The 115,343-nt window shown below is 46.7% G+C and carries 112 protein-coding genes and 1 tRNA gene (2 of these 113 only partly in view); 45 read left to right on the forward strand and 68 right to left on the reverse strand.

Features of this window, described 5'->3' with window-relative positions:
- From KFE96_RS13810 to KFE96_RS13820, 3 genes are all read left to right on the forward strand, one after another.
- Nucleotides 1-276, forward strand: the final stretch of a protein-coding gene (locus KFE96_RS13810) for a chloride channel protein (protein WP_255833140.1). The gene continues 1,509 nt to the left of window position 1, outside the view; 276 of the gene's 1,785 nt are visible here — the last part of the coding sequence; its start codon lies beyond the left edge, outside the window; the stop codon is at nt 274-276.
- A 91-nt stretch (nt 277-367) separates the two neighbouring features.
- Entirely contained in the window at nt 368-2,716 is a 2,349-nt protein-coding gene (locus KFE96_RS13815) for an ATP-dependent helicase (RefSeq protein ID WP_255833141.1), read from the forward strand.
- A gap of 17 nt (nt 2,717-2,733) precedes the next feature.
- Nucleotides 2,734-3,648 (forward strand): 50S ribosomal protein L11 methyltransferase, encoded by a 915-nt coding sequence (locus tag KFE96_RS13820; RefSeq protein ID WP_255833142.1) that lies wholly within the window; start codon nt 2,734-2,736, stop codon nt 3,646-3,648.
- A 43-nt stretch (nt 3,649-3,691) separates the two neighbouring features.
- Here KFE96_RS13820 and KFE96_RS13825 read toward each other — a convergent pair whose 3' ends face one another.
- From KFE96_RS13825 to KFE96_RS13845, 5 genes are all read right to left on the reverse strand, one after another.
- A complete protein-coding gene (locus KFE96_RS13825; RefSeq protein WP_255833143.1) occupies nt 3,692-4,000 on the reverse strand; it encodes a hypothetical protein in 309 nt (102 codons plus the stop codon).
- Between the two features lie 132 nt (nt 4,001-4,132).
- Nucleotides 4,133-5,146, reverse strand: a complete 1,014-nt coding sequence (locus KFE96_RS13830) for a TIGR00341 family protein (protein ID WP_255833144.1) — start codon at nt 5,144-5,146, stop codon at nt 4,133-4,135.
- Nucleotides 5,147-5,218: 72 nt separating this feature from the next.
- A complete protein-coding gene (ligA, locus tag KFE96_RS13835) occupies nt 5,219-7,573 on the reverse strand; it encodes an NAD-dependent DNA ligase LigA (protein ID WP_255833145.1) in 2,355 nt (784 codons plus the stop codon).
- Nucleotides 7,574-7,576: 3 nt separating this feature from the next.
- The gene (gene recN / locus KFE96_RS13840) at nt 7,577-9,247 is read right to left on the reverse strand and encodes a DNA repair protein RecN (RefSeq protein ID WP_255833146.1); all 1,671 of its coding nucleotides are present in this window, start codon (nt 9,245-9,247) and stop codon (nt 7,577-7,579) included.
- Nucleotides 9,248-9,273: 26 nt separating this feature from the next.
- Entirely contained in the window at nt 9,274-10,083 is an 810-nt protein-coding gene (locus tag KFE96_RS13845; protein ID WP_255833147.1) for an outer membrane protein assembly factor BamD, read from the reverse strand.
- Nucleotides 10,084-10,284: 201 nt separating this feature from the next.
- Here KFE96_RS13845 and KFE96_RS13850 point away from each other — a divergent pair, with 201 nt between their 5' ends.
- A complete protein-coding gene (locus KFE96_RS13850; RefSeq protein WP_247016099.1) occupies nt 10,285-10,692 on the forward strand; it encodes a helix-turn-helix transcriptional regulator in 408 nt (135 codons plus the stop codon).
- 52 nt (nt 10,693-10,744) lie between these two features.
- On the opposite strand, the gene KFE96_RS13855 is transcribed toward KFE96_RS13850, so the two are convergent.
- The gene (locus KFE96_RS13855; RefSeq protein WP_255833148.1) at nt 10,745-11,623 is read right to left on the reverse strand and encodes a branched-chain amino acid aminotransferase; all 879 of its coding nucleotides are present in this window, start codon (nt 11,621-11,623) and stop codon (nt 10,745-10,747) included.
- Between the two features lie 111 nt (nt 11,624-11,734).
- Between KFE96_RS13855 and KFE96_RS13860 the strand changes: the two genes are divergently transcribed.
- The gene (locus KFE96_RS13860) at nt 11,735-12,223 is read left to right on the forward strand and encodes a MarR family winged helix-turn-helix transcriptional regulator (RefSeq protein WP_247016103.1); all 489 of its coding nucleotides are present in this window, start codon (nt 11,735-11,737) and stop codon (nt 12,221-12,223) included.
- Nucleotides 12,224-12,225: 2 nt separating this feature from the next.
- Nucleotides 12,226-12,531, forward strand: coding sequence for a dATP/dGTP pyrophosphohydrolase domain-containing protein (locus KFE96_RS13865; protein WP_255833149.1), 306 nt, complete (start codon nt 12,226-12,228; stop codon nt 12,529-12,531).
- On the opposite strand, the gene KFE96_RS13870 is transcribed toward KFE96_RS13865, so the two are convergent.
- The 6 genes from KFE96_RS13870 to petA form a co-directional block, all read right to left on the reverse strand.
- Nucleotides 12,532-13,299 carry a glutathione S-transferase family protein gene (locus KFE96_RS13870; protein WP_255833150.1) on the reverse strand — a complete coding sequence of 256 codons (768 nt, stop codon included), beginning with the start codon at nt 13,297-13,299 and terminating at the stop codon, nt 12,532-12,534.
- Nucleotides 13,300-13,414: 115 nt separating this feature from the next.
- A complete protein-coding gene (locus KFE96_RS13875; RefSeq protein WP_255833151.1) occupies nt 13,415-13,849 on the reverse strand; it encodes a glyoxalase superfamily protein in 435 nt (144 codons plus the stop codon).
- Nucleotides 13,850-14,051: 202 nt separating this feature from the next.
- Nucleotides 14,052-14,882, reverse strand: a complete 831-nt coding sequence (locus KFE96_RS13880) for a sulfotransferase (protein WP_255833152.1) — start codon at nt 14,880-14,882, stop codon at nt 14,052-14,054.
- A 157-nt stretch (nt 14,883-15,039) separates the two neighbouring features.
- Complete coding sequence (locus KFE96_RS13885) at nt 15,040-15,834, reverse strand: cytochrome c1 (protein WP_255833153.1); 795 nt, start codon at nt 15,832-15,834, stop codon at nt 15,040-15,042.
- A 13-nt stretch (nt 15,835-15,847) separates the two neighbouring features.
- Nucleotides 15,848-17,128 (reverse strand): cytochrome b N-terminal domain-containing protein, encoded by a 1,281-nt coding sequence (locus KFE96_RS13890; protein ID WP_255833154.1) that lies wholly within the window; start codon nt 17,126-17,128, stop codon nt 15,848-15,850.
- 10 nt (nt 17,129-17,138) lie between these two features.
- The gene (gene petA, locus KFE96_RS13895; protein ID WP_247016116.1) at nt 17,139-17,690 is read right to left on the reverse strand and encodes a ubiquinol-cytochrome c reductase iron-sulfur subunit; all 552 of its coding nucleotides are present in this window, start codon (nt 17,688-17,690) and stop codon (nt 17,139-17,141) included.
- 288 nt (nt 17,691-17,978) lie between these two features.
- Between petA and KFE96_RS13900 the strand changes: the two genes are divergently transcribed.
- The 4 genes from KFE96_RS13900 to KFE96_RS13915 are packed head-to-tail and all read left to right on the forward strand — an operon-like array spanning nt 17,979 to nt 20,391.
- A complete protein-coding gene (locus KFE96_RS13900; RefSeq protein WP_255833155.1) occupies nt 17,979-18,437 on the forward strand; it encodes a tRNA (cytidine(34)-2'-O)-methyltransferase in 459 nt (152 codons plus the stop codon).
- Nucleotides 18,438-18,451: 14 nt separating this feature from the next.
- Nucleotides 18,452-19,318 (forward strand): oxygen-dependent coproporphyrinogen oxidase, encoded by an 867-nt coding sequence (hemF, locus tag KFE96_RS13905; protein ID WP_255833156.1) that lies wholly within the window; start codon nt 18,452-18,454, stop codon nt 19,316-19,318.
- Between the two features lie 6 nt (nt 19,319-19,324).
- The gene (locus KFE96_RS13910) at nt 19,325-19,762 is read left to right on the forward strand and encodes a YqaA family protein (RefSeq protein ID WP_255833157.1); all 438 of its coding nucleotides are present in this window, start codon (nt 19,325-19,327) and stop codon (nt 19,760-19,762) included.
- Between the two features lie 56 nt (nt 19,763-19,818).
- Nucleotides 19,819-20,391, forward strand: coding sequence for a YSC84-related protein (locus KFE96_RS13915; RefSeq protein WP_255833158.1), 573 nt, complete (start codon nt 19,819-19,821; stop codon nt 20,389-20,391).
- Here the strand turns inward: KFE96_RS13915 and KFE96_RS13920 are convergent.
- The 11 genes from KFE96_RS13920 to KFE96_RS13970 form a co-directional block, all read right to left on the reverse strand.
- Nucleotides 20,375-21,547, reverse strand: coding sequence for a CCA tRNA nucleotidyltransferase (locus tag KFE96_RS13920; protein ID WP_255833159.1), 1,173 nt, complete (start codon nt 21,545-21,547; stop codon nt 20,375-20,377). The genes KFE96_RS13915 and KFE96_RS13920 overlap by 17 nt on opposite strands.
- Nucleotides 21,519-21,866 (reverse strand): hypothetical protein, encoded by a 348-nt coding sequence (locus tag KFE96_RS13925; protein WP_255833160.1) that lies wholly within the window; start codon nt 21,864-21,866, stop codon nt 21,519-21,521. Before KFE96_RS13925 ends, KFE96_RS13920 begins: the two co-directional genes overlap by 29 nt.
- A 2-nt stretch (nt 21,867-21,868) precedes the next feature.
- The gene (locus KFE96_RS13930) at nt 21,869-22,486 is read right to left on the reverse strand and encodes a CoA pyrophosphatase (protein WP_255833161.1); all 618 of its coding nucleotides are present in this window, start codon (nt 22,484-22,486) and stop codon (nt 21,869-21,871) included.
- Complete coding sequence (locus tag KFE96_RS13935; protein WP_255833162.1) at nt 22,487-23,056, reverse strand: DUF1285 domain-containing protein; 570 nt, start codon at nt 23,054-23,056, stop codon at nt 22,487-22,489.
- Between the two features lie 58 nt (nt 23,057-23,114).
- The gene (locus KFE96_RS13940; RefSeq protein ID WP_255833163.1) at nt 23,115-23,675 is read right to left on the reverse strand and encodes a GNAT family N-acetyltransferase; all 561 of its coding nucleotides are present in this window, start codon (nt 23,673-23,675) and stop codon (nt 23,115-23,117) included.
- 200 nt (nt 23,676-23,875) lie between these two features.
- A complete protein-coding gene (locus KFE96_RS13945) occupies nt 23,876-25,000 on the reverse strand; it encodes an OprO/OprP family phosphate-selective porin (RefSeq protein ID WP_255833164.1) in 1,125 nt (374 codons plus the stop codon).
- 120 nt (nt 25,001-25,120) lie between these two features.
- Nucleotides 25,121-26,065: a M20/M25/M40 family metallo-hydrolase gene (locus KFE96_RS13950; protein WP_255833165.1), complete on the reverse strand. Its 945-nt coding sequence runs from the start codon at nt 26,063-26,065 to the stop codon at nt 25,121-25,123.
- Nucleotides 26,066-26,224: 159 nt separating this feature from the next.
- Entirely contained in the window at nt 26,225-27,877 is a 1,653-nt protein-coding gene (groL, locus tag KFE96_RS13955) for a chaperonin GroEL (RefSeq protein ID WP_255833166.1), read from the reverse strand.
- Nucleotides 27,878-27,935: 58 nt separating this feature from the next.
- Complete coding sequence (groES, locus tag KFE96_RS13960; RefSeq protein ID WP_247016141.1) at nt 27,936-28,223, reverse strand: co-chaperone GroES; 288 nt, start codon at nt 28,221-28,223, stop codon at nt 27,936-27,938.
- A gap of 176 nt (nt 28,224-28,399) precedes the next feature.
- Entirely contained in the window at nt 28,400-29,410 is a 1,011-nt protein-coding gene (locus tag KFE96_RS13965; protein WP_255833168.1) for a hypothetical protein, read from the reverse strand.
- Between the two features lie 306 nt (nt 29,411-29,716).
- Nucleotides 29,717-32,227 carry a TonB-dependent siderophore receptor gene (locus KFE96_RS13970; protein WP_255833170.1) on the reverse strand — a complete coding sequence of 837 codons (2,511 nt, stop codon included), beginning with the start codon at nt 32,225-32,227 and terminating at the stop codon, nt 29,717-29,719.
- Nucleotides 32,228-32,468: 241 nt separating this feature from the next.
- Between KFE96_RS13970 and KFE96_RS13975 the strand changes: the two genes are divergently transcribed.
- Complete coding sequence (locus KFE96_RS13975) at nt 32,469-33,782, forward strand: FAD-dependent oxidoreductase (RefSeq protein ID WP_255833172.1); 1,314 nt, start codon at nt 32,469-32,471, stop codon at nt 33,780-33,782.
- Between the two features lie 2 nt (nt 33,783-33,784).
- Here the strand turns inward: KFE96_RS13975 and KFE96_RS13980 are convergent, their stop codons facing one another.
- Nucleotides 33,785-34,429: a hypothetical protein gene (locus KFE96_RS13980; protein ID WP_255833174.1), complete on the reverse strand. Its 645-nt coding sequence runs from the start codon at nt 34,427-34,429 to the stop codon at nt 33,785-33,787.
- Between the two features lie 124 nt (nt 34,430-34,553).
- Between KFE96_RS13980 and KFE96_RS13985 the strand changes: the two genes are divergently transcribed.
- Nucleotides 34,554-35,321, forward strand: coding sequence for a hypothetical protein (locus tag KFE96_RS13985; RefSeq protein ID WP_255833175.1), 768 nt, complete (start codon nt 34,554-34,556; stop codon nt 35,319-35,321).
- A gap of 45 nt (nt 35,322-35,366) precedes the next feature.
- On the opposite strand, the gene KFE96_RS13990 is transcribed toward KFE96_RS13985, so the two are convergent.
- Both KFE96_RS13990 and KFE96_RS13995 read right to left on the reverse strand, forming a co-directional pair.
- Nucleotides 35,367-35,792, reverse strand: coding sequence for a PaaI family thioesterase (locus KFE96_RS13990; RefSeq protein WP_255833177.1), 426 nt, complete (start codon nt 35,790-35,792; stop codon nt 35,367-35,369).
- A gap of 80 nt (nt 35,793-35,872) precedes the next feature.
- Entirely contained in the window at nt 35,873-36,724 is an 852-nt protein-coding gene (locus tag KFE96_RS13995; RefSeq protein ID WP_247016153.1) for a TIGR00266 family protein, read from the reverse strand.
- A 126-nt stretch (nt 36,725-36,850) separates the two neighbouring features.
- Between KFE96_RS13995 and sppA the strand changes: the two genes are divergently transcribed.
- The 3 genes from sppA (at nt 36,851) to KFE96_RS14010 (ending at nt 39,776) form a co-directional block, all read left to right on the forward strand.
- Nucleotides 36,851-38,689, forward strand: coding sequence for a signal peptide peptidase SppA (gene sppA, locus KFE96_RS14000; RefSeq protein ID WP_255833179.1), 1,839 nt, complete (start codon nt 36,851-36,853; stop codon nt 38,687-38,689).
- Entirely contained in the window at nt 38,686-39,084 is a 399-nt protein-coding gene (gene msrB / locus KFE96_RS14005; RefSeq protein ID WP_247016157.1) for a peptide-methionine (R)-S-oxide reductase MsrB, read from the forward strand. The genes sppA and msrB overlap by 4 nt, the downstream gene beginning before the upstream one ends.
- 104 nt (nt 39,085-39,188) lie before the next feature.
- Nucleotides 39,189-39,776 (forward strand): FMN-dependent NADH-azoreductase, encoded by a 588-nt coding sequence (locus tag KFE96_RS14010; RefSeq protein ID WP_255833180.1) that lies wholly within the window; start codon nt 39,189-39,191, stop codon nt 39,774-39,776.
- A 61-nt stretch (nt 39,777-39,837) separates the two neighbouring features.
- On the opposite strand, the gene KFE96_RS14015 is transcribed toward KFE96_RS14010, so the two are convergent.
- On the reverse strand, nt 39,838-41,295 hold the full coding sequence (locus KFE96_RS14015; RefSeq protein WP_255833181.1) for a DUF3667 domain-containing protein: 1,458 nt from the start codon (nt 41,293-41,295) through the stop codon (nt 39,838-39,840).
- 77 nt (nt 41,296-41,372) lie between these two features.
- Nucleotides 41,373-42,029 carry an MBL fold metallo-hydrolase gene (locus tag KFE96_RS14020; protein ID WP_247016163.1) on the reverse strand — a complete coding sequence of 219 codons (657 nt, stop codon included), beginning with the start codon at nt 42,027-42,029 and terminating at the stop codon, nt 41,373-41,375.
- A 121-nt stretch (nt 42,030-42,150) separates the two neighbouring features.
- On the opposite strand from KFE96_RS14020, the gene KFE96_RS14025 reads away from it, so the two are divergent.
- Both KFE96_RS14025 and kynB read left to right on the forward strand, forming a co-directional pair.
- A complete protein-coding gene (locus KFE96_RS14025; RefSeq protein WP_255833182.1) occupies nt 42,151-42,351 on the forward strand; it encodes a hypothetical protein in 201 nt (66 codons plus the stop codon).
- The gene (gene kynB / locus KFE96_RS14030) at nt 42,348-42,974 is read left to right on the forward strand and encodes an arylformamidase (protein WP_255833183.1); all 627 of its coding nucleotides are present in this window, start codon (nt 42,348-42,350) and stop codon (nt 42,972-42,974) included. The genes KFE96_RS14025 and kynB overlap by 4 nt, the downstream gene beginning before the upstream one ends.
- On the opposite strand, the gene KFE96_RS14035 is transcribed toward kynB, so the two are convergent.
- Complete coding sequence (locus KFE96_RS14035; RefSeq protein ID WP_255833184.1) at nt 42,971-43,927, reverse strand: DUF1835 domain-containing protein; 957 nt, start codon at nt 43,925-43,927, stop codon at nt 42,971-42,973. The genes kynB and KFE96_RS14035 overlap by 4 nt on opposite strands.
- A gap of 244 nt (nt 43,928-44,171) precedes the next feature.
- Between KFE96_RS14035 and KFE96_RS14040 the strand changes: the two genes are divergently transcribed.
- On the forward strand, nt 44,172-46,244 hold the full coding sequence (locus KFE96_RS14040; RefSeq protein WP_255833185.1) for a M13 family metallopeptidase: 2,073 nt from the start codon (nt 44,172-44,174) through the stop codon (nt 46,242-46,244).
- A 129-nt stretch (nt 46,245-46,373) separates the two neighbouring features.
- On the opposite strand, the gene KFE96_RS14045 is transcribed toward KFE96_RS14040, so the two are convergent.
- Nucleotides 46,374-46,448, reverse strand: a tRNA-Gln gene (locus tag KFE96_RS14045).
- Between the two features lie 165 nt (nt 46,449-46,613).
- Here KFE96_RS14045 and KFE96_RS14050 point away from each other — a divergent pair.
- Nucleotides 46,614-47,606, forward strand: coding sequence for an NAD-dependent epimerase/dehydratase family protein (locus tag KFE96_RS14050; protein ID WP_255833186.1), 993 nt, complete (start codon nt 46,614-46,616; stop codon nt 47,604-47,606).
- Here KFE96_RS14050 and KFE96_RS14055 read toward each other — a convergent pair.
- Genes KFE96_RS14055 through KFE96_RS14065 form a run of 3 tightly spaced genes read right to left on the reverse strand, consistent with a single transcriptional unit; the run spans nt 47,603 to nt 51,907 of the window.
- Nucleotides 47,603-48,484 carry a 4-(cytidine 5'-diphospho)-2-C-methyl-D-erythritol kinase gene (locus KFE96_RS14055; RefSeq protein ID WP_255833187.1) on the reverse strand — a complete coding sequence of 294 codons (882 nt, stop codon included), beginning with the start codon at nt 48,482-48,484 and terminating at the stop codon, nt 47,603-47,605. The two genes, KFE96_RS14050 and KFE96_RS14055, sit on opposite strands and share 4 nt — an antisense overlap.
- A gap of 10 nt (nt 48,485-48,494) precedes the next feature.
- Nucleotides 48,495-50,228, reverse strand: a complete 1,734-nt coding sequence (locus KFE96_RS14060) for a tetratricopeptide repeat protein (RefSeq protein WP_255833188.1) — start codon at nt 50,226-50,228, stop codon at nt 48,495-48,497.
- A 20-nt stretch (nt 50,229-50,248) separates the two neighbouring features.
- Complete coding sequence (locus tag KFE96_RS14065) at nt 50,249-51,907, reverse strand: electron transfer flavoprotein-ubiquinone oxidoreductase (RefSeq protein ID WP_255833189.1); 1,659 nt, start codon at nt 51,905-51,907, stop codon at nt 50,249-50,251.
- A 285-nt stretch (nt 51,908-52,192) separates the two neighbouring features.
- On the opposite strand from KFE96_RS14065, the gene KFE96_RS14070 reads away from it, so the two are divergent.
- The 9 genes from KFE96_RS14070 to KFE96_RS14110 all read left to right on the forward strand — a co-directional run bounded on the left by KFE96_RS14070 (nt 52,193) and on the right by KFE96_RS14110 (nt 61,870).
- The gene (locus KFE96_RS14070; RefSeq protein WP_255833190.1) at nt 52,193-52,996 is read left to right on the forward strand and encodes a uracil-DNA glycosylase; all 804 of its coding nucleotides are present in this window, start codon (nt 52,193-52,195) and stop codon (nt 52,994-52,996) included.
- Nucleotides 52,996-54,792, forward strand: coding sequence for a lytic transglycosylase domain-containing protein (locus tag KFE96_RS14075; RefSeq protein WP_255833191.1), 1,797 nt, complete (start codon nt 52,996-52,998; stop codon nt 54,790-54,792). The genes KFE96_RS14070 and KFE96_RS14075 overlap by 1 nt, the downstream gene beginning before the upstream one ends.
- Complete coding sequence (gene moaB, locus KFE96_RS14080; protein ID WP_370650519.1) at nt 54,779-55,309, forward strand: molybdenum cofactor biosynthesis protein B; 531 nt, start codon at nt 54,779-54,781, stop codon at nt 55,307-55,309. The genes KFE96_RS14075 and moaB overlap by 14 nt, the downstream gene beginning before the upstream one ends.
- A gap of 66 nt (nt 55,310-55,375) precedes the next feature.
- Nucleotides 55,376-56,461, forward strand: a complete 1,086-nt coding sequence (locus KFE96_RS14085) for an energy transducer TonB (RefSeq protein WP_255833193.1) — start codon at nt 55,376-55,378, stop codon at nt 56,459-56,461.
- Between the two features lie 201 nt (nt 56,462-56,662).
- The gene (locus KFE96_RS14090) at nt 56,663-57,745 is read left to right on the forward strand and encodes an energy transducer TonB (protein ID WP_255833194.1); all 1,083 of its coding nucleotides are present in this window, start codon (nt 56,663-56,665) and stop codon (nt 57,743-57,745) included.
- Between the two features lie 294 nt (nt 57,746-58,039).
- Nucleotides 58,040-58,969 (forward strand): tetratricopeptide repeat protein, encoded by a 930-nt coding sequence (locus KFE96_RS14095; protein ID WP_255833195.1) that lies wholly within the window; start codon nt 58,040-58,042, stop codon nt 58,967-58,969.
- 134 nt (nt 58,970-59,103) lie between these two features.
- The gene (locus KFE96_RS14100) at nt 59,104-60,606 is read left to right on the forward strand and encodes an alanine/glycine:cation symporter family protein (protein WP_370650596.1); all 1,503 of its coding nucleotides are present in this window, start codon (nt 59,104-59,106) and stop codon (nt 60,604-60,606) included.
- 50 nt (nt 60,607-60,656) lie between these two features.
- On the forward strand, nt 60,657-61,136 hold the full coding sequence (locus KFE96_RS14105) for a nuclear transport factor 2 family protein (protein WP_255833197.1): 480 nt from the start codon (nt 60,657-60,659) through the stop codon (nt 61,134-61,136).
- Between the two features lie 89 nt (nt 61,137-61,225).
- Nucleotides 61,226-61,870, forward strand: coding sequence for a PAS domain-containing protein (locus tag KFE96_RS14110; protein ID WP_255833198.1), 645 nt, complete (start codon nt 61,226-61,228; stop codon nt 61,868-61,870).
- Here the strand turns inward: KFE96_RS14110 and KFE96_RS14115 are convergent.
- The 3 genes from KFE96_RS14115 to KFE96_RS14125 are packed head-to-tail and all read right to left on the reverse strand — an operon-like array spanning nt 61,867 to nt 64,220.
- Nucleotides 61,867-62,664 (reverse strand): SDR family oxidoreductase, encoded by a 798-nt coding sequence (locus KFE96_RS14115; protein ID WP_255833199.1) that lies wholly within the window; start codon nt 62,662-62,664, stop codon nt 61,867-61,869. The two genes, KFE96_RS14110 and KFE96_RS14115, sit on opposite strands and share 4 nt — an antisense overlap.
- 39 nt (nt 62,665-62,703) lie before the next feature.
- Nucleotides 62,704-63,510, reverse strand: a complete 807-nt coding sequence (locus KFE96_RS14120; protein ID WP_255833200.1) for an enoyl-CoA hydratase/isomerase family protein — start codon at nt 63,508-63,510, stop codon at nt 62,704-62,706.
- A 17-nt stretch (nt 63,511-63,527) separates the two neighbouring features.
- Complete coding sequence (locus KFE96_RS14125; protein WP_255833201.1) at nt 63,528-64,220, reverse strand: SOS response-associated peptidase; 693 nt, start codon at nt 64,218-64,220, stop codon at nt 63,528-63,530.
- 67 nt (nt 64,221-64,287) lie between these two features.
- On the opposite strand from KFE96_RS14125, the gene KFE96_RS14130 reads away from it, so the two are divergent.
- From KFE96_RS14130 to KFE96_RS14140, 3 genes are read left to right on the forward strand one after another with little or no spacing between them, the layout of a single operon-like run.
- On the forward strand, nt 64,288-64,728 hold the full coding sequence (locus KFE96_RS14130) for an NUDIX hydrolase (protein WP_255833202.1): 441 nt from the start codon (nt 64,288-64,290) through the stop codon (nt 64,726-64,728).
- Between the two features lie 18 nt (nt 64,729-64,746).
- On the forward strand, nt 64,747-64,965 hold the full coding sequence (locus tag KFE96_RS14135) for a DUF2842 domain-containing protein (protein ID WP_255833203.1): 219 nt from the start codon (nt 64,747-64,749) through the stop codon (nt 64,963-64,965).
- Between the two features lie 35 nt (nt 64,966-65,000).
- On the forward strand, nt 65,001-65,900 hold the full coding sequence (locus KFE96_RS14140) for an FkbM family methyltransferase (RefSeq protein ID WP_255833204.1): 900 nt from the start codon (nt 65,001-65,003) through the stop codon (nt 65,898-65,900).
- 49 nt (nt 65,901-65,949) lie between these two features.
- Here the strand turns inward: KFE96_RS14140 and KFE96_RS14145 are convergent, their stop codons facing one another.
- The 4 genes from KFE96_RS14145 to KFE96_RS14160 all read right to left on the reverse strand — a co-directional run bounded on the left by KFE96_RS14145 (nt 65,950) and on the right by KFE96_RS14160 (nt 70,166).
- Nucleotides 65,950-66,186, reverse strand: a complete 237-nt coding sequence (locus tag KFE96_RS14145; protein ID WP_255833205.1) for a TIGR03643 family protein — start codon at nt 66,184-66,186, stop codon at nt 65,950-65,952.
- Nucleotides 66,187-66,213: 27 nt separating this feature from the next.
- Entirely contained in the window at nt 66,214-67,752 is a 1,539-nt protein-coding gene (locus KFE96_RS14150; RefSeq protein WP_255833206.1) for a cryptochrome/photolyase family protein, read from the reverse strand.
- A 105-nt stretch (nt 67,753-67,857) separates the two neighbouring features.
- Nucleotides 67,858-69,483: a long-chain-fatty-acid--CoA ligase gene (locus KFE96_RS14155; protein WP_255833208.1), complete on the reverse strand. Its 1,626-nt coding sequence runs from the start codon at nt 69,481-69,483 to the stop codon at nt 67,858-67,860.
- A 224-nt stretch (nt 69,484-69,707) separates the two neighbouring features.
- The gene (locus KFE96_RS14160) at nt 69,708-70,166 is read right to left on the reverse strand and encodes a hypothetical protein (protein ID WP_255833209.1); all 459 of its coding nucleotides are present in this window, start codon (nt 70,164-70,166) and stop codon (nt 69,708-69,710) included.
- Between the two features lie 11 nt (nt 70,167-70,177).
- Here KFE96_RS14160 and KFE96_RS14165 point away from each other — a divergent pair, with 11 nt between their 5' ends.
- Together KFE96_RS14165 and rpoH are read left to right on the forward strand one after the other, a co-directional pair.
- Nucleotides 70,178-71,158, forward strand: a complete 981-nt coding sequence (locus KFE96_RS14165; RefSeq protein WP_255833210.1) for an RluA family pseudouridine synthase — start codon at nt 70,178-70,180, stop codon at nt 71,156-71,158.
- 56 nt (nt 71,159-71,214) lie between these two features.
- Entirely contained in the window at nt 71,215-72,108 is an 894-nt protein-coding gene (rpoH, locus tag KFE96_RS14170) for an RNA polymerase sigma factor RpoH (RefSeq protein ID WP_255833211.1), read from the forward strand.
- 31 nt (nt 72,109-72,139) lie between these two features.
- Here the strand turns inward: rpoH and KFE96_RS14175 are convergent, their stop codons facing one another.
- The 6 genes from KFE96_RS14175 to KFE96_RS14200 form a co-directional block, all read right to left on the reverse strand.
- The gene (locus KFE96_RS14175; protein ID WP_255833212.1) at nt 72,140-72,703 is read right to left on the reverse strand and encodes a hypothetical protein; all 564 of its coding nucleotides are present in this window, start codon (nt 72,701-72,703) and stop codon (nt 72,140-72,142) included.
- A gap of 2 nt (nt 72,704-72,705) precedes the next feature.
- The gene (locus tag KFE96_RS14180; RefSeq protein ID WP_255833213.1) at nt 72,706-74,736 is read right to left on the reverse strand and encodes a hypothetical protein; all 2,031 of its coding nucleotides are present in this window, start codon (nt 74,734-74,736) and stop codon (nt 72,706-72,708) included.
- Nucleotides 74,737-74,985: 249 nt separating this feature from the next.
- A complete protein-coding gene (locus tag KFE96_RS14185; RefSeq protein ID WP_255833215.1) occupies nt 74,986-76,275 on the reverse strand; it encodes an adenylosuccinate synthase in 1,290 nt (429 codons plus the stop codon).
- A gap of 52 nt (nt 76,276-76,327) precedes the next feature.
- Nucleotides 76,328-77,503, reverse strand: a complete 1,176-nt coding sequence (locus KFE96_RS14190) for an ATP phosphoribosyltransferase regulatory subunit (RefSeq protein WP_255833216.1) — start codon at nt 77,501-77,503, stop codon at nt 76,328-76,330.
- A gap of 32 nt (nt 77,504-77,535) precedes the next feature.
- Nucleotides 77,536-79,113, reverse strand: coding sequence for a phosphoglycerate dehydrogenase (gene serA, locus KFE96_RS14195; protein ID WP_255833217.1), 1,578 nt, complete (start codon nt 79,111-79,113; stop codon nt 77,536-77,538).
- Between the two features lie 80 nt (nt 79,114-79,193).
- On the reverse strand, nt 79,194-80,354 hold the full coding sequence (locus tag KFE96_RS14200; protein ID WP_255833218.1) for a phosphoserine transaminase: 1,161 nt from the start codon (nt 80,352-80,354) through the stop codon (nt 79,194-79,196).
- A 144-nt stretch (nt 80,355-80,498) separates the two neighbouring features.
- Between KFE96_RS14200 and KFE96_RS14205 the strand changes: the two genes are divergently transcribed.
- Both KFE96_RS14205 and KFE96_RS14210 read left to right on the forward strand, forming a co-directional pair.
- Nucleotides 80,499-81,146: an EF-hand domain-containing protein gene (locus KFE96_RS14205; RefSeq protein ID WP_255833219.1), complete on the forward strand. Its 648-nt coding sequence runs from the start codon at nt 80,499-80,501 to the stop codon at nt 81,144-81,146.
- 101 nt (nt 81,147-81,247) lie between these two features.
- Nucleotides 81,248-81,778, forward strand: a complete 531-nt coding sequence (locus tag KFE96_RS14210; RefSeq protein WP_247016225.1) for a hypothetical protein — start codon at nt 81,248-81,250, stop codon at nt 81,776-81,778.
- A 12-nt stretch (nt 81,779-81,790) separates the two neighbouring features.
- On the opposite strand, the gene KFE96_RS14215 is transcribed toward KFE96_RS14210, so the two are convergent.
- From KFE96_RS14215 to pyrC, 11 genes are all read right to left on the reverse strand, one after another.
- A complete protein-coding gene (locus tag KFE96_RS14215; protein ID WP_255833220.1) occupies nt 81,791-82,954 on the reverse strand; it encodes a serine hydrolase in 1,164 nt (387 codons plus the stop codon).
- A gap of 21 nt (nt 82,955-82,975) precedes the next feature.
- Nucleotides 82,976-83,737: an alpha/beta fold hydrolase gene (locus KFE96_RS14220; protein WP_255833221.1), complete on the reverse strand. Its 762-nt coding sequence runs from the start codon at nt 83,735-83,737 to the stop codon at nt 82,976-82,978.
- 3 nt (nt 83,738-83,740) lie between these two features.
- The gene (thiD, locus tag KFE96_RS14225) at nt 83,741-84,541 is read right to left on the reverse strand and encodes a bifunctional hydroxymethylpyrimidine kinase/phosphomethylpyrimidine kinase (protein WP_255833222.1); all 801 of its coding nucleotides are present in this window, start codon (nt 84,539-84,541) and stop codon (nt 83,741-83,743) included.
- Nucleotides 84,541-85,884 carry a phosphoglucosamine mutase gene (gene glmM, locus KFE96_RS14230; RefSeq protein WP_255833223.1) on the reverse strand — a complete coding sequence of 448 codons (1,344 nt, stop codon included), beginning with the start codon at nt 85,882-85,884 and terminating at the stop codon, nt 84,541-84,543. Before glmM ends, thiD begins: the two co-directional genes overlap by 1 nt.
- Nucleotides 85,885-85,934: 50 nt before the next feature.
- Nucleotides 85,935-87,062 (reverse strand): dihydropteroate synthase, encoded by a 1,128-nt coding sequence (folP, locus tag KFE96_RS14235; protein WP_255833224.1) that lies wholly within the window; start codon nt 87,060-87,062, stop codon nt 85,935-85,937.
- 6 nt (nt 87,063-87,068) lie between these two features.
- Nucleotides 87,069-88,979 carry an ATP-dependent zinc metalloprotease FtsH gene (gene ftsH, locus KFE96_RS14240; RefSeq protein WP_255833225.1) on the reverse strand — a complete coding sequence of 637 codons (1,911 nt, stop codon included), beginning with the start codon at nt 88,977-88,979 and terminating at the stop codon, nt 87,069-87,071.
- A 135-nt stretch (nt 88,980-89,114) separates the two neighbouring features.
- Complete coding sequence (gene tilS / locus KFE96_RS14245; RefSeq protein ID WP_255833226.1) at nt 89,115-90,371, reverse strand: tRNA lysidine(34) synthetase TilS; 1,257 nt, start codon at nt 90,369-90,371, stop codon at nt 89,115-89,117.
- A 17-nt stretch (nt 90,372-90,388) separates the two neighbouring features.
- Nucleotides 90,389-91,258 carry a tetratricopeptide repeat protein gene (locus KFE96_RS14250; RefSeq protein WP_255833227.1) on the reverse strand — a complete coding sequence of 290 codons (870 nt, stop codon included), beginning with the start codon at nt 91,256-91,258 and terminating at the stop codon, nt 90,389-90,391.
- Between the two features lie 109 nt (nt 91,259-91,367).
- Nucleotides 91,368-91,910 carry an OmpA family protein gene (locus tag KFE96_RS14255; protein ID WP_255833228.1) on the reverse strand — a complete coding sequence of 181 codons (543 nt, stop codon included), beginning with the start codon at nt 91,908-91,910 and terminating at the stop codon, nt 91,368-91,370.
- A gap of 200 nt (nt 91,911-92,110) precedes the next feature.
- Entirely contained in the window at nt 92,111-92,749 is a 639-nt protein-coding gene (locus KFE96_RS14260) for a LysE family translocator (protein ID WP_255833229.1), read from the reverse strand.
- Between the two features lie 133 nt (nt 92,750-92,882).
- Nucleotides 92,883-93,986 carry a dihydroorotase gene (gene pyrC / locus KFE96_RS14265; protein ID WP_255833230.1) on the reverse strand — a complete coding sequence of 368 codons (1,104 nt, stop codon included), beginning with the start codon at nt 93,984-93,986 and terminating at the stop codon, nt 92,883-92,885.
- A 196-nt stretch (nt 93,987-94,182) separates the two neighbouring features.
- On the opposite strand from pyrC, the gene KFE96_RS14270 reads away from it, so the two are divergent.
- Complete coding sequence (locus tag KFE96_RS14270) at nt 94,183-94,971, forward strand: folate-binding protein YgfZ (protein ID WP_255833231.1); 789 nt, start codon at nt 94,183-94,185, stop codon at nt 94,969-94,971.
- Here the strand turns inward: KFE96_RS14270 and KFE96_RS14275 are convergent.
- The 9 genes from KFE96_RS14275 to KFE96_RS14315 all read right to left on the reverse strand — a co-directional run bounded on the left by KFE96_RS14275 (nt 94,968) and on the right by KFE96_RS14315 (nt 104,818).
- Nucleotides 94,968-95,426: a PAS domain-containing protein gene (locus KFE96_RS14275; protein WP_255833233.1), complete on the reverse strand. Its 459-nt coding sequence runs from the start codon at nt 95,424-95,426 to the stop codon at nt 94,968-94,970. The genes KFE96_RS14270 and KFE96_RS14275 overlap by 4 nt on opposite strands.
- A 67-nt stretch (nt 95,427-95,493) precedes the next feature.
- Nucleotides 95,494-95,886: a hypothetical protein gene (locus tag KFE96_RS14280; RefSeq protein ID WP_247016253.1), complete on the reverse strand. Its 393-nt coding sequence runs from the start codon at nt 95,884-95,886 to the stop codon at nt 95,494-95,496.
- Nucleotides 95,887-96,076: 190 nt separating this feature from the next.
- A complete protein-coding gene (gene ppdK / locus KFE96_RS14285; protein ID WP_255833234.1) occupies nt 96,077-98,737 on the reverse strand; it encodes a pyruvate, phosphate dikinase in 2,661 nt (886 codons plus the stop codon).
- 125 nt (nt 98,738-98,862) lie between these two features.
- On the reverse strand, nt 98,863-100,920 hold the full coding sequence (gene glyS / locus KFE96_RS14290; protein ID WP_255833235.1) for a glycine--tRNA ligase subunit beta: 2,058 nt from the start codon (nt 100,918-100,920) through the stop codon (nt 98,863-98,865).
- A 2-nt stretch (nt 100,921-100,922) separates the two neighbouring features.
- Complete coding sequence (locus KFE96_RS14295) at nt 100,923-101,807, reverse strand: glycine--tRNA ligase subunit alpha (RefSeq protein ID WP_247016258.1); 885 nt, start codon at nt 101,805-101,807, stop codon at nt 100,923-100,925.
- 182 nt (nt 101,808-101,989) lie between these two features.
- Nucleotides 101,990-102,730: a type I methionyl aminopeptidase gene (gene map / locus KFE96_RS14300; RefSeq protein WP_255833236.1), complete on the reverse strand. Its 741-nt coding sequence runs from the start codon at nt 102,728-102,730 to the stop codon at nt 101,990-101,992.
- A 21-nt stretch (nt 102,731-102,751) separates the two neighbouring features.
- Nucleotides 102,752-103,051: a chorismate mutase gene (locus KFE96_RS14305; RefSeq protein WP_343264852.1), complete on the reverse strand. Its 300-nt coding sequence runs from the start codon at nt 103,049-103,051 to the stop codon at nt 102,752-102,754.
- Between the two features lie 45 nt (nt 103,052-103,096).
- Nucleotides 103,097-103,972, reverse strand: a complete 876-nt coding sequence (locus tag KFE96_RS14310; protein ID WP_255833237.1) for a S49 family peptidase — start codon at nt 103,970-103,972, stop codon at nt 103,097-103,099.
- A 51-nt stretch (nt 103,973-104,023) separates the two neighbouring features.
- Nucleotides 104,024-104,818 carry a tRNA1(Val) (adenine(37)-N6)-methyltransferase gene (locus tag KFE96_RS14315; protein WP_255833238.1) on the reverse strand — a complete coding sequence of 265 codons (795 nt, stop codon included), beginning with the start codon at nt 104,816-104,818 and terminating at the stop codon, nt 104,024-104,026.
- Nucleotides 104,819-104,995: 177 nt separating this feature from the next.
- Here KFE96_RS14315 and KFE96_RS14320 point away from each other — a divergent pair, with 177 nt between their 5' ends.
- The 8 genes from KFE96_RS14320 (at nt 104,996) to KFE96_RS14355 (ending at nt 112,340) form a co-directional block, all read left to right on the forward strand.
- Entirely contained in the window at nt 104,996-106,030 is a 1,035-nt protein-coding gene (locus KFE96_RS14320; RefSeq protein WP_255833240.1) for a polyprenyl synthetase family protein, read from the forward strand.
- Nucleotides 106,031-106,108: 78 nt separating this feature from the next.
- Nucleotides 106,109-106,882 (forward strand): ABC transporter substrate-binding protein, encoded by a 774-nt coding sequence (locus tag KFE96_RS14325; RefSeq protein WP_255833241.1) that lies wholly within the window; start codon nt 106,109-106,111, stop codon nt 106,880-106,882.
- 26 nt (nt 106,883-106,908) lie between these two features.
- A complete protein-coding gene (locus KFE96_RS14330; protein WP_255833242.1) occupies nt 106,909-107,877 on the forward strand; it encodes a hypothetical protein in 969 nt (322 codons plus the stop codon).
- On the forward strand, nt 107,877-108,638 hold the full coding sequence (gene modA / locus KFE96_RS14335) for a molybdate ABC transporter substrate-binding protein (protein ID WP_255833243.1): 762 nt from the start codon (nt 107,877-107,879) through the stop codon (nt 108,636-108,638). The genes KFE96_RS14330 and modA overlap by 1 nt, the downstream gene beginning before the upstream one ends.
- A gap of 325 nt (nt 108,639-108,963) precedes the next feature.
- Nucleotides 108,964-109,872 carry an MBL fold metallo-hydrolase gene (locus KFE96_RS14340; RefSeq protein ID WP_255833244.1) on the forward strand — a complete coding sequence of 303 codons (909 nt, stop codon included), beginning with the start codon at nt 108,964-108,966 and terminating at the stop codon, nt 109,870-109,872.
- Nucleotides 109,873-109,953: 81 nt separating this feature from the next.
- Entirely contained in the window at nt 109,954-110,946 is a 993-nt protein-coding gene (nadA, locus tag KFE96_RS14345) for a quinolinate synthase NadA (protein WP_255833245.1), read from the forward strand.
- 24 nt (nt 110,947-110,970) lie between these two features.
- A complete protein-coding gene (nadC, locus tag KFE96_RS14350) occupies nt 110,971-111,807 on the forward strand; it encodes a carboxylating nicotinate-nucleotide diphosphorylase (protein WP_255835604.1) in 837 nt (278 codons plus the stop codon).
- 77 nt (nt 111,808-111,884) lie between these two features.
- Nucleotides 111,885-112,340, forward strand: a complete 456-nt coding sequence (locus KFE96_RS14355; protein ID WP_255833246.1) for a hypothetical protein — start codon at nt 111,885-111,887, stop codon at nt 112,338-112,340.
- A 5-nt stretch (nt 112,341-112,345) separates the two neighbouring features.
- Here KFE96_RS14355 and KFE96_RS14360 read toward each other — a convergent pair whose 3' ends face one another.
- Complete coding sequence (locus tag KFE96_RS14360; RefSeq protein WP_255833247.1) at nt 112,346-113,125, reverse strand: M48 family metallopeptidase; 780 nt, start codon at nt 113,123-113,125, stop codon at nt 112,346-112,348.
- Nucleotides 113,126-113,252: 127 nt separating this feature from the next.
- The gene (rpmF, locus tag KFE96_RS14365; RefSeq protein ID WP_247016278.1) at nt 113,253-113,438 is read right to left on the reverse strand and encodes a 50S ribosomal protein L32; all 186 of its coding nucleotides are present in this window, start codon (nt 113,436-113,438) and stop codon (nt 113,253-113,255) included.
- A 264-nt stretch (nt 113,439-113,702) separates the two neighbouring features.
- On the opposite strand from rpmF, the gene KFE96_RS14370 reads away from it, so the two are divergent.
- A protein-coding gene (locus KFE96_RS14370) for a M14 family metallopeptidase (RefSeq protein ID WP_255833248.1) crosses the window boundary here: on the forward strand, nt 113,703-115,343 show its 5' portion. The gene runs 1,053 nt beyond the window's last position; the window shows 1,641 of its 2,694 coding nt (coding positions 1-1,641); it begins with the start codon at nt 113,703-113,705; its stop codon lies beyond the right edge, outside the window.

The raw sequence follows: 115,343 nt of genomic DNA on the forward strand, positions 1-115,343 counted from the left end.
GGCCTCTTAAGCTTTAATCAATTACCGCCAGATGCCTTTGATAACGAAGAAACAAAACAAAAACCGGTAAGTGATTTTATGCGCTCCATGGCAAACAGCGTGAAAGCAAACGATGCCATGCAAGTTGCCCTGAACCGGATGGAGAGCAGCGGTGAAGATATTCTGCCTGTTGTTTCACCAACGGAAAATCTGGTTGTGGTAGGCCTTATTCGACACCGGGATGTGATCAGCGAATATAACCGGGCTCTGCTAGAAACTCAGGGTCAACACGGATAAGTCTGCCGTTTAAAACTGCAAAATCTTACTAATTTCAAAATCATAAAGTTCTTGCTTCGTTCTTATGAAACCCAGTGCTATAAGCAGCACCATGATGGATGATTTTGATTTAGACGATCTGGATATGGGGCCTGCACCTGCTGCCCCCACACCGCACGGACCACCACCTTATCTGGAAGGCCTCAACGAACCGCAGCATGAAGCTGTGATGACTGTTGATGGCCCCGTTCTTGTGCTGGCGGGCGCTGGAACCGGAAAAACCCGTGTACTAACCACACGTCTTGGCCACCTGATGGAAACAGGCAGAGCAGCGCCGTGGAATATCCTTGCGGTTACCTTTACCAACAAAGCGGCAAAGGAAATGCAGGAACGAGTTGCCCGTGTACTCGGCCGTCCTGTTGAAGGTATGTGGATCGGCACGTTCCACTCAATCTGTGTAAAAATTCTGCGCCGCCATGCCGAACTCGTTGGTCTTCAGTCTAACTTCACCATCCTCGATACAGATGATCAAATCCGGCTGTTGAAGCAGCTCACGCAGGCTGAAGGTATTGACGACAAACGCTGGCCCGCTCGCCAACTGGCTGGTCTTATTGACCGCTGGAAAAACCGCGCACTCACGCCAGAACGTGTACCTGAAGGTGAAGGCCAGGCTTACGCAAATGGCTTGGGCGCCAAATTTTACAAGCTCTATCAGGAGCGCCTTAAGGTTCTAAATGCTTGCGATTTTGGTGATCTTTTAATGCATGTAATCACCATTTTTCAAAGCCATGCCGATGTTCTGAAGCAGTACCATGAACAGTTCCGCTATATTCTTGTTGATGAGTATCAGGATACGAACGTCTGCCAATATCTGTGGCTTCGTCTCCTTGCCCAGTCTACACAAAACATCTGCTGTGTGGGTGATGATGACCAATCTATTTACGGTTGGCGTGGCGCTGAAGTTGGTAACATTCTTCGTTTCTCAGATGATTTTCCGGGTGCGAAAGTAATCAGGCTTGAGCAGAACTACCGCTCAACTGGCCATATTCTTGCCGCCGCTTCAGCAATGATCACCGCCAATGAAAACCGGCTTGGTAAAACGCTTTGGACCGATAAAGGCGAAGGCGAAAAGGTTACGGTTAAGGGCGTGTGGGATGGGCCTGAAGAAGCTCGTGCCATTGGTGATGAGATTGAAAATCTACAGCGTAAACAGCATGCCTTGAGCGAAATCGCGGTTCTCGTACGCACAGGATTCCAAATGCGGGAGTTCGAGGAACGCATGATTACGCTCGGCGTGCCTTACCGGGTTGTTGGCGGCCCACGCTTCTATGAACGGGCTGAAATCCGAGATGTAATGGCTTATCTGCGAGTAATCGCCCAAGCTGACGATGATCTGGCGTTCGAACGCATCGTGAATGTACCAAAACGTGGCCTTGGCACAACGACAGTTCAAAAGGTCCACCATCTCGCTCGTGCCCATGAAATTTCCATGACTAGAGCGGCACGGCAGATCACGGGGCTGAATGAACTACGTCCTGCAGCACGAAAATCCCTTACGCGTCTAATGGATGATTTTGACCGCTGGCGTGCCATGCTCCACACCCACAGCCACACTGAAGTAACCGAAATTCTTCTGGAAGAATCTGGCTATATGGAGATGTGGCAAAACGATAAATCGCCAGAAGCGCCCGGCAAGCTTGAAAACGTGAAAGAACTTGTCTCGGCGATGGGTGAATTTGAAAACCTTGGTGGCTTTCTTGAGCATATCTCACTGGTCATGGAAAATGACAGCAACGATAGCCGCGAAAAAGTATCATTGATGACCCTTCACGCCGCAAAAGGCCTTGAATTTGATACTGTATTTTTGCCCGGCTGGGAGGAAGGCTTATTCCCGAACCAGCGCGCCCTTGATGAAACTGGCGTTAAGGGACTAGAGGAAGAACGGAGGCTGGCATACGTGGGCATCACTCGCGCCAAGAAAAAAGCCTTCATCTATTTCGCAGGCAGCAGACAAGTGTTTGGCCAGTGGCAATCCAGCCTGCCTAGCCGCTTTGTAGATGAACTGCCAGCAGACCATGTAGAAATGGAATCAGAACAAGGGCTTTATTCCAATAAACCAAACCGTTCAGGTGGTTGGGGACAAAGTGATTATTCTGATGAAGGCTACTTCACATCCTCCGGCGATAAATATGGCCCCGGATGGCAGCGAGCCAGAGCCCATAAGCAAGAGCAAAATCAAGGCTATAGTGACCGCAGATACCAGGAAGTGCTGGCACCAAAGCCAAAACGTAAGAAAAAGATCGAATCAAAACCCGTAAGCGATTTCGCTATTGGAGAACGTGTGTTCCACCAAAAATTCGGATACGGTATTATTGAAGATATTGAAGGCAACAAGCTCGAGGTAAACTTCGACAAAGCGGGTTCAAAACGCGTTGTAGATAGTTTTGTTGACCCTGCCTAAAAGAACAGGACAAAGAAATGACAGATCAATCATGGTGCCTCTCCGGCGAGCTACCACTTGCTACCGCACAAAAGCTAGAGACACTGATCGAGCTAATTGCTGATGAAATAGGTGAATTTCCCCCTACTCTTTCCTACTTTGAGCAAGCTGGCAAAGACGACTGGCGTATTGAAATTTATTTCGCTACAGAGCCTGATTATAGCTTCATTACCAAAATGCTCGCTGCCGGAAATCTCTTGGATTGGGATCACGAGATCGCTCCCATTGAAGAGAAAGACTGGGTTTCAGAAAGCCAGAAACTTCTGCAACCTGTTGAAGCTGGCCGTTTCTTTGTGTTTGGCAGCCATGATGCCGATCAAGCCAAAGAAGGCTCAATCAACTTGCAAATCGATGCAGGGCAAGCTTTTGGTACAGGCAAACACGAAACCACGGCTGGTTGCCTAAGCGCTATTGACGGTATCGCACATACTGATTTCACACCTGAAACGGTTCTCGATTTGGGCACAGGCTCAGGTGTGCTTGCACTTGCAGCTCATAAAGTATGGTCAGATGCTCGTGTTATCGCCAGTGATATTGACCCAATCGCTATTGATGTGTGCCGTGATAACATCGTGATCAACAAAGGTGATGAACGCCCAGCGGACAGTAATCTGCCTGGGATTGGCCTAGTTGTAGCAGACGGGCTTGAAGATCCGGTTTTCAAACATGATGCGCCGTTTGATTTGATTACAGCGAATATTCTGGCTGGCCCGCTTGTGGATATGGCAGGCGATATCACAGATAGCTTGAAAGCTGGCGGAAAACTTATTCTTTCAGGCCTGCTTGCAACGCAGGAAAAAGAAGTCCTCGACGCCTATCTGGCGCGAGGACTAGTATCTCAGGGCAAAATTGAGAATGGGGAGTGGTTAGCGTTATCGCTTACGAAACCCTAACCAGAAAACGCCAGGCCCGGCAGCATAAAACCGGGCCATCAACTTATGCGTATGCGCCGCCTTGGAAGTTGGTCGGGAGGTCACCACCAAGGTTTGCAGGACGTACAATCTTAATGCTGATCGGACGTGCTTTTGGAAGAGCGCGCATTTGCTTCTTCTCAACCATCAGGGAGAGGAAATCGCCTTCAGCAGTAATATCTGATGCAAGGCCGCGTACACGATCTTGAATACTAACAGACGCAGACAAAGGCTTAGCAGGGGCGCTAATAGTGTGGGGGATCTGACCTTCAGAAGCCATAAGGGCCATAAAGCTGTAAGGTGCAAGTTCTGTCGTTCTTTGTGTCTGTGCCATTTTATTATCTCGTATATCGTGTGTTATGCGCGCCTCCGTTTGAGGCGTGACACTTAGATAGGCGCACGCAACATGATTAAGAAGATATTAAGATTGCAAATTAACCATGCGCAAAACGCATAGCTTCACAGGTTATGACAGAAGCGTGAGTTCTAGCTGATTAAGAACATAATAGAGTGCTACCATGGGGTTTGTCCCCATCACCCACATCAACCCGATTAGTGCGGCAGACCAGAACGCGATAGCCCATAACACATAAGGCTTCGCCATACGGCGTTCAAACCATAATCTTGGTTTAATACCTTTCGCTAAGAACACCACAAGGCCTGAAAGATTTACGCAAACGATATTTACAGAGAGCAGAAGCATGGCGCCATATGCCAACCTTAGCTCTCCTGCTCCTAACATAAATCCGAACGTAGCCGCAGGCGGCAGTAAAGCTACCGCTACCATTACGCCAACAAGTGTCATGGAAAGGCCTGAAGTAAGAGACAGCACACCAGCCACGCCAGATGCAGCAGCCAGCGCTACACCACTTAAATCTACGTCTGTTCGTGCCATCAGTTCAGCACTATCAGGAATATAGCCCCAAATTACACCTACAAACATAGACATAAGAACCGCGACAGAAACGCCTGTTATACCTGTTAAGAATGCTTTGCGCATAAGGCTGCGATCACCCAGCGAGGTACCAAAAGCAAATGCCAGATTTGGCCCCAGGAAAGGGGCAATAACCATCGCACCGATCACTACTGCAATGTTATCCTGAATAAGCCCAACCAGAGCGACAATAGTGGAGAAGGCCGCAAGCATCAGATATGTCAAATCCATATGTACGCTGGAAACCAGTTTTGGGTATAGCTCTTCGCGAGTATCAGATTGGCCCTGAATTCCCCCGGGTGCAGGAAGTGTCGCATCAACAGGTAATATATTAATACGTGCCTGGGTAGAGGTTTTCACTAAACTATGAAGTTTATCAATGGTTTGCTGCCTGTTCTCTGCACTTGTTAGCAGAAAAAACATAGCATGATCATCTTCCACATCGGTACCGCGCGTGAAGGACAAAACACCTTCACTGGCCGCCATCTTGCGGATGTTATTTTCTGCTGAAATAGGTGCGGTGATTTGTAAAAGCTTTAAGGCCATAACTGCTCCTTCCCCCACGCCTGAGGGTAAGAGAGCAGTTCACAGCTTTCAATAGAAATCTTGGCTAATTTACTATCCGAAAATTAACGCAAGCCATTCTTCTTCTGTCATGGTTTTTACGCCCAGATCAGTTGCTTTCTTCAGTTTGGATCCTGCGCCCGGGCCCGCTATTAATATATCTGTTTTCTTGGATACTGAGCCAGACACCTTTGCTCCCAACGCTTCTGCCTTTGCTTTGGCTTCAGCCCTTGTCATTTCCACAAGTGTACCAGTGAAAACCACAGTCTTACCGGAAACAGGGCTATCATCGGCTTGTGCTTCAACGGGGTTGATGTTGAGTTCTTCAATCAAATTATGGAACGCTGTGCGGTTTTGATCTTCAAAATAAAAATCAGCCAAGTTCAGAATAACATCCGAACCTATGCCATCAATGGCAGCAAGTTCCTGATCATGCGCATAAAGTGCACGAGCACTATCCTGAGGAAAACGGTAATCCGCCTTGTTCCCAAGGTTGGCAACAGTCTGTAGATGTTGAACCTTGATATTTTCAGCCTTGAGCTTACCGTTTTCAATCCGTTCCAAACGACCAGCAACAACAGTAATAAAGGCATTGCTTGCGGCAAATAATTCATCAGGCTTCAAGGAAATCTCAAATTCTTTCAAATGCCCAAAAGCCAACAAGCAGTAATGCAGAGATGAAATTTCCTGAGGGCTGTGATCAACAGCAAACTGCCCTAAAACTTCTTTTGTCCGATTTAAATAGGCAATTAAGCCAGCCGCGTCAATGAAATGACGTGCGAGCAGCTTCCCTGTTCCTTGCCCAATAGAAGGAATACCAAGGCCAAATAACATCCGATGGAAATCAATCTCCCGGCGCTCTTCAATAGCCGCAATTAAATTCTCTACAGACTTTTCACCCCAACCTTCTTTCTTTGAAAGCTCACCTTGCTTTTCTGAAAGATGGAAAATATCAGCGGGCTCCCTCACCCAGCCCCATTCGTCAAAGGCTTCAATCTGTTTGTTACCCAAGCCTTCGATATCAAAAGCATTGCGGGAAACAAAATGCTTAAGGCGTTCCATACGCTGTGCGGAACATATAAGCCCACCAGAACAGCGCACAACAACATCATCCCCTTCTGCGGCCGCATGGGAACCACACACAGGGCATTCAGAAGGAAATACAAACGGCGCAGCATCTGAAGGCCGTTTATCGCCAACTACTTCAACCACTTGCGGGATTACATCCCCAGCCCGCTGAATGACGACTGTATCCCCGATACGCACGCCAAGACGCTCTATCTCATCCCGGTTATGAAGTGTCGCGTTAGAGACAACCACACCGCCGACCGTAACTGGTTCTAATTTAGCAACCGGGGTAAGCGCGCCCGTGCGGCCTACCTGAATATCAATGTCTTTAAGAAGCGTTGTTGCTTTCTCTGCCGGGAACTTGTGTGCAATAGCCCAGCGCGGTGCACGTGCTACCATGCCGAGACGGTCTTGGTAATCAAGGCGGTCAACCTTATAAACCACCCCGTCGATATCATAATCAAGAGATGCCCGTTGTTCTTCGATCAGGCGGTACTGGCTAATAACGCCTTCAGCTCCGTCAAATGCCTGCATCATCGGGTTCACGTCAAAGCCCCAAGCCTTGAAGAATTCAACCATACCCATCTGCGTATCAGCAGGAAGTTCAGACACTTCCCCCCACGCATAGGCAAAGAATTTAAGTGGACGGCTCGCAGTGATACTTACATCCAACTGGCGGAGCGATCCCGCGGCTGCATTCCTAGGGTTGGCAAAAACCTTATCACCCTTAGCTTCATTGTCAGCGTTCAGTTTGGCAAAGTCTTCTTTCCCCATATAGACTTCACCGCGTACTTCAAGCACATCGGGCCAACCCTCACCGACTAGTTTGTGAGGGATGTTTTCAATGGTTTTAGCATTGGCGGTTACATTTTCACCAACAGCGCCATCACCACGGGTTGCCGCTTGAACAAGCACACCTTTTTCGTAGCGTACGGCTAGCGAGAGACCATCAATCTTGGGTTCAGCCGTCATACGAATTGTTTCTACAACACCAAGGAAACGGCGCACCTTGCCTTCAAATTCAACAACATCATCATCATTAAACGCATTATCAAGCGAGAGCATTGGCCTCGCATGCGTTACTTTACCAAACTTATCCTGCTTTATGGCAACACCCACCCGGCCAGAAGGGCTATCCTTACGAATAAGCTCGGGAAAGCGTTCTTCGATAGCGCTATTGCGCTGTCTTAGTGCATCATATTCAGCATCAGAGACTGCTGGTTCGTCATCCGCATAATATTTCTGATCATGGAATTTAATCTCGGTTGCCAGACGTGCCAGCTCCAGCCGAGCTTCCGTTTTAGTAAGCTCTTCAACAGAAACAGTGAATAATAATGACATTCTTTATCCGTCAGTATTTAAAAGTTGGTCCGCAGCGGCTCGTGCTGCATCAGTGATTTCCGCGCCCGCCAGCATACGCGCAATTTCCTCGCGGCGCTCGCTATTTGTGAGTTCAGCGACAGAAGTACGAGTTTCGCCCTTTTGATCGGCTTTAGAAATCTGGAATTGAACATCCCCGCATGCGGCAACCTGCGGACTGTGGGTTACCACAAGGATTTGTGCATTCTTTGAAAGGCGTTTCAGACGCTCGCCGACCGCACTGGCAGTCGCACCACCAATACCTTTATCCACCTCGTCAAACACCATCACAGGTGCAGCACCACCTTCAGCAAGAACTACCTTCAGCGCTAGAATAAAGCGTGCAAGCTCACCACCTGAGGCCACTTTCACCATTGGCCCAAACGGCGTACTCGGGTTGGTTTTCACCTCAAAGGTAATACGTTCACCGCCAAGCTGTGTCCATTCTGAGCGATCCAGTGGTTCAATAAGCGTGCGGAAAATAGCTTTTTCCAGCTTGAGCGGCGGTAATTCAGCAGTAACCTGTTTATCAAGTTTCTTTGCGGCCTGTTCACGCTTTTTACTAAGCTTTGCAACAGCGGCTTCCATCGCAGCTTCAGCTTCTTTGAGCTCTCGCCTTGCTTCGGCAACCAGCTCTTCACCCTTCGAAAGTGCTTGTGCCTGCCCTTCGAATTTCTGAGATATGGAAGCCAGATCATCAGGCTGACAGTTATGTTTACGTGCAAGGCGGCGGATTTCAAAAAGCCGTTCTTCGATCGCTTCAAGGTCCTGCGGATCAAAATTAATATCCCGCATCAGGCCCTCAAGGGTTTCGATGCCGTCAGCCAGTTCAATAGAAGCCCGATCAAGCGCCTGAATAACCGGCATTACAAGTTCAGCTGCCCCGCCTTCTGTGCGTTCCATACGGCGCAACACACCTCGAAGTACTGAATCAACACCGTTTCGGCCTGAAAGTTCAGAATGATAGGAGTCTAAATCTTCAGAGAGTTTCTCGCCCTGCATCATCAAAGTGCGTTGTTGGCTAAGTTCGCCTTCTTCACCCACTTCGGGGTTAAGCGCCGCAAGCTCTTCCTGAGCATGAAGGATATACTCTTCATCCTGCTGAACAGCTTCAAGGTCCGCTTCCATTTGTGCTAGTTTTTTCTTTGCAACCTGAAGCGCTTTGTGTGCTTTCTTAACTACACCCAGCTCTTTATCATAACCACCAAAAGCATCGAGAAGTGCACGGTGTGCACCCGGCTCCAGAAGGCTTCTGTCATCATGTTGTCCGTGCACCTCAAGAAGCTGCTCGCCTATCTGAGAGAGAAGTGCTTGCCCGACTGGTTGATCATTGAGCCACGCACGGCTTCGACCATCCGTAGTGATTTGCCTGCGCACGACGATAATACCATCACCATGATCCACACCCTGATCATCGAGCAACATGCAGATTTCATGATCTTGAGAAAGTGTGAATTCAGCAGAAACACTGCCTTGTTTTTGGCCTTGTCGTACAAGTGCCCGTACAGCACGTGCACCTGTTGCCAAACCAAGGCTATCCAACAAAATGGATTTCCCTGCGCCTGTCTCCCCGGTGAGTACAGTAAGACCTTGGTCAAACCCAAGGTCCAACTTATCAATCAGGACAATATCTCGAATGCTGAGGCTGGTCAGCATCCCTTCCCCCTTAACCTAAGCCCAACTTAAAATGGCCACAGCTTACCAAGCCAAGACCCTTCTTTTACTTCAGGCTCTAAGTCGCTGTCTGTCAAGAGGGCATAGCTATAACGGTACCATTTTGAACCCGGATAGTTGTTTCCAAGTACAGCGCCTGCCATTTGTGCTTCATCAACAATTCCAAGTGCAAGATACACTTCCACAAGGCGGTGTAGTGCTTCAGGCGCATGGCTTGTTGTCTGATACTGCTCAATCACATTGCGAAAACGCATAGCGGCAGAAAGATATTCCTGTCGTCCTAAATAGAAGCGACCAACTTCCATATCTTTACCCGCAAGGTGATCATGGGTAAGCGATAGCTTCAGCTGTGCATCACGGGCGTAATCCGTATCGGGATAGCGACGCATCACTTCGGTAAGCGCAGCAACCGCTTCATGGGTTTTCGCCTGGTCACGCCCCACATCAGAAATCTGCTCATAGTGACTTAGCGCGATTAGATAATAGGCGTATGGGGCTGAGCTGTTACCAGGGTGCAACTGCAGAAAACGTTGTGCGGACAAAATGGAATCATCATAATCATTATTCATATAATGAGCATATGCAGACATAAGCTGTGCACGGCGGGCCCATACGGAATAAGGGTGCTGGCGCTCTACTTCATCAAACGCAAACGCTGATAACTGATATCTACCACGCTTAAGATTATCCTGTGCAAGGTTGTACAAAACCTCTACATCGCGAGCGACATATTTATCTTCGCTATCACCGGAACTACAAGCAGCCAAAAACACTGTACCAGCTAACATGCTTGTTTTAATTAACTTTTTACCAATCATACAACCTGTCACCCCGACGAAACTCAAAATATCTTGCAATATTCCTATAAGAGGATATCCTACAACCATTGCAACCATTAGTATTATTTTTGCCAATCCACTGAAGGGTGTCCCGGCAGTATTTGGTTCAGGCAGACTTCTAGCACAGCTTTATGCCTTAGCCAACGGAGAAAACCTTCTGCAACCAAGGAAGGATAGTCAATGGTGCTTTACTCAGAGAGTAACCATCAAGAAAATGGCGATTTTTCGGCACGCAAAGCCGATTTGATAGATAAACATGTGGGACAACGCCTGCGAGACAGACGAAGAGCACTTGATTTATCGCAACAAGACATCGGCCAAATTTTAGGTATTTCCTATCAACAGGTACAGAAATACGAATGCGGATTAAACCGCATAAGTGCGGGTAGAATGTATATTCTAGCGCATATTATGCAGGTGAATGTATCGCATTTTTATGAAGGTCTACCTCCGGCCGATGAGCTAATCGGCGGGCGCCTTCATGATCTGGATATAACTACCTCAGGTATAGAGAATATTCCTACAGGCAATGTCCAAAACGCTTTAAACGATTTAGTTCGCGCAATTCGCGATTCTAAACTCATGTAACAAAAAACGGCGGGTTGCGGCCCGCCGTTAAAATCTCTGAAATCTGGTATTATTAAAGTTCACCGCGTACTAGTGCGTCATAATCAAACATAAGCTGTTTGGTAATCTCACCAACTTCAAAGTTATACTGACCAATTTCAGCAAGCGGGGAAACTTCAGCCGCAGTACCTGTAAGGAATGCTTGTTCAAACCCTTCCATCTCTTCAGGCATAATCGCACGTTCTGTAACCTTAATACCTCGGCGCTTTGCCAAGTCCATCACTGTTCTGCGTGTTATACCATCCAGGAAGCAATCTGGCGTCGGGGTATGAATTTCACCATCTTTAACAAAAAAGATATTTGCGCCGGTCGCTTCTGCAACCTGCCCCCGATAATCAAACATCAGACTATCGTCATAGCCCTTAGCTTCAGCTGCATGCTTGGAAAGCGTGCAAATCATATAAAGCCCAGCTGCTTTTGCATGTACAGGCGCAGTATCAGGTGCCGGACGACGCCAATCAGAAATATTAAGTCGTAAACCTTTAAGTCGCGCTTCCGGGGAGAAGTATGAAGGCCATTCCCATACTGCTATTGCCGCATTAATACGGTTATGTTGCGCGGAAACCCCCATCATCTCGCTACCACGCCAAATAACTGGGCGGCAATAAGCATCTACCAGATTATTTTTCTCAAGAAGCTCGTTACAGGCATCGTTAATTTCCTGCTGGGAGAACGGGACAGTCATATCCAGAGTATCAGCTGAAGCGAAAAGACGCTCCGTGTGTTCCTCTAATTTGAAGATTTTTCCATTATATGCTCGCTGCCCTTCAAATACTGAGCTACCATAATGCATAGCATGTGTAAGGACATGGACATCACAGGCTTTCCAATCTTTATACTCACCATTCATCCAGATTGTGCCATCACGGTCTGCAAAAGACGAGGATGTCATTTCATTTCTCCAAAAACTTAAAAACTATAATAATATAACTGTTTTCACTTGAAATTCGTAACATTGTGTCTGTATTATGTCAACAACACTGACGTATCAGTAGATAAAAATATGCAAAGAAAATTACCACAATCCAATTTATACCTGCGGGAAGAAGAACTTCGCCGCGGCATTGAGCTTCTCTACTTCGCATACCGCGACTTCACCCGGGACCCAGATGAAATTCTGGCAGATTCCGGTTTTGGTCGTGCCCATCACCGAGTGCTTTATTTCGTGAAGCGGAACCCAGGCACCACAGTGTCAGGCTTATTGAGTTTGCTACGAATTACCAAACAAAGCCTATCCCGGGTATTGGGGCAACTGGTTGATGACGGTTATATTGAGCAAAAGCCCGGTACCGAAGATCGCCGACAACGTCTCTTGTATCTAACCGATAAAGGCGAAAAATTTGAAGCTGATCTTTTTGCCACTCAACGTCAAAGGGTTGCACAAGCTTATAAAATGGCGGGCCCCGAAGCTGTATCTGGTTTTTGGGAAGTTCTTCTCAACATCGTTGATGACAGTGAACGTGAAATTGTTATGCGCCAGCTGGAAAAATAGCTATGGCTTCGGAAACACAAAAAACCATTATGGATTGGGCGGAACAAACCTTTGGTCCGGTGAGTGATCAGACTACACTGGTGAAACGCGCCCAAATTGAAATGGAAGAACTGCTGGAAGCCACTGCAGCCGCAGATACCGATGAAATGGGCAAAGAAGCAGCTGACGTTCTTATTCTTTTAATGCGCCTCTCGGAAATTAATAATATTGATCTGGGAGCCGCAGTAGACGCCAAAATGCAGGAAAACCGGTCACGCAGATGGCAACCGGCAGGGGACGGCACTGGTACACACCTTAAAACCGCATAACTAAGCAGGCATGCGGTTCACTAAAAACTTTTCGTCAACGCACCACGGGTTTTCCGGCAACAGTTTCGCCATACGCTTCAGCCACGGCCCCACCATTGGATGCATTAATGGCGGCAGGTCCTTCACAATACCAGCCTGATACATAAAGGCCATCTGTGGGTAAACTGCAAAATCTGCCAGCGAAGGCTGATCAAGCTCACCCAGAAAAGGCCCTTCCCCCAGATGGTTCACCAATTCACCAAATATCCGCATCTGCATAGCCTCAAGGGGCTCATCTCCATCAAGATGAGCAACAAGGGCTTTAATGAATGGTGCTTGCCGCAGTAATTGCGGCCAGGCTTTTTGAATTTCTTCCGGCAGACTTGCACCAGCGGAAACTATCTCGGCTAGCCGCCATGCTCGCTTGTTAAAAGCCTCGGTTACTTTCCCTTCAACAGCGCTTCTGAATACCATGCCCGGGATAAACTGCTCGCTCGCCCATTTATCTATCTTTAATATAGTTTCACGCTCTGTCGCATTCGCACCAAGAAGCGATTTTTCTGGAAACAGCTCTTCCAGCCATATCCCCAATTTTGACGAGTCAGTTCGCCATTCGCTCCCAACCTTCAAAACAGGAACTTGCGTTCCCTCTGTGAACCCAATGGTTTTATATGGCTCGACGGGGCTTACATGCACGAACTTAAAATCCAGGTCTTTATAATAAAGATACGCGGAAACCTTGCGTACATAAGGGCTGGTTACATAGCCATATAAGGTGATATCTGTCATCGTGTGCTCCATTGTTCCATATAAACAATAGAGCGGGAAGCGCCTGCGGCGAGGCACAAACCAACACCGACAGGACACAATAAATTTATTGCTGAAATAACTTCAACGCAGATAGCTATAGTGTGAGCTCAAGGTGCGCGCGACCATCAGATGTATGGGCAAAGCTTTTGCCGTTTGCACCAATTTCTGCGTTAATCCGCTTTCTGAAAGCAGAGAAACTATCAAACGCCACCACATCTACGGGCTCGACCAAATCTAACTTAACTTTGTAACGCCCCTGGCTCCATTCATTAAAAGCCAACACTTCAGCTTTAAAACACTGCCCAAGATAATAGCCGGAGACCAAGCCCCCCTCTTCTATACGCAGCGTATTGTTTGCCAAAGCCTTTGCACGAAGCGTATTCCAATCACGAAACCCATGTTTATGGGCCACAGCCTCAAGCGATTCAGAATGCGAAAGTGACGTACCAGCCGCCGAAGTTGCTGAACGCAGTTCTTTTGCACGAGCTTTAAGTTCAGCTATCGTTGGAAAAACATTCAAACCATTCATTTGTTTTCTCACATATTAAGCGGAACGTGAATGGGGCTCGCATTACCAAACAACCGCATATGTAAAACAAGCTGGTTGAGAAATTCAATATTTCACCAAAGCAAAATGCACACGAGCGGCAGGTATATTGAAACCTTTCAGCCTAGATAGGGGTTCAATGTCAAAAGGTCAAGATACAATACCAAAGTCTATCGGGAGGAGGTTATTGAGAAACTTCATAACCATAATGAACCATTTCCTCGCTGCACAGCTCTTCAATCAACATAATATCCTCTCTCGAAAGTTCATTCTTCCAAGCATCTGTGCCAGCTTTACGGTAAAACCCTTTTGGTTCACTGCTCATTTTCCAAGGTGCTTCGACTTTGCCGTCCTTCACTTTATCAAGAGCGCAAGCATCTATAGCCTCCTGGAGAGCGGCGTCAGGAATATCCTTACCAAGCCACCGATATAATTCCCTCAACCCAGCAACAGGGGACTGAAGCAGGTCTTCATATTTTAATGTATATACCCGTGGGTCATTTTCTATTTCCCGGCCTTTAGCTATATGGTTTTTCCAGGTCCAAATATTCTTACGTGCGACAGGTGCAGCCCATTTACCGGCCCAGCTATTTGAAGCCGCAATCAAAGAGGCAACAACTGCGCGAGGATCTCTCACGATATGTACCATGCGTGCGGCAGGATAAAGTTGCCAGATAAAATCTGTATGCTGAATATGGCTTGGTGTTTTCTCTAGAAGAAACGGTGCATTAGGTACAGTTTTAGCTATTCCTGCGAGCACATGATCAGTGAAAGCTTTAGCATGGGTCAGCATTGTCGCTTCATCCATAAAAGCGCCAATTCCTACTCCATCTCTTGCAGGTTTATCACTGCTGTAAAAGCTCCAGCTATTTTGCAAACTTTTCAGATAGCCTGAAAACAGATGCGTTTCCTGCGACGATGCAAACAAGCCTGAATGAAACAACAGAAGCTGCACCCATGTGGTGCCACTTCGAGGAGCACCTCCTAAAAATAGCAGCGAGCTATCTTTTATCATATTTCCCCCAGCGATCATGTCTCTAGAAGCCATGTAAGATCTTATAGCCATTAGGACAAACTCTAACCAATAGAGATTTAACATCTCAACGCATTGGAAGTAATAAAAAAAGGGCCACCAAAACCGGCAGCCCTTCTTTATTCATATTCTATGATGCTTATTCAGCGTCGTCATAGAAGTTTTTACCTTCTTTTACAGGCTTCCAAATCTTCTTCATAGATAGATAAAGAATGATGGAAAGAATGCCCAGGAAGATAAGAACATTCATGCCCATGCGGTGACGATCTTCAAGCTTTGGCTCAGCAACATATGTAAGGAACATAGTTACATCGCGTGCCATCTGCTCTGGTGTTGCTGCTGTACCGTCTTCATACTCAACAATACCTTCAGCAAGTGGCGGAGCCATAGAAATCTGGCCACCCTTGAAGTATGGGTTGTAGTTCTTGCCAGCTGATAGCTCAAAGCCTGCAGGAGCATCTTCATAACCAGTCAGGATGCTGAACAGATAGTTCGAACCATCATGGCGTGCTTTAGCAAGTAGAGATAGATCAGGTGGTAGTGCGCCACCATTTGATGCACGTGCTGCATTTTCGTTAGCAAACGGTGCTGGGAACGCATCCTGAGGAAGCGCATTACGTACTGTTTCATCACCAGCATCATCAGGTTCACCAGCTACTTCATATTCAGCAGCAAACGCTTTGATCATATCTTCGCTGTAGCCTAGCTCAGCAAGGTTACGGAAGCGGAAGTACTTCAGGCTGTGACACGCTGAACAAACCTGCTTGTATACCTGCCAGCCACGCTGAGCAGAAGCACGGTCATACTTACCGAAAGCGCCGTCGAATGACCACTTCTGTTGAATTGGGTGCTTTGCAGCGCCAGCAGCCATCACAGCGCCGGTTAGCGCTGCAGTAGCAGTAAGAGCAAGTGCAATGTTTTTGAAGAATTTCATTGTCATAGTCCCCTTACTCAGCTGCTTGTGCTTTAGGAGCACATGCTTTTGCAATGCTTTCTGGTAGCGGAAGTGTTTTTTCCATCTTACCGAGAAGCGGCATAATCACCAGGAAGTGAGCGAAGTAATAAGCTGTACCGATAAGACCAAGTAGAGGCCAGATACCTTCAGGTTTCTTACCACCAACAATTGTCAGAAGAACCATGTCAGCAACCAGGAACCAGAAGAAGTAACGGTATGTTGGGCGGAAGCGTGTTGAGCGAACTTTAGAAGTGTCCAACCATGGTAGGAAGAACAGGATAATGATCGCTGCAAACATCGCGATAACACCAAGAAGCTTCGCTGGGATGATCACAATATCAGTGAAAGGAATACCGATATCAAATGTGATCGAACGAAGGATCGCATAGAATGGCAGGAAGTACCACTCAGGAACGATTGAATCAGGAGTTACAAGCGGATCAGCCGGAATGTAGTTATCTGGGTGGCCCATTGCGTTTGGATCATAGAAGATAAACGCAGCGAACACGAAGAAGAATACACCAACACCGAACGCATCTTTAATTGTGTAGAACGGGTGGAATGGAATTTGGTCAGCGCTTGACTGAACTTCCACACCCAGTGGGTTACCACTGTCGGAAACTTTCTTCGCCCAAATGTGCAGAATAACAACGCCTGTGATCACAAATGGTAGCAGATAGTGAAGGCTGAAGAAACGCTTCAGTGTTGGGTTATCTACAGAGAAACCACCCCAAAGAAGTGTTACAATATCTTCACCAACAACAGGAACTGCTGAGAATAGGTTTGTAATTACTGTTGCACCCCAGAAAGACATCTGGCCCCATGGTAGTACATAACCCATGAACGCCGTTGCCATCATCAATAGGAAGATAACAAGACCAAGCATCCATAGTACTTCACGCGGTGCTTTATAAGAACCATAGTAAAGGCCACGAAGGATGTGGATATAAACAGCAATAAAGAAGAATGAAGCACCATTTGCGTGCATATAGCGGATAAGCCAGCCATAGTTCACGTCGCGCATAATACGCTCAACGCTATCAAAAGCGAGAGATGTATCAGGCGTATAGTGCATTGCTAGTACGATACCAGAGATAAGCTGAACAACCAGCATCAAACCAGCAAGGGAACCAAAGTTCCAGAAATAGTTCAGGTTACGCGGTGTTGGAGTATCTGGTCCAACAACATTGCTAACAAGAGCAAGTACAGGAAGACGTTCCTCTACCCACGCCAAAGCCTTATTTTCAGGCTTAATTGTTTGCCATTTTGCCATGATATCTTCCCTATCCGATTTTAATAGTTGTGTCGCTTAGGAAGGCATACTCTGGAACCGCTAGGTTTAGCGGAGCCGGACCCTTACGAATACGACCGGATGTATCATAGTGCGAACCGTGACATGGGCAGAACCAACCACCGAATTCACCTTTTTCGTCGCCTGACTTAGAACCAAGAGGCACACAACCAAGGTGCGTACAAATACCTGTAACAACCAGCCATTTTTCGTGACCAGATTTAATACGGTCAGCATCTGATTGCTGATCAGGAAGTGCAGCAACGTCAACTGCGTTTGCTTCTTCGATTTCAGCTTGCGTACGGTGGCGAATAAAAATTGGCTTACCGCGCCACTTAACAATTACAGCTTCACCTTCGCCAATTGCACTGAGGTCAACCTCAACAGATGCAAGAGCGAGCGTATCGGCCGCTGGGTTCATTTGGTCAATAAATGGCCAAGCTGCCATTACTGCGCCTACACCAGCTCCGCCGGCTGCGGCAATGTGAAGAAAGTCACGACGTGTAGCTTCTTCACCTTCGATAGTATTAGTGATGTTGCTCATCTATTTTTCCCTGACAGGAATTTGATGCTCAAGGCGATCAATCATTACAATTTGTCACCTTATTCTACCCCTGCTTGGCTTAAAATCTCTGCGGCACAGGGTCGCAGATCTTTCGTACCAATAGCACGAACGCCAAGCAATTAAGCTTAGCGAGTTGAGATTGGTTTAGTCGCCTACGTCAAAAGAGGCAACCCTTTATGCGTCTGAAAAGTAAAAAAAAAGGTAAAAAAATGTTCTCACCACTTGAAACCGTTGAACCTTTTCCCAAAGCCCACTAAGTTCCGCGCCATGGATATAGCACTTTACCAACCAGACCAACCGCCAAACACAGGTACGCTCTTAAGACTAGGAGCCTGCATGAAAACGGCTGTACATGTAATAGAACCCTGCGGTTTTCCGTTTTCTAAACGCGCGCTAAGGCGTTATGCAATGGATTATGCGGACCTTGTAGACCTGCATCACCACCTTGATTGGGATGCCTTTCTTCAATGGACAAAAGACAATAATCGCAGGTTAGTACTGCTCACGACAAAAAGCGATCAGACTTACTGTGATTTTGAATTTACCCCAGAGGATATCCTTCTGGTAGGCAGTGAATCGACAGGCGCACCAGAATCAGTGCATGATGCGGCAGATGCCCGCATCACTGTTCCAATGAACAAAGAAGTACGCTCTTTAAATGTAGCTGTTTCAATGGCAATGGTACTTGGTGAAGCGCTAAGGCAAACAAATAGCTGGCCTGAATAGAAAAGGACACACAAGTGGATATTGAAGAAAAAAAACAAAAAGCCGCTGATTGGTTTCAAAACCTACGTGATCAGATTTGCGCCAGCTTTGAACAGATCGAAGACGATAATGAAGGCCCAATGGCTGGCCGCGAAGCTGGCCGTTTTGAACGCAAAACCTGGGACCGTACCAATCAATCAGATGGCGCAGAGGGCGGCGGCGGCACCATGTCGATCATGCGTAGCGGCCGTGTTTTTGAAAAAGTCGGTGTAAACATTTCAAGCGTGCACGGCACCTTTACAGAAGAATTCGCGAAAAACATTCCGGGTGCGGAAGAAGATCCGAGCTTTTTCGCCACTGGCATTTCGCTCGTTGCACATATGAACAGCCCAAAGGTACCTGCCGTTCATATGAACACGCGTTTCATCTGCACCACTAAAAGCTGGTTCGGCGGCGGCGCTGATCTTAACGCCCCTCTCCCAGATTCGTATGACACCGCATCTTTCCATTCTGCCTTCAAGGAATGCTGCGACAAGCATGATCCGGATTATTACCCGCGCTATAAAGAATGGTGTGACCGCTATTTCTATATCCCGCACCGTAACAGGGCACGCGGTGAAGGCGGTATTTTCTATGATCAACTGAATACAGGTGACTGGGAAAAGGACTTTGCCTTCACCCAAGATGTAGGCCGCACATTTAATGACATCTATCCGGAGCTTGTGCGCCGCCATATGAACGAAAGCTGGACACCGGAAGAACGTGAAAAGCAGCTTGAGTATCGTGGCTATTATGCAGAGTTCAATCTAGTGTATGATCGCGGCACTACCTTCGGCCTTAAAACAGGCGGCAATGTAGAAGCTATTCTTATGTCACTACCACCAGAAGCAAAATGGCCGTAAACACGAGTGCTTGGTGATTTAGCAATATATGGCGGGTTGTTTGTAAGCGCATTTATTGCGGCTACCCTTCTACCCGCCTTTTCTGAACTTAGCTTTGCCGCCAGCTTATCTGAAAATGCAGGCATTCCTTTGTTTCTTTTTATCGCTGTTACTAGCGGTAACGTTCTAGGCGCTTGCTTAAACTGGTGGATCGGAAGCAAGATTGTTCACTTCCAGTCCCGTAGTTGGTTTCCTTTCTCCCCTAATCAAATCGCAAAGGCGGAGCATCATTTTGCGCGATACGGTAAATGGTCTCTGCTGTTTGCATGGCTTCCTGTGGTGGGCGATCCTTTAACCCTTGTAGCAGGTATATTGCGCACAAATCTGTTATTCTTCCTAACACTTATATCAATTGGGAAAGCTACCAGATATGCAGTAATATGGTTTGGTATCAGCCAAATTTAGCTGCCACAAAATTGTCAGGAAGCACTTTTAATATCTGCCTCAACAGGAGGATCAATATGTTCAGATCAGTTTTATCATTCACGCTTTTAGGCCTACTATTATTAGCAACTGCTCCAGCGTTTGCGGACAAATATGATAAGAAACGCCAAAAAGTTCTGGATATGAGACAGGAAGTGCTCGTTGAACTTTTTGAAGCCCGTCCGCAGGCACAAGCTGAAATTGACGAAGCATACGGCTATGCCGTTTTCTCAAACGTTGGTGTACAGGTATTTCTGATCGGCGGCGGTGGTGGTCGCGGTGTTGTACATGATAACCGCTCAAACACAGACACATACATGAAAATGGCAACCGCCAGTGTAGGCCTTGGCCTCGGCATCAAAGATTTCAGAGCCGTGTTTGTATTCCATGATGAAGAAGCGCTAGATAGCTTCGTTCAAAAAGGATGGGATTTCTCTGGCGAAGCAGATGCCGCAGCACGCTCCAATGAAAAGGGCGGTGAAATCGGTGAAGCTGCGTCCTTCCGCAAGAAGGTAAGTGTTTACCAGTTCACTAAGGCAGGCCTTGCACTTCAGGCATCTCTTCACGGCACAAAATACTGGAAAGATAAAAAGCTTAATCGTTCGCGGTAGCAAGCAAATCTTCTTTTGAGAGCTTGAACCCACTATCGATCCATATCTGTTCAAGCTCTTTCATTCGCCTTCCAAGGTCTGGCCCAGCCTGAAAACCTCGATCCAGCAAATCCTTCCCGTGCAAAGGAAATACGGGCTGAACCCAATTCCGGCATATCTCCAGTTCTCTTGCATAATCTTTACTACCTGAACAGATGATATGCTGTTCCATAACCCATGGCCCAAGTTCATATAGTAACTGCTCGAACGAAGCTTCACTTTCTCCAGCGATTTCAAGCCCAATCAATTGTTTCCGTTGTTCATTGGAAAGCTTGAATTCCTTTGCAAGCTTCTGAGCAGAAAATACAGATGAACCAATCGCGTAGAAACGTGCCAACGCATCAGCAGCTAAGCCCGAGCTTGCTTCACACATTGATAGCAACTCAACGCTACTGCCACGAAAAGATTCACCATAAATTTGCTGCAAAACCCCGGCTTTCCACATTGAAAACACAGGCTGCATAAAGTTTGGCAGTGCCATCATTTTCATAAGTTCATCACGGATACGCTCAATAGAAAGAGCATCCAGCAGATAACGGAGTGAGGTACATGCTTTCATGCCCGCTTTATCGGGCTCACCCTGCCCGTACCGCGCAGTAAAACGGAAGAAACGCATAATCCTGAGCGCATCCTCTTTGATCCGCTCTTCAGCGTCGCCAATAAAGCGTACCCGGCCTATCTTTAAATCTTCTATCCCGCCAAAAGGGTCAAACAGTTCACCGTCTGGCGCACAATATAGAGAGTTAATGGTGAAGTCTCTGCGTTTGGCATCCTCAAGCCAGCTTTCCGTGAAGGCTACTTCTGCGTGCCTACCGTCCGTTTCCACATCCACCCGTAACGTGGTGATTTCAATATGTGTTCCTGAAGAAACAGCCGTGACAGTACCGTGCTTAAGCCCTGTTGGAATAACCTTGATGCCTGCTTCCTCAAGCAGAGCCATCGTGATTTCAGGCTTATGGGTTGTGGCTGCATCAATATCAGATACATGGCGCCCGGCGAGCGTATCCCGAACAGCGCCGCCCACAAATTTAATTGCCTCTGTTCCCAGCGCTTCAACGACACGCTCAACACCCTGCGAACAAAGCCAGTCAGCCTTCAGATGTATCGCCTGTGTCATCTTTTTTCTTTTTCGTACGTTCGAGATGCTTGATCGCCTCGGGGTGATCAGCAGGCAGAAAGCCACCTGGCACTAATTTACCATTTTCCATATAGGCAGGTACATAAACCTTATCAACATCACCGCTATCATCAGTAAAGCGAAGGCCAATACCCGCTACAACCAAACCAATAATAACCGAGATCAACCCGATACGGAGTTGCTTTGCATCCTTATCTGAAAGGCCTTCTTCGCTATTCTTTTTGATGCGCCAACGCACCCACAAGAGAACCAGTACAACAGGGAGCAAAAGAAGTAGAATTCGAATAAAAATTGCCATTGTTACCCCCGTTTTGTTGTTTCAAGCACATCGCACAAATTCACCAGCATGGCAGCTGTAGCGCCCCATATCTTATACCCATTATAAGGCAAATGATAATAGTGCCTTTCGATACCTTGCCAAACTGCTGATTCTCGTTTGTGATTATCCCTATCAAGAATGAAAGAAAGCGGCACCTCGAAAACATCGGTTACCTCGCCTTCTTCCAGGACAAGATCAAAACCGGGCTTCACCAAGCCAACTACAGGGGTTATCTCAAACCCTGTGCCCGTTCTATAAGTATCAAGGAAGCCGGAAACATTCACATAGGAACGATTAAGGCCCACCTCTTCTTCTGTTTCCCTAAGCGCTGCCGCCACTTCATCAGCATCCGTATCATCCACACGGCCACCGGGGAAACTTACTTGCCCCGCATGCTTGGTAAGTGTTTCAGATCTTTTGGTGAGAAGAATGGTTGGCCCATTGGTATGATCAATAATAGGCACAAGTACCGCCGCTGGCCTCGGCACAACATTAACCAGTTCTTTAAGCTTGATATGGCTGTTAAGGTCATAATCACTGCGATTACCGCGCGCGGCAGGGTTATCCGCCTTAAGCGCTTCCGCTAACCAGTTTTGCATCTACTCAGCACTCCACTGACCAAGACTGAATTCACACCCTGCTGACGATACCATAAGTTCAGTTTTTGCACCGTTTTTTACTTCGTTTGCCATTTCAACCAATTCATAAAAAACAGATCTCGCGACAAGTGCATCCAAATTACCTCGAACCCGAACATAAGGCCTTGGCTCCTCTGTGGTTTCATCGATATGAACAGAAATAGGATGTTCTGCATCCACCGCGACCTTATCCCCCACATTCGTAGTGAAAACGAGCGTATCATCTTCCACATCAACACGTATGACCGTAAAATGCGCGTCATCAACCGTAATACCAATCTTCTCAACCGGCGTAACCAAATAGGTTTTTCCGTCACTATCCTTACGAAGCACTGAAGAAAACAGTTTCACCATACGGCTACGGGTAATAGGCGTACCCATATAAAACCAAGTTCCATCACTGGCGATACGCATATCAATATCACCACAAAAATCCGGGTTCCATTTATCAACTGGCGGGTATTTTTGCCCTTCAACCTGCTTTAACAGCCCTTCAAGGGAAAAAGACGCATGTTGTTTGTTTTTGGCCATATAATGAACGCTCCTTTACCTCACTATATGGCGCGAAATTTCAGGATGGAAATATTTCTTACGCAGCGGGTGCCAGTTCACCAAAACGTGGTTCACTGGAACTGGCTTCAAGTGGCGCAAATCCCGGCAGAACTTTACCAACAGCGGGCAGCGCCCTAACAGTCGCTGGCTTTGCAATCAAAAGCCGCCGTTCTTTCCCTGTCGGAAGAGTGATAAAACTCGGAAGCACGCTTTCAAACCCAAAACGCTGGTAATAAGCAGCGTCGCCAACAAGCAAAACCCGCTTATGACCAGCGGCTTTCACGCCAGCCATCGCGGTTCTCATAATCTTGGAACCAAGACCACTACCCTGATATTCCGGGTGGATAGCAAGAGGCCCAAGGAATACAGCATTCGCATTTTTGCCAAGAAGCATGTCGTGGATATGAGCCGCGCAAAATCGAACAGTTCCCACAACCTTGTCACCATCTCGGGCAACAAGAGACAAATTCAAAAGAATTGGATTATCTACTCTAAGAGCATGTGAAGATTTGGAGAATCTCTCATCTCCAAAAACCGTATCCAGCAGAATATCAATCTGGTTGCTGTCAAACGGCTGTTCCTGATCAATGGTGATCATCAGCAATTTCCCATATCGCGGCGCACGCGCCAAACACAACAAACGTTATAAGATTCAGTATCTTATCGTCGTCGGAGCCGGTTAATCCGGTTGATATGGGTGCTCTTTACCATAAGGAGTATTACGCTTTTATGTTCAAACTGGCCGGACCATAAAACTGTAATAGAAAAAATACCAGCAAGTTTTTCTGATTTTTAAGATTACCACACCAATTGCAGGCGCGTTGTAATCGTATGAGCATCAACACTGGCTGCATCGACGGTTTGAAACTCCTGAAATGCTATATTCAATAAGAAACGTATATGGCGGTTTAGGTAAAGATTGGCGCCAAAGAGATAAGCTTCCTGATTGCCAAAACGAAACGCATCATCATTTAGGCTGAGGAAATCCGCTCTAGCAACCAGTTGCACCGCCAAATCACTATGGTTCAGGTCCTGATAACTTGTCCACTTACCGGCCTTGATATCAACGCTGCGTGCATGGTCTGTCAGGAAATACCCAATTTCTGCGTAACCGCCACCAAACTTAGCGGCAGGCTGTTGGTTATCTAGCGTTGATCGCTGCACACCATATTCAGCAGCCAGATGAAAGCGTTCAAACTGAACCGCGCCTTCAAAACCTAGATACTCTTCATCCGTTACCAATAAACCTGCGCTGATTATGGGCGAAACAGCATTTGCATTTAATTGTCCTCGATAACTACGGTTTACCGCATCATCATAGGATTTATCCCAGAACGCTGCGCCAACCAGCCAACTGGTATTTCCTCTATTTTGTCCGAAGGTTGAACGCGCTGCGTATGACCAAACTTCAGGAGAGAAATCAATATCTCTTTCTTCACCGTAAATACCGGATGTAAACGTAAAACCGCTTTGGTGATACGCGGCAGATACACCGATCGCACGCCCCAGGTTAAACGCATCGGTAAATGCTGCTCGTTCAGCAAAGCTGATATCCATGATGGATGTTTGTTCTTCGAGCGAAACAGGTACACGGTGTCGTCCTACCGTTAATGAAAAAGCGTCTGATAGTTGATACTTTAGAAAAGCATCTTCAAACGTTATGCCATCACCCGCAAATTCGGTGCTGAGTTTAAATTCAAAGCCTGAAGTCAACCTCCCATTCAAGGTTGCCCGAACTGATCGGAAATCAAAATCCTCTTCAGATCTACCTAAATCGGAAGTGTTGAAGTGAGTGAAATCGGTAATAGAACGAAGCTGTAAGTTATAGGTAGGTTCATCTGTGTCATTTGCCGCAACAGGCAAAGCAACTGTCCCTATAACTACAAAAGAACACAATAATTTCTGGATACTCGTAAACTGCATATTCGCCACAATATTACACTTTTATGACAATATCAAATTCACCGGCATCATAGAGAGTATAGATGGTTTATTACGAAAAAACGCCAAACCCATATGGTTCAGCGTTTTTTTCTATTTATCTTATTTTGTAATCTGGCCTAGATCGTCATCAATGGCTTCAGCCGCCATCACTACGGTTTCAATGGACCGCATGAAGAAATCTATAGGAACCGTTTCAAAATCGTCTGACGGACGGTGGTAATGCGGGTGATCTTCAACGCCGAAATAGAGAAACGGGATACCTTCCCTGTGGAATGGACCATGGTCTGATTGAAGCGTCCAATCATTGGAACCCAATTTAGGATCATCATGCCCCATCAACAGCTTTACTGGTGCATTCGCAGCAACTTTTTCAATCACAGGCTTCAACGCAGCGGTGTGATAAGCGCCTGCAGCATAAAGCTCGTTTTTATCGCTGCGGCTGAGCATATCAAAGTTGATATTAAAAGCCACGTCACCGGCGGCTTCCGGAATTTCCTTCACAAAAGCCCGTGCGCCCTGAAGGCCAACTTCCTCTGCATCAAAAAGAGCAAAAATCACGTCATGCTTTGGTGCGTGCTTCTGGAAATGCTCCGCTGCCGCCAACAGGCCTGCAACACCAGAGGCATTATCATCTGCGCCATTAAATATTTCACCACCGCGAACACCCACATGATCATAATGGGCAGAAATCACAATAGACTTACCCCCACTATCGCTTCCCTTAATTCGAAACAGCAGGTTGACAGCACTCAGGGAAAGTTCATCACCATTTCGGCGCTTTACCGTGAAATCAAAAGGATATTCATAAGTACCGCCCAGTGGCTCCAGCTTCATGGCTTTGAGTTTGTCCACCAGATAGGCACGTGCCTTCGCGTTTCCTTCGGTGCCCGTCCCCCGGCCCTGCATATCATCCGCAGATAGCGTTTTAATCACTTCAACAGCGTTTTCTTTACTGAACTCCGCCTTTTCACCGGCTTGAGCCGATAAGCTTAAGGCCGCCGCAAAAGTTAGTACTGAAGTTGTTTTCATAAATCTGGATTTCAACGTTCATCCCCCGATGTCATTTTGTTTGCCTGTATCCTACAGATTAGCCCTGCAAACACAATAAACCTTCGTCGTATTTCACAGAAAAACAAAAACCCCCGAGCATCACTGCCCGAGGGTTCTGTTTGCATAAATGCAGTCGCTATATGGAAGCGTGGCTTAGAAGCCCATGCCGCCCATACCGCCCATGCCGCCCATGTCAGGCATTGCAGGTGCGCCAGCCGCTTTATCTTCTGGAAGATCAGCAACCATAGCTTCAGTAGTGATCATCAGACCAGCAACAGATGCCGCGTCCTGCAGAGCAGTACGAACAACTTTAGTTGGGTCGATAATACCTTTAGCAACAAGGTCTGTGTACTCTTCGTTCTGAGCGTCGAAACCGTAGTTTACATCGTCTTGCTCAAGAAGCTTGCCGGAAACAACTGCACCGTCAACACCAGCGTTTTCAGCAATCTGACGAACAGGAGCCTGAAGCGCACGGCGGATAATGTCGATACCTTTGTTCTGGTCATCGTTCGCGCCTTCAACACCCTCAAGTGTTTTCACAGAGTAAAGAAGACCAGTACCACCACCAGCGATAACACCTTCTTCAACAGCAGCACGTGTAGCGTGAAGCGCATCATCAACACGGTCTTTACGCTCTTTCACTTCAACTTCAGTAGCACCGCCAACTTTAATTACAGCTACACCGCCAGAAAGCTTAGCAAGACGCTCTTGAAGCTTTTCTTTGTCGTAATCAGAAGTAGTTACTTCGATTTGCGCTTTGATTTGCTCGCAACGTGCTTTGATATCGTCATCAGCGCCAACGCCGTCTACGATAGTTGTGTCTTCTTTCGTGATGTTCACACGCTTAGCAGTACCAAGCATATCAAGTGTCACGTTCTCAAGCTTAATGCCAAGATCTTCAGAAACAACCTGACCGCCAGTTAGGATAGCGATATCTTCAAGCATTGCTTTACGGCGATCACCGAAACCAGGTGCTTTAACAGCAGCGATCTTCAGACCACCGCGAAGCTTGTTCACAACAAGTGTTGCAAGCGCTTCACCTTCGATATCTTCAGCGATGATAAGAAGTGGCTTACCAGACTGAACTACAGCTTCTAGAAGTGGCAGCATTGGCTGAAGATTGGAGAGCTTTTTCTCGTGAAGAAGAATAAGCGGAGTTTCCATATCTACAGTCATCTTCTCAGCGTTTGTGATGAAGTACGGAGATAGGTAACCGCGGTCAAACTGCATACCTTCAACAACGTCAAGCTCGCTCTCAAGGCCTTTAGCTTCTTCAACTGTGATAACGCCTTCTTTGCCAACTTTTTCCATAGCAGCAGCGATATCAACGCCAACCTGAGCTTCACCGTTTGCAGAGATAGTACCAACCTGCTCGATTTCTTCAGTTGTTGTGATTGTCTTTGTACGTGCTTTAAGGCCTTCAACAACTTTAGCAGTCGCAAGGTCAATACCACGCTTAAGATCCATTGGGTTCATGCCAGCCGCAACAGATTTCATGCCTTCGCGTACGATAGCCTGAGCAAGAACAGTTGCAGTTGTTGTACCGTCACCCGCCACATCGTTTGTGCGAGAAGCAACTTCTTTAACCATCTGTGCGCCCATGTTTTCAAACTTGTCAGCAAGTTCGATTTCTTTCGCTACAGATACGCCATCCTTCGTGATGCGTGGTGCACCGAAAGATTTATCAAGAACAACGTTACGACCTTTAGGGCCAAGTGTAACTTTTACAGCGTTTGCAAGTGTATCAACACCTGCAAGGATTTTGGCGCGCGCTTCACCACCGAGTTTTACGTCTTTAGCAGCCATGGAGGCCTCCTAAATATAAAGTAAATTCAAATAAGGACTATAATGGGGGACCGAGTGATTACTCGATGATGCCCATAATGTCAGATTCTTTCATGATCAGCAGATCTTGGCCGTCAACTTTAACTTCTGTGCCAGACCATTTGCCGAAAAGGATTTTGTCGCCAGCTTTAACGTCTAGTGGTGTTACCTTGCCGTCTTCAGCTTTTGTACCAGCGCCAGCTGCAATAACTTCACCTTCAGAAGGCTTTTCTTGTGCTGTATCAGGCAGAATAATGCCGCCAGCAGTTTTAGCTTCGCTTTCAAGACGCTTGACCAATACACGGTCATGGAGCGGACGAAGAGCCATGGTTTGTCTCCTAATTGATAAACCTTTAAATTCTGTTGTTAGCACTCACTTAATTGGAGTGCTAACGTGCAGAACTATTTAAGTTTCTGGAGGCTGGCTTTCAAGGATTGAATCTTACTTTTTTCTCGTTGCCCTTGAATAAAGAGGCTCGAAGTAACTAAGCAACTAATAAACCCTTATTTTACTTCAATATTTTCAACATCAAGCTTGGTGCCATCTTCAGCGTATATAAAAATATTAAAACGCCCTTTTGGCAGGTACAGCGGCAGATTTTCACCTTCAAACATAAAAACACTGTCATAAGGTACTGACGATTCTGCCTGTTCTAGCTTAAAGGCCTGTACAAGCATCAAATCAGATTGTTGCCTTGCTGCTTGGGAAAGATACGTTTCCTGCCCTAACGCTTGCCGGTACTGCCCAGTATGTATTAGATCAGCCTCAACAGCAGGTAACCGAAGTTGAGCATCAACATCATATCTATCATGTTCAACCTTCCAAGAGCTTCCCTGTTTAAATCCTAAAATATCGGCTGATGGTGAACTTGAAGCATAGTTACAGCCTGTTAAATCCACTGAATAGACAGGCACTCCATGGGTAGTTTCAAGGCGAGCAGCCATCCAAGCTTCTGCAAAAAAATCTTTAGCATCCCATTTCTTGGAAATATGCTGCCAACCAGCCCAGAGGATTATTTTTTCTTCGTTAGGAATAGTTTCGATATATGCAGCGACATTTTGCGCCTGTTCTGTTTCTCTAAAATCAGTTTTAACCTTCCAGTCATCCGTTTCTGGAGCTTTACTATTAGATTCATAGGCAAACAGCTTAAAACCAAGCCTTTGCGCTTTTCTGATCGAACCAGCCATAAGAGGCTCTGAAATATAACCTTGCGCTTTTTTGTTTTTATCTAAAGGTAGGTTGAAATCGAAATCCCAAGATAGCGCTTCATAGCCTATATGACGGTAGCCAGCTTCCCAAAATTCGTCCAAGTTTTGATATAAAAACAATCTCTGCTCAAGCGACGTATGACTTTCATTAAAGGCCAACACCCGAGCACCACCCGCGTCTATCAGTATCTGGTTTAAAGGGTTTTCAACCTGCTCGAAATCGCTGGGTACAGTACAGTTTCCAATCCTTCTTCCAGCAGAACGAACCTTCATCTTCGTCGCTAAATCTATACGACCTGCATCCAAATAGGCCCACTGTGCCAAAGAGTTCAGAAAACCTGTTTCCTCTGGTGCCTCTGCCGCCTTCAGGAAAAGAGCACCGTGGTTTTTCACCGTATTGAAGCGGCTATATCTTTTCATTAACTCTGAAGGATCAATCGCCCCCGATACAGATACGGATAAAGATACAGCTATAATAATTTTCCACATAAAACCCCCAGTTATGTTTTTAAACCAAAGATTAATTGTTATTTTATAACATATCTATTTGTCAAATAAAAAAAACCGGGCAAGTTTCCCTGCCCGGCTCTAATTCTAAACACTCTCAGCGAATTAGAATGTTACGCTGATCTTACCGTATAGGTAACGGCCGTTAAAGCCGTATGGCGAGAAGCCAGAATATGGGAAGATACGAGAGAAACGTGTTACATCAGCAACGTTGTTGCGTGTCGCTTCAGGGTACACATCAAACAGGTTGTTTGCACCAATAGAAACCGCAACGCTTTCTGTCACATCATATCTGATATCCAGATCAGTGATCCACGCTGAATCCAGCACCTCTTCACGATCAGGGTTATTGCTTGGCTCAACCACTTCGCCGTAGCGAGTTGCACGCGCCGTTAGTGTTAGCTTGTTCCAGAAGTATGTTGCGCCGAGGTTCAGCTTCGTTTCTGGGCTACCTAGCTCAAAGCGGCGGAATTCGTTCGCATCAAAGAGGTTAGACTGTTCGATACCAATCTCCTGCAGAACCGCAGGTGGGTCGATCACGTCTGTTACCTTGTTGTCGCTGTAGTTAAAGCCAGCATTCAAATCAAGGCGGCCACTATCGCCGAAATCAAACGAATAGTTTGCTACAACATCAACACCCTGTGTACGGCTATCGATACCGTTCAGGAAGAAGCGGGCACGGTTAGCGCCTGTGCCGGCAAGAAGCGCCTCCACACCATCGCCTGATAGGTTAGATGACAGTACAATACGATCTTCAATTTTAATGTTGTAATAGTCAACAGTCAGGCTCAGGCCATTTGTTGGTGTCCATGAGAAACCACCGCTGAAGCTGAAAGATGTTTCTTCTTCAAGACCAGGAGAGCCAAGCGCTTGCGCTACATCACTTGATGGACGGAATGTACCAGTTTCTGTCGGCTCACCATCTACGAACACAGTTGCGATAGATGTGAAGTTCTGCTGTGCAAGAGACGGCGCACGGAAACCAGTAGAAACAGAACCGCGAAGTGCGAATGTTTCAGTAATTGAGTAACGTGTTGCCACTTTCCAGTTAAAGGTAGAACCGAAATCAGAATAATCTTCAAAACGGCCTGCTACTGCAACATTCCAGCGGTCTGTCAGGTCTGTATCAAACTCTAGGTAAAGGCCAATACTGTCACGGCCATTATCAACTTCTGACGCAGGACCAAAACCTGGAAATACCTGTGAACCAGCAGCACCCGGGAATGTACCCTGAATAAAGGAAGCTACTTCACCAGCTTCAATTTTATAATTTTCATTGCGGAACTCAGCACCGAACGCAACGTTTACAGGGTTTGCCAGGAAGTCTACATCCACCAAACGGCTGAAATCAGCATTCAGTGTAAACTGGGCGTTGATCAGGTGACCCGCATCAAATTCAGTTGGGCTAACCGGACCAAGTGATGTGTTAAGAGAGTTGGCTACGCCGAAGTTGAAATCATCTTCACCGTACACAGCAGATACATCATAATCCCACTCGGAAATCTGACCGCGAACACCAGCAGCAATAGAGAAATCATCGATATCTGATGTGATAAGCGGCAGGAAGCCATCTGGGTAAATTTCAGGTACGTTACGGCTGTTACCCGGCAAACGGTTAAAGCCCGCGCTATCACCCGTACGCTTGCTGTAGCTACCAAAGCTATATACTTCGTGCTCACCTAGAGGCACTGCTGCGTTATAGAAGATATTCACATCTTCAACGTTGGCATTACCAAAACGTGTGTTGTAACGATCGTATGTTAGTTCACGTGGATCAAGGTTTCCGTCGATGCGGTCATACGCTTCACGGTCATCAAAATCAGAACGGTTAGTTGCGTTACGATCACGGTATTCAACAGAAACGTTGAAGAAACCTTCCTCGCCAAGACCAAAACCAATATTACCACGTAGTGTTAGCGTTTCGCCGTCTGTACGCGTGCGGTCATCGCCAGTTGTGAACTGAAGGTTACCGTCTGCATCAACAGATACATCTTCAAGCTGCGGTACACCGTCAAGAGTTGTAACATTCGCGCCGTATGTCGCAGACATAATGCCGCCTTCGTTAGCGTCTTTAAGTACAACGTTGATTACACCTGCAATCGCATCAGAGCCATACTGGGCTGCAGCACCATCACGCAGTACTTCAATACGCTTGATCGCATTAGCCGGAATAGCGTTCAAATCAACCGCAGAAGAACCACGTCCAACAGAACCATTAAGGTTCAGAAGTGCACTTGTATGACGGCGTTTACCGTTCACAAGAACAAGAGTATGGTCTGGCGCCAGACCACGAAGCTGAGCAGGACGCACATGGTCTGTGCCATCTGTTACAGCTGGCTGCGGAAAGTTAAAGCTCGGCAGCAAATTTGCCAGAATTTGGTTTGTTTCTGTTAGACCAGTTGCTGTAAGCGCTTGCGCATTCAATACATCAATTGGCACACTGCTATCTGCGATAGTGCGGTCTTTACGGCGTGTACCCGTAACTACTACTTCTTCAATATCGCTTACTGCTGGACCATCCTGCGCCAAAGCTGCAGGCGCTGCTGTCATTGCTATAGATACGAGCGATGCACCAGCGAGCAGTGCGCTATAGCCGTTAACTTTCTGCTTAACCATGGAAAGTTTTCCTCCACTTTACTCTTTTAATAGTATTTTTTACTACGAGGTAATTATTATTTGTATATTAATTTCCTACAGCAGGAAAATAATGTAATATTATTATAAATCAAGGAACCGTAACGTAATAAAACTACGTTCCTGACCAAAGTTTCAACATCCGTTGCATTAATAGCACACCCTGTGGCTTTTCAATTTCTTTCGTTTATGGCATTCTACTTATGCAATCCTGGAGAGCACCATGATACTGAATGGATCAGGCACTCTGTATGTTGCGATTATTGGCGCAGGGCCAGCCGGTTATTATACAGCGGAAGCATTTGCCGCTAAGCATGACAATGTGCACGTAGACATCATTGATCGTCTGCCCACACCATATGGGTTGATCCGGGCTGGCGTAGCCCCAGATCATCAATCTATCAAAAATGTTGCCCTTCGGTACGCCGCCACCAACGAAAAAGATAATGTCCATTTCATTGGTAATCTTGAACTGGGCCGGGATGTTTCAATGGAAGAACTACAACAGCTTTATGATGTAGTTATTCTGGCGACTGGTGCACCTAAGGATCGGGCGCTTGGTCTTGAAGGTGAACACCTGCAAGGGGTGTACGGCTCGGGATCCTTTGTTGGCTGGTATAACAGCCACCCTGATTACAGAGACCTAAACCCTAATCTGAAAACACCAACCGCAGTCATCATCGGCAATGGCAATGTTGCAATTGATGTGGCGCGCATCCTCGCAAAAACCGCTCAAGAAATGGCAGAAACTGATCTTGCACCTTATGCAGCTTCTGAAATCCATACATCTATCTTGAAAGATATCTACATCATCGGGCGCAGAGGCCCGGTCGAAGCTGCTTTCACCCCCAAAGAGCTCGGCGAACTTAATAAGCTGGAAAATTGTACCCCTTTATTTGATCCCGCACTTCTTGAAGCTTTCGAAGAAAATACTGATCTGACCGTGGTCCAAAAAAAGAACTTAGCAATCCTGCGCGACATAGCAGCCAACAAACCAGAAAAAGATAAAATCAGATTACACCTTTCCTTCTTCCAGCGCCCTGTAGCAATTGAGGGGGATCAAAGCCTCACCAACATTCTACTGGAAAAAACAAAACTGATGCCAAACGGCGTGGAAGGTACCGGGCATACCGCGGAACTCAAATGCGGTCTTCTTGTGTCCTGCATAGGTTATAAAGCCTCGCCTATAGAAGGAATACCGTATGACACTCGATCAGGCGTTTATGTTAGCAGTGATGGTCATATAAGCGGCAATCTCTACTGTGTTGGATGGGCAAGGCGTGGCCCGACAGGGACCATTGGCACAAACAGGCCTGACGGCGTTGGCATAGCTGATAAAATTCTCAGCGAAATCACACCATCTGGCAAAGCTGGTAGGCAGGGTCTTGATGTGCTTGTCCAAACAAGAGACTTGCATACCGTTTCGTTTGCCAATTGGAAAAAAATAGAGACCGCTGAACAAGAAGCAACCGAGGGCAATGCCCCTCGGCGTAAATTTACCAATATTGATAAAATGATCAAAATCGCTGAAAGCTGACATCAGCGCTTGGTCAAACGGTACTCCCCTGTCACCTTGGCGAACTTTATACCAATCGCCAGAGCAAACAACAACGGCGCAAGCGCAACAATAAGAGCTGAAATCTCTGAACGCCGTACATTCTTACTGGCTTCCAGATAATGTTCCCGTTCAAGCCTGTAAGCTGATAGATACTCCGCCACATCTTCACGCTCCTGAGCGCTAATACCTGCTGCTACCTCATCCAGCCCCAGAAGGAAATTTGCCGGGATATCAACGGGGAAGTCCTCGTTTTCATTAATAAGATCGAGGGCTGAGATTTTTACCTTTGTCCAGCGGCAGAACTGTACATCCCCTCCATGCCCTGCTCCTTCACCACAAGCATATTCGTTATAAACCTCAAACCAGTTTTCCAGCGCACTCTGAGTGCGCTCTGAGGTCATGCGTGATGTTTCCTGCGCCATTTGAGACTGGAAAAAACGCGCCTCTTCCACAAAGCCGTAGATCGAAATCGCGGCAAGAGACAGCCACATATAATCTACAAGTCGCCATTTCTTAAGCGATAGTGGTCGCTTAAACACCCAGAAATAATGGGCAATGGACGTGCTTAAAACAAACGCCAAAAACACAACAAGTGGATCAGAAGAAGCTTCTAGAAGTCTATTCAAATCAAATACCTAAACTAATGAACTATTCATTTTTTCTGCCTTCACCATACCTATGAATAAGCAGGTCACGGATCAACAATAACCAACAATTCGTGAAACAACAAACCAGCGGGGGATACCATCAATGAAAAATTTAATTATCGGCAGCATATTCGCTATCGCAACAGTAGCGTCCAATGCCGTTTCAGCAGACACAATCACCATTTCAGGCACCATCACAGATAAAGAAGGGCAGCCGGTTTCCAAATGCGATGTCTTTTTCAATAAGGAAGCATGGATTACAGATGATAGCGTTCACGTTCAGTGCGACAAAAACGGCCGCTACTCAGCAGAAATAAAGGCAGGACACTATAATAGCTTCTATGTATGTGATGAAGAAGAATACGGCAAAACAGCTCTTGAGTTCTGGGGATGGAACCTCAATTTCACCAAAAACCAAACGCTTGATGCTGCCTTTGACACACTTGAGGTTTACAGCCTGTCCACATGGGCATCAAACGGTGGGTCGAACTCCATCTTTGGTTCTTTCCGGCCTATGTCTCTCAAGAAACCTGTTTATAGAAACCTGGAGTTAAACGGCAAAACAATTGCTGTAATGGATATTACGCCGGCGGTTGATATGCATTCAATTGCAGGGTCCATCGATGATACCCCTTTAAAGCTAGTGAACTATAACTGGACCTATGAAAAGGTTGCCAATTGCAGTGGTGCTCCAGATGATATTTCCATCGAAAATGGTTGCTACATGCCCATGATCATTGCTCAGTTTGAAAAACCACAGATGGCGGCAGGCCAGCATACCTTCAAAATCAGGCTCACTGATGCAGAAACTGGTAACATTGGTGAAGGCATTACCCATTTCACGAGTAACAGCAAAAATCTCGGCTTCTAAACCATTCAGAAAACAAACAAGGCGCTCGATTGAGCGCCTCTTTACCTAGTTTCTCAGTTTTTTCAGAACACCGCTGAAAGACATGATCGGCTCCCCATCTGAAGTGATCATACCGCGCACAAAAATGAGAGATTTTGCTGCTCTAAGTATCTCACCATCAGCTTCGACAAGAGCTCCCGGCTTACCTGCTGATATAAATTCACTGTTAAAACCAACGGTAACACCGCCTGCCTCAGTCAAATCTTTCTTGGCGATAGCGAACAGTGCAAAATCCGCAAAGCTCATAAGAAAACCGCCATGGAGCGCACCACCGCTGTTGGCATGGCAAGGGCTGGTCCAATAAGCAGATTTATGGGTACCGTCTTCTTTTTCTTTCATAAAGAATGGACCAAGCATATTTTCATAAGGGTCTGTGTCTCCCCAAATATGATACCCTGCGGCCTCAAGCTCTTTATTCTTTTCGTTATACATGCCTATCTTCCCAATAAAAAACAGGGGCTTATGCCCCTGCTCTTTTCATATAGCTTTTGCTTTTCGGCTGTCCAGTGAAACTAAAAACGGTTATCGCCATCAAGAATGTTACCAATACCGCCAAGAAGTGAGCCCTCACCACGGTCCTGCCCACCCATTTGCGGCGCTGACGCCCAGATACGACCAGCGAGACGACTAAATGGCAAACTCTGCAACCAAACTTTTCCCGGCCCCTGAAGACGCGCGAAGAACACCCCTTCACCACCAAAGATCATGGATTTAATACCGCCTACGCGCTCAATATCCATATCTACGTCCGCTGTCATAGCCGCAAGGCAACCAGTATCAACATGCAGAACTTCACCCGGCTTCAACTCGCGTTCAATAACAGTGCCACCCACATGCACAAACGCCCAACCATCGCCATCGAGACGCTGCATAATGAAACCTTCACCGCCAAACAGGCCCGTCATAATTTTTTGCTGGAAATGGATACCTACTTGAACACCACGTGCAGCAGCAAGAAACGCATCTTTTTGGCAAATTAAGCGTCCACCATATTCATCGAGTTTAATAGGAAGAATACTACCTGGATACGGAGAAGCAAATGCCACACGTGCTTTCCCAGCACCTTCATGAGTGAATACAGTGGTAAACAGGCTTTCTCCGGTAAGGAGGCGCTTACCTGCACCAAGAAGCTTGCCCATAAAGCCACCTTCCTGGCCAGAGCCATCACCAAACACAGCGCTCATGCCAATATATTGGTCCTTGAACATCATTGCCCCTGCTTCCGCGATTGCGGATTCGCCCGGATCAAGTTCAATTTCTACAAACTGCATTTCCGAGCCTTTGATTTCAAAATCAATGTCATCGGAAACACTCGTATTCCTGGCGTGGCGTGAAACCCGAACTTCTGGAACATGCATGCTCATAATTTTCCCCTCATGCTGGCGTAATCTTCAAATTATTGTTGAAGCGCTTGACCTTACATTTAATCACGCGCACCCTTATATAAAGAAGTAACTAAATTTGAAATTTCAAGAGTGGAGCAACCTGCCATGAAAGGCATTTGGGCGCTAATTAAATCTATTGGTAAATTTATTCAGGGGCTGGGCTCACTTGCTGTAGGCCTGTTTGTATTAATTATTCTTGCTGTAGCAATTGGAGTGAACCAGCCAGAAAAACTCCCTAACGTCCCTGACGGTGCTGTTCTGGTACTTGCACCAAGTGGTGTTATTGTAGAGCAAACTGCACTACCAGACCCATTTGCCGCAGCACTTCCACAATACAACAACCAACCGCCACAGGTAAGTATCCACGATATTACAACAGCGCTAAAACGTGCCAAAAGCGATGACCGTATTGCCGCTCTTGCAATATTAACTGATTCACTTTGGGGTGCTGGCCCAAGCCACTTACATACAATTGCTGGCGCTATTGGTGATTTCAAAGAAAGCGGCAAGAAAGTTTATGCTATTTCCACCGCTTACAGCCAATCGGCCTACTTACTTGCCGCTCAAGCTGATAAAGTTTACCTGAATCCAGCAGGCAGTGTGCTGCTCTCTGGCTACGGTTCTTACCCAATATACTTCAAGAGCATGCTTGATAAAATTGGTGCTACAGTGAATGTATTCCGTGTGGGTACATATAAAGCGGCAGTTGAACCATTTATCCGTGATGATATGTCACCTGCTGCTAAAGAAGCTAACCTCGCGTTCCTTGGTGGTCTTTGGAACCAATATACATCTTCAGTTGAAAATGCTCGCAACATGGAAGCTGGTGCTATTCAGGCAAGTTTTGAAAACCTTGCAACAGATTTTGCTGCTGTAAATGGTAACTTTGGTGAATACGCAAAACAGCAAAACCTTGTTGATGAACTCGCTGCACGCATCACATGGCGTGATGCGCTGGCTGAAGAGTTTGGCTATAATGATAATGGTTCCAGCTTTAACCAGATCCATTACCGTAGCTATCTTTCTGCCACTCAAGGCATGAGAGAAACCTCTAAAAACAAAATCGCTGTGATTACCGCTCAAGGCAACATCGTTATGGGCGAAGGCCCTGTACAAGTTGCAGCAGCAGAAACGATTGTTGATTACATCCGTACTGCCCGTGAAAACAGCAATACGAAAGCTATCGTTCTTCGTGTAGACAGCCCCGGCGGTTCTGCGTTTGCTTCCGAGCTTATTCGTCAGGAACTAGCGGTAGCGCAAGAGCAAGGTATCAAGGTTATTGCCTCAATGGGTCCGGTTGCGGCCTCTGGTGGTTACTGGATTTCGGCAACAGCAGATGAAATCTGGGCGGCACCGAGCACAATTACTGGTTCAATCGGTATTTTCGGCATGCTGCCAACTTATGAAAACACATTGGATAAAATCGGCGTTCACTCAGACGGCGTTGGCACAACACCACTTGCAAGCGGCTTTAGCCCAACCCGTGCTTTGAACGATACAACGAAAATGCTTATTCAGGGTTCTATTGAAAATGGTTATGACGAATTCCTAAGCCTTGTGGCTCGTGGTCGTAACATGAGCAAAGAAGATGTAGATAAGATCGCCCAAGGCCGTGTGTGGATTGGTGAAACAGCCAAGGAACTCGGACTGGTTGACCATCTTGGTGGTTTTGATGATGCTGTTAAAGCAGCTGCGACAGCTGCTGGCGTTGATGATTATGAAGTTGTTTTCTACCGGGAGAAAATCGATCCATTCGATCAACTGCTTCTTGATATGCTGAATTCAACGGTTGGTATTGACGGCATTGGTAATGGGCAAACATCTACCATCACCAAGCTTCTTCAGAAAACCGAAGGCCTTCAGGAAAGCATTGAATTCCTGACAACACTCAACGATCCGCAAAACCGTTATGTAGTTTGTATGACATGTGAGGTACGCCAATGACATCCGACGTAACTAAAACTGATGAAGAGTGGCGTGAAGAGCTAACACCTGAAGAGTATCAGGTTTGCAGATGCGGGGGCACAGAGCCCCCCTTCTCTGGCAAATACTGGAACACGAAGGATGATGGCATTTACCACTGCACCGCATGTGATGCCCCACTTTTTGATAGCGAGACCAAATATGATAGCGGGTCTGGCTGGCCAAGCTTTTGGGCTGGTATTGAAAGCGGCGCGATTACAGAGAAACGAGATACAAGCCACGGTATGATCCGTACGGAAATTACATGTGCTAAATGTGATAGTCATTTAGGCCATGTTTTCCCTGATGGTCCCCAACCCACAGGCCTTCGTTACTGTACGAATTCCGCATCTTTAAATTTGAAACCAAAATCGTAGCGTTTCACAAATTCGAACACAGGTTCCCGATTTAGTTCTCTACAGAGATTAAAATCAAACACCTATCTTTGCCTCAAGCGAACAAAAGCTAAGAGGCAAAGATCATGACACACACTAAACTTCTACGTATCGATAGCAGCGCCCGTACTGAGGCATCTGTAAGCCGTATGCTTGCAGATAAGCTAATCGATCACCTTTCACCAGCAACCGTAATCAGCAGAGATGTGGCAGGCACAATGCCCTTCATTGATGAAAGCTGGGTTGGCGCAAACTTCACACCGCCTGAAGACCGTACAGATGAGCAGAAGGAAAGACTGACTTTCTCCGATGAACTTATCTCAGAATTGAAAGCTGCTGATACCATCGTCATTTCATCTCCAGCTTATAATTTCAGCGTTCCAGCAAGCCTGAAAGCATGGATTGATCTGGTATGCCGTGCAGGCGTTACATTTCGTTATACGGAAAACGGCCCTGAAGGCATTCTGGAACAAGGCAAGAAGGCCTATATCGTGTTTACATCTGGCGGTACGCCTGCTGGTGCGGATTATGACTATGCAACATCATACCTGAAGCACATTATGAGTTTTATCGGTATTTATGATGTGACGATCGTGGCTGCTGACCAGCTTGGTCAAAACGCAGACGAAAAAATTGAAGCCGCTATGAAAACAATCACAGAGGTAGCAGCGTAATCCTATCTTACACCGGGCAGTAGCTTTCCCCTATTCTCCTCCTTAGAGCTGCTGCCTGTTTTTATAGATCTTTCAAACCTTCAAAAATAGCTGCGCTAAGCCCCACCATCATCAATAGGGTATAACTCACCCAGATAAAGCCCGCTTTGAAAAAGGCGCGTAACCAGCCTTGGTTCTGCCCTACCTTCAATGAAATAATCAGATAAAGCGAGGCCCCCCACCAGAAGAGCATAAACCCAGATTCGCCACCAAAAACAGGGACCACCACAATTAAGGCTGAAAACAGCAAAAACAGGAAGCTGTGGAAATGAAGCGAGAATACAAGCTGGTGAATATAGACCCGCTTTTTGCCCCAGTGGAATAAACGAAGGATCAGCGCGAAAAGCGGTACCATCACAAACAGGGTCTTTGGCAGCCATTCGTTAAACAGATCATTAAACCGTCTTGGTTCTTTTAGTGCACGAGCCAGCCCTCTCACTACCTCTTTTGCGGTATCGGAATTATCATCACTATTCAGGAATTTATCCAAATCTTCCTGCTTAATGCCTTCATATTCCTCATCCGGCTTATGCACAAACATGCGTACAGATACATAATAGGGAAACTTATCCCCAAAAATATCCAAATCGCTTTCACCTTGTGCAACGCGAACACGTTCTTCCGCTTCTTCAATTTGATCTTTAGCTCCCAACAGGGCTTCCCGCACCTTGGCTTTATCCTCATCAGACATTTCCACCGGCAAATCGGCTATCTGCTTTTCAATATCGTTGAGAGTTTCATCAAATTTCTGATCTCTGCGGCTCTGCCCCTTAACTCCCTCCTTGAAACCCTGAAGGAATTCACCAACCATCGTCTGGCTTTCTTCGTCTTCAGGCTTAGTTGAAGCTGCCTCAGGCTCAGCTTTCGCCGGTACAGCTTTACTTTGTTCGCCTTCCTCATTTTTTGGCTCGTAATTATTAAAGCCCGTCACCAGATCATCGATCGCTGATCTGTTCTTCCCATCATCCTGCACTGTAGGCGGCGGTGGTGTATCGGGCGTGTTTCCTTCGGAGCTTTCAGAAACTACGGGCGTTTCAGGCGGGGCATCTTTTGCCGTCAACTTGATATCCAGGATCAGAATATCAAACAGCCAAAGAATGGCGAAAAACATGATCGAAACGGAAAGGTAGAGCCGAAGCGGCGGCACAAAACGAGCCCTTCGCCCCATACTATATGCCCGTGTTAATCCCCCCGGCACCAGAAGGATCAGGAAGATACTTTTGATCAACCTGCTATCAGCAGAGAAAACATTATCAAGAAGTTCACGGAAAAAAGTCCAGATAGGGCGGCGAAGGTCGTCATCCTTTTGCCCGCATATATGGCAAAACGGCCCCGTGAGCGGAACCTTACAGTTCATACAGCTTTGGCCTGTACCTTTTTTATCTTCCTCGATAACACGGTATGACTGCTGTGTATCACGTTCGCTGCGCAAGCGTTTACGTCTTAATTCAATGGACCATTTTCGAAAAATAGAAAACATCGCTGATACCCCTCTAAAGCCTTATATATCATAAGAAAAAGAGAGGTCCAGCATTTCAAACTGCTTGGGTGCTATGCTTAACCAGCACGCCCAAGCGCCTGATCAGATACAAATGGGTTGCTTTGTCGCTCTGCTCCAAATGTTGAAAGCGGGCCATGCCCCGGTACAAATGTAACGTCGTTACCAAGCGGCCAAAGCTTGGTTGTAATTGCTGTGATCAAGGTCTGCAAATCGCCACGTGGGAAATCTGTGCGGCCGATCGACCCTTGGAACAACACATCGCCAACGAAGGCAACTTTGTGGGCTTCATTATAGAAAACCACGTGCCCCGGCGTATGCCCCGGCGTGAAAATAACTTTCAGGGTTTGGTTGCCAACCTGAATTTCTTCACCGTCATCAAGCCACTGATCCGGTGTACAGCAGCGCAAGCCTGCCATCCCGTAATTGGCTGCATGTTCTTCAATCTGATCAAGCCAGAATTTATCTTCCTTATGCGGCCCAATGATCGGCAGATTAAGCTTTTCCTTGATGTCAGCTGCGCCGCCAGCGTGGTCCAGATGGCCGTGAGTAAGTAGCAGCTTGGTAAGTTTCACACCCAATTTTTCAACATGTGCCAGCAGTTTTTCGTGATCTCCACCCGGGTCCACGAGCGCGCCTTCCATGGTTTCATCACACCAGATAATGCTGCAATTCTGTGAGAAAGACGTTACGGGAATAATCTGAGCTTTAAGCATGACATACCTTAATAAAACTGTTGGCCTTGGTGGCTAAAATAAAGCCTGATGTAAAAAAGAAAAGCCTTGCTGATAAAAATCTCGGTGATACACAGGTTGATATAGAGGTTAAGGGAAATTTATGAACCGTCTTTTTGCATTCATTGCTGTATTCATACTGGCAAGCTGCAGTGTCGTTACACTGCCAATTAAGGTTGCGACCAAAACTGTTGAAACGGCCGTAGACGTAACAGCTACAACAGTTGATATCATCACACCTGATGGCGGCGATGATGATAAAGAAGACAAAGAAGGTAAACCTCAAGAGCACCTTCTCCCATGAGCCGCATATACGATATCAGCCAACGCATAAGATCAGACATACCTGTTTGGCCCGGAGATCGGGAATTCTCATTAACACGCACCTGGAACATCGATTCAGAAAGCCCAGTGAATGTGAGCGAGATAACCCTGTCAACGCACACCGGCACACATGCCGATGCCCGGCTTCATTTTGATGATAATGGGACGGACTGTGCGGACACCAACCTAGCGCCTTATATTGGCCCAGCTTACGTTCTTGATCTGTCAGACAAAATAAACAGCCTAGTAGAACCAGAGCATCTACAGGCACTCCCTAAAACTGTGGACCGTGTTCTAGTAAAACTGTTTAAAGAGTTCCCTCACGACGGTTGGAAACCAGATTTTCCAGCAATCAGCCCAGACGCAATTGCCTTACTCGCCGAAAAAGGCTGTCAGCTCATTGGCACCGATGTGCCCTCGCTTGATCCACAGGAAAGCAAAACACTGGATGCTCACTTTGCTGTAGACAAAGCAAGCATGGCAATCCTTGAAGGTTTGGTGTTAGACGATGTGCCAGAAGGTCTTTATGAGCTGATCGCCTTGCCGCTTAAAATTGAAGGAGCAGACGGCAGCCCCGTAAGAGCTATCCTTAGAACCCTTTAAGCATCTCTTCGGTAATATAGGGTACTCTCCGCCGTAATCTTGATACCACCAACCCAGCGTTCAAGAGGAATAGTCCAGCCAGCGGCTTCAGCACCCTCCTCTAAAAGCTTCTCGCCTTTTTCAGAAAGCTTGAACCGTTTTGCAGGCCAATCTTTGGCAGGCTCTGTTTCCTCAAGAAGGCCGCCAGCGATCAGCGATTGAAACTCATACCAGAACATCATGTCTCCCAGGTATGGTAGCGGCTCTTCTTCCAGCATTAATTTCCGAAATACAGTACCAACGGAAGAAGCTTCCTTTTGAAGGATTTTCAGACTTAGTTCTTCCGTTAAACTCAACAGTCGCATCTTGTCTGGCAGCTGCTGCAGGTGGCGTTTCAGTGCATTCCGCATTTCAGGAATAACACTTTCATCCTCCGCAATCAGTGCTTCCACCGCATCAGGCTTTGGCTGGATTACCGCCTGCCACACTCTATTTCCATATTCAAATTGCTGAGTACGCACCTGCTTGCGCTGCTCCCAGACAGATTTTAAATTTTCAGGTGATAACTGCCCAAGACCAATAAAACGTGGCTCGACATCATAATCGCTGATCAGGATCAGGTGAACGGGCGGCAACTCACGCCCCGTAAACGCAGACAGCAGTTTCGCCAGGATCAATTGATCATATGTGTCATGCTCGAACCAAAGGATAATCTCTTCATATTTATCCAGATCATTAAGCGCATCATACTGGCTTTTCAGTTGCTTGAGTGCTCTATCAGTATCACCGCCAAAGGCCTCTTTGATGAAATCAGCACGGGCGTACAGAAATTCATCTTCCACAGTGTCCAAAACAGGCCCCTGACAAAGCGGATCAGAAAACTCAAGGAAACTTCCCACAAAACCGGCTTTCTCAAGGCCTTGTTTAATATCTGAGCCACACCGGATATGAAGTGTCTTTTCACTGTCGAGCATATATTTTCCCCTTGTGTTCAAGGCATAAGAACAAAAATGCCCAATAGTGTAAACCGCTTAGAAGCTTTTAAGGCAGATAAGCATACACAAACGCTTTTCAATCAAGTTTCCTTGAACTGTAGCCTCTAATCTGAAGTATTGTTGCTTGAAACCCGTGATAGGTTTATGCCTGACTATAGCTATAACTAACCATATCGACGCAGATATATATTGGTTATGTCTGCATCAGGGGGAGAGGGACCAAATGAAATTCCAAACAATGGGTATGCTAACCGCCATCACAGCACTGCTGGCAGCATGCGACGCACCGGAACAAACAGAAAAATCATCAAAGACCGAAACGGTTGAGGTGGCAGCTAAACCAGTTATCGAGCCTTGGGGTTATCCGCTTACTGCTCTGGATAAAAGCACCCGCCCGCAAGACGATTTATATCAATTTGCAAACGGTGGCTGGCTTGCAGCGACCGAAATTCCAGGTGACCGCAGCGGCGTTGGTTTTTCCCAGATCATGCGCGACCGGAACGATGAACGCATTAAATCAATCATTGCCGATTTCCAAAGTGCAGAAGTTGCGGCAGGTAGCGATGGCCAAAAGATTCGTGACCTATACGCCGCCTATATGGATATCGCGGCAATCAATGCTGCGGGTATGAAACCACTATTACCTCTGCTTGGCGAAATCGAAGCCGCAACAGACCATGACGATATCGCTCGGGCAATGATGGCGCCAGCGCTTGGTGCTCGGTCATTGTTTGGTATTTTCGTAGGCATTGATAGCAAAGACCCTAATAACTATACGGTCAGCGCCAGTCATGCTGGAACAGCCTTACCTGATAAAAGTTACTATGAACGTGATAGCGAACGCCTAACCGCTTTGCGTGCATCTTACGTCGACTATATGGAAAAGGTTTTCACCCGTCTTGGCGACGCTGACCCTCGCGCAAAGGCCGAAGCAGTTTTCAATCTGGAAAAAGCAATTGCCTCGAACCACTGGTCTCGCGCTGAGCGCCGCAATGCTGACCGTACCTATAACCCTCTCACTATTGATGAACTAGCTGCATATGCCCCGGGTTTCCCCTGGAAGGTTGCTGTCGATAGTTATGGTGTTGGAAACACGAATAAAATTGTTGTTCGGGAAAAAGAAGCATTTCCACCGATGGCAGAGCTTTTTGCTGCTACAACAGTAGATCTGTGGAAAGATTATCTGCGCTTCCATCTTGTAGCATCAAATGCACAGTATTTATCTGATGAAATTGCTGACGAAAGATTTGCTTTTTTCGGAACGGTACTCAGAGGCCAGAAAGCGCAGCGTCCACGGGATGAAAGAGCAATTGCCTTTGTGAACAACTTCCTCAACCAGGCTGTTGGTAAAATCTATATTGAGCGTTTCTTCTCTGAAGAATCTAAAGCGCTTGTGCGCGAAATGTTCGAAAACATCCGTCTTGAGCTTGGCGAACGCATTGATAATCTTACATGGATGACAGATGACACCAAAGCCGCGGCACGTACAAAACTTGCCAAAATGAACGCGAAAATCGCGTATCCAGAAGTTTGGCGCGATTACAGCGCATGGACAGTATCTCCAACAAATCTATTTGGCGATATTCAGGCCTACCGGCAGTTTGACCATGAACAGGACATTGCGCGCCTTGGTAAAACTGTAGACAAACGCGAATGGTTTAGCGGCCCGCAAACTGTAAATGCATTCTACAGCCCATCCCGAAATGAAGCCTTTATTCCAGCGGGTTATATCCAGTCTCCACTGTTCGACCCTAACGCGGACCCAGCACTGAACTATGGTGCTCTGGGTAGTATCATTGGTCATGAAATTGGACACGGTTTTGATGATCAGGGCTCTAAGTATGATGGTGACGGCGTACTGCAGGCTTGGTGGTCTGAAGAGGATCGTGCAGCATTTAATACACTCGGTGATGGTTTTGCAGAACAGTTCAGCCAGTATGAGCCTATTGAAGGACTACATGTAAACGGCCGCCAAACACTTGGGGAAAACATAGGTGATCTCGCAGGTATGATCGTTGCGTATCATGCGTGGGAACGTTCGCTGGATGGCAAGGCCCCAGCGGTGCTAGACGGCTTTACCGGACCACAACGTTTCTTTATGGGCCGCGCGCAAGGACGCCGCTATAAACGTACCGAAGAAAGCTTGAGACAACGCCTTCTGTCAGCGCCTCACAGCCCAATGTACCTGCGGGTTAACGGCATGGCGCGCAACATGGATGAGTTCCATGAAGCCTTCGGTGTTAAGCCTGGCGATAAGATGTGGCTGGCCCCTGAGGACCGCGTGAAAATTTGGTAAACCCGGTTACATAATCAGCAAAGAATGCCTCGTATAATATACATACGGGGCATTTTTTATGTTGAGGAACGAAATGCGCTGCATTCCAAAAATAGAAAAGGCTCAGTAGCGAACTACTGAGCCTTTAACTGGCTGGGGCGGCAGGATTCGAACCTGCGCATGCCGATACCAAAAACCGGTGCCTTACCGCTTGGCGACGCCCCATCAGGGTGTGACGCGGGTTTTATAGAAACCCTACCTACCTGTAAAGACCTTTTTGCACTTTTTTTAATTTTTCTTACAAAACCATATAGGGCCTTATTATTGCTGGTAAAAACATCGCCATTGTGGCAATTATTTAGGAGATAAATTCCTTTGCTGGAGCAGAAAATGACAATTCTGGTTACAGGCGTAGCAGGCTTTATTGGCATGCATGTAGCAAAAGCCCTTTTAGATAAAGGGGAAAGCGTATTGGGAATCGATAACCTCAATGATTATTACGATCCCGCCCTTAAAAACGCCCGTCTTCAGCAGCTTGATGACTATCCAGCCTTTACCTTTAAATATTGCGATTTCGCGAATAATGAACGTTTAATAGAGGCGACATCAGGCGTAAAATTAAAATCTGTTATCCACTTAGGCGCACAAGCTGGTGTTCGTTATTCTATTGATAATCCGGCAGCTTATATCCAGTCCAACCTCGTTGGACATGCCAATATCCTTGAAGTATGCCGACATTCAGACAGCCTTGATCATCTGGTATATGCAAGTTCCAGCAGCGTCTATGGCGGCAATACCAAACTGCCCTTCTCGGTTGATGATCCCGTTGATACACCTGTTTCCTTGTACGCTGCTACAAAACGCGCCGATGAGATTTTAAGCCAAAGCTACGCGCACCTCTATGGCCTGCCGCAAACCGGCTTACGTTTCTTCACTGTATACGGCCCTTGGGGGCGCCCGGATATGGCATTATGGCTATTCACAGAAGCAATTCTGAACGGCAAGCCTATCAGAGTGTTTAATCACGGCGATATGGCCCGCGACTTCACCTATATTGATGATATTGTTGGTGGAATTTTAAGTACCTTAGAAAAACCACCAGTGGCAGGCAGTCAAAATGCTTTTGGCGGCAGCGCACCCCATAAAATATACAATATCGGCAACAATAAACCTGAGCCGCTTCTAGATATGATTAGCGTGCTTGAAGAAGCCTTAGGCACAAAAGCAGAAAAACAGTTTGAACCAATGCAGGCTGGTGATGTGAAAGAAACATTTGCTGATACATCTGCCCTTGAAGCAGATGTTGGTTTCAAAGCTTCAACCCCCATCAGCGTAGGCATTCCAAACTTTGTTGATTGGTATAAGGGCTATCACCAACTTTAGGGGTAAAGTTGGTCTACCATAGTCCACCAATTGCGGTCGTACATCCGAATAATTTGTTCAGCATCTTTCGCCACATTTAAATCACTGAATAAAGCAAAGCAGGTAGCACCACTACCAGACATTGCTACATAGTCAGCTGTGTTCAGCGAGGTTAGCTTTTCCAACACCCTGGAAACTTCCACACACAATTTTTCAGCAGGCTTTTGCAAGGTGTTTTGAGACTGCTCAAACAGGAAGGGCTCAAACTTCTCTCCTTCAAAAGCAGTACTGCTTCCAATGGACGTGTCAAAATCATCACCAGAGGCATGAAATGCTTTAAAGATTTCAGGCGTGGACACTCCCACCCCCGGATTGACGAGGAGAACAGTATAAGGTTTCGGTAGTGAAACCTGTTCCACATTCTCGCCAATACCCGTAACATAAAGAGGATGCGGATATAAACATGCTGGTACATCAGCCCCGAGAGTAAGCGCTATATCTTCCAGATGTTTGCGCTCGAACCCACATTTCCAATATTCATTCAAGGCAATAAGTGTTGCTGCGGCATCTGCTGAGCCGCCACCTATTCCAGCCGCTACAGGAAGGTTCTTTTCTAATTCGATCTCAAGGTTAGCCTCGCGCCCAACCTCTTTAGCAAAAGCCTGTGCAGCCTGAACCACCAAATTCTCTTGATCACCGCCTGCGCTCGTAAGCACATCCGCAAACGGACCCGTTATGTTAAAGCTTAAATGTTCAGCTTCCGAGATACGGATCACATCACCATGCTGCGTGAAAGCAAACAAACTCTCCAACAGATGATATCCATCATCCCGCCGCCCAACAATATGCAAAAACAGGTTAATTTTTGCAGGTGCAGAAACCTCAATCATTTCCCGCATGCACGTTCTTTCAAGAATTATTAGGTAAGCCGTCAGCGAGTTTTTCAACAAGCTTTAACCGCTCTTCATCGGTTGGATTGCTATCAAGTGCATGTTTCCACTGGAAACGAGCTTCAATCTTACGGCCAACACGCCAGTATGCATCACCTAAATGATCGTTAAGCGTTGCCTCATCAGGCTCAAGCTTAACAGCCTGTTCCAGATACTCAATCGCCTTCATATACTCACCAGTGAGATATAAAGCCCACCCCATACTATCCACAATGAATCCATCGTTAGGGCGAGCCTTTACAGCGCGTGCAATCATATCCTTCGCTTGCTCAATATTCTTACCACGATCAATCCAGCTATACCCAAGATGGTTAAGCACTACAGGTTCATCAGGTGCAATATTCAATGCCTCAATCATATCTGCTTCAGCGGCCTCCCAATCGCCTCTACTTTCGAAAGAAGCCCCACGAGCAAAATATGGATACCAATCATTCGCTGTAGGTGTCTTAATTGCTAAAATAGCACGGCTGTAATAGAGGATTGCTCCATCATAATCCTGACGGCCCTGCAATATATCTGCAAGATCAACCGACAACTTACTGTTGCCCGGATGCTTTAACAGCTCTTTTCGGAGGAAAGCTTCCGCTAATTCAGCTCGACCTCCATATCGGTACGCTTCAATTTTTCGCGCCTCCGCTATAGCCCTTCTCGGGCTATCAAGCGGCACCATATTATAGGCAGCGATAGCCTCTTCAATATTTTCAGCGCGTTCAAACAGTGATCCAAGTACAAAATATGTATCTTCCACTTCAGGCGTCATAAAAGAGGCGATACGCATATAAATAATTGCTGATTGGAGCGCATTATTCTGTGCTAGTTCTGTCCCTAACCGAAAGAAAACTAGACCAGCAGCGCTTTGTGGTCTGCTCACTATCTGCGAAGGGATGCCACCGCTTACAATGTTTTGCCCCTCACGCAATAAATAAGGTTGGTTCTTAAATCGCTTATTTTGCTCAGCCAGCAACTGAACAGCTTCTCTAAATCTCGCTTGCTTAATCAGCATATATGCGTACGAAATAATAGGCTGAACGGAGGTAAGACGATCACTTGATATTATTTCATTATACAGTGTTTCAGCACGCTCTTTTTCACCCAAATAATCAGCCATATAAGCCAAATGCTCATTAGCTAAGTTATCAAATCGTCTGGTCTTAAGCACTTCGAGCGCTTTTTCAGCTAGCTCCAAGTCACCTTCAGCGGCGAATGTCCATGCCTTCAAAATTGGCGTGATCAGAAAACCAAATCCTGTATCAAGATGTTCATCAAGCAAGGCTCGAACTCTGGGCCAATCCTCTTCCTGATAAACCGCAAGTATATGTAAAAGCTTGATTAAATGATCCTGTACAATCTCTTCATCCGACATCATACGGTTCGATACTTCAACGGCATCCTCAAGCTGGCCAGAATATAAAAGCTGAAAGAAAGCACGTTCAGCAACATAACGGCTGTCCGGATCATTTTCTAAAGCGGAGAGATAATGTTTGGCAGCATCTCTATGCTGCAAATCTGTTTGCGATTGAATGGCTGCCAGAAAAGGGCCGTAGAAATTACCGTCAGGCGACGTATCTTCAAATTCGCTGCGGAGATTGGAAGGAACCGGTGCATTTTCAGAAGTAACACCGGTTTCCGTCGTTGTTACGCAGCCACCAATGGCTAGAGCTAAACTGATGGCTAAAAGTGGCTGCAATCTCATTCTGTGTAGGTACCTTACTCTTACATATTCGGGTAGTTTGGCCCCCCGCCGCCCTCTGGAACAACCCAGTTAATATTCTGTGTAATATCTTTAATATCACAAGTTTTACAATGTACACAGTTTTGCGCGTTGATTTGAAGCTTCATCTCAGCATCGTTATCACCGACATATTCATAAACACCTGCCGGACAGAAACGCTGTTCTGGGCCATTATAGTCTTTCAGGTTAATAGAAACTGGTACAGTCTCATCCTTTAGCTGAAGGTGAACAGGCTGATCTTCTTCATGGTTCGTAGACGAAAGGAATACAGAAGAAAGCTTATCAAATGAAATTTCACCATCCGGCTTCGGATAATCGATTGGTGCAAAATCTTTTGCTTTACCAGTTGCTTCATTATCTTTGTGCTTGTGCTTCAATGTTGGCATCAAACCACCAAGCCCAAGCGTGTTCATCCACATATCGAAGCCGGAATAAAGCGTGCCAATCTTCACGCCGAACTTACCAAGTGCCGGGCGCGCATTCCGTACTTTATAAAGATCTTTATAAATCCAGCTGTTGTTGAAATCTTCTTCGTAACCTTCAAGCAGCTTTTCACCTTCAGAGCCGCCAACAATTGCTTCAAACGCATTTTCAGCCGCTAGCATGCCAGATTTCATAGCATTATGGCTGCCTTTAATACGTGGTACGTTCACAAAACCTGCGGCACAGCCAATAAGCGCGCCACCCGGGAAGAAGAGCTTCGGCACAGACTGCAAGCCACCTTCATTAATAGCACGCGCGCCGTATGCTACGCGGCGCCCACCTTCCAGAATCTTACGAACCTCAGGGTGCGTTTTAAAGCGCTGCATCTCATCAAATGGTGACAGATGTGGGTTTTCATAATCAAGCGTTACAACAAAACCGATAGCAATCTGGTTGTTCTCCTGATGGTAAATGAAACCACCGCCAGCTGTGCTGTTATCAAGCGGCCAGCCCTGTGAGTGGATCACGCGACCTTCAACGTGGTTCTCAGGCTTGATATCCCAAAGTTCTTTGATACCGATACCGTATGTCTGGAACTGACAATCTTCGCGGAGGTTAAATTTCTCTTCAAGCTGCTTTGAAAGAGAACCACGGCAACCTTCCGCAAACAGTGTATATTTCGCATGAAGTTCCATGCCCGGTTCATGGCTGGCTTTTGGTTCACCATCGCGGCCAATACCCATATCACCTGTTGCCACACCTTTAACGCGGCCATCTTCATGGTAAAGCACCTCAGCGCCTGCAAAGCCCGGGTAAATTTCTACACCCATTGCTTCAGCTTGTTCTGCAAGCCAGCGTGTTACATTACCAAGAGAAACCGTATACATGCCGTTGTTTGAAAGTAGTGGCGGCATGATGAAGTGCGGCATGGATGTTTTGCCATTTTCAGACAGAACCCAATGCTGGTTATCTGTCACAGGAACATTAAGCGGTGCACCCTTTTCCTTCCAATCAGGAATAAGTTCATTAAGAGCGATAGGATCAACCACCGCACCAGAAAGAATATGAGCGCCAATTTCAGAACCCTTTTCGATCACACAGACCATGAGTTCCTGATCTTTTTCCTGAGCCAGCTGCATCAAGCGAATAGCGGCAGAAAGACCCGCTGGGCCACCACCAACAATCACTACATCAAATTCCATGGATTCGCGTTCCATGCGACACTCCTTCAAACTTCCTATGCAAAGCCCACTTGATTGCCATGGGGCTTAATTCTTTCGGTTCCTATCCATCAGGCCTGACCCTAATCTGGACCGCTTCTGAACCTTTTCAAGTGTTATGCCCTGCCCCCTTAAAAAGGTCAAATACTTGAGGAAAACAAAACCGTTACGCCCAGTTAATATTGCACCGCACAAAAACATTTTCAATTTAGTAAAAAAATTCGATGCATTTACTTTTTTTTCGAAGCTATACTCAGGCACGAACAAATCAGTTGGGCACTTATGAATATTGAAACTGCAGATACAAGAGAGCTAAGCGCACTGCTTGCATGGTATGTAGCCATGGGCGCAGATGAAGCCGCTGATCTCGAACCGGTTGATCGTTTCGTTATCCCGGAACCTGTAGCGAAACCTCAAAAGGGCCAGCAACAGGAACGGTCCCGTCCAACACCTATTCAGGCACGTCCGGCAAAACCCGCGATTGGAGCTGGCATTGAAGCGGCTGAAAAAGCCGCCGCGGCTTGCACTAACGTGGAGGAACTGGAAGCAGCCCTGAAAGCCTTTGATGGTGGCATGCTCAAACGTTCGTCAAAAAACACGGTATTTGCTGACGGTAAATTAGGGGCTGACTTGATGATTATCGGCGAAGCTCCCGGCACCTATGAAGACCGGGACGGCAAGCCCTTCATTGGCCCTAATGGTGATATGCTTGAGAAAATGCTTACAGCAATTGGCCTTAAGCGTGATGAACATGTTTATTTGTCGGATGTATTGCCGTGGCGTCCCCTTGGAAATGCCAAACCAGATGATGCAACCATTGCCATGTGCCTGCCGTTCCTGAAAAAGCATATTGAACTTGCTAAACCTAAGTATCTCTTGCTGATGGGTGTTGTTTCCGCCCAAGCTGTGTTGGGGACAAAAGATGGCATTTCCCGCCTGCGCGGAAAATGGAAAGATATTGAGATTGGTGGTCAGACTTTTGCCGCAATGGCGACATATCACCCGTCCTATCTTATGGCACAACCACAAATGAAAGGCGCCACATGGCGCGATCTGCTTGCTGTTAAGGAGCGACTTGAATCCTGATGCGTATGTTTAAACTAGCCTTTTCTATCGCCCTTACACTAAACGTGTTCATAGCTGGTACCGTATATGCCGCTGAAAACACCACAATTCCAAAAGTTCTTAGTAACGAAGATATCAGCCGCTACCAGCGTATTTTTGAACTTCAAGAACAAGGGCAATGGAAAAAAGCCGATAGGCTTATCAAGGGCCTAGACAATGATATTCTAATGGGGCACGTGCAGTATCAGCGCTATATGCATCCACGAAAATATCGCAGTCGTTATGGTGAACTAGCTGGATGGTTGAAGCGTTATGCGGATCATCCTAAAGCATGGGCTGTTTATCGCCTTGCCAAAAAACGCCAAGGCAGAGCACGAGCGCCGCGCAGACCAGTTGAAACACGCTACCCCGGTGTAACAGGCCAGTCTGCTAAGGCAAAACCACCAGTACCACGCCGCACACGTCTTGAACGCCGTGCTGTAAGCAAATTCCTCGCAAACGTACGCAAGCAAGTAAGACGCGGAAACCCAGAGCATGCCGAGAAGCGTTTCTGGGCGATGGAAAAACGTGGCCTTGCTGCACCTCACGAACTAGCCGCGGCGCTTGAGCGCATTTCTGCCAGTTATTATTATAAGGGCAATGACTTTAAAGCTCTGAAACTTTCAACATTGGGCGCAAACCTTGCCCGAGAGATTGAACCTACAACTGACTGGATCGCAGGCCTTTCTAACTGGCGATTAGGAAACTATGACCAAGCTTATGAGCACTTTTCTATACTAGGTGAATCGGAAAGAGCTTCTGATTGGCTTTTATCTGCAGGGCAGTTCTGGGCAGGCCGCACCGCTTTTCGAATGGGGGATTCATATGGCGGCACAATACATCTGAAAAATGCCAGTGATTATTCAGAAACCTTCTATGGCCTTATAGCTGGTCGACAGCTTGGTATTAAGCCTGAGATTGATTGGACTGTTCCAACTCTTTCAAACACTGCGATGACAAACTTACTACAACATCCAGCAACTCGCCGCGCGCTTGCTCTGATGGAAGTAAGTCGGAATGATGTAGCCGATGAAGAACTACGCCTATTGTGGGGCCGGAAAGGTACTGCTGTACAAGATGATCTTCTCGCACTCGCTGCCAATTTAAATCTTCCTGCTATACAAACTCGCTTAGCTCGTGCAAGTGGTACGGGTAAACTCGCCCCAACATCAACACGCTACCCATTACCTGATTGGCAACCTGCCGGGGGCTTCAGTATTGACCGTGCACTCCTGTTTGCCATGGTTCGCAAGGAAAGTGATTTTCGTAGCCGGGCAAAAAGCCGTGTCGGTGCCAGTGGACTTATGCAGGTAATGCCTGCGACAGCACGTTTCATTAGTCGCAAGGGCTCAAAACTTCTGCGTAGAAACCGCCACCGCCTTTATGAGCCAGAATTCAATATGGCACTGGGCCAGCAGTATATTTCTCATCTTCTTGATATGGAATATGTGGACGGAAACCTCTTTATGGCACTCGCGGCCTATAACGGCGGCCCCGGCAGTCTGCTTGAATGGCGTAAAGAAGTACCTTACCAGCAAGACCCTCTTCTTTTCATTGAATCTATTGGATTTTATGAAACACGTGATTATATCGAACGAGTGATGGCCAACTTATGGCTCTACCGTATGCGTCTTGGGCAGGAAACACCAAGCCTGGATGCTGTAGCGAGTGGTGCATGGCCTGCCTTTGATGCACTGGACACACCAGAAACTGTTGAAGCTCTCCAGCGCGCTGTAACCTTAACTGCTGAAGGACAAACTCTCCGTGCCGAAAATTGATGAAAGCCGCCCATTCATTCCCGTTAATATCGCTGTAATGACTGTATCTGACACGCGTACCTTTGAAGACGATAAATCGGGCGATACCCTTGCGGACCGTGTAAAAGGCGCAGGTCATAATGTTGCGGACCGAGTAATTGTGAAAGATGATAAAGCGTCCATCACCAAACAGCTTGAAACATGGATTGAAAGCGAAGATGTGGATGTGGTGATTTCAACTGGCGGCACAGGTATTACTGGCCGTGATATCACTCCTGAATGTTTTGAAGCGCAATATACCAAAACTATTCCAGGCTTCGGCGAACTGTTCCGTATGCTTTCCTACGATCTGATCGGCACAAGCACTATTCAAAGCAGAGCAACGGGCGGCATCGCTAAAACAACTCTTCTGTTCGCGCTACCTGGTTCAACGGGCGCGGTTAAAGACGGCTGGGATAAAATTCTCGTAACGCAATTAGACAATCGTTTCCGTCCCTGTAATTTTGTGGAATTGATGCCACGATTTGGCGAAAAATAACACCATTGTGACTTTAAAAACACGTTTAAAGCGCATATAATCTTCAAATTACACTTGGGGGATTTTATGCGCTTTTTTATTTTCTGCACTATCGTTTTTTCATTATCTCTTTCTGCGGTCGCGGATGTCAGCAAAGCTGATAAAAAAGCTTTTGCGAGAGCTTACAAGGCTTTTCAGGAAGCCGAAATAAATGGCTCTCGTACAGAACAAGCTTCTACTGCATTTAAAGCATACCAACTTGGGAAGCATGTATATGCTGACAAACCTAAAACCTTACTTATTCTCGCCAATAACTATGGTTTGATAGAAAGAGACGCTAGGAAAGCCATCCCGGTTCTCCAGCATGCGCTAGAATTAACCGGCGAAATCTATGGTGATATGTCAGACGAATATCTCAGTAGCCTACTTCAGCTCGCGGAGGTAAAATCCAACAAAGAACATTATTTCAAATATCACGCTGATTATACTAAAGCCAAAAAGATTATCGATGTAAAACATGGCCTAAAAGGCCCGGAAGCTGCCCGGTTTTATCTTTCTGTTGGTAAAGCAGCTATCAAAAAGGGGCACAGGTCCTCTATCACTTACTTTAAGAAAGCAGCGACAATTTACGACAATCTAAACGCTGAGGAGTTTAAAGGCGAATATGCCTTACTAAAATTCTGGATTGGCAAATACCATATGGCTAATCGGAAGTATAAAAAAGCAGCAGATATGCTGAATGCATCGCTCAATGTTTTTGAACAAGCCAATCCTGATACCCAACTTACAATGACAAATCATGCACACCTTATTAAAGTTTATGAAGAGCTTAACATGCGGGATGAAGCAACAAAACATTGTCAGGCTATAGGAAAAGCACAACCCATAAATACAACTGATCAAGATTATCTGCCTGTATATAGGCGCCACCCCAAGTATCCTCGCCTAGCACAAGAATCCGGCAAGGAGGGCTACGCAATTGTTGAACTTACAGTTGATAGAGAAGGCTTTGTCAAGAATCCTAAAGTTATCGAATATGAAGGTTCAAAGTCTTTTGGAACAGCAAGCTTGGATATCATTGATACCTTCAGATATATCCCACGCTTTGAAAATGGATCCCCTGTTGAAAGCACAGGTGTTCGCTACAAGTTTTCCTACAATATTGCAAAGTAACAGTTCCCAAACAGAACAGTTAACGTTTTTGTTACCCCCGTTCTCCAACATGGACTTTAACACACTTTAATCAATATTTTTCAAACACTTACCTTATTTAACTCAATAAAACCCACAAAAACTACCTATAAGAGTATCTATTGCAAACTAAAGATTAGTATAATATAACATAATACATTCAAACGAATGGGAGGTTAAATTATGCGATTAACATCAATTGTCGCCATTTGCATCGCCTTTACAGCACCAGCAGTGGCTGACACCCACAGTGCAGATACAGGCACATTTAAACAAGCTTATAGAGCTTATAAGGCTGCCGTTAAAACAGGTACCAAGGAAGATAAAATTTCCACGGCTCTAAAGGCGTATAAACTGGGAAAAACTGTCTATCAAAATGACCCGGAAACCTTGGCTAAACTAGCCATCAACTATGGTCTAACGGAAGATCAGCCTCATAAAGCCATTACGGCATTGAAACATGCCTATAAATTGAGAGAGGATGTTTACGGAGAAAATTCTCCCGAACTTGCCCCTCTTTTGATCTACATTGGTAATGCTAAGGCAAGAAGGGACCGTCGCTTTGATTTCTACAGCGAATTCGCCCGCGCAGGAAAAATTGTAAAGAACACATATGGTGCAGAATCTACAGAATACGCCCGTTTCAATCTGGAAATCGGTAAAACGGCATACAGACTCCAAGATCGTTCAGCAATCAAATATCTAAATCGTGCTGAAGCGATTTTTAGCATGGATGCAAACAATACAAATAAAGAAGACCATGCTCTTTCAAAACTGTGGCAGGGTAAATATTATCTTGCAGACGAGAACTTTATTAAAGCCACTGACGCACTGCTTTATTCCTTGAGCGTATTTGAAGAAACATCTCCCAATGCAGAGATCACTCTAACAAATCATGCGCACTTGATTGAAGCCTATGAACAGCGGAATCTTCGAGATAAGGCAACCGCACATTGCCATGCGATTGGTAAGGTTCAGCCGGTAGACGATGAGCAGGATTATTTACCTATTTTTGGTAAACAACCAACATACCCTCGCATAGCGATTAACCGTGGCCAAGAAGGTTATGCAATTGTCGAACTTACCGTAGATGAAGAAGGTTTTGTGAAAAACCCTATGATTCTTGAATCAGAAGGCGGCAAATATTTTGAAACTGCAAGTCTACGCGCTATCAGCGAGTTCCGCTACGTCCCGCGCTTTGAAGATGGAAAACCCGTAGAAACAAATAGTGTTACCTATAAGTTCTCTTACTCAATGAGGAACTAACATAACGCAATCACTATTTGATACGTTTACCGCCTGTTTAAAATCCACTGCAGGCCAACCTTCCAAAGCAGGCGGTAATACAAACCCATAGTCGTATCCAACAAGCAGGTAAGAAGAATAATGATAAAGGGTACGATAATAGCTTTGGCTTTGTGGTCTTTTTCTGTGTCAGCAACAGACCATGAAGCCCAACTCGCACAACATTCACGGGCCTATGCTGATGCTATGGCTCTTCACAACTATACCTCAGCGCTCGTCAACGCTCAAAAAGCTCATTTCATTGCTAAACACCATATGAAACTGAAGGAAGATGACCTTTTCCCTTACCTGCACCGATATGCAATAGCTGCTCTTAAATTCAGAGATAAATCAGCGTTGTCTATCCTTCAGGAGGTGCTGAACTTACATAAAGAAAATAGCTCCTACTCCAATGATCTTCACGGTAGATTATTGATACTCGCAGCATCCGAGGCTCGGCAACGAGGCAGACCGAAAAAGGCATATGAATTCCTCGGAAAAGCAAAAAAACTTGCCGCAGCCAACAATTCAGAGGCCCAAACACTAGGAGCGTTAATTGATCTGGAATTCAGCTATCTTCATTTCGAAAAGGGCGATATTGCAAGAGCAGCAAGATTTAATGATCAAGCCTACACAGTTTTAACAGATGAGCGATCTGAAATAAGCCCGCTACAGCTGGCTTATGCTGAACTATTGCGAGGTGATATCTATCTTCGCCAACAAAATTGGGCTCAAGCCATTCCCCATTTTGAAACCGCCTACAATATTTACAAAACTGACAGCCTGAATTTCACCAAACTTAATGGCGAGCACAACGTAACAGCTGCCTACATTCTGAAACGACTTGTCGCAGCATATCACAATCAGGGCGACACTGCTGGCGCAGAAGCCACAGCGCTTGAATTTGCCTACACCAGACCTTGGGAAGCTGGTTATTTGATTTACAATCCAACTGAAAAAATACCCTTTTGGTTATCTGAAAGCCTATCCGCTAAAAAAGAAAAACAAGCCGCCGGATATATAGCTTCCTATGAAATGACTGCCGCTGGCCGCAGAAAAAATATTGAGATTCACATAGCGAAAAACATCTCGGCAGAAGAAGTACAGCTCCAGTTCGAACAATCATATTATGTACCAAAAATAGAGAACGGAAAGCCCGTTGCCGAACGGGGATGCAAGGAATGCCAATTCCATGTTCGCCATTAAACCAAAGGTCTATCATTAGCCTCCCCTCCACACTCGAGATGTAAAATTTTAACGAATTGGTAATTTCTCCTTTCCTCAAGGCCACCTGTCGCCTAATCTCTCGAAAAACAGAATAATGGGGAGTAGACGTGGGTATATTTAAACGTCTCGCTGTTGCAGCGCTTGTGGGCATCTTTTCCAGCGCCGGGGCAATAGCTCAGGAAACAACCGAAGACAGAAGCGGTTTTGTCAACACAGTGTCTGACGCGATTTACGCGCTCGAGGCATTTGTATTCAGCAATATCACGGTATTTGGTTTTGAAATCGCATGGATTGTTGCATTCCTTGCACTGCCGATGCTGATTTTGACCGGATATTTCATGTTCATCAATGTCACCAGCTTCAAACGTGCCTGGAAAATTGTACGCGGGGATTACCATGATGAAACTGCCCCTGGGGAGGTTACGCAGTTTCAGGCATTATCCACCGCCCTTTCCGGTACTGTTGGCCTTGGTAATATCGCGGGTGTTGCAGTTGCAATCTCCACAGGTGGGCCGGGCGCCACTTTCTGGATGATCCTGATTGGTTTCTGCGCCATGTCACTCAAATTCGCGGAATGTACGCTCGGTGTGAAATACCGCGACGTACGCGAAGACGGCACAGTAGCTGGCGGCCCGATGTATTATCTAGAGCGCGGCCTGAAAGCGCGCGGTTGGGGTAAAGTTGGTAAGGCACTGGCATGGACATACGCGATTCTGGCGGTCCCAACATTGTTGCAGGTAGCACAGGTAAACCAGTCTTTCGAAGCTATCTCCGTTGTAACGGGCTTCACGTCAGAGGCAACAAAGTGGGGCTTTGGTGTCTTTATCGCAGCGGCTACTGCTGTTGTGATCATCGGCGGCATTAAATCCATCGCGAAGGTAACAGCGCGTCTTGTGCCTGCAATGGCAGGGATTTATATCCTCGGTGCTCTTGTTATCATTCTTGGAAACGTGTCAGCCGTTCCAGCGGCCTTTGGTACTATTTTCTCATCTGCCTTCTCGCTTGAAGCTGGTATTGGTGGCATTATCGGTACCATCATCATTGCTATGCAGCGTGCTGTATATTCAACAGAGGCTGGCCTTGGTTCAGCAACAATGGCGCATGCAGCTGCGAAAACAAACGAGCCTGTATCTGAAGGCATGGTTGCCCTTATGGAACCATTCATTGATACAGTTGTGGTTTCCACGATGACAGCGCTTGTGATTGTGATTACAGGTGTTTACGTGGGCGGTACCGATGTGGCTGGCATTTCCCTTACATCTCAGGCATTCGGCAGTGTGATTGCATGGTTCCCTTGGGTTCTCGCTATCGCGGCCTTCCTGTTTGGGTATTCTACAATCATCAGCTGGGGCTATTATTCCGGCAAAGTTTGGGAATTTGTTTTCGGCGGCAGCAGCCGTTCTATGATGATCTTCAAAGTAATCTTCTGCGCAGCCCTTATTCCTGGTGCTGTATTCTCAGCCGGAGAAGTATATGCCCTTATGGACAGTATGTTCTTCCTGATGGCAGTACCAAACGTGATTGGTATTTATATCATGGCGCCTGAATTAAAGCGGGATCTTACCAGTTATTTGGCGAGGCTTCGTTCGGGGGAAATTCGCGAAACAAACGCATAATAAATTGAATTGGCAGCCTTCTGAGGCTGCCTTTTTTCTGGGAGGGAACAATGAGAAATCTATTAATCGCTGTAGCGGTCGCCTGCATTGCATTCAGTTCAGCAGTTGCCCGTGACGCCAAAGAAGATGTAAATACTGCGCTTACCAGCTTCCACACAGCAGCATCCAAAGCTGATTGGGACACATATTTCGGCCTGCTGACCGAGGATAGCGTCTTTATGGGAACCGATGCTTCTGAGCGTTGGAGCAAAGCCGAATTCAAATCATACGCTTCAAAAACACGCGGCTGGACATATACCAAAGAGAACCGCTTCATCTATATCGCAGCAGACGGTAACACCGCTTGGTTTGATGAAATTCTCAACAACGAAAAATACGGCACAAGTCGCGGTACAGGTGTACTGATTCGCACAAATGATGGCTGGAAGATCATCCAGTATAATCTTACATTCCCTATTCCAAATGATCTGGCAGCGGGAATCACACAAGAGATTCAAACATTTGAAGCACGTCAAAAAGTAAACCCATAAGGCGATATTTATACACCCTTGCTAAAGTAACAAAGGAACTTCATCCTAATTATGGGTGAAGTTCTTTTTTATACTGATAGGAGGCTGGGGTGCCTGTTTCCGGAGTATTAGAACATCTTTTAGAATATTGGCAGGAATTGCCGCGCCCTGAAGGGCAGTATATTCCGCCAAAGGCTGCGCTTACACCAAGTGACCTGCACGAACTGTTGCCGCGCATTGCCCTTCTCAAACGACATAACCGCTATGATATCCCTATCCGTATGATGGGCACAGGGTCCAACACGCACTGGCATAACCCTCATATAGGCATGAATGCGTTTGATTTCACCAGCCCACAAATGCACGAAAATACAGCACGGCTTTATGCAGCAGTGCTGGACCAACCCTGTGCGGCGCTATTGAGGAAGACAGTGGAACGTAAATCAGGGCCAGCTGATGTTGCCTCGCTTTATCTACCGCTCGCTGATACAGAAGGGAATGCCAGCTATATTATCAGCTGCTCAATCTATGAAGACAGGCAGCCAATTGTAGATATCACTGACCGTTTGATCCTTGATCAGCAGAACATCAGACAATTGGAATATATTGATTTAGGGTACGGCACACCTGAAGTGGTTTTTGATCGGCCTACGCCAAACCCTGCAATTCACTCACAGGCTAAAAGTGAGAAATGGTGGAACCGTTTTATGCCGTCTGCACAAAAAGGCGCCCACCATAAAAAGCTTGATAGCTAACCAAGCCGCTCAACCATTTTAAACAGCATATTCGGGAAGAAACGCTTAACCCAAAGCGCATTCATTTCCATTCCCTTACCTACTGCAATCTCTTTCTTTTTCTTCTTGAAACCACGCATAATAACCTTGGCGCAGTCTGTTACATCCATCCCGCCAGAGATATTTTCGTCCATCTTGCCAAATTCAGTTCCGTCCCCCTTAAGCGCATTTTCCGAAATAGCAGTACGGATAAAGCCGGGTGTAATGGTAGTTACAAAAATACCGTCCTTGCTTGTCTCAGCTCGAAGAGCATCAAAAAAGCCCATCATCGCGTGTTTGGCCGCGCAATAGCCTGTGCGCTTTGGTGCGCCGACCTTACCAGCCACTGAAGCGGTTACAGCCATATGGCCACTCCCCTGCTCCAGCATCACAGGTAAAACCTCTTTGGTGAGTGCAATCTGGCCGAATACATCTACTTCAAACAGACGGCGGTAAGTGGCCATATCTGTCTCTAAACAAGTAGAACGCTGCGATATACCTGCATTGTTATAAAGCATATCAATACGCCCTTTAAAGGCACGCGCTTCAGCTACTTTCTCGGGTAGGCTCGCTTCGTCTGTCACATCAAGTGGCAGCACCATCACATTCTCCGCAGCTGCACCTCGCGCTACGCAGGCTTCTTTCACCCGTGTGAGTTCGCTTTCCCGGCGTGCAGAAAGAATAAGGCTCGCGCCTTCTGTCACCATTTCAAGCGCTACAGCTTCCCCGATACCTGAAGATGCTCCTGTTATCCAAACAACCTGACCACTGAACATACCTACCTCCCCTGAAACTGTTTCATTTAACTTTAGGGCTTATTCTTCACCCGTCCACTTAAACACTGGCGCACGTTTCTCAAGGAATGCTCTCACGCCTTCTGTTGCGTCCATCCCTTCATGCGCATCACCAAAGATGTTAGCTGTTTCTTCATCATCATCCACTTGCCCGTCCAGCACCCGCTGGATAAAGGTTTTCATCATGCGAACAGAATATTGAGACTGCTTTGAAACCTGCTGTGCGAACGCAAGTGTTTCTTCCTCGAGTTCATTTGGCTCAAATACCATGTCAATCAAGCCAATTCGTTCTGCTTCATCCACATCCATTTTTCGTGCACTAAAGAGGATAGATTTCGCCTTCGATGGTCCCACCAAATCAACCAACTGCTTGGTATCGTTCAGCGGGTACACAAGCCCCAATTTAGCCGGCGTAATACCAAACTTAGCGCCGCGTGCTGCAAAGCGCATGTCACAGTGGATTGCAAGCCCGCAGCCTCCACCAACGCAGGCGCCCCATATCTGGGCAATCGTTGGCTTCTTAGCCCGGGCGAGCGAGCGCTGTGCATTTCTGATGGCCAGACGGTTGCTTTCACGGCGTTCAGCAGAGGTGGCAATAGCTTCAAGCTCTTCGAGATCAGCCCCCGCGCAAAAAGCCTTATCACTACTGCCTGTTACAATTATCACCCGTACGTTTGGATTTGCATCCAGTTCAGCCACCGCGTTTGGGATTGCTTCCCACATAGCTTGCAGCATGGCATTCCGCTTCTCGGGGCGATTGAGCACAAGATAGCCAATACCGTCTTTCTCATCGGTATAAATCACGCCGCTTTTATCGCTGAAATTCATCAACCTATCCTTACTCTCTAAAATAATACGCCCTGTGGGTTTTCTTCCGGTGGATCAAGGCAATCAGGCCCATCATAACGCACACTGTTTACCTTTCGGCTTACAGGCCGCCAGTGAAAATGCTGTTCCTCTTCCCAATCAAAACTGCCCAGAAAATTGCGCGGCAGTGGATCATGCAGCGTGAGCCAATCTTCAAATTGCTCTGGCTTCACCACAAGAGGCTTTCGGTGGTGCATGCCTTTCATGGTGCCGTTTGAAGCTGCAGTCACGATAGACATGGTTTCAAGCCAGTGATCGCCGTGTGGGCCGTGCCACGTGGACCAAATCCCTGCAAAAGCATGCATTTCACCATCCATATGGCTGATAAAATGTGGAACTTTGAGGCCATCAACCGTTTTCCATTCATACCACCCAGTAAAGGGTACCAAACAACGCTTCCGCTTAATACTTGAACGGAAGGAAGGTTTGGCTTCAATAGTTTCAACCCGCGCGTTAATAAGCGGCTTGTCGCCAATTTCCTTTTTCCATTCAGGCACCAGTCCCCATTCAACAGCCGCAAGCTCACGCACAGCTTTTTCGGTATGGCGTATGATAAGTACAGGTTGGCGCGGCGCGATATTATATCGGTCAGGGATTGGCACAGGTGCGTTCACCTTGAAAACCTGCTCAATTTCCATCGTTGTTGTCTTGAGCGAAAATCTTCCACACATAACGCTTGCCTATGCCCTTTTGCTGAACCAGTATCGGCCTTGTTTTGTAACAAGAAATAGTATGCATATGACTGAGGCAAGTAAAAATCCTGAAAGACCCATAATTGCTGTCGGCGCCGTTGTTATTAATGATGGTAAAGTGTTGATGATCAGACGCGCGAAACCCCCCCGCGAAGGTGAATGGAGCATGCCCGGCGGCAGGCAGGATATCGGTGAAACAGTTGAAGATGCGGTTATCAGAGAGGTTAAAGAAGAAACGGGCCTTGATGTAACCATCGCTGGTTTTCTGGATGTGATTGATTTTATTGACCGTGCACCAAACGGTGACATGCGCTTTCACTATACACTGCTTGATTATGCAGTTGATGTGGTAGGCGGCACGCTTCAGGCTGCAAGTGACGCAAAGGAAGCCCACTTCCTGCCTATTTCAGAAGCACTTGAACTTCCTCTATGGACAGAAACCAAGCGTATCATTACAAAAGCGGCAAAACTTAAAGGCCTGATGTAGGCGAAGAGGAAAACACCAATGGAACCAACACGCCCGTCGCACCGTAGCATCACTGGTATGCTGATCCTTATTTTTGGTCTTTCCGCCTACGCATTTGGTGTGGCTGCTGTCGGTGAATTGATCATTGATTGGTCAATTGCCATTCAGTCTATCTATTATTTGATCTTCGGCATTATCTGGATATGGCCAGTTAAGTGGCTTCTTAAATGGATGGCAGCGGCGTATAAGGATAAATAGAACTTATATAAGTTGCGCTGAAATTCGAGGAAGCTATGGCGTTCATAAATATATGGAGCTTTATAAACAGAAAGCTTCACTATAGTATTGCCCTACCTATTAAAAACCTGTTCCTGAAGTGGAAAAAACAAAAGTTCCTTCATAAAACAAATGATGGCCTATCGTTCATAATTAATCCCAAAGACTATATTTCCAGATTTATCTATCTACACGGTATTTACGAGCGCGAATTCTTAAAGTTTTTAAAAACAAATCTTCTTAAAAAAACACTGATGCTTGATATTGGCGCAAATATCGGTAACCACAGTATTTATTTGTCTTCACATTTCGATAAAGTTATTGCCTTTGAACCCAACCCAACAGCTTACAAAATGTTGGAAGAACACCTTGAGATTAACTGCATCAACAATGTTGATCTACATAAGGTTGGGCTCGGCCATAAAGATGCTAAACAGCAATTCATTGAAAACACTTCCGACAACCTCGGGAATTCTGGATTTTCAGCGAGTAATTCAGAATTAATTGGCTCCGCACAAAAACTCCAAGTCAAGAAAGGAGACGACTATATCGGCAACCTTTCGCTAGATGAAATAAACTATATTAAAATAGATGTTGAGGGTATGGAGCGTGAGGTACTTCTAGGATTAAAAGAAACAATAGCAGCACATAAACCTTTAATCAGTTTTGAATTTGATGGCCGCTTAAAATCCCAAGCAGATTTAGAAGATATTATGTCCTGCCTTCCGGGTTATGAATTATTTGCCCCCCAATATTGGCTCGTAAGTCATTGGACATTTAAAGAAAAGATAAAATACGTCTATCAATTTGGAACATCCCCAATGCTTCATAAAATCGCACGAGCAGAAGCTAAATTATATAATAATTTACTCGCAATTCCCGACAGGCGTATCTTTCGAAACGTCGCCTACAAATAAGCAATTGAGTATTTATTTAGGCGAACATTTACCAAGTAGTCCGCAATTTTTAACCTTTGAACTCACCCCTGTATGGCTTCACAGTGCTTAACTTAGCGTGCTTTTTTGTTCTACCCGATACCCGTTTGCGCCATAACCTAAAACTAGATGGCTTTAAATTCCGACGCATTATTTTAATAACTTCACTTTCAGGGATGTCAGTAAGCTGTTTGATATCATCAAAGGATGTTTTATCGCACCATGCAAGTTCAATAATCTCGCTAATTTCTGCTGATTGATTACACATTAAATGGTCTCCGATATCTGGAAATATCTATACGATTTCGCCATCATCCAGATCAGCGAAAAACCGATCTGCATCAGCTTGAATTGCACGGTGTTTTTCTTCCCCCATACAGGCATAGGTTCGGTACATCATACCCATTCGGTGGTTACCCGCCAGCTTCTCACGATTTCGGCCTAAAAAATCCCAATAGAGGTAATTGAAAGGGCAAGCATCTGTTCCATTCTTCTTGCTCACTTTATAGGAGCAGTTACGGCAATAATCAGACATTTTGTTAATGTAACCACCGCCCGCCGCATATGGTTTGCTGGCAAGATAACCACCATCAGCAAACAAAATCATGCCGGAAACATTGGGCAGTTCCACCCATTCATATGCATCAGCATAAACAACCAAAAACCACTCATTCACCTCTCGTGGATCAATCCCTGTAAGAAGTGCGAAATTACCAAGCACCATCAACCGCTGAATATGATGCGCGTAGGCGTTTTCTTTGGTTTCTGTAACACACTGCCTTAAGCAGTTCATTTTAGTTTGAGCTGTCCAGTAAAACTCTGGCAACTTACGGTCCGCATTGAAGAAATTCTCGCCGGCATACTCCGGCATCTTAAGCCAGTAGATACCTCTGATATACTCCCGCCAGCCTATAATCTGGCGAATAAACCCTTCCACCGCATTAAGCGGGGCTTTCCTCTCGGCATCAGCATTTTCAGCCGCTTTGATGCACTCAAGTGGGTTTAACAAACCACAATTTAAATAGAAGCTTATGTGGGAATGATACATCCACGGTTCTCCCTCAACCATGGCATCTTGATAATCCCCAAAATTCTTAAGCCGCTCTTCTATGAATAGCCGGAGAACCTCTAGCGCCCCTTCACGGGTAACAGCGAAATAGAAAGGCTCAAGGTCACCAAAATGGTCAGCAAACCGCTTACTGACCATCTCAATAACCTCCGCGGTTATTTCATCAGGCTCACCATAATATGGCTTTGGGATATTCAGGCCTTCTTTTGGTGGCTTTCGGTTTTCAGCATCATAATTCCACTGCCCCCCGGCTGGCGCACCATCATCCATAAGCACGGAATACCGCTGCCGCATTTCCCGGTAAAAATATTCCATCCGCAACTGCTTACGACCACTAGCCCAGATTTCAAAGTCTTCTGGTGACCGCAGAAAGCGAGTATCACTGCGTATTTCAACAGGAACCGAAAGATCATTTCCCCAGCTTTTCATATCCTCAAGAACACGGTATTCACCGGGGAATGTTGTTACCACACAGTCAAGACCAGCATCACTGAGTGCACGGGAAACCTCCCCTTTCAGCGATCCTGTATTATCCGCATCATCAAGCTTGATATAACGAACCTTGTAACCTTGTCCCGTCAGTTCAGCCGCAAAGTGGCGCATAGCTGAAAAAAGAAACGCAATCTTCTTTTTATGATGCTTCACATAAGTGGCTTCATCCCATACTTCGCACATCAGAATTACATCACGGGATTTATCCCAGCCTTCAAGGCATGAGATTTGATCAGATAATTGATCGCCAAGGATTACTCTGAGATGTTTCATAGCCTTGTGTACGGAATAATTACCCCTTCAGATGATCATTGGGTATAAAGAAAAAGCCGCGGCAACCACCGCGGCTTTCTTATGCATCAGATCAGTTCACAAGAACTAGGTGCCCGGTAGTTTATAGTCCTTGAACTGGTCACGAAGGTCTTTCTTGGAAATCTTACCTGTTGCTGTATGCGGCAGTTCTTCAACCGTCACCACATCATCTGGCATCCACCATTTGGCGATTTTACCGTCCAAGTAAGCAAGCATTTCTTCCTTGGTTACCGTCTGGCCATCCTCTTCCACAATACAGAGAAGTGGGCGTTCATCCCATTTCGGGTGGTAAACACCAATCACGCCCGCTTCAGCGACACCAGGGTGCCCAACAGCTTCGTTTTCAAGGTCGATAGAGCTAATCCACTCACCACCAGACTTAATTACGTCTTTCGCGCGGTCGGTGATTTGCATAAAACCGTATTCATCCATCAAGGATACATCGCCTGTATCGAACCAACCTTCATCATCGAGGGCTGTTTCACCGGAGCGGTAATATGATTCCACAATCCACGGGCCACGCACCATCAGGCGGCCTGATGATTTGCCGTCCCACGGCAGGTGATTACCATCATCATCCTTGATAGCCATCTCAACACCAAGAACCGGACGTCCCTGCTTACACTGCACATCCAGCTTTTCTTCGTTGCTAAGTTCAGCAACAGCTGAGTTTTCACTGCCTAAGCTACCTAACGGGCTACATTCTGTCATACCCCACGCGTGGTTCACACGTACACCGTAATCATCCTGGAAGGTTTGGATCATGCTACGCGGTACAGCAGAACCACCAATGGTCACATCCTTCAGCTCACCACAGTTAAGATCATTTTCTTTCAAGTAGCGAAGCATCTGCATCCATACAGTCGGCACAGCCGCCGTCATCGTCACTTTCTCGCGGATCAGCAGCATATGCAGTGTTTCTGGGTCATGATGAGGGCCGTTGAGCACAAGCTTCGAACCAGCAGCCAATGCCGCATAAGGAATACCCCAAGCATTCGCATGGAACATAGGCACCACTGGCAGAATAACTGTGTGCGCGCCGATGCTCAGAACATCTTTTTGAAGAACGGTCAGCGTGTGCAGGAAGTTAGAACGGTGTGAATATAGCACACCCTTCGGGTTGCCTGTTGTACCGGATGTGTAACAAAGTCCGCACGCCGTATTTTCATCAAGCTGTGGCCATTCATAACTACCGTCTTCTGCTTCAACAAACTCTTCATAGCAGATCACGTTCGGCAAGCTGGTTTCTGGCATATGCTCACGGCCAACCATAATCACATAATGTTCGATTGTTTCCAGCATCGGCGCCAGCTTTTCAATAAGCGGCACAAACGTTACATCAAGGAAGAGGATTTTATCTTCCGCATGGTTCATGATGTAAATAAGTTGCTCAGGGAACAAACGCGGGTTCACTGTGTGTGTCACGCCGCCCATACCAGAACCTGCGAACCACAGCTCTACATGGCGGTGTGTGTTCCACGCCAGTGTTGCTACGCGGTCACCTTTTTCAATACCTAAACGCTCCATCGCCTGCGCACATTTGCGAGCGCGAAGAGCAAGATCTTTGAATGTATAACGAAATTCGCCGCCTTCCGGCAACATAGAAAACACTTCACGGTTTGGGTGATTAACTTCACCGCTTTCTAACAGTTTGGAAACCAACAATGGCCAATTCTGCATCTGTCCTAGCACTATATCCTCCCCACTAGAAACTTCCTCCGATAAAACAATAGGCCGTGCAGATGTAAATTCAAATCCAATCGTACTGTTTTTTGAAATTTGTCCTTACGGCCTTATTGCCTATCGCTTCCTATGGCGAGTATCTGAACATTTATCAGATTATGGTGCAAGCATGAGTTTACATAGCGCAGCATTTGATATGCTACGGAGAATGCCGGCTTTTAACAGAAAATTTCTTAGCGAGAGATTTTAACCTGCTGCGTTTTACCGTTCGTACGGTTCACGATAAGCAGTAAATCTTCACCGTCTTTTGTACGGAAACGAAGCAGAATTTCATAACCAGACAACGAAGAAGAGATCAGCTCTGCCCCTTCTGGACGCTCAACTACAAGACCATCATAATTAATGGCATATTGAGAACCCGGTACAAACACGTTCTTTTCTGGTGTAGCAATCTGCCCAGCAGCGTTATCTAGAGCACTTGGGGTAGAGATGACTGCCTCTGAAACAAGCTGCTCTTCTTCAGGCTTTTTCTGATGGTCACCTGCAATAATTTTCATGATGATCAGGCCAAGCATACCCACGATGCCAATACCCAGAATTACCACGACCATAATCAGCCACAGCGGTGCTTTTGGAGCTTCCTCTGCATTTTCTGCATTCTCAGGCGTGACATTTTGAGTATCTGAAGTCATAACAGGTCTCCATGAACGACTTACACGAAATACAAGTTCCAGCAGATAGTGCTGCTACACGGCTTGATAAGCTGCTTGCAGACGCAATGCCAGACATTTCTCGCTCACGGCTCAAAGCACTTATCAAAGAAGGCAATATTAGCCTGAACGGAAAAGCTGTCACAAGCCCATCTGCAAAGGTAAAAGCAGGCGAGATATATTCTATCACAGTCCCCGAAGCAGAAGATGCTGAACCTCAGGCTGAAAACATACCGCTCGATGTGATTTTTGAGGATGATCACCTGATTGTGGTGAACAAACCTGCAGGCATGGTGGTGCATCCTGCGCCCGGCAGCCCAACAGGTACACTTGTGAATGCCCTATTGCATCACTGTGCAGGGTCTCTCAGCGGTATTGGCGGCGTGAAGCGCCCCGGTATTGTGCACCGTATTGATAAGGAAACCAGTGGCCTTCTGGTGATGGCAAAACACGATAAGGCCCATAACGGCCTTGCAGAACAGTTTGCTGACCATAGTATCGAACGCAAATACACAGCGGTGTGCAGAGGTTTTCCAAATCCGCTTAACGGCCATGTAGAAGGGAACATTGCCCGCCACCCTGTTGACCGCAAGCGTATGGCAGTTGCTGAAAACGGCGGCAAATGGGCCAAAACCCACTACCGCACCATCAACACATTCGCGCAAGCAGGTCATGCTATCGCCACTGAAATTGAATGCCAGCTGGAAACAGGCCGCACGCATCAGGTACGCGTTCATATGGCGCATATTGGCAATCCGCTGGTAGGTGATCCGGTTTACAACAAAAACAATAAAGTTTCCGCGCAGGTTAAAGGCAAACCGCGTGCAGCGCTTCAAAGCTTTAACCGGCAGGCACTTCACGCCCGCTCGCTTGGTTTTATTCACCCTATTGAAGGTAAGCTCTTTAAATTTGAGAGCGAATTACCATATGATATGAAGGAACTACTTGAAGCGCTGGATGCCTATCGGGTTTAGCGTATAATAAGCGTGCAGTTTATCTGGCGTATAACAAAGTTGCTGTGAGGATTTTTATGTCACAAAGTAATTTGCCTACCTTGTCCCCTGAAGGAAGCCTTTCTTCATACCTTCAGGAAATTCGCAAATACCCAATGTTAGAAGCTGATCAGGAATATATGCTCGCCAAAGCATGGGCTGAGCATGAAGACAGTAAAGCTGCGCGCACTATGGTAACAAGCCACCTGCGCCTCGTAGCTAAAATTGCTATGGGTTACCGCGGTTACGGCCTTCCGGTTGCTGACCTGATTTCCGAGGGTAACGTAGGCATGATGCAAGCGGTGAAACGCTTTGACCCAGAAAAAGGTTTCCGTCTGGCAACATACGCAATGTGGTGGATTAGAGCCGCTATTCAGGAATATATCCTTCGTAGTTGGAGCCTGGTTAAAATCGGCACAACTGCCGCTCAGAAGAAACTATTCTTCAACCTGCGCCGCCTTAAAGGCCAGATTTCCGCAGTTGAGGAAGGTGACCTGACGCCTGAGAATGTAACTAAAATTGCTGAAAAGCTAGATGTTGCGGAAGATGACGTGGTTTCCATGAACCGCCGTATGAGCGCGCATGACCACTCCCTGAACGCTCCCCTTAAAGCCGACGCTGAAGGAGAATGGCAGGACTGGCTGGTTGATGAAAACCCCGATCAGGAAACGATCGTTGCGGATAACGAGGAACGGGACCAGCGCCTCAAGTTACTTACGGATGCTATGGAAAATCTGAACGAACGTGAACGTCATATTCTTACAGAGCGCCGTTTGGCGGAACCTGCTAAAACGCTGGAAGAATTATCCCAACATTATGGTGTAAGCCGCGAACGCGTACGCCAGATTGAAGTGAGGGCGTTTGAAAAAGTGCAAAAAGCCATGCGATTGGCAGCTTCAGAAACCGGGATGGGCAATCTATCATCCCACTAATAGAAAAGCCGGGTTTAGCCCGGCTTTTTATTTATCTCATTGATTGTTGAGCTTGCTGTTGCTGCTCTTCCTTGTCACCAAGCACTTCGTGCCCCCACAGTTCCACAAGCCCCTGCTTCTGTGCATTCAGTTTCTTGAGCTTATCTTGTGCCATCGCCTGTAAAAAGAAAGCCGCAGCCCAAGGGCCAAGGTAAATCAAGGCATGCCCAAGAACAGCAGCACCCCACATCACCAAGATATTAATCGGATCAAATAAGATGTCCGAGATCAAGTGTGGCTGACTAAGTACCGTGTTGAACTTGAACAGAACCCCGGTAAGATTGGCAAAGGCAACACATTGTAATTTAGCAGATTTATGCTCACCGCTGACCGTAAAAGCCATCACGAATGTAGGCAGCATTCCCGCACCAACCAGCATCGCCAATTCTACTTTAAAAAAGGCAAGTCCAGTAATCAGCATAATAAGCAGAGGTGTTACACCACTATATTCCTGATTGCCTCTTCTTCGGCGTCGACGAATAGTTTTTTTTGGTGCATCCACACCTTTTGCTGCACCCTTAACATTTTTCTTCAGTGCAGGGGTCTTCTTAGCCATATCTACCTACCTCCAAAAAACGTAAAGAAACTGATCGTTACCAAACCAAAAAATGCAATCATACGAGCGGCCTGATAGCCACGCTTACGCGCCATGATATCTGTTGGCAAAATCTTACGCATCAACTTGTTTTTCTCACGCTCAAGCTTACGGACCACATTGGTCGCTTGAGAAAACTCTCTAGCATCAAGAGCTTGTGTTTGAGTAAGCTTGATATCCGAAATAAGTTTGGCAATATCGCCAGATTTCTTAAGCTTCTCAACAGCAGTCTGTACCTGCTCTCTTCGTTTTTTATTTTTGAGTTCACGGATAGAAGGTGCCAAGCCATCTACCAGTTTTTCACACAAGTGCGGCAACGCTTCTAACTTCAATCGTTTCTGCAACAAACCAAAGAAATCAGCTGTCAGTGTATTAAATTTAGCCGGATTACTCTGAGATGCTGCCAGATTATTAAACTCACGCTCAAGATCCGTACCATGCGCTGCACAAAAAGCGGCCACATGGCGGTCCAGTAAAATATTTTTACCGCCACCTACTGAAGAAAGCCTGTCAAGCGCCCTCATTAGCTGTGTTAAAGAACCAATCCAGACACTTTCAAAACGTGAACTAACACAAGGCATAATAGGATTGAGTTCATAAAGAACCCGCTCCATACCACGACCAAGTTGTTTGCTGGGGCCATGATCCAGCGCTTTTTTAATGCTAACAGATTGTACCGCAAAATTTGGATTTCGTTCCGCGACAATTTCAGTAAGCGAATTAAGGATTTTCGCATCAAATATCTCTGATGCCGAAGTCATTGTTTCTCGATCATCACGCGAGAAATATTCAGCAATCAAGCCAGGAAACCCGGAAATATTCAGCGCCATTCCTTTGTAGTAAACCGGGCCTGTTGGGTGCAGGAACGAACATACCCGTGACACCATGAAATGGTCATCTGACCTTGGTCCACCATATCCTTCTTCAGGTTTGACGTTGATTACCTTTTCCAAACGCTCTGTCATTATTTCATCACGAAGTGAAATCTGCGTCCATGCCGGAAAATCAATAGATTTTAAAAACTTGGCAGCATCAAGAGGGTTACGACCTAACGCATCAGCGAGCAACCGACGCTCCACATAAGCTACCCCCATAAAGGTAGTAGGCTTGTTCATTGTCCATGTGGTCATGGTTGTCCGTTTGGGTTTCCCAACCCCTTCAAACCAATCAAGAATATCTTCAGCACTCCAGCGTTCATCTAGCGCATCAGCCATCAATCCTTTGGTTAAAGACCCCAAAGCCCCAGGCATTTCCTGACCACCGGCCAATGCCCAGTATGACCCCTGATTTACCCGAGCCATCATCAGGCTGTCTCGACTACGATTTTTCAGTAGATCTTGCCCAAAGTACAAACACAGTAATGAAGCACCTAATTGGTAGAAATCAGCATTCACATCACCTTCACCGCGACAGCTTTGGTCAGCGAATGCTAGTTCGAGAGGCTCCAGTCCCGTCGGCAGTTTGTAACCGGCAGGAAAGCTATAGCTTTCTCCCAGCACAACTTCATCACTGCCAGGCTCGGCAAAGTACATGTTTGTTGGCGCAATATAACGGTGGACCAAACCGCGCTTATGCAGCTCAGCCAATGCCTTCAAGAGAGAAAGTACAACATTATGTCTAAGCTTATTCGGATTAAGCTCAGGATTTAATGTGCCATCAGGCGACAATAATGCGCCGCCTGTAGGTCTTTTAAAGATAGTTACAAGGCGCTGTTTACGCCCCTTAACATCAACATTCATTAAACCGCGATCAACCGGGTTTACCGCGTTCGCTATCGGTCGCGATTTTAAGCTTTTATAAAATTCATTCCTGATAGGTACAGTGGGGTGATGTACGAGCCCATACAAAGCAACGTTGGGCTTCTCTTTGTCTTTCACCTCAAAAGCCAAACCACCATGCGAATTAAATTCCAACAATGGGGCTTTGGCATTTAATACATACCTATCGCCAAATGCCGTCTGCCCAGACGGTACCGGCGTTTTCTCTCCACTCAAGCGTATTTCCTCTCACATCCGCTGTGGCTTATAAGCTGTACCCCAAACAACGTATAAGTAGATTATATCACTAAGGAATTGCGTTCTTGTAGATCAATCCAATTATTTCAACAACTCTCAAGCATTTGTCGGAACCCAGATCAATCCGCTTCCACTTACTATAAAAACACTAGTCGGGTTAATTTTTCCACAAAAAAAGCCGCCTAACCAATGGGTTAAACGGCTTTTTATTAAAAATCTAGGGTTTTTCTACTTAAAAGGGTCTTTTACAAGTATAGTATCATCACGCTCAGGACTTGTTGAAAGCAACGCCACAGGCACCCCGATAAGCTCTTCAATACGGCGGATATACTTCACTGCTTTTGCAGGAAGGTCTGCCCAGCTACGCGCACCAAATGTTGTTTCATTCCAACCTTCTAGCGTTTCATACACTGGCTCAATGTTCGCCTGATCTTCCATACCGTACGGTAGGTAATCAATTACTTCGCCATTATGCTTGTAGCCTACACAAACTTTAAGTTCTTCAAGGCCGTCCAGTACATCAAGCTTTGTAAGCGCGATACCAGTAACACCACCAACAGCAAGGCTCTGGCGAACAAGAACAGCGTCAAACCAACCACAGCGACGGCTACGACCTGTTACAGTACCAAACTCGTGGCCTTTTTCACCAAGGAATTGGCCAATTTCATTTTCCTGCTCTGTCGGGAATGGGCCGGAACCAACACGTGTTGTGTAGGCTTTAGTAATGCCAAGAACGTAATCTAGGCTATCAGGGCCAAGGCCTGTACCGCCAGCCGCCTGTCCAGCGATTGTGTTGGATGATGTAACAAACGGATATGTACCGTGATCAATATCAAGAAGTGTACCTTGCGCACCTTCAAACAGAATACGCTTACCTTCTTTTTCAGCGTCTTCAAGTGTACGCCATACATTGTTCATGTACGGAAGAATCTCACCCGCAATCTTCATAAGATCGTCAGTAATCTCTTTCGCATCGATTGCGTCGTGGCCAAGACCTTTGCGAAGAGCATTATGGTGCGTCAGCGCTACTTCAAGGCGCGCTTCCACAAGCTCACGAGACTGAAGATCGCAAATACGAAGTGCCCGGCGACCAACCTTATCTTCATAAGCTGGGCCAATACCACGGCGTGTTGTACCGATTTTAACACCCTTTGTTGCGTCTTCACGAAGCGCATCAAGCTCACGGTGATAAGGCATAATCAGCGTAGCGTTTGCAGCGATCTGAAGTGTTTTAGGGTTAATCTCAACTCCCTGACCACGAAGCGTATCGATCTCTTTGAGAAGCGCCCACGGGTCAACAACAACACCGTTACCAATAACACTTACTTTACCGCCACGTACGATACCTGATGGTAGTAGTGATAGCTTATAAACATTACCGTCGATCACAAGAGTATGGCCGGCATTATGACCACCTTGGAAACGTGCTACTACTTCTGCACGCTCACAGAGCCAATCAACAATTTTGCCCTTGCCTTCGTCGCCCCATTGGGTACCGACTACAACAACGTTGCCCATGCCAAATTCCCTTCAAATAAGATTTGCCTCTGCTTACATTCCACTGAGAGGCTTAAATAGCGCTGATTGCGCCTTTCGCATAAACGTGGCTACACCCTAGCCGAGCCGCTTCTTTCTCGAAATCTGACCCATCTGTCAAGCCCTGAATCGTTCTAAAGCCCTCTTCGCGCAATTTCTTGCCCTCAGATGCATCCGTTCCTTTTGGAAGGTAAACCCTGCTAACAGGCTGTAATGGCTCAACTGCACCCATCAAACTATCCAGATACACAGAAAAACCTGTTGCATCTTCTGCGTGCCCATCAGGATGAATAACCTGGTAGCGACCACCTCTTCCCAGCTCACTGGAACCACCTTTTGCGAATAAGGCGAAACCGATTCCCGTCTTATACTCAAAACCGTGGGTTTCGCATGGGTCGGCCGTAATCTGCATATCAGGCAGGCGCTCGCCAAGCATTTCAACAAGTGATGCAAGGCGTTTTACAAGCTTGCCAGCTTCTCCATTCAATTCGAGAGCAGAAAGGACCTCGACTGCATCTTCAGCAGGTCCTGCTGCCGAAAGCAGTTTTTCAAAAATCGCACGAGGCTCTGGCGCTAATTCCGCCAGCGCCCCAATATCCTTGGCATCAAGTGCTTCAAGAACATGATCTTTTACATTCAATTCTAGTCCAAAACCGTCGCAAAGCATCGCAGCAAGCGGTGCAATAGTTAGGTCAAGCGTGAGATCAGCAATTCCCACCGCCTCAAGAGCCTCAACAGAAATAGCGATCACTTCAAGTTCCGCATCGATTGCATCGCTGCCGACAAGCTCCACACCAGCCTGAATGAACTGGCGATCAGGCCTGATCTGGCTGCCTTTAGTGCGCAATACACTACCGGCATATGCCAGCCTGAGCGGGCGTGGGCTATCGGCAAGACGAGTAGCCGCAAGACGTGCCATCTGAATGGTCATATCCGCCCTTACAGCCATCATACGCTGTGTGTCCGGATCCATCAGGCGGAACATTTGCTTGCCTTTAGTGGCACCGGCACCAACAAGCAGGCTGTCTTCATATTCCACAACCGGGGGAGAAACCCTGTCATGACCATGAGAAAGGAAGGTGTCCACAAGTTTACGTACTAGTGTTGCTTCCTGCTCAGCCTTTGGTGCAAGCTGATCACGAAACCCTTCTGGCAACAATGCCTGACGGGCATATGCACTTCCCGCCACTTTCTTTGAAGGCCCATTCATGGGGTTACTCCCTAATGTTTAAACGAACGCCATTAAAAGTTAAGGCGTTTTGCCTGACGTACATGCGCAAGTGCAGCCAATTGGTCAAGCACTATATCCTTAAGTGGTTGGTCAACCGCAACTAATGCGACCGCCTCTTCGCCTTCAATACGGCGGCCAAGAGCAAATGTCGCTACGTTTACACCGTTATAACCAAGAAGTGACCCGAGGGCACCGATGAAGCCAGGTTTATCGTCATTCACGATATAGAGCATGCTAGGCGCAAGTTCTGCCTCAAGGCGTACACCATCCACATCCACAAGGCGCGGTGCACCGTTCGCAAACAGTGTGCCTGCAACAGTACGTTCACCACGATCTGTTTCAACGGTTAGGCGTACAAGGGTGTGATAGTCCCCTCCCCTGTCATGCTTCACTTCCGTGATTTGGATATTACGTTCTTTGGCAATAACAGGTGCGTTCACCATATTCACGCTGCTCATTAGCGGAGACAAAAGACCTTCAAGCATCACAGCACTTAATGGGTTCGTATTAAGTGTTGCCGCATGGCCTTCATATTCAATAACCACACGCTTGAGACCTGTTTCTGTAATCTGGCCAGCAAATGCACCAACCTGCTCAACCAACGCCATATAAGGCTTCAACTTCGGTGCTTCTTCTGCGGTGATAGACGGCATATTCAGTGCGTTTGTAACGCCGCCTGTCAGAAGGTAATCAGACATCTGTTCAGCAATCTGCAGTGCCACATTTACCTGCGCTTCAGAGGTAGAAGCCCCAAGGTGCGGTGTACAAATAACCTTTTCATGGCCAAAAAGTGGGTTTTCTTTAGCAGGTTCCACTTCAAACACATCAAGCGCCGCGCCAGCTACTTTACCAGCATCCAAAGCATCAAGAAGGGCTGGCTCGTCCACCAGACCACCACGGGCACAGTTTACAATGCGCACGCCGTCCTTCATCTTCTTGAAAGCGTCTTTACCCACAACACCACGTGTCTGATCAGTAAGCGGCGTGTGAAGACTGATAACATCCGCGCGCTCAAACAGTTCATCGAGTTCGACTTTTGTAATACCCAGATCAGCTGCACGCTCCACCGCCAGATACGGGTCAAACGCAATAACCTTCATCTTCAGACCAAGAGCCCGGTCCGCAACCACGGAACCAATATTACCACAACCAATAAGACCAAGTGTTTTGCCTGTAAGTTCCATTCCCATGAACTTAGACTTTTCCCACTTACCTTCATGAGTAGACGCATTTGCCTGCGGAATTTGGCGGCAAAGCGCCATCATCATACTGATTGCATGTTCTGCTGTCGTGATAGAGTTACCAAACGGCGTATTCATTACCACCACACCGTTGTTTGTCGCCTCAGGGACATCGATGTTATCCACACCAATACCAGCTCGGCCAATAACCTTAAGGTTCTTTGCGGCCTTCAATACATTAGGCGTTACCTTAGTGGCGGAACGGATAGCAAGGCCATCGTAATCGCCGATAATTTCAATCAGCTCTTCTTTGCTCAGACCCGGCTTGAAATCAACTTCAACACCGCGCTCTTTGAATGTTTGCTCCGCAAGTGGGCTCATTTTGTCAGAAATCAGTACCTTAGGCATGATCCAACCCTTTCATAAAATCTCAAATCATTTGTTTGGGAAAGGCCGAGTGTCCCGACCTTGATCAGTCTAGGTGCCGATTATTCGGCAAATGAAGCTTTCACTTCCGCATAGGCCCAATCGAGCCACTCGGTAAGAATAGCAAGATCGGAAGCATCGACAGTTGCACCTGCCCAGATACGCAGGCCCGGAGGTGCATCACGGTATGCGCCAATATCAAAAGCCACACCTTCTTCATCCAGAAGAGCTGCGAGCTTCTTCGGCACTGCCGCTTGCGCCTCGGCATCCAGGCCTGCAAGCCAAGGATCTTTAACCTTCAGGCAAACTGAGGTGTTGGAGATCGTTGCTGCATCTTCCGCAAGCAGCGCCGCCCAATCAGATGTTTCCACCCAATCTGCAATGGCTTTAAGATTGGCTTCAGAACGCGCAATCAAACCTTTAAGACCACCAAGACCATCCGCCCATTCAAGCGCATCAATATAATCTTCCACACACAGCATGGATGGTGTGTTGATTGTGGCACCGGTGAAGATACCTTCAATCAGTTTTCCACCTTTCGTAAGGCGGAAAATTTTTGGCATAGGCCACGCAGGTGTATAGCTCTCAAGGCGTTCAACAGCACGCGGGGAGAGAATAAGCACGCCGTGTGCACCCTCACCGCCCAGCACTTTCTGCCAGCTATAAGTGGTTACATCCAATTTGTCCCACGGTAGATCCATGGCGAATGCTGCCGACGTGGCATCACAAATTGTCAGGCCTTCACGGTCATCCTTGATCCAGTCAGCATTCGGAACTTTCACACCGGATGTTGTGCCATTCCATGTGAACACGACATCGCGGTCAGTATCTACTGCGCCAAGATCAGGGAGTTTGCCGTAATCGGCTTCAAAAATTCTTACATCATCAAGCTTAAGCTGCTTGGAAACATCGGTTATCCAGCCCTTACCAAAGCTTTCCCACGCGAGCATATCAACACCGCGTGCACCGAGAAGCGACCATAATGCAGCTTCAACTGCACCAGTATCAGACGCAGGCATAATGCCAATGCGGTAATCATCTGGTACACCAAGGATTTCACGAGTTTTTTCTAACGCATACGCGAGCCGAGCTTTACCGGGCTTAGAACGATGTGAACGCCCAAGAAGAGCGTTTTTAAGAACATCCTGTGTCCAACCAGGACGTTTAGCGCACGGACCAGAGCTAAACTCCGGACGCACGGGTGCCTTTAGTGGCTTTGTCATGTCTCTAACCTTCCAGTTAGTTGCGCCTCGTTGGGGAGGCGTGTCCCAATACAAGTGCTGACCTCGCAGACAACTGCTTCCCAGTTGGGGGAAGTACCAAGGCCGGAGATATGTGAAATATTAGGAATAGTCAACTAAGTATTTTTGAAAGATTTAAGAAGTTTTCTTGCAGTTAGTCAAAACAGCTTTGGAAACAAAGGGATTCTATTTCTGCGCCGTATCACTGAACGGGCCAACAATAACGTAAATCAGATTAAAGGCTTCAAGATGCCACGTTCAGTGACTTTACCCGTAATAATCTCCACCGCTCTCGTAATCACCGCCTGTTCAAGCAAAAACGAACGGCCTGACAAACAGCAACACACCAGAAACATTGAAAGCCGGTATCAAGAATTTATACAGCGCTGGGATTTAGACACAGATGGTCTCGTCACCTGCAAAGATACTGTTAAGAAAAACAAAGCTCTATTTACACAGTTGGATTTGGATAAAAACCTGACCGTCACCCGCCGGGAGTTCGGTGAAATCATGTTTCATGATAAAAGCTACCGTTTCATCCCCTTTGAACAAATAGATAACAATGCTGACGGAGTAATCAGCAAAGCGGAATTTGCGAACACCCCAAATCATATCTTCACCCGTTTCGATAAAGACGGAAACTGCAATGTCTCAAAACAAGAGTTCGCCATTGCCGCTAAAGAAATCGCATCAGAGAGACGACGCAGTAAGGGGCAAGGCAGAAGACCTGGAGGAAAAGGCGGTGGCCGCGGCAAGCCTCAAGGCACATTTTAACCACACTTAATCGTTAGAGCAGGATGATTGTAAATACTGTTGACACACCCGCAGGTTTCCTGCTCCATTCATGGAAGTGATTAATTATATGGTTGGCAACTGTGCATAAAAACAAGCTGTTCATTTCAATTTCTACCGCCTGCATTCTTCTTGGTGCTTGCAGCAAAAAGGATATTGATCCAATTACCCAAATCCCACCTGCACGGGCGGAACAGATTTACAACCGTGTTGTTCGCGAGTGGGATGAGAATAAAGACGGCAAAGCCAGCTGCGAAGATGTCGCTGTTCGCCGAAGAGCTTTGTTTAAAGTCGTAGATGCAGATAAAAGCGGTGATCTATGGCCTGGTGAATACCGTTTAGCCAAATTTGAAGATCGTTCTTTCCATTTCTTTGAGTTCCCTAAAGCAGATGTGGACGAATCTGGCCGTATCGAACTTGATGAATTTATCGCTATTCCACCAAGCCGTTTCCAAGGCTTTGATGCTGACAGTGATTGTCTGATTTCGAAGGAAGAAGCTCTACGCGCTGAAATTGCTGCCATCAGAAGTGGGGAAAGACGTCGTTCTGCTAAATCAGAAAAGAATAAGAAGAACGACGAAAAAGTAGAAGAACTGCTCCCTATTCCTGATTAGGAAGCAGTTATATTATCTAGCTGTGGCTGTATTTGCGGCCACTTGTGCTGTCCGGTGCACATCTTTTGCAAACTCTGCCCAGAATTCAGCGCCCAACTGATCAATTGAGCGTGTTTCCGCATTCATGAGCATCACATGGCCTACACCGTGTTTCTTTGAAAAGCCCACAAGACTGCGGAAACCGGCAACACCGCCTGCGTGAAGAACAATTTCTTCACCGCCAATCTGGTAAATTCGCCAGCCATAACCATAATGCGCATCTTCAAGCACTGGCCGCCAAACGCGTTTGTTCATCTCGCGTTTGGTACGTATGCGCTTAGCTGTCACCATATTCAGAACTTCTTCACTAAGCACATCTGTGTTTGAGCCCATATGTGCCCGAACCCATTTAGCCAAATCAGTGATACTTGCATTCACACCGGCCGCGGGTGCCACATTATAGTAATTCTCTTTTACCCGGCTTCGGTACCACCCTTTACGTGTAAGAACATGTGGCTCCGCCCGGTTTGATGTTTTAAGGAAGCCTTGCAAGCCAAGAGAAGCAGTTTCCATATTAAGTGGCTTTAGGATACGTTCCTCAACAAGCGCTTCATAGGGTTTACCTGTTCGCTTCTCAATCACTGGCTCGATGAAACTGAAAACAATATTCTGATAACCGTAACAGTTCCCAGGCTTACAAATAGGTTTCAGCCTTTTAAAGCGCGGAATAATTTTCTGAAGAGACCAGCCATCCTCTAGCATGTTGTCATATGCATTAGGCGTAAGCCCTGTGCTGTGGCTCAGCAGGTGGTCAATCGTGAGCTTTTCCGCGTGCCCCGGCGTCTTGAGCTTGAAGTTAGGCACATACATGGAAACTTTATCGTCCCACGAAAGTTTGCCTTCCGCTACCAAAAGTGCTGTTAAATCCGCAGCAAAGGTTTTGGAAACAGATGCCAGACGGAAAACTGTATTGCTATCAACAGGGTTTTGTGTGCCAAGACTGCGCCTGCCGTAACCCTTGGATTTAACAATTTTGCCGTCTTTAATAATCGCGTAAGCAGCCCCCGGTACTTTATGCTTCTTCACAGCAGCCCGGAATTTACTATCAAAATCAGTAATAGCATCAGCTGATACCGCCGATGTGGCAGTTCCCACCAATAGTGCTAAAGCCGAAATATGATTAACAATTTTCCCCACAAACTTTCTCATATACGTCGATCAACTACTCAAAAACCTAATAACAGCACGTGCGAACATATCCGGCTTTTCTGCATGAAGCCAATGTCCTGTATTTTCTATTGTGCGAACAGCAGCTTGTGGAAACAAGCTTAAAATTGCATCACGGTGTTCCGCCTGCACATATTCTGAATTTCCACCGCGCATAAACAGCACTGGCTTTTCAAACGGTCCGCCATGCATTGCCGCTGCAATGTTATGATACTCATCAACAATTGCCCGAAGGTTCACACGCCATGCCCATGTACCTTCTTCTGTTCTGCGCCAATTCGTAAGGAGGAATGAAAGAACCGCAGGCTCACTTTCATAAGCCATTAAAATTTCTTCAGCACCTTTGCGAGATTGTGGGCTCTGCTCAGCCACTTCCTGCATACCTTTGAGGATACTATCGTGATGCGCACCGTATTTTACTGGTGCAATATCACCCACAATCAGCTTCTTAACACGGTCAGGATAGGAAAGTGCAAGTTGCATAGCGGCTTTGCCGCCCATTGAATGCCCGAGCACATAAGCTTCACTGATGCCTTCCTTGTCCATCACACGGATAACATCCTCAGCCATTTCAGAATAACTCATACCGCCATCGTGCGGGCTGCGACCATGGTTGCGCATATCAACAGAGATAACTTGGTACTGTTCTTCAAATAATCGCGCGATACCACCAAGATTATCCGCTGATCCGAACAAGCCGTGCAATAGCAATAATGGTTCGCCCTCGCCTCTTATTCTGTAGAAAAGATCCATACTCTAACTCCGAACATAGGCATGACCGAGAGGCCCATGCCCGGCACCTAACTGAGGGGCCATTTTAATAGCATCATAAACAAAGGAATGTGCCGCGAAAAAGGCATCCTCTACGGCTTCACCTTTTGAAAGTTCTGCAGCCATAACACTTGCAAACGTACAGCCCGTGCCGTGGGTATGACGTGTATCAATTTTTTCCGCTTCGGCTAAATATTCATCGCCGTCTGCAGTTACCAGTAAATCGGTTAACTTATCAACTTTAAGGTGCCCACCTTTCATACAAACCGAACGTGCACCAAGCTCTAGAATTTTTTCGGCGGCTTTACGCATATCGTCAACACCACCGATTTTCATATCCGCCAGCACTTCTGCTTCAGGGATATTAGGAGTTACTACCGTCGCACGAGGCAGTAGCTCGGCCTTCATTGCTTCAACTGCTTCAGCCTTTAAAAGTCGGTCCCCGGATGTTGCCACCATCACTGGGTCCACCACCAATTGGCCTTTATAGGCTTCATCAGCAAGAGAGATCGTCACCGCATTAATAAGACCTGCATCATGAAGCATACCTGTTTTCAGGCAATCTGCGCCAATATCAGACAGTACAGATTTAATCTGCGCTTTCACGAAATCGGGATCAATGGGCAACACATCCGTTACACCGAGTGTATTTTGAACGGTTAGCGCCGTAATAGCTGATGCTGCATATGCTCCCATCATGGTCACAGCTTTAATATCTGCCTGAATTCCAGCACCACCAGATGGGTCCGAACCCGCAATAATTAAAACTCGACCATTTTGCGGCATTATACTGCAGCCTCAACTTCACGGCAGATGCTATCAACAACCTGCTCTACAAGTTGGGCATCGTCACCTTCTGCCATCACGCGTACAAGGGGTTCCGTGCCTGACTTACGGATAACAAGGCGTCCAGAACCGTTCAAACGCGCTTCTGCATCAGCGATACTTGCTTTCACATTATCGGCCTCTAGTGGATCACCACCACTGTAGCGAACATTCTTTAGAAGCTGAGGCACTCGATCAAACTGTTTACAGGCTTTGGAAGCCTTGAGGCCAGACTGTTTGATCTCTGTCATTACCTGTAAGGCAGATACAAGCCCATCGCCCGTTGTACAGAAATCACTGAGCACCACATGACCAGATTGTTCACCGCCAACATTAAAGCCGGATTTACGCATTTCTTCGACAACATACCGGTCACCAACTTTGGTACGCGCCAGCATTAGACCTTCAGATTCCAGAAGGCGTTCAAGACCAAGGTTTGACATAACCGTAGCAACAAGCCCACTTCCTTTCAGAATACCGCGCTTGTGCCAGTTACGGGTGATAAGTGCCATAATCTGATCACCATCAATGATCTCGCCATTTTCGTCACAAAGGATCAAACGGTCTGCATCACCGTCCAGAGCAATACCAAGATCGGCTCCTTCTGCGACAACCCGTTTACACATTTCTTCAGGGTGCGTAGAGCCACACTTTTCATTAATATTAAAACCGTCAGGGCGAACACCCATTGCAATAACTTCTGCGCCCAATTCCCACAACACGGTTGGCGCTACCTTATAGGCCGCACCATTTGCACAATCGACAACAACTTTAAGTCCTTCAAAACGTACACCAGCCGGAACAGTCGCTTTAGCAAACTCCACATAACGACCTCTAGCATCCTCGAGCCGCTGCGCGCTCCCGAGCCGTTCCGCAGGCACCAATACATCATTGGTTTCGCCGTCAATGATGCTTTCGATTTCCAGCTCTTGTTCATCACACAGCTTGAAGCCGTCAGGGCCAAAGAATTTAATACCATTATCATAATGAGGGTTATGGCTCGCTGAGATCATCACGCCTAGATCAGCCCGCAGAGACTTCACCAGCATAGCAACTGCCGGGGTTGGCATTGGGCCAACCATAATCACATCCATACCTGCAGCTACAAAACCTGAGGCAAGTGCCGGTTCGAGCATATAACCGGAACGGCGGGTATCCTTACCAATTACCACCCGGTGTACATGGTCACCGCGGCGGAAAACCCGGCCCGCCGCCAAACCAATTTTCAGTGCCATATCAGGTGTTAATGCACCTTGATTGACTGTTCCTCGAATACCATCCGTACCAAAATATTTACGGCTCATTGAGTGTCCTCAAATCAATAAATTAAAATTTCAGAGTGATTCTAACAGCATCAATTCATTGCGTCTAGAATTGCTGCATCTTTGAAGGCCTGAACCATAGCAAGGGCCTGTTTTGTTTCAGCCACATCATGCACACGCACGATTTGAGCCCCTAATTCCGAGGCTTTCATTGCTGCTGCCAAAGAACCCGGCATACGCTTTGAAGCATCTTCCTCGCCAGAGATCGCACCAATAAAACTTTTGCGGGATGCGCCAAAAAGAATGGGAAGACCAAGTGCGTGAAGAAGCGGTAAACCATTAATCAAGGCTATATTATCCTGCACCATTCGCTTCCCAAAGCCGATACCGGGGTCAAGGATCAAACGGCTACGATCTATCCCTGCATGCTCACAGATACGAACCCGTTCTTCCAGATAATCATACACATCAAGAAGTGTGTCAGAATATGTTGGATTATCCTGCATGGTCTTTGGATCACCCTGCGAATGCATCAAAATAATCGGCGCGCCTGATTTCGCAGCTACACGAAGGCTTTCACCATCATAGGAAAGCGCCGTCACATCATTGATGATATGAGCGCCTGCCTCGGTTGCTTTTTCCATTACAAAAGAATGCCGCGTATCAATGGAAAGCAGAATGCCGTCAGCCTGCAAAGCTTCAATCACAGGCACTACACGATCAGCTTCTTCACCTTCCCAGACAGGATTAGCGCCCGGCCGTGTGCTTTCACCACCGATATCAATGATATCCGCACCTTCAGCAATGAGCTTTCTTGCATGCCGAACTGCAGCGTCAGGGTCGATGAACTTCCCACCATCAGAAAAACTATCTGGCGTTACATTGAGCACACCCATAATGCGCGGACGCGTGTAAGCCAGCGTTTTATCTGTATTCGGGATTTGAAGTGGCGCGCGAGGCGTTTGATAATTACGTAGTTGTTTAGTGATCTCGTCTGCCACATATTCTGGCAGCGCAGGCAGAGTATCTTTCAAATCACTATATGAAAGACGAATATCACAAAGCTTGTTCCCCTCTTCACGAGCAATGACACGAAAACCAGCGATCATCATGCCAGTTCCCGCAAACGGGCAAGCGTTTTCATCCCCATAAACGAAACCAGCGGGTACGAGATAAATTCTCGCCCCGCCGGACAGATTTTTCAAAAGCTCAATGCTCACTGAAGCTTAGCCTTCAGGCTGAGGTTCGCCGTGGCTTGCGCCAGTTGTTGGAACACCTGTTGAAGCAGCCGGTGGCACAGTAGGTGTGTTGTCCGGTTTCTTCGGCGCCTGACGAATTTCTTCACCATTGATCAGTGCTTTAAGTTCGTCACCAGTCAATGTTTCATATTCAAGAAGAGCTTCACCAATCAAGTTCAATTGATCCCGGTTTTCGGTCAAGATTTTCCTTGCCCGCTCATAGCCTTCATCCACGAAGCGCTTAATTTCTGAATCAATAAGCATGGCTGTCTCTTCAGAAATATTTTTCTGCTGCGAAACAGAATGACCAAGGAAAACTTCCTGTTCATTTGCCGCCAACTGGATTGGGCCAAGTTTATCAGACATACCCCACTGGGTAACCATTTTACGGGCGAGATCAGTAGCACTTTGAATATCACCAGAAGCGCCTGAAGAAACTTCGTCATACCCAAACACGATTTCCTCAGCAACACGTCCGCCCATAGCCATAGCCAAATGGTCATGCATTTTCTGGCGGCGGAAACTGTATTCATCTCGCTCTGGCAAGCTCATAACCATACCAAGAGCACGCCCACGCGGAATAATTGTTGCCTTATGGATCGGATCCAGATGTGTACAGTGAAGCGATACCAAAGCATGCCCACCTTCATGGTAAGCTGTCATGGTTTTTTCTTCTTCCGTCATCACCATAGAACGACGTTCAGCACCCATCATAACCTTGTCTTTTGCGTCTTCAAATTCCTGCATAGCAACAATTTTCTTACCGCGACGAGCCGCAAGAAGCGCTGCCTCGTTCACAAGGTTCATAAGGTCAGCACCCGAGAAACCTGGTGTGCCACGTGCAATTGTGTTCACATTCACATCTGGTGCAAGCGGCACCTTCTTGATGTGAACACCAAGGATTTTCTCACGGCCGTCAATATCAGGGTTCGGTACAACAACCTGACGGTCAAAACGGCCTGGACGAAGAAGCGCAGGATCAAGTACATCAGGGCGGTTTGTTGCCGCTACGATGATAATACCTTCATTGGCTTCAAAACCATCCATTTCAACAAGAAGCTGGTTCAGTGTCTGCTCGCGCTCATCGTTACCGCCACCAAGACCTGCGCCACGATGGCGACCTACAGCATCGATTTCATCGATAAAGATGATACATGGCGCGTTTTTCTTCGCCTGTTCGAACATATCGCGTACACGGCTTGCACCAACACCCACGAACATTTCTACGAAATCAGAACCTGAGATCGTGAAAAATGGAACATTCGCTTCGCCAGCAATTGCACGAGCAAGAAGTGTTTTACCAGTGCCTGGAGGGCCCACAAGAAGCGCACCCTTAGGAATTTTACCGCCAAGGCGCTGGAACTTCTGCGGATCTTTAAGAAAATCAACGATCTCCTCAAGTTCTTCCTGAGCTTCTTCAATACCAGCAACATCTTCAAAGGTTACGCGGCCTTGCTTTTCTGTAAGCAAGCGTGCACGGCTTTTACCAAAGCCCATGGCACCACCGCCACCGCCTTTGCCCTGCATCTGGCGCATGAAGAAGATCCAGATACCAATGATCAGAAGGAAAGGAAGCACAGAGATAAGCATACTTGTGAAGATGCTTTGCTCTTCCTTGATTTCTTTCACATCAACACTGTGTTCCTGAAGCGTATCATAAAGCTTCGGGTAGAAAACCGGCTTCACAGCTGTTTTCAGCTCGCCACTAGCGCCTCTGAAGGAGATTGTTTGCCCGGTAATTTCTGCGCTTTTAACCTGGCCGTTCTCAACTTCAGTAAGGAACTGAGAAAAACTAACTTCCTGAGAGCGACCTGCGCCACCTTGGAAAGCCTGGAAAAGCACTATAAGACCAAGGATAATCGCGCCCCAGACCAGTGCATTTCTCGTCAAACCATTCACTTTACTGCCTTTCCTATGCTGTCATGCCTTCTTATAATTTTCCGGCATACTGCGAGCCTTCAGGCCCGACTTTAAGAATACTCTTACAAATAAGCTCAAAAGCCCACTCTACAAGGGCTTATATATACTAAACCGTCACTTTTTATCCAAAATATTTCGCTTCAACGAAATTCGAATATCCGCATTTTCCAAATCATCATAGCCCAACTCTGGAACCAGCCGCAAATTATCCCCCCGATAAACTGCAGGCCAGGCAAGCAAAGCCTGCCGCGGAACTGAAACTTGATCAAAGCCTAGATGGTTTTCCTTCAGAAAACGTAAACCCGCTTCACCCAGTTTTCCAATAGTTAGCCCCGCAATATCACCCTTCGCTGTAAAAGAAAACCTGTTATCCCAGTTTCCTTCAGGTAACAAAGGTTTGATCGTTTCAATCTGCCTTTGCTCTCGGCAGATAAGTATTTTGCCATCCTTCTGTGGCACAAACTGGGCACCTGAAAGCGTCGCACCATTAAAGTCAGAAGAACCCAGTTCAATTTTCAGCCGGCAAAGTCTTTCGTATCTAGGGCCATATATCTGCCCACCAATGAACATGCAGACACGTGATAATCCACGAAGTACAATTTCGTCAGGTGCTGTATCAAGAGCTTTCAAGTCCAGGAAAGCAAACCCAAACCGTTCTGAAAGAGCCGCCCTCAACCACTGGCCTTCATAAAATGATAAAGCATCCTGCGCTTGCTGCATTCTATGAACAGTATCCACAAGCCGGTCTGTATTAAGACCGTCAAGTGGCGGCTTCTCAAGCATAGCACGCGCTTTCGCACGGCCATATTTTTCAGATTGATTGCTAGGGTCTTCGATCCATTCAATCTTTTGCTCGTTAAGATACTCTACGAGTTCTGCCTTCGCATAGTTCAGTAAAGGCCGAATAAGTTTAACGCCGTTATCCAATTGTCTGGACGCTTTCATACCAGAAAGGCCGTATACTCCGCTCCCCCTTGCCAAGCGCAGCAGAAAGGTTTCCGCTTGATCATCTTTGTGATGAGCGACCGCCAGAAATGGGTATCCGTGCCTCCGGCACCATGTCTCCATAAGAGCATAACGGGCTTCTCGGGCTTCCGCCTGTATGTTCCCCTCGGGCTTATCTCCTTCCCAGGTAAGGATTGTATGCGGCACCCCTAGCCTCTCACATAAAGAAGCGACATAACACGCTTCATCCCGAGCTTCCTTACGCAAGCCGTGATCTACCGTAAGGACAGTAACATCGAAATGCCTGTAACTTAAATAAAGAAGCGCAAGGCTATCCGCTCCTCCAGAAACGGCAATAGCCAGCTTGGCACCCTTTTCGATACCAAGCTGGCTATAGTTTTCGATAATATTGTTCTGGTTTACCATACGTAAAAATACGGCCTTTAATTACAGCGCGCTTGCTCCGCTAATCTTGAAGCACGCGTTTTCAAACGCCCGGAGGCTTTATCTTCTACGCGGCGGAATTCCAGCAGCGCATTACAGGCATCACCCGCACTATCCAATTTGATAAGTACGTCAGCCAAATCCACAAGCGCTTCGGCGCGTTTATTGTGATTGGGATGTTCCTCAATCAAAGCAAGAAAGTTCTGCGCGGCATTAGCGTTTTTACCCTGTTGCAAATAAATACGCCCAAGCCAAAACTTAGCATTCCCAACAAGCGGGTTACCTGCATTCACTTCCATGAACTTCTCCATAGCGATCTGACCACTATCAAGGTCATTCTTCCGGATAAAGTTGAAAGCATAATCATATTGGGCCGCGGCATCGCCGTCAGGAAGTTCAATAACAACAGCAGGCTCTGTTACAGCCGCCACTTCCGGTGTGGCAGCGGCAGGGGCTTCTTCCGTCGAGGCTGATGGTAAAGCATTTGATGCACCGACAGGCTGCTGTGTTGCTGCCTTAGCAATATCAGCACGTTGCAAAGCCATTTCCTGCTGAACAAGTTCCAGCGTTTGAGAAAGCTGGCGCTGTCTATACTCAAATTCTTCCATACGGCCAGTGAGACGGCGGATTTGTTCTTCCAGTGTACCCATTCTTGCAGAAATATCTGCAATCACGCGGTTACCACCAGCCTGAGCTGGAGCAACACCATCTGGTGTTTCACCGAGACGAACCTGAAGTGCACGAATTTTACGCTCAAGCACTTCAATACGAGCACTATTAACACTGTTAGACTGCGCCTGCACTTCTACCGAACCAAAAATGCTAGTCGCACCAATTATACAAGAAAGGGCAAAGGCTTTAACCGTCATTTAAACTCTCCTCAGCGCCATCATACAAAGAATTACGTTTATAAAAAGACAGCCCCGCCCCGGAAATCCGGGCACGGGGCTCTTATTCATTACGCCGTTAATTTAGTTCTTAGCGGAACTTAACAACGCCGCGACGGTTTTTCGCGAAATCACCTGGCGCTACTGGGCGCTCTTTACCGTAGCTGATTGTTTCCATGCGTGTTGCAGGAACACCAAGTGCTACAAGGTAATTTTTAACCGCTGTTGCACGGCGTTCACCTAGCGCAAGGTTATATTCGCGTGTACCACGCTCATCGCAGTGACCTTCAATACGAACACGAACACCACGGTTGTGGTTTAGCCATTCAGCTTGCTTTGCTAGAATGCCGCGTGCTGCTGAAGAAAGTTCTGAACTGTCATACGCAAAAAGAACACGATCAGCACCAGCAAATTCTTCGAAACCTTCTGGAGTTGCATTATTAAGTGGATCAGCAACAATCTCTGTATTGTTCACCGCATCAGGACGACCGCCATTATCTGTAGTCGTATCTACTGTCTCAGTAGGTGCCTGTGTTGATGTATCAACAAAGTCATCATCTTTTTTGGAACAAGCTGCAAGAACTAGAGCTGCAGCCGAAATAAGTGCGATATTCTTGCCCAGGCGTAAGGACATAATTGTTGCTCCCTCCAATGGATCGGGTTCCCCCATGGAATAAAATACTAAAAGCCGCTCCCTACCCGTATATACATGGAGAGAAGCTCATTTGAAGGCACTATAGAACGCGTTTTCTAAGTTATCAAGCGGTGAAAAGTTGGCAAATGCTTGTTTATTCGTGAATTTTCCGTGAAATGGATTTTAGTTTATTATCCTAGTCACGGCAAAAGGACACTCCCGAGAGTGACGAGAGCAAATAAGCCAATGACAGCGGCAGACACATGATTGATCTTCACAAGAAGCTTATCATTAATTTTCTCTCGGAATTTCTGGGCCATAACCACCAATATTGCCCACCATGCCGCAGCGCCTAAGAATACACCTGAAGTGAGCATAATAGCATTCATATTCAGCCACCAGCTTTCAGCATTTCCCAGACTACCAAGGCCCGCAAGGGTATAAAGCCCAACAAATCCGAGGAAAACACCGGGGTTTGTAAGTGTTAAAACGAGGGAACCAAACATTCCTCGCTTAACACCACCCTGTTTCGGCGTACGGTCAATATGCGGATGGGCTTTCCAGATACGGTAAGCAAAGACAAGCATGATAATGCCGCCCACAATCTTGAGCGACATTTCATGTTCTTCGATCATATCGAAAATTGCATTCAATCCAAAAGCTGCGAGTGCAGCATAAAATGCATCACCAAAAGCACCCCCAAGCCCAATAAAAAAGCCATCTGACGCTTTTCCAAAAAGCGCCCGGCGTAGCACGATAATATTAATGGGACCAACAGGCGCAGAAAGCGCAATACCGAACCCTAATCCCCAAAGTAGATATCCGATAGGCTCCATCATAAATGCTTACGCGCTTTCAGTTCTTTCTTGGAAACGAATCGATTGCTTTCTTGCAACATCAACTAATCCACTTTCAAACGGCGCTTTTTACCATAAACAATAGGGCTAACCGATGCTGATAATACAAATAATATTATTCGAAATTGCCATCAACAAAACCAGCAAACCGCCACGCCAAGGTTTCACCAGCGTGGAAAGGAATAATCTCCGTACCATCAGCTTCAATAGCTGTAACTGCAATATTATCCGATCTTTCAAGAACAATTTTACGTTCATTCACTGGAAGCCCATAAAATTTCGGGCCATTCAAAGAAGAAAAAGCTTCCAATTTATCCAAAGCGCCCTCTTCCTCAAAAGTTTTTGCATAACTTTCCATGGCATAAGGTGCATTAAATACACCAGCGCAACCGCATGAAGTTTCCTTACTTGCCACCACATGTGGCGCAGAATCTGTACCAAGGAAAAACTTAGCAGAACCGGATGTAGCTGCACGCCTAAGTGCCAGCCTATGCTTTTCCCTCTTTATAATTGGAAGGCAATAGAAATGAGGTTTTATACCACCGACCAACATTGCATTGCGGTTATATTCAAGGTGTTGCGGTGTAATGGTTGCGGCAACATTCACACCCGCGCTTTCAACAAATTCAGCCGCTTCTTGAGTTGTAATATGTTCAAATACTACCTTAAGCGCAGGAAAATCTGCAATGACATGCACCATTGTACGCTCAATAAACACCGCTTCGCGGTCAAACACATCAATGTCGTGATCAGTTACCTCGCCGTGAACTAATAACGGCATGCCAATGCGTTGCATCACTTCAAGTACAGGGTATATGTTTTTAATATCCGTAACACCGTGTGCCGAATTTGTTGTGGCGTTCGCTGGGTATAATTTACAAGCCGTAAACACACCCTTAGCAAAACCATTTTCCACTTCAGCGGCTTTAATAGAATCTGTTAAATAGCATGTCATCAAAGGTGTGAAATCCACGCCTTCTGGTGTTGCAGCGATAATCCGGTTTCGGTAATCCTCTGCAGCACTTATTGTACTTACCGGAGGTGATAAGTTTGGCATAACAATCGCCCGGGCAAATTGCCGTGCCGTATATGGTACTACAGCCTGCAGCATTGCATCATCACGCAAGTGCACATGCCAATCATCCGGCTGGCGCATCACCAAGCGGTCCAGAGAATTACTATTATTAGTTTGGGCAGTATCAGACTGTGACAAATTCATGATTGTAACTTCGCTAAAATAACAGAATGCTCATGAAGGTTGTTGTAACCAGATTGCCCTTCATTTACAACTTGAAACCTATAGTTAAATAGCCATTTATCATGCGAACAATAAGAAGCTGTACAGGCTTAACCAACCCTAGTCTCATTTATGAATAATATCCGTTCAGATACCGCCTAAACAGGAAGCCCTAACCATGACTACAGAAATACTTGAGCTTAAGAACCGTGCTGTTATTCGCATTTCAGGTCCTGACGCAAAAGAGTTTTTAAATGGGTTGGTGACGAACGATGTAACTCAGGCAAGCGATACACAAGCAGTTTATGCAGCGCTTTTAACCCCGCAAGGCAAGTTTTTTTACGATATGCTCATTACGCAAGGCAGCGAAGGGCTTTTACTTGATATTGAAGCCAAAACCAAAGCTGATCTGTTACGCCGTTTAATGATGTACAAGCTCAGGGCGCAAGTGGAAATAACAGAAACAGACCTGAAGGTATGGGCCCTATTCGGTGGTGAAGCTGATACGGGTACTTCTTTTCAAGATCCGCGACATAAAGCCTTACACAAGCGCGTTCTGGCAAACACAAACCCTGCGGCAGGTGCAAATGATTTACCGTATTTAAAATATGAAGAGCGCCGTATCCGCCACGGTATACCTGATGGCAGTAGAGATATTCTTACAGAAAAATACTTCTGGCTTGAAACAAATGCTGAAGCGCTGAACGGTGTATCTTTCAGCAAAGGCTGTTATGTGGGGCAGGAACTGACCGCACGGATGAAGCACCGTACAACACTGAAGAAAATGATTGTCCCTGTGGAATTGACAAGTGGCACGTTTGAAACAGGCGATGCAATTACAACAGCTGATGGCAGTAAAGCTGGTGAGATCAGAACGCATTCTGGTGATTATGCTCTCGCCTACCTGAAACTTGAGCACCGGGAAGCAGAGTTGAAAACTGAAGGAGCTACTTTCAGAGCTCTTTAGATTGGGGCAATGACAACAATTATCTTGTTGAGCAGGCCATCATCATCCTGGAAGCCAAAAACACCGCGATACACTTCCTTAAACTGCTTATCGGCAATAGGGAGTGTATTCTGCGAAAAGAGAGGCCCTTCCCCTCTTTCAACAATACGGAATTCTTCAAGGCGCTGTTCGGTAGCTTCAGGTGGCAGATCATCCCCTAGAAACTTACCTTCATACTTCACACCGAAAAGTGTCTCGCACCCGGAGCCACTGATTTTGTAAAAAAACTGCCCATCTGGCTGCTTTTCAAGCATCAAAACCCACGGCAACACCTCTGCAATACTCATAGGTGAGAAATCAGCCCATTTCACGAGGCTACCTGAGACAAGCTTGCTTTCCCAGAAGGCCCGAAAAAGGCTAACGGGGTGCTCACTTGGAATTTCTTCCGATGGGATATGTTTAAAATAAGGAACCATGTGCCTCTCAATATACGTTAGTAGGCAGTCTTAATTGAGAAAAGTTGACAGAGTTTTAAATGCGGCTTTACGCCACACGTATATCTTGAGGGGCTACTACCGCTACAATGCGGGAAACGGGATTATCTTCACCAGAAAAACCAAAAAGACCGCGGTAAACAGTTTTATGCGCTTTTTCCGCGTATGGTAGCGATGCCTGGCTCAACTTAGGCGCGCCACCTGCCTCAACTTCCTGAAATTCACGAGTTACCCGCTCAAAAAAATCGTCGGGGAGTGTATTAGTACCCAATAACTCACCCTGCAAATCAAGCCCAAAAAGCTGCTCAACACTCGTACCCGCAAACTTATAGCGATACCGCTGGCCGAATTCTTTCTCAAACACCATCATCCACGGAACAATCCCGGGGTGATTGTTTGCCTTAAAAGTCGTCCATAAGGGAAAACCCTCGTCAGCTTTCAAACCAGTCCACAACTGGTGAAATTTGCCGACAGGATGAGACGCGGGGATTTGGTCTATTGTTAGATACTCTATCCTGGTCAAGGTCTTTACGCCCATATTTATTGTTGGCGCGTACCATAAGGATATATGACCATTTTTGTAAACAAAAAGCCCCACCGAAGTGAGGCTTTTCAATCATTGCGATAAGGTTTTAACCTTTAAGAGCAGCTTGCGCTGCAGCAAGGCGTGCAATCGGCACCCGGAACGGTGAGCAAGATACATAATCCAGCCCCACACCGTGGCAGAATTCCACCGATGCAGGGTCGCCGCCATGCTCGCCACAAATACCGAGCTTAAGGTTTTCTTTGGTTGAACGCCCACGCTCAGCACCAAGTTTTACAAGCTCACCAACACCGTCCTGGTCGATAGACACAAACGGGTCCTGTGCGAAGATATCTTTCTTCACATATTCATCAAGGAAACGACCCGCATCATCACGACTGATACCAATAGCTGTCTGTGTAAGGTCATTTGTACCGAAGGAGAAGAAATCAGCAGAGTTTGCAATCTTCGCCGCCTGAAGTGCCGCGCGCGGCAGCTCAATCATTGTACCAACGAGATAATCAACTGATTTACCTTTTTCAGCGAACACTTCACCAGCCACCGCTTCAACACGCTCACGCAGCATCGCCAGTTCTTTCTCCGTCGCCACAAGCGGGATCATAATCTCTGGTACAACAGTTTCTCCTGTATCGCCTTCAACTTCGATCGCAGCTTCGAAAATAGCCCGTGCCTGCATCTCGTAAATCTCAGGGTATGTGATACCAAGACGGCAACCACGGTGGCCCAGCATTGGGTTAAATTCATGCAGGTCAGACGCACGGCGCTTAAGGACAGTCGCGTCCACACCCATTGCATCAGCTACGTCCGCAAATTCGTTTTCCTCACGCGGCATGAATTCATGCAGTGGCGGGTCAAGTAAGCGAATTGTTACTGGCAGACCGTGCATAATCTTGAAGATTTCAACAAAATCACCACGCTGCATCGGCAGCAGCTTCGCAAGCGCTTCCTTGCGGCCACGCAGGTCTTCCGCAAGGATCATCTGGCGAACAGCAACAATACGCTCCCCTTCAAAGAACATATGCTCTGTGCGGCAAAGGCCAATGCCTTCTGCACCAAACTCACGCGCTGTGGAGGTATCATTTGGTGTATCAGCGTTTGTACGAACCTTAAGCGTACGGTGTGCATCTGCCCACGTCATAAGTTTTGCAAAATCGCCAGAAAGTTCAGGCTGGAGAGTTTTCACTTCACCCACCATCACTTCACCAGAACCACCATCAATCGTGATAATATCGCCAGCTTTAATCTCACGGCCCATGCAGGTCATTACACCGGCTTTGCCGTCAATACGGAGCTGACCAGCACCAGATACACAAGCCCGGCCCATACCGCGCGCAACCACAGCTGCGTGGCTTGTCATGCCGCCCCGTGCAGTAAGAATACCGCGCGCCGCATGCATGCCGTGAATATCTTCCGGTGATGTTTCCACACGGCAAAGGATCACATCCTCACCGTTCTTGGCCATTGCCTCTGCTTCATCACTATCGAACACTACTTTACCAGAAGCAGCGCCCGGGGATGCAGGCAGGCCTCGTGTGTAAATATCGCGCGGTGCATCTGGGTCAAGCGTTGGGTGTAGAAGCTGATCAAGAGATGCTGGCTCAACCCGCATCACCGCTGTTTTTTCGTCAATCAGGCCTTCTTCAACCATTTCGACAGCAATCTTCAGCGCAGCTTTCGCCGTGCGCTTACCGCTGCGAGTTTGAAGCATCCAAAGTTTGCCGCGCTGCACTGTGAACTCAATGTCCTGCATATCGCGGTAATGCTTCTCAAGCTTCTCGAACACATCAGCAAGCTGACCGTATACCTCTGGCATACTTTCTTCCATGGAAGGCTTGTCATTACCTGCATCAACACGTGCTTTTTTCGTTAGGTTCTGCGGTGTACGGATACCCGCCACAACATCTTCACCCTGCGCGTTAATCAGATACTCACCATAATATTCGTTTGTGCCGTCTGATGGATCACGGGTGAAAGCAACACCTGTCGCAGATGTTTCACCCATGTTACCAAACACCATTGCCTGCACGTTTACGGCTGTACCCCATTCCTCAGGGATATTATTGAGCTTGCGGTAAACCTTCGCACGTTCAATGCGCCAGCTGCCGAATACTGCATTAATAGCGCCCCAAAGCTGCTCTTTCACATCCTGCGGGAATGGTTTGCCAAGCTCTTCTTCAGTTTTTGCCTTAAACGCAGCCGCAAGTTCTTTCCAGTCGTCTGCATCCAGATCCGTATCCAGATCAACGCCTTTTTCTTCCTTGTGGATATCAATCAGTTCTTCAAAGTGATAGTGATCAACACCAAGAACTACATCGGAATACATCTGGATAAAGCGGCGGTAGCTGTCCCATGCGAAACGTGGGTTTTCACTGTTGGCAGCCAAGCCCTGCACTGTTTCGTCATTCAAGCCGAGGTTGAGAACCGTATCCATCATACCCGGCATGGAAACCCGTGCGCCAGACCGAACAGAAACAAGAAGCGGGTTTGAAGCATCGCCAAATTTGGCGCCTACGCTAGCTTCAATTTGTGCGATCGCGGCATCAAGCTCACCTTCAAGCTCTGCCGGATAGCTATGACCATTATCATAATAATATGTGCAGACTTCAGTTGTGATGGTAAGGCCAGGAGGAACCGGCAAGCCGAGAGAGGCCATCTCAGCAAGGTTAGCACCTTTTCCACCTAGTAGATTTTTCATGTCGGCACGGCCTTCCGCCGCACCATCACCGAAGCTATAAACCCATTTGGTCATTTAAAGCAGTCCTTAGTCGCGTATCCCATTATCCCTTTGGAATACGCCTATAGTACTTTAGGGCCTGCTTATTATTGTGTTCAGACCCCGGTTTAAAACATATCGCAGAGCCTGAACTCTGCGACCTAGCCCTCAATCAGGCCAAAATCAGCAACAGTATTTACTGCTGCACGAATTTCAGTAAGGAGCGCGAGGCGATTAGCCCGCACATCCGCGTCATCCGCATTTACAATTACCTTATCGAAGAAAGCATCGATCGGCGCTCTAAGTGTAGATAGAGCACTCATAGCTTTTTCAAAGTCTTCAGCTTCCAGTGCTTCTGAGGCACCCGCTTTCGCGCTTACAAGCGCTTCACCCAGTGCTTTCTCTTCAGCCAGTTCAAACTTTGAAGCATCGACGCTCGCATCGAAGGCCTTGCCTTCTTTCTTCTCTTCCGCTTTCAGGATGTTCGCCGCACGCTTATAACCCGCAAGTAGGTTTGTACCGTCATCGGTTGCAAGGAATGTTGAGAGCGCTGCTACACGGTTCAGGATACGAACAAGATCATCATCACCATCTGCAAACACAGCATCGATTAGATCGTGGCGTACGCCTTTATCACGCTGCTGTACCTTCAAGCGATCACCAAAGAAGGCGAGAAGATCAGCTGTTACATCCTGAAGTTCGACATTCGAATATGTGCCTGCTGTTGCTTTGAAAACATCAGTAAGCGGAACGCGCACGCCGTTCTCCGTAATCAAACGGATCACACCAAGAGCAGACCGGCGCAGAGCGAATGGATCTTTGGAACCCGTTGGTTTCTGGTCAATACCGAAGAAACCAACAAGCGTATCCAGCTTTTCTGCAAGTGCTACAGCAATTGAAACTGGCGCTGACGGGCAAGCGTCAGATGGGCCTGCAGGTGCATAATGATCACGAATAGCATCGGCTACCGCATCCGTTTCACCTTGCTTCTGCGCATAATAGCGGCCCATAGCGCCCTGTACTTCAGGGAACTCATAAACCATGTTGGAAACTAGATCTGCTTTCGCAAGCTCAGTTGCTCGTTCAGCTTCTGCTTTATCAGCATCGACAAACTCAGCAAGATAGCCTGCTAATTTTGTCATGCGCTCAACACGATCAGACACAAGACCAAGGTCTTTGTGGAATACGATCTCTTTAAGGGCTGGCAGGTTATCATCCAGCTTGCGCTTCAAATCCTGATCCCAGAAGAATTTCGCATCCGCGAGGCGCGCACTTACTACGCGCTGATTACCGTTCGTTACCGCGGAGCCATCATCAGAAGGTTCCAAGTTCGCAGTGAAGATAAACTTGTTCGCAAGCTTGCCAGTGGCAGGGTCGCGGGTTACGAAATATTTCTGATCCTTCCGCATGGTCAGGATCAACACTTCTTCCGGCACCTCAAGGAAAGCAGGATCAAATGCGCCAATCATCGGTACAGGCCACTCAACAAGGCCAGCTACTTCAGTGAGCAAACCACGGTCTTCAACAAGTTCAAGCCCGGCGGCCTGAGCAAGCGTTTGCGCTGTATCATAAATCAGTGTCTCGCGGCGTGTGGCATCAAGCACAACTTTATGCTCAAGAAGCTTGGCTTTATAATCCGCAAAATCAGAAACCGTAAATTCATCCGGCGCCATAAAGCGGTGACCGCGAGTGGTGTTACCAGCCCGGTAACCTTCAACTTCCAGTTCAACCGTCTCGCCGCCAAGCACACAAAGGATACTGTGAAGCGGGCGAACCCACTTAAGGGACCCACTACCCCAGCGCTGAGACTTTGGCCACGGGAAATTACGCACGGCGTTTTCAACTGCTTCTGCGATTACTTCCGTTGCAGCACGGCCCGGCTTTTCGATTTTCGCGAAGAAGAAAGTGCCTTTCTTTTCCTCGCGCTCTTCAAGTTGATCACGGGTTACACCAGCACCGCGCATGAAACCTTCAAGCGCTTTCTCTGGCGCGTCCACACGTGGGCCGCGGCGTTCTTCGCTGATATCCGGTGTTGCAGCAGGCAGATTTGTTACACTAAGCGCAAGACGGCGCGGTGTTGAATAAGCGTCGGCCACATCAAAGGTCAGGCCAGCTTCCTTAAGCGTGCTTGTTACTATTTTTTTCAGATCATCAGCAGCTTTGCCTTGCATACGCGCAGGAATTTCTTCTGAAAATAGTTCGATTAGAAGATCAGCCATGATTATAGCTCCCACCCGTTTTTCTTGATCCATGCTTCACAGCAGCCCTTCGCGAGATCACGCACGCGGCCGATATAGGCCTGACGTTCCGTTACCGAGATCACCCCGCGGGCATCAAGTAGGTTGAAAGTATGGCTTGATTTAATGCACTGCTCATAGGCTGGCAGCGGCAGTTCTGCTTCAATCAGCTTCGCGCATTCATCCTGTGCGCGCTTGAACTCTTCAAACAGTTTTTCAGTGTTGGCATGTTCAAAGTTATAGGCGGATTGCTCACGCTCATTTTCTTGGTACACGTCGCCGTATGTTACGCCGGCACCGTTGAAATCAAGATCATAAACATTATCCACGCCCTGCACGAACATGGCCAGACGCTCAAGTCCGTAGGTTAGCTCACCTGAAACCGGCTTACATTCGAAACCACCAACTTGCTGGAAATATGTGTATTGGCTTACTTCCATGCCGTCACACCATACTTCCCAGCCAAGACCCCACGCACCAAGGGTTGGGCTTTCCCAGTCATCTTCCACAAAACGGATATCATGCAGCTTGGCATCAATCCCGATAGCTTTAAGGCTGCCGAGATAAAGCTCCTGCATATTTTCAGGGGACGGCTTAAGGATTACCTGAAACTGGTAATAATGCTGCAAACGCATTGGGTTTTCACCGTAGCGACCATCTGTTGGGCGGCGACAAGGTTGCACATAGGCAGCTTTCCAGCCCTCAGGGCCCAGTGCGCGCAGCGTGGTTGCAGGGTGGAATGTACCCGCGCCCATTTCCAGATCATATGGCTGAAGGATAACACAGCCCTGCTTCGCCCAATAATCTTGGAGCGTCAGGATCATTTGCTGGAAAGGCATGCCGCCTTTATTCTGGGATTTATCTGTCATTTTGGTCGCTTTAAAAAACCGAATCTTTACGTAAAATATTGCGGTGCAAACTAGCCGCAGGCTAAGGGGTGGTCAAGGTTGGAAACCAAGGTTTTTTGGTTTCATTTGTTACCGCCTGATCTCACCTCCGAACAAGGGCACATTTCCGGGCACACTTTTGGGCACAGGAAACGCGCAAAAACCTATTGAGTCACAACAATGGGCGCACCTTTGGTCACAACAAATGTGTGCTCAAACTGTGCCCCGAAACCACCTTCGGCGAGACGAAGGGTCCAACCATCCGCATCCTCCACATAGTGGCGGCTTTCTGTGGTCAGGAACGGTTCGATCGTGATCACCTGACCTTCAACAAGCTTCTCTTTATCTCTTGGGTAATAAAGGTTTGGTACTGTTGGTTCTTCGTGAATCCAGCCGCCCACACCGTGGCCGTTAAGTCCTTCAATTATCTTATAATTATGCTTATAGGCTTCTTTCTGAACCGCCTTACCAACCACATTTACAGGCTGTCCGGCACGCGCCGCGAACATCGCCTTCCGCTGTGCATCTTTGGTAACATCCAGAAGCTTTTGAAGATCTGGTGAGATTTTACCAATGGCAAAACTCTCGCCAGTATCCGCGAAAACACCATCTTTTTCTGCGGAAACATCAATGTTTACTAGCTGCCCTTCAACAAGCGGCTGATCCCCCGGAATACCGTGCGCCACCGCATCATGAACGGAAATACATGTCTGTCCCGGAAAATTATACGCAAGAATTGGTGCCGAACGCGCACCCCGTTCGGCGAACATTTTTTCTGCAATCGCATCAAGTTCCAAAGGTGTAACACCTGGGCGCACAGCTTCACCCATCACCGTTCTTACATCTCTGCAGATCGCACCAATCTCTTTTAATTTTTCGAGCGCTTCCGGCCCATCGATGATCATAAAACTATCTCAATCAAATACTTACAGTTCACCACGCTCGCGAATACGCTCATGGTGCTGGATAACTTCCCTGATAATGAAGTTCAAAAACTTCTCACTGAACTCTGGGTCAAGGTTGGCGGATTTCGCCAAATCACGTAGACGCTCCACCTGCAACTTTTCCCGGCTCGGATCAGCAGGCGGCAGGTCATGCTCACGCTTATAAAACCCAACAGCCTTCGTAATCTTGAAACGTTCAGCCAACATAAACACAAGAGATGCATCAATATTATCGATGCTTTCTCTATATTCCCGCAGTTGCTGTTTTTGCTCTTCCGTTATTTCTTTTTTTGCTTCACCTGACACAGGCTTCCTCCACAATACTCTTTACAGCCCGAACCTATTCCAGAACATGCGCTCTTCAATCGCCGAAAGCATCCCCTTCGGCATATCGTGAAGCACCCCCAAATCTGTATCCTCACCACCACCAAGGCCTAAAAGAGACCCAAGGCGTGGCTTTCTATCACTTAGTACACGCAGTCTTACTTCTTTCCCGAACCGGGAATGTAGAACCGAACGCACATCGCCAATGCCGTCAATCAGCCCAAGTTTGACAGCTTCAGCGCCAGTGAATACATCACCAGAAAACAGTTTACCGCGTAATCCCTTAAGACGTTTACCGCGCCTGTCACGAACAAGTTTCTTAAACTGCTCATGAATTTCATGCTGGATTTCCTTCAGGCGCGTAACGTCTTCTTCTTTTTCCTCCTGAAACGCATCAAGCATAGCTTTACTCTCGCCGGAGGTATGTAGCCTGCGCTCCACTCCCAGCTTTTTCATAGCCTCTGTGAAACCAAACCCGCTGGAAATCACACCGATACTGCCGACAATAGAGCTTTCATTAGCGTATATCTCATCGCCCGCTAGTGCGATCATATAGCCGCCAGACGCTGCTACATCTTCAGCAAATGCCAGCACAGGCACATGCTTTTCATCTGCCAAATCGCGAATGCGTTTATTGATAAGAGAAGACTGAACAGGAGAACCGCCAGGTGAATTAATAAGAAGCGCAACCGCAGACACACCATTGATAGCAAAGGCCTGTTCAATCTGCCTTGCGGCAGAGGCCATACTAATGCCTTGCTTGAAACGACCACCGGGACCGATAACGCCGTACAGCCTTAAAACAGCTACAACTGGCGGCGGATCGCCAAAGATCGCACGGCGTAGTGAATATAGAATTTTACCTAGCTTTTTGAGCATTAACGGCGCCTTAAAAGAAAATTCCCCACTTGCTTACCTGTTTTCAGGCGTTCACGCAAAATCTTTCAACTCAAGCTGCTTTCCATCCCATAAAACTGCTTTGGCCTCTGGCGTATAGCGTTCAACCTCACCATGGAGTGGGATACCTGGCAAAATAGTTGCTGCACCCCGCACCCCTTTGCGCCCCTGAATGATAACACGCTTAGCATGCACCCCAACGCGCGGCCAAAGAGGCATAATCTTCAATTCGCCAACTCTGCGGTGTAGATGCGCAATAATTTCATCAACCCTATCAGCACGGTAAACAATAGAAATTGTGCCCTTCACCTTGGCTTTATATACACAGAACCGCATCCAGTCCTTAAGCGTGGTGCCTAAATCCATGTGCGCGAGCCCTTTATTTTCAGAAGGTGGCCTGATGCCGTGACCCTCTGCAAGGTACGGCGGGTTGACCATCACATGGTCATATTGCCCTTCTTCATCGCTTAGGTCGGTAATACATGCTTTGTGAATTTGTACGTTTTCTTCCAATCCATTGAAGACAACGTTGCGGCGCGCGTATGAGATCATTTCATCTTCACGTTCAACACCATTCACATAAACCCCAGACACACGACGCGCCAAACAAATAGCAGCACCGCCTGTACCCACTCCGCCCTCAAGAATACGTTGTCCAGCTTTGGCTGGCACAGATGCTGCGAGCATCACAGTATCCATTGAAATGCGGTATCCGGAAGCAGGTTGAATAAGACGAACATTACCGCCGAGGAAATCATCTATTGTTTCCCCTTCTTCAGGCATAGTCTCGGCAAATTGTTTAGCAACGATATCTGACAGTTTTTCCACAAATTTTCCGCGAAATTTGAAACTTTGTATTTATTCAATAAATTGTAATCAATTTTATCACGGGATCAATCAAGGTGGTAACCTTTCTTTTACCGCGATAACCTTGCGTTAATGGTGAAGCAGCTATATGTTCGCCGCAACAAAAATCTATCGAAGTATAGGCATAACGGTAACATCATGGCTAGTAACAACGTTGTATCTCTGGAAGATCACCAAAATGCGGACAAAACAGTAACCGCAATCGAGAAAATGCAAAGCCTCGTGGCTGATCAGATGCAGCTCGTGAATGATACCATCCTTAAGCGGATGGACAGCCCCGTTGCCCTTATCCCTGAGCTTGCAGGTCACCTGATCAACTCTGGTGGCAAACGCTTACGTCCTATGCTTACACTTGCTTCTTCAAAACTGCTCGCTTACGAAGGCAAAAAACAGATTGGTCTTGCTACGGCTGTTGAATTTATTCACACAGCTACACTACTTCACGATGACGTTGTAGACGAAAGCAAATTGCGCCGTGGTAAAAAACCAGCCAACCTTATTTGGGGCAACCAAGCCACCGTGCTTGTTGGCGATTTCCTGTTCAGCCGTGCGTTTGAGTTGATGGTTGAAAGCGATAGTTTGCGAGTTCTTCAAATTCTATCCAACACCTCTGCCGTTATCACTGAGGGTGAAGTACTACAGTTAACTGTCGCGAACGACCTTTCAACAACGGAAGAAACATACCTTCAGGTTATCACCGCTAAAACAGCAGTACTTTTTGCAGCTGCTTGTGAGGTTGCTGGTGTTATCTCTGAAGAACATGGTGAAGAGGCTGAAAAGGCACTTGAAGCATACGGCAAGTATCTAGGCATTGCCTTCCAGCTCGTAGATGATGCACTTGATTACAACGCCAAACGCGCAACGCTTGGTAAGGAAATTGGTGACGATTTCCGCGAAGGCAAGATTACATTGCCTGTTATTCTTGCATATCGTCGTGGTTCGGATGAAGAACGTGAATTCTGGAAACGCACCATCCAAAAGCTAAAACAAGAGGATGGTGATCTAGAGCATGCTCTAGAACTTCTAACACAGCACGGTACTATCAACGATACTATTGAGAGAGCCCGCCATTATGGCGCTATGGCAAAGGATGCACTTGCAATTTTCAAAGATAGTGAAGCAAAAAATTGCATGCTCGGCATTGTAGATTTCTGTATCGAACGCGCTTATTAGTCGCACCTGTATAGTTAAAGTAGAATTACTCTTCAACATTTGCTAAGTTTTGCACTTGCTGATTTGGGGAAGAGTATAGTGCGTCTTATCATTGCCTTTTTATTAAGTGCGACTTTCGTCTCTTTTTCTGTTTGGTCAAACGACCAAACAGTCAGATTAACAGTTGGAAACTGGCGCCCTTTTATTGAGCAAAAAGATCAAACCGCACAAGGTATCGCCATTTCTGTTGTAGAAGCTGCTTTTAAAGAAGCTAATTATTCAGTCGAATGGGGGTTCTTTCCTTGGGGTCGCGCTTACGCGCTCGGGAAAATTGGTACATGGGATGGTTCGGCCGTATGGTATCATTCTGAAAACCGTGCCAATGATTTCTTGTATTCAGATCCAGTCTTCACCTTTCAAGAGGCTCTTGTGTGTCATCAAGACGTGCAGGCAGAATGGCAAACGTTCGAAGATATTCTAACACACCGCATAGGCACTGTGATGTTCAGTGAACATCCTTACATTGGTGATTATTTGAAGAATGCGAATAAATCGCCCATTCGTTTCCCCACATATCAAACTTTATATAATAGCTTAATCTCCAAACGCATTGACTGCATCCTCATCAACCCAGTTGCTCATACATACTTTCTGGATGAAATATTCCCCAGCCAAAAAATCACTTTAAACATAGCTTCAAAAGCGTTCCCTTTGGCGCACACAAGCTTGATTATTTCAAAAAACGCTGAGAATGCTGAAGAACTTATTAAATCCTTCAACAAGGGCTTACAGAAAATACGCAATTCAGGCTTATATGCTGAAATAATAAATCGTTTCCCTTACTTTGTAGCGGAAAATACTTTATCTAAATAACAACACTTCAGCAGACTGATAAAAGAATGCCATTACCGCACTTAACACTTCATATTGGGCACCCTAAATCTGGCTCCACAACGCTTCAGTCATTTTTATTCCAAAACTGGAAATCTATAGCCGAACAAGGGCTTCATATGCCGAGTGCATCAATGTCAGTGGCCTCGTCTCAAACTCCATCCGGCAATACTCTTCAAAAACTTGAAGCCTTAAATAAAGTCAAAGATGCCAATCCCATTCGTGATTGGATAACTGAAATACAACGACATCAAGAAACCCCTCGCCTGCTTATCTCTTCCGAAATCATGGCTGGATTTGGCTTCCCAAAACTGTTTGCACAAGCAGCAGAGCTCGCGAACTTCCAGATTATCTATTATATCAGGCGACAAGATAAACTCCTTTTATCAGCTTGGAAGCAGTGGGCACTGAAGCGCGGCCTATCTCTAGACGAGTTAATCGATAAACGCATCAATGATATGCAACCGAACTTTATAGGCACTATTACAAGGTGGCGAAAAGCTATCCCAAACGCGACATTCCATATCAGGTTTATTGACCCAGAATTCTTATATTCAAACGACTTAATCAACGATTTTTGTCAAGCTGCGGATATTGACCAAACACACTTACAAAGACCTAAGTCTCACCTGAACATGAGTCCTGATGGTAGAATATTAAGCTTTCTTAGCCGCCATTCTTATCTTTTTAAATCAGCTCACGACCATGCCCCCATGGCTTTTCTACAAAACGAAAAACAAGGCGGCGATAAAATCGGGTACGGACTAACTCAAGAGCAATTCGACAAAATATATCAACATTACGAACCTCAAAACCAGGAATTGCTTAAGTTATTTCATCCAGAAATGGCAGGAACGCCCGTAATTAAAAAAGAAAGCGCTCCTATATGGGACCGCGCAACCGGATTCAGTGTAGAGGAAGAACGTTCATATTTAGGAAATGACCTTATCAACAGGCTATTCAAGGCATGCCAATAATGAAACACCTGCTCTCCATAGGCCTTGCTATCTTCTGCATTTATGCTCCCTTTAATTTTGTAAGAGCAGATGAAAAAGATCTCACAATATTTGCAGCTGCCAGTACCCAAAATGCCTTGATAGAACTAGCTTCAGCATACCCTACAACTGAAAAAATTAATCTTTCTTTTGGTGGGAGCGCCATCATGGCGCGACAAATTAATGCTGGCGCGCAAACAGATATTTTCATTTCCGCGAATAGAGAATGGGTTCAATATCTAAAAGATAGCAAAAAACTGCAGGCTAATCCCACCACTCTCGTAGGCAATCGTTTAGTATTAGCTGGCACAAAAAACAGACACTTACCCAATCTCACCATCCTTGACAGTTCAAAGCTCATTGAGTTAGTCGGCGACACCAAACTAGCTACCCCTAACCCACAAACTGCACCTGCTGGTCAATATGTAAAGCGCTACCTTCAGTCTATTGACGCATGGAGCCTACTTAAAGGCAAGATGGCATTCAGTCCAAATGTAAGGCAAACGCTCAGGCTAATTGAATATGGTGGTTTACCAGGCTTTATATATAGCTCTGACGCACACATAAGTGCCAATGTTCGTGTTCTTTACGAAATCCCTAAAGATATGAACAGTCCCATAGAATATGTGGCGGCGCCAATTACCGATAACGAAAAAACGAACGCCTTTATCAATTTCCTGAAATCACCAATTGCTGCCCAAATATGGGAAAAATACGGATTTATAACAATTGCATCAAATTGAAACTAAACATCGAGTTTCATTTCAGATCATACATGCTTCATTTTGATACATAAATTTCTTTAAACTGATAAAAACCTATATTTTCCGCCATTTCAAAAACTGGCACAGTGGTTGCTATTCTTTATGCAAACCGATTATCCGGCTGCCACCGATTTCGGTTTAGATCAAGGTTGCTCTAGCTGCCACTTGCAGCAGCCCAGTGATGAATAGCCAACTGCCCAGATTTGCCCCCAAGCAATCCGAACTGGACAGTTGGCTTTTTCTTTTCTCTAGTTGACTTTCCAAGAAACTGATACAGCTCTCTTCATAAGTTTGTGAGGCAGATATGAGTGTAGAATTCAAACAGGATTTTTCCGCGGAGTATGGAATACCAGAACAAATGACCAAACGGGTCACTCGCGTTCTGTGTAACAATCCCAGTCCATTTACCTATACAGGTACAGGAACCTATCTTGTTGGTGCCGAAAATAACCTTGCGGTTATTGATCCCGGCCCCTTTGATACCGAACACGGGGAAGCTATTTTGAAAGCTGCAAATGGCCGACCTATCTCTCATATCTTCGTAACCCACAGCCATATAGACCACTCCCCTCTTTCAGCATGGCTTTCTGAAAAAACTGACGCACCAATCTATGCGTTCGGCCCACACGGTACTGGGCGCGCAGGAGGCCTTCAGGAAGAAGAAGTCGAAGCCGGAGCTGATAAAGAATTCATGCCGGACCACACCATCACAGATGGCGACACCTTCTCAGGCTCTGACTGGACGCTAAAGGCCATTCACACCCCCGGTCATACCGCCAATCATATGTGCTTTCTTCTTAAGGAGGAAAAACTCATGTTTGTTGGTGATCACGTTATGGGATGGGCTACAACAGTAATCGCACCACCTGATGGTGATGTAAGAAAATATATAGAAAGTCTAAAAAAAATAGCAGAAGAGGATGTTGAGAAACTCATCCCTACCCACGGCCCATGGGTGGAAAATCCAAAACCTTTCATCCGCGGCATCGTTACTCACCGTAAAATGCGTGAAGGGCAAATATTAAAGTGCCTTGAAGATGGAGCTAGTACTATCGATATACTAGTGGCTCGTATGTACAAGGACGTGGATAAACGCCTGCACCCAGCTGCAGCTCGCTCTGTATTCGGGCACATTATTGCGCTCGTTGATGAAGGTAGAATTTCCTGTGAAGGATCACCACGCCTTTCAAGTACATATAGCTTAGCTGGCTAGTTGAAATATCTTGTTTGCGTTTGGTACACACCCCTTGTATTTATGCTGCCAAATGTACGAAGTACGTCTTAGGAGACAACCATGAACTTGGTAAACACACCAGTAGTAGACCCTACCCTTGATGTGGTCGAAGAAATTAAACGCCTGCGCAAAGAAAAAAACGCAGTTATTTTGGCGCATTATTATCAAGCTGGTGAAATTCAAGACATTGCAGATTTTGTAGGTGACAGCCTCGATCTTTCTCGTAAAGCAGCTGAGACGGACGCAGATGTTATTGTGTTCTGTGGCGTGCGCTTCATGGCGGAAGTGGCGAAAATCCTAAGCCCGGAGAAAACAGTAGTTCTACCTGATCTGGAAGCTGGCTGTAGCCTGGAAGATAGCTGCCCACCTGATGAATTTGAAAAATTTGTAAAAGCGAACCCAGATCATCTGGTTCTTAGTTACATCAACTGCTCAGCAGCTGTTAAAGCACACACGGATATTATCGTGACCAGCTCTAACGCTGAAAGTATCGTATCCCAAATTCCTGAAGACCAAAAAATCATCTTCGCACCGGACCGTCACCTCGGCGGCTACTTGTCTCGTAAATTGGGCCGCGACATGCTTCTTTGGCAGGGTACATGTATGGTGCACGAACTGTTCAGTGAGAAAGAGCTGATCAAACTGAAAGCAAAACACCCGAACGCGCCAGTTGCTGCACACCCGGAGTGCCCTGACCAGATTGTTCAACACGCTGACCACGTTGGCTCAACAAGCTCTATCCTGAAGTTTGTGACCGAACATGAAGCTGACACCATGATCATTGCCACAGAACCTGGCATTATCCACCAAATGGAAAAAGCAGCACCGCATAAAACATTCATCGGCGCACCGGGTGCTGACGGCAACTGTAACTGTAATGTTTGTCCTTATATGGCACTGAACACGATGGATAAGCTATATCTTTGCCTGCGTGATCTTGGGCCGGAAATCAATCTGGATGAAGAGACTCGCATCAAAGCGGAAAAGCCTCTACGTCGCATGCTGGAAATGAGCCCAACATTCGCGCCGCAGCCACCAAAAGAAAACCTGTAAACAACAAGGTAAAATCACGTGACCATGTTTCCGCTGTCTAACCGAGAAGTTGAAGCCTTCATTGATAGTGCCTTCGCTGAAGATATCGCCACAGGTGATGTAACAGCAGAAACGGTAATCCCGGTCGATGCTATGCTAAAAGCAAGCATGAATGCTCGGGAAAATATGGTGGTAGCAGGCCTGCCGCTTATTGAGCCTATTTTCAAACGCCTTGACCCTAACTGTAAGTTCACGTTTGAAGCCAAAGATGGTGACAAGCTCTCTGCTGGCACTAATATCCTGACCGTCCACGGTACAGCGCGAGCACTACTCTCTGCTGAGCGCACAGCCCTTAACATCGTTCAGCATCTTTCAGGTATCGCAACACTCACTCGGCAGTATGTTGACTTAATTGAAGGCACGTCTGCGACCTTGCTCGATACGCGTAAAACCATTCCTGGCCTCAGAAAACTTGGCAAATACGCCACAGCTATGGGTGGCGGTAAAAACCACCGCATGGGTCTTTTTGACGCTGTCATGATCAAAGACAATCATATCGCTGTAGCTGGCAGTGTTGAAAAAGCCATTGAAGGTGCAAAAGCTGCTGGCAGAAAAGATATTCAAGTTGAATGTGACACGCTGGAACAAGTGAAAGAGGCCGTTGAAGCAGGCGCAAACAGCCTGCTTCTGGATAATATGCCACCTGCGGTCCTTAGGGAAGCACTGAAAATTGTGGATGGTCGTATTAGCTGTGAAGCTTCAGGCGGTGTGAATTTAAAAACTATCCGAGCCATTGCTGAAACAGGCGTGAATTACATTTCTGTAGGACGCCTCACACAGTCCGCCCCAGCGGTTGATATTGGCTTAGATTTCTCTCTTTGAGATCAATTAAAATTTATAATTGCTTTCAATAAACCTATATTTTAGTTTTTTCCTCACTGCCAAGGGGGAATATAAAAATGAGCGCTCACCAAATTCAACAACCTGCACCTTTAACCAGAATAGATCAAAAAGCCAAAAGCTGGCTTTTCATTGCATATCTCGGCTTAGGTTTGAGTTTAGGATATGCACTATTTAGTGCAATCTCAATTTTGATCATTTTTATCCTCAAAAACGATATTAGCCAATCCAGATTCCATAACCACTTTGCAAATATCACTCTAATCTTCATCGTTCAGTTATTTGTTACGCTTTTGGGAATATTTTTTGTACTCAATAGCTTCATCGAGTCCTACACAAACATACTTAATGACGAAGGTATGCTTGAAAGAGCACGCCCCTTTCTAATATATTTAGGTCTTTATTTACTAACAACAATTTGGGCGCTTTATAGAATTATTAAAGGACTGATTAAGCTTTCTGCTAATGAAGCTTATAAAACATCCAAGCCACGCAAATTCAGCCCCTATAATTAGCGCCCCTATCTATTTCCATAAATAGCCAGGTATTCAGGCATTCGGCCTTCAATTCGAGCAATACGCTTATCATCAGATGGGTGGGTAGACAGGAACGTTGGCTGGTCGCCACCACCCTCCTTAAGGCGTGCCATCTTGCGCCATAACTGAGCTGCAGCCCTCGGGTTATAGCCTGCGCGTGCCATATAAATGGTTCCTACATGATCTGCTTCTAGTTCCATATTACGGCTATGAGGAAGTGCGACAAAACCTTGTGCTGCCATTGAGCCTAAAGCCACAGCGAGTTGAGCATTTTTTTCATTCTCAGTTGTCGCACCAACCACAGCACCAAGGCCAACAATCGCGAGCTGCTGCGCCTGTGCTCTGCTCACCTGTTCAGCGCCGTGACGGAGTATAGCATGTGCCGCTTCATGCCCAAGTACGGCTGCCAGTTCTTCATCAGTCAGATTGTCAATCATCTTGCTGTAAACAGCTACCTTGCCACCCGGCAAAGCCCACGCATTCAGAACCGGTTCATCGATAACAATGAATTCCCAGTTGAGGTCAGGCTTATCAGAAACACGTACGATGCGTTCACCAATACGGCGTACTCGTTCTACATCACGCCCTGATGTACGAACGTTCCCGTTGCTCTTCTTCACTTCATTAAGTGCCTGAAGGCCGAGCTCTTCATCCTGGCTTGCAGGAATGGTGATAAATTGGGAGCGCCCAGTTACTTCATTTGTTGTAACACAGGCGGAAAGGCAAAGAGCCATGCAAGCGGCGATAAAGGCTTTGATACGCACGAGATATCCCATCAGTTTCTGATTCGACTATAGATAAGGATACCAGAGCTGGCCTCAAAACAAACAAAAACCGACGAACCATCTGGCTCGTCGGTTTTCATAAACTCAATTGAGTTACAAAAGGGATTTAGTAATCGCCTTTTGGCTCAAGAATTTGCTTACCACGGTACATACCTGTCTTCAGGTCGATGTGGTGGCGAAGCTTGTATTCACCTGTGTGTGTATCTTCCTGAAAGTTAACTGCTTTCAGAGCATCGTGTGAACGACGCATACCACGGCGAGAACGAGTGATCTTACTCTTAGGAACTGCCATTTTTCTAACCTTTTCACTAACCGGGGTTAGCTATTCAGCACCGCCGGGTAAATTTAAAAGCCCACCAATTGGCGAGCTAATTGAATTCGAGGCGCGCAACATAAGGCGAACCTCATTAAAAAGCAAGGGATAAGTCACACCTGCGGCGCGATCCCGTTCTTGGGCGCACGGATAATTGATTCTTCCACCCTTTTCAAGCTGTAAATAAGTGTTTATCGATCTATTTGATGATTAGACCACGAATTCTGGCTCTAGGGGGACATAATGAAAAACTATCTGAAGGGCGCATTAGCCGCTACAGCGCTTATAAGCAGCCTAAGTGCAGCAACCATCGCTACCGATGATTATGAGTATTGGCCAAATGCACAGTACCAGACGAGCATTCCGACACTTGAAAGCGTTTTAGGCTATAAAAGCGGCGAACGTATCACCACTCACGCTGATATGATTCGCTATTTCGAAGCACTAGCTAAGGCCGCACCTGACCATATTAAGTTATTTGATTACGGCGAAACATGGGAAGGCCGCCGTCTTATTTATCTTGCAATCTCAAGCCCGGAAAACATTGCCAAACTCGATACTTTCAAAGCTGGCATGCAGGCACTTTCAGACCCTAGAAAAACCTCAAGCGCAGAAGCTAAGAAGCTAATTGATGATCTGCCGTCTTCTACATGGCTCGCATACAGTGTGCATGGGAACGAGATATCTTCCACAGATGCCGCTATGATGACAGCATACCACTTACTTGCATCTGGTGGTGATGAGCGTGTTCCAGAAATTCTAGACAACAGCATTGTCTTTATTAACCCCCTTCAGAATCCTGATGGCCGGGACCGCTTCATCAACCGTTTCCGCACAGCCCTTGGTATGGAAGCAGATAGCGATCCAATTTCCGCTGAACACAACGAGCCATGGCCGTCCGGGCGTACAAACCACTATTTGTTTGATATGAACCGTGATTGGATTTCACTCACACAGCCCGAAACCAAAGGCCATGTGAAAGCGCTGCAGGAATGGTACCCTCTGGTGTTTGTTGACCTTCACGAAATGGGTGGTAACAGCACTTATTATTTCGCACCTGAAGCTGATCCATATAATCCGCACCTTTCCGGCGAGCAGCGTGAAAGCCTTTATCTATTTGGTAAAAATAACGCCAAATGGTTTGATAATTTTGGCTACAGCTATTTCACACGCGATATTTTTGATGCTTTCTATCCAGGGTACGGTGCCAGCTGGCCAGCTTATTACGGCGCCATTTCCATGACATATGAACAAGCCTCCTCTCGTGGACTAGTTTACCGCCGCAGTAACGGTACAGACCTTGAGTATCGCCAGACGGTTCGCCAGCACTTTATAACTTCTATGGCAACAGCAGAAACCACCGCAAAGAACAGAGAAAAGTTCCTTACAAACTTCTGGGACTATCAGGTTTCAGCCATTGATGAAGCCAAGAAAGATAAAAAGAACCGTTCTTATATTTTCCCTGCGTCAAGAGACAAAGCAGCTAATCGTAAGCTCGCTGGCGTACTCTCCGCGCAAGGTATTGAAGTGCAACAAGCTACGTCAAATTTCAACGCCTGCGGCAACACATACCAACCGGGTGCCTTCATTGTTGATAGTGCGCAGCCACGTAAGCGCATGATCCGCACGCTACTTGATCCACAGGTAAACATGAGCGCAGAGTGGGTAAAAGAACAGGAACGCCGCCGAGCGAAAAACATTGGCCATGATATCTATGACGTAACCGCATGGTCACTGCCTATTATGTATAATGTGGAAATGGATATTTGCAGCAAAGCTGTCAATGCTTCTTCTACACCAGCAGGTGAAACACTAATCAATACAGCTAGTGTTAATACAACAGAAGCCTCTGTCGCCTATCTGGTACCTTGGAACGACATGGCT

The organism is Kordiimonas sp. SCSIO 12603, assembly GCF_024398035.1.
In the GTDB taxonomy this organism is placed as follows: Bacteria; Pseudomonadota; Alphaproteobacteria; order Sphingomonadales; family Kordiimonadaceae; genus Kordiimonas.

Excerpts from the sequence above, each read along its gene's own strand:
- KFE96_RS13815 (WP_255833141.1), top strand. The coding sequence starts at position 368 with ATGATGGATGATTTTGATTTAGACGATCTGGATATGGGGCCTGCACCT.
- KFE96_RS13820 (WP_255833142.1), top strand. The coding sequence starts at position 2,734 with ATGACAGATCAATCATGGTGCCTCTCCGGCGAGCTACCACTTGCTACC.
- KFE96_RS13825 (WP_255833143.1), bottom strand. The coding sequence starts at position 4,000 with ATGGCACAGACACAAAGAACGACAGAACTTGCACCTTACAGCTTTATG.
- KFE96_RS13830 (WP_255833144.1), bottom strand. The coding sequence starts at position 5,146 with ATGGCCTTAAAGCTTTTACAAATCACCGCACCTATTTCAGCAGAAAAT.
- ligA (WP_255833145.1), bottom strand. The coding sequence starts at position 7,573 with ATGTCATTATTATTCACTGTTTCTGTTGAAGAGCTTACTAAAACGGAA.
- recN (WP_255833146.1), bottom strand. The coding sequence starts at position 9,247 with ATGCTGACCAGCCTCAGCATTCGAGATATTGTCCTGATTGATAAGTTG.
- KFE96_RS13845 (WP_255833147.1), bottom strand. The coding sequence starts at position 10,083 with ATGATTGGTAAAAAGTTAATTAAAACAAGCATGTTAGCTGGTACAGTG.
- KFE96_RS13850 (WP_247016099.1), top strand. The coding sequence starts at position 10,285 with ATGGTGCTTTACTCAGAGAGTAACCATCAAGAAAATGGCGATTTTTCG.
- KFE96_RS13855 (WP_255833148.1), bottom strand. The coding sequence starts at position 11,623 with ATGACATCCTCGTCTTTTGCAGACCGTGATGGCACAATCTGGATGAAT.
- KFE96_RS13860 (WP_247016103.1), top strand. The coding sequence starts at position 11,735 with ATGCAAAGAAAATTACCACAATCCAATTTATACCTGCGGGAAGAAGAA.
- KFE96_RS13865 (WP_255833149.1), top strand. The coding sequence starts at position 12,226 with ATGGCTTCGGAAACACAAAAAACCATTATGGATTGGGCGGAACAAACC.
- KFE96_RS13870 (WP_255833150.1), bottom strand. The coding sequence starts at position 13,299 with ATGACAGATATCACCTTATATGGCTATGTAACCAGCCCTTATGTACGC.
- KFE96_RS13875 (WP_255833151.1), bottom strand. The coding sequence starts at position 13,849 with ATGAATGGTTTGAATGTTTTTCCAACGATAGCTGAACTTAAAGCTCGT.
- KFE96_RS13880 (WP_255833152.1), bottom strand. The coding sequence starts at position 14,882 with ATGATAAAAGATAGCTCGCTGCTATTTTTAGGAGGTGCTCCTCGAAGT.
- KFE96_RS13885 (WP_255833153.1), bottom strand. The coding sequence starts at position 15,834 with ATGAAATTCTTCAAAAACATTGCACTTGCTCTTACTGCTACTGCAGCG.
- KFE96_RS13890 (WP_255833154.1), bottom strand. The coding sequence starts at position 17,128 with ATGGCAAAATGGCAAACAATTAAGCCTGAAAATAAGGCTTTGGCGTGG.
- petA (WP_247016116.1), bottom strand. The coding sequence starts at position 17,690 with ATGAGCAACATCACTAATACTATCGAAGGTGAAGAAGCTACACGTCGT.
- KFE96_RS13900 (WP_255833155.1), top strand. The coding sequence starts at position 17,979 with ATGGATATAGCACTTTACCAACCAGACCAACCGCCAAACACAGGTACG.
- KFE96_RS13915 (WP_255833158.1), top strand. The coding sequence starts at position 19,819 with ATGTTCAGATCAGTTTTATCATTCACGCTTTTAGGCCTACTATTATTA.
- KFE96_RS13920 (WP_255833159.1), bottom strand. The coding sequence starts at position 21,547 with ATGACACAGGCGATACATCTGAAGGCTGACTGGCTTTGTTCGCAGGGT.
- KFE96_RS13925 (WP_255833160.1), bottom strand. The coding sequence starts at position 21,866 with ATGGCAATTTTTATTCGAATTCTACTTCTTTTGCTCCCTGTTGTACTG.
- KFE96_RS13930 (WP_255833161.1), bottom strand. The coding sequence starts at position 22,486 with ATGCAAAACTGGTTAGCGGAAGCGCTTAAGGCGGATAACCCTGCCGCG.
- KFE96_RS13935 (WP_255833162.1), bottom strand. The coding sequence starts at position 23,056 with ATGGCCAAAAACAAACAACATGCGTCTTTTTCCCTTGAAGGGCTGTTA.
- KFE96_RS13940 (WP_255833163.1), bottom strand. The coding sequence starts at position 23,675 with ATGATCACCATTGATCAGGAACAGCCGTTTGACAGCAACCAGATTGAT.
- KFE96_RS13945 (WP_255833164.1), bottom strand. The coding sequence starts at position 25,000 with ATGCAGTTTACGAGTATCCAGAAATTATTGTGTTCTTTTGTAGTTATA.
- groL (WP_255833166.1), bottom strand. The coding sequence starts at position 27,877 with ATGGCTGCTAAAGACGTAAAACTCGGTGGTGAAGCGCGCGCCAAAATC.
- groES (WP_247016141.1), bottom strand. The coding sequence starts at position 28,223 with ATGGCTCTTCGTCCGCTCCATGACCGTGTATTGGTCAAGCGTCTTGAA.
- KFE96_RS13970 (WP_255833170.1), bottom strand. The coding sequence starts at position 32,227 with ATGGTTAAGCAGAAAGTTAACGGCTATAGCGCACTGCTCGCTGGTGCA.
- KFE96_RS13975 (WP_255833172.1), top strand. The coding sequence starts at position 32,469 with ATGATACTGAATGGATCAGGCACTCTGTATGTTGCGATTATTGGCGCA.
- KFE96_RS13985 (WP_255833175.1), top strand. The coding sequence starts at position 34,554 with ATGAAAAATTTAATTATCGGCAGCATATTCGCTATCGCAACAGTAGCG.
- KFE96_RS13990 (WP_255833177.1), bottom strand. The coding sequence starts at position 35,792 with ATGTATAACGAAAAGAATAAAGAGCTTGAGGCCGCAGGGTATCATATT.
- KFE96_RS13995 (WP_247016153.1), bottom strand. The coding sequence starts at position 36,724 with ATGAGCATGCATGTTCCAGAAGTTCGGGTTTCACGCCACGCCAGGAAT.
- sppA (WP_255833179.1), top strand. The coding sequence starts at position 36,851 with ATGAAAGGCATTTGGGCGCTAATTAAATCTATTGGTAAATTTATTCAG.
- msrB (WP_247016157.1), top strand. The coding sequence starts at position 38,686 with ATGACATCCGACGTAACTAAAACTGATGAAGAGTGGCGTGAAGAGCTA.
- KFE96_RS14010 (WP_255833180.1), top strand. The coding sequence starts at position 39,189 with ATGACACACACTAAACTTCTACGTATCGATAGCAGCGCCCGTACTGAG.
- KFE96_RS14015 (WP_255833181.1), bottom strand. The coding sequence starts at position 41,295 with ATGTTTTCTATTTTTCGAAAATGGTCCATTGAATTAAGACGTAAACGC.
- KFE96_RS14020 (WP_247016163.1), bottom strand. The coding sequence starts at position 42,029 with ATGCTTAAAGCTCAGATTATTCCCGTAACGTCTTTCTCACAGAATTGC.
- KFE96_RS14025 (WP_255833182.1), top strand. The coding sequence starts at position 42,151 with ATGAACCGTCTTTTTGCATTCATTGCTGTATTCATACTGGCAAGCTGC.
- kynB (WP_255833183.1), top strand. The coding sequence starts at position 42,348 with ATGAGCCGCATATACGATATCAGCCAACGCATAAGATCAGACATACCT.
- KFE96_RS14035 (WP_255833184.1), bottom strand. The coding sequence starts at position 43,927 with ATGCTCGACAGTGAAAAGACACTTCATATCCGGTGTGGCTCAGATATT.
- KFE96_RS14040 (WP_255833185.1), top strand. The coding sequence starts at position 44,172 with ATGAAATTCCAAACAATGGGTATGCTAACCGCCATCACAGCACTGCTG.
- KFE96_RS14050 (WP_255833186.1), top strand. The coding sequence starts at position 46,614 with ATGACAATTCTGGTTACAGGCGTAGCAGGCTTTATTGGCATGCATGTA.
- KFE96_RS14055 (WP_255833187.1), bottom strand. The coding sequence starts at position 48,484 with ATGCGGGAAATGATTGAGGTTTCTGCACCTGCAAAAATTAACCTGTTT.
- KFE96_RS14060 (WP_255833188.1), bottom strand. The coding sequence starts at position 50,228 with ATGAGATTGCAGCCACTTTTAGCCATCAGTTTAGCTCTAGCCATTGGT.
- KFE96_RS14065 (WP_255833189.1), bottom strand. The coding sequence starts at position 51,907 with ATGGAACGCGAATCCATGGAATTTGATGTAGTGATTGTTGGTGGTGGC.
- KFE96_RS14070 (WP_255833190.1), top strand. The coding sequence starts at position 52,193 with ATGAATATTGAAACTGCAGATACAAGAGAGCTAAGCGCACTGCTTGCA.
- KFE96_RS14075 (WP_255833191.1), top strand. The coding sequence starts at position 52,996 with ATGCGTATGTTTAAACTAGCCTTTTCTATCGCCCTTACACTAAACGTG.
- KFE96_RS14085 (WP_255833193.1), top strand. The coding sequence starts at position 55,376 with ATGCGCTTTTTTATTTTCTGCACTATCGTTTTTTCATTATCTCTTTCT.
- KFE96_RS14090 (WP_255833194.1), top strand. The coding sequence starts at position 56,663 with ATGCGATTAACATCAATTGTCGCCATTTGCATCGCCTTTACAGCACCA.
- KFE96_RS14095 (WP_255833195.1), top strand. The coding sequence starts at position 58,040 with ATGAAACTGAAGGAAGATGACCTTTTCCCTTACCTGCACCGATATGCA.
- KFE96_RS14105 (WP_255833197.1), top strand. The coding sequence starts at position 60,657 with ATGAGAAATCTATTAATCGCTGTAGCGGTCGCCTGCATTGCATTCAGT.
- KFE96_RS14115 (WP_255833199.1), bottom strand. The coding sequence starts at position 62,664 with ATGTTCAGTGGTCAGGTTGTTTGGATAACAGGAGCATCTTCAGGTATC.
- KFE96_RS14120 (WP_255833200.1), bottom strand. The coding sequence starts at position 63,510 with ATGAATTTCAGCGATAAAAGCGGCGTGATTTATACCGATGAGAAAGAC.
- KFE96_RS14125 (WP_255833201.1), bottom strand. The coding sequence starts at position 64,220 with ATGTGTGGAAGATTTTCGCTCAAGACAACAACGATGGAAATTGAGCAG.
- KFE96_RS14130 (WP_255833202.1), top strand. The coding sequence starts at position 64,288 with ATGACTGAGGCAAGTAAAAATCCTGAAAGACCCATAATTGCTGTCGGC.
- KFE96_RS14135 (WP_255833203.1), top strand. The coding sequence starts at position 64,747 with ATGGAACCAACACGCCCGTCGCACCGTAGCATCACTGGTATGCTGATC.
- KFE96_RS14140 (WP_255833204.1), top strand. The coding sequence starts at position 65,001 with ATGGCGTTCATAAATATATGGAGCTTTATAAACAGAAAGCTTCACTAT.
- KFE96_RS14145 (WP_255833205.1), bottom strand. The coding sequence starts at position 66,186 with ATGTGTAATCAATCAGCAGAAATTAGCGAGATTATTGAACTTGCATGG.
- KFE96_RS14150 (WP_255833206.1), bottom strand. The coding sequence starts at position 67,752 with ATGAAACATCTCAGAGTAATCCTTGGCGATCAATTATCTGATCAAATC.
- KFE96_RS14160 (WP_255833209.1), bottom strand. The coding sequence starts at position 70,166 with ATGACTTCAGATACTCAAAATGTCACGCCTGAGAATGCAGAAAATGCA.
- KFE96_RS14165 (WP_255833210.1), top strand. The coding sequence starts at position 70,178 with ATGAACGACTTACACGAAATACAAGTTCCAGCAGATAGTGCTGCTACA.
- rpoH (WP_255833211.1), top strand. The coding sequence starts at position 71,215 with ATGTCACAAAGTAATTTGCCTACCTTGTCCCCTGAAGGAAGCCTTTCT.
- KFE96_RS14175 (WP_255833212.1), bottom strand. The coding sequence starts at position 72,703 with ATGGCTAAGAAGACCCCTGCACTGAAGAAAAATGTTAAGGGTGCAGCA.
- KFE96_RS14185 (WP_255833215.1), bottom strand. The coding sequence starts at position 76,275 with ATGGGCAACGTTGTTGTAGTCGGTACCCAATGGGGCGACGAAGGCAAG.
- KFE96_RS14190 (WP_255833216.1), bottom strand. The coding sequence starts at position 77,503 with ATGAATGGGCCTTCAAAGAAAGTGGCGGGAAGTGCATATGCCCGTCAG.
- serA (WP_255833217.1), bottom strand. The coding sequence starts at position 79,113 with ATGCCTAAGGTACTGATTTCTGACAAAATGAGCCCACTTGCGGAGCAA.
- KFE96_RS14200 (WP_255833218.1), bottom strand. The coding sequence starts at position 80,354 with ATGACAAAGCCACTAAAGGCACCCGTGCGTCCGGAGTTTAGCTCTGGT.
- KFE96_RS14220 (WP_255833221.1), bottom strand. The coding sequence starts at position 83,737 with ATGGATCTTTTCTACAGAATAAGAGGCGAGGGCGAACCATTATTGCTA.
- thiD (WP_255833222.1), bottom strand. The coding sequence starts at position 84,541 with ATGCCGCAAAATGGTCGAGTTTTAATTATTGCGGGTTCGGACCCATCT.
- glmM (WP_255833223.1), bottom strand. The coding sequence starts at position 85,884 with ATGAGCCGTAAATATTTTGGTACGGATGGTATTCGAGGAACAGTCAAT.
- tilS (WP_255833226.1), bottom strand. The coding sequence starts at position 90,371 with ATGGTAAACCAGAACAATATTATCGAAAACTATAGCCAGCTTGGTATC.
- KFE96_RS14250 (WP_255833227.1), bottom strand. The coding sequence starts at position 91,258 with ATGACGGTTAAAGCCTTTGCCCTTTCTTGTATAATTGGTGCGACTAGC.
- KFE96_RS14255 (WP_255833228.1), bottom strand. The coding sequence starts at position 91,910 with ATGTCCTTACGCCTGGGCAAGAATATCGCACTTATTTCGGCTGCAGCT.
- KFE96_RS14260 (WP_255833229.1), bottom strand. The coding sequence starts at position 92,749 with ATGATGGAGCCTATCGGATATCTACTTTGGGGATTAGGGTTCGGTATT.
- pyrC (WP_255833230.1), bottom strand. The coding sequence starts at position 93,986 with ATGAATTTGTCACAGTCTGATACTGCCCAAACTAATAATAGTAATTCT.
- KFE96_RS14270 (WP_255833231.1), top strand. The coding sequence starts at position 94,183 with ATGACTACAGAAATACTTGAGCTTAAGAACCGTGCTGTTATTCGCATT.
- KFE96_RS14275 (WP_255833233.1), bottom strand. The coding sequence starts at position 95,426 with ATGGTTCCTTATTTTAAACATATCCCATCGGAAGAAATTCCAAGTGAG.
- ppdK (WP_255833234.1), bottom strand. The coding sequence starts at position 98,737 with ATGACCAAATGGGTTTATAGCTTCGGTGATGGTGCGGCGGAAGGCCGT.
- glyS (WP_255833235.1), bottom strand. The coding sequence starts at position 100,920 with ATGGCTGATCTTCTAATCGAACTATTTTCAGAAGAAATTCCTGCGCGT.
- KFE96_RS14295 (WP_247016258.1), bottom strand. The coding sequence starts at position 101,807 with ATGACAGATAAATCCCAGAATAAAGGCGGCATGCCTTTCCAGCAAATG.
- map (WP_255833236.1), bottom strand. The coding sequence starts at position 102,730 with ATGATCATCGATGGGCCGGAAGCGCTCGAAAAATTAAAAGAGATTGGT.
- KFE96_RS14310 (WP_255833237.1), bottom strand. The coding sequence starts at position 103,972 with ATGCTCAAAAAGCTAGGTAAAATTCTATATTCACTACGCCGTGCGATC.
- KFE96_RS14320 (WP_255833240.1), top strand. The coding sequence starts at position 104,996 with ATGGCTAGTAACAACGTTGTATCTCTGGAAGATCACCAAAATGCGGAC.
- KFE96_RS14330 (WP_255833242.1), top strand. The coding sequence starts at position 106,909 with ATGCCATTACCGCACTTAACACTTCATATTGGGCACCCTAAATCTGGC.
- modA (WP_255833243.1), top strand. The coding sequence starts at position 107,877 with ATGAAACACCTGCTCTCCATAGGCCTTGCTATCTTCTGCATTTATGCT.
- KFE96_RS14340 (WP_255833244.1), top strand. The coding sequence starts at position 108,964 with ATGAGTGTAGAATTCAAACAGGATTTTTCCGCGGAGTATGGAATACCA.
- nadA (WP_255833245.1), top strand. The coding sequence starts at position 109,954 with ATGAACTTGGTAAACACACCAGTAGTAGACCCTACCCTTGATGTGGTC.
- nadC (WP_255835604.1), top strand. The coding sequence starts at position 110,971 with ATGTTTCCGCTGTCTAACCGAGAAGTTGAAGCCTTCATTGATAGTGCC.
- KFE96_RS14355 (WP_255833246.1), top strand. The coding sequence starts at position 111,885 with ATGAGCGCTCACCAAATTCAACAACCTGCACCTTTAACCAGAATAGAT.
- rpmF (WP_247016278.1), bottom strand. The coding sequence starts at position 113,438 with ATGGCAGTTCCTAAGAGTAAGATCACTCGTTCTCGCCGTGGTATGCGT.